This window comes from Acinetobacter sp. ANC 3903 (assembly GCF_002135315.1).
Lineage (GTDB): Bacteria > Pseudomonadota > Gammaproteobacteria > Pseudomonadales > Moraxellaceae > Acinetobacter.
In genome coordinates, this window is record NZ_NEGA01000002.1 from 57,031 (window position 1) to 172,373 (window position 115,343).

Genomic DNA, 115,343 nt, shown 5'->3' on the forward strand with positions numbered 1-115,343 from the left:
ACAGCAATCATGAGCATTGGTGTAAACTTAGCGTTTTATTTTGAAATGTGAATGAAAGACATGACAACTGTTGATCTTTTTGCAATTGGTAATGCATTAATCGACCAAGAATTTAAAGTCTCTGACGATTTCCTGATTCAACAAAATTTGCAAAAAGGCACTATGCAGTTGACTGATGGTGAAACACAAGCAAATTTATATAATAATTTAAAAGAAACGCAACTATACAAAGGTCAAGCATCAGGCGGATCTGCTGCAAATACCACCGTTGCTTTCAGTGCTTTAGGTAGTAAAGCATTTTATGCCTGCCGTGTAGGTGATGATGAGCTTGGTCAAATTTACCTGAAAGGTTTAAATGAAGCAGGCATTCACACTGCCAAACAATCCGTAAGTGAAGGTGTGACTGGTACTTGTATGGTACTAGTAAGCCCTGATTCTGAACGTACTATGCAAACTTATCTCGGCATTACCGCTGAACTGAGTGAAACACAAATTGATTTTGAACCGTTAAAAACTGCAAAATGGCTGTATATTGAAGGTTATTTATCGACCAGCGATACTGCACGTCAAGCGGTTAAACAGGCCCGTGAAATTGCCAAAGCGCATGGGGTAAAAATCGCGCTGACACTTTCTGACCCGGCCATGGTGCAATATGCACGTCAAGGCTTAGATGAGCTAATTGATGATGGCGTTGATTTATTGTTATGCAATCAGCATGAAGCATTAATGTATACAGAAACTGATTCAATTGAAGCTGCATTGGCCAAATTGCAATTAAAAAGCACATACACTGTCATTACATTGTCTGCTGAAGGCGCTTTAATTTCCAATTCTGAACAGACCTTAAAAGTTCCAGGGCGTAAAGTAACAGCAGTTGATGCCAATGGTGCAGGCGATGCCTTCGCTGGTGCTTTCCTGTATGCCTTAAATGCTGGACTAAGCCTGAAAGCGGCTGCCGAATTGGCAATCCTGATTTCAAGTGAAGTGGTTTCACAATTTGGTCCACGCCTGAGCGTAGAACATTACGCAGAATTATTAAACAACTTCCAAAAGGAATGTGCATAATGATTAAAATTGCCATGACGGAAGAGATTCCTGAACGTGAAGCACGTTCATACGAAACGCCGAATGGTGATACCATTTTCATTACTCAGCGTGATGGTTCATTTTATGCTTATCAGAATCTCTGCCCGCATTTACAGGTTGAACTGGAATTCCTGGAAAACCAGTTTCTAGACCGTGATCAGGAATATATTGAATGCTCTACTCATGGTGCGTTATTCCTGGTTGAAAGCGGCGAATGTATTTCTGGTCCATGCCAAGGGCAATCACTTGAAAAAGTTGAAATTACCGTGCATTCTGATGGTGGAATTTACCTGAAAGAAGAATAAACCCAATGGAATTTGCCATGCTTGAGTTTCTGCAAGACTATAACTTAATCCCGTTTCATTTAAGTTTATTGGCTTTAATTTTACTCAGCATGGTAGAAACCATTGGCTATTACTTCAATATTCGCCCGACTCAATTTCTAAAAGCACTTTCACCTAAAAAACTCACCGATTCACCGTTTCTCAATGTCAAATTTTCCAAGACACTGATTGTGGTGTTTCTACTGATGAACTTCAGTTTTTCAGGCTATTTTCTGCAACTTTGTGTATTTTCACAACAGCAAAAATTCCTGCCTGCTTATTACCTGATTATTCCGGCACTGATTATTGCAGTGTTTTTCACTGTCTTTATGATTCATTGCCTAGACCAAGTCATCAAGCCGACGCTCACCAAGCAACAGGTCAGTCTATTAGGACGCTTAGCAACCATTTCCAGTGGCAATGCCCGCCCGGGGTTTTCCGCACAAGCACGTGTAAGAGACTGTTTTGGACAACTACATTATGTACAGGTCGAGCCTGAATTTGGTGAACTGGAATTTCAATCGAAAATTATTTTAATTCGCTTAAAAAAGTCCCACTATATCGCTAAAAAAATATCTAAATCCAATAGTTTATTTAGCATGGACAATCATCAGTAAGATTCAATTACTATCTGCTATTTCATTTAATATGAACAAAAACCAGCTGAAGCATTTACTTAACTGGTTTAAAAATCTTAGCGTTTCAGAAAACCAGAAACCAAGTTCATTACCTGCTGAATATCAGCATTGGCTTCCTGTTTATTGGTTTGTTCACCTTGCGGGGTGAGGTAATCGATAATTTGCGGCAACACTTTGGAAATTGCGCCATAAATATCCTGCGTAGGCACCTGGGTTTCTTGTGCGACCTGCTCTACTTCTTGCTCATCAAACAGTCCTTGAACTTGCTGCTGATCTACACTGGCATTTTCACCCGGTCCTGTAGAGACCCAGTCATCCACCTGACTGCTTAGCCCCATACCTTTTAATTTATCCAATGCCCCTTGTATGCCGCCCTGCTTCTGAATCCAGGCAAGTACCAAGGGAAGCACGGCTATTAATAAGGTTTTGGTATTACTTGATCCGACATTACTGCGTTGCTGGGTTTGTTGCTGGTTCTGTTGACCACTTAAATGTCCTAGCACCGTTCCCAGAATTCCACCCAATCCACCTTGTTGCCGCTGCTGGTTATTGGGATTTTGCTGGCCTTGTTGATTGTTTTGTTGATTGTGCTGAGTATTATTACCACTCATTTGTCCAAATACCGAACCTAAAATATCAGCTAAACCACCTTGCTGAGATTGTTGCTGGTTGCCACCCAAAGCCTGTTTAGCGAGTATTTCAACGATATTGCTCAGATTAGTCATCGCATTATCCTTTTATGAACTTAATAAAAGAATACGATGCTTTTAAAGCAATAAATAATCAGGATTTGTTAAAATTTGCAAGATATACAGTTTTAAGGGATAACGGATTTACCAGCGAAATTTATTCCAGTTTTCAGGGTTTGCCCAGAATTTGGAATTAAACCAGTCCGGTACATGTTTATACGTTAAAATATTGAATTGCCACAAAGCAAAATCGCTATCATGTCGGGTTTTGTCAATCAGTTGGGTAAAGCCCAAAGAACGTAATAATTTCTCATCTTGCAATCGGCTCACCACCACAATCCGTTTTGCCATTAAATCACGCAGTTTCACCAACAGTTGCGACTTCTGCACATCAGAAAGCGCGACCAACTCTTGTGAGTCCATCACCACAAAACCCAGGTCATATCGCCGGGCAAAAGGCAGATTTAAAAACTCAGTTACGTTAAAATAGTGCCATTGAATTGATTGATTATTGTTGTATTGAGCCAGATTTTGACCAATACATAATGCAGTTTGAATAGGATGTTCTTTAGATAAATCGTCTAGCATAGAAGTGATGACATTCTGTTCAGCCATAACTGCATCCTTATTATTGAAGAGAGTATTCTGTATGGAACTACAAGGCATTTGCCATAAAATGCATGCAGGTCTTAAGGACCTTAGTGTAACTGATCAACATACACACAAGGCAAATGTTGAATATAAATTTATTCTAGATCGTTCAGAAGTTGACCTGCCATTCAATTTAGGCCAGGAAATCGAGATCGAATGGACCGGCAATATCTATTGCGTATCTTGTGGTAGTAAAACCAACAAATCCTTTTCACAGGGTCACTGCTTTAAATGTTTCAAAACCAAAGCATCTTGTGACATGTGCATTATGAAACCGGAAACCTGTCATTATCATCTCGGTACTTGCCGTGAAGACAGCTTTGCCCATGAGGTGTGTTTCCAGCCACATATTGTCTATCTGGCCAACTCAAGCGCATTAAAAGTCGGTATTACCCGTCTTGGACAAATGCCTACACGTTGGCTGGATCAAGGTGCAACGCAAGCCTTGCCGATTATGAAGGTCGGCTCCCGCCGTCTTTCAGGCCAACTGGAAATCATGTTTGGCACTCAAGTGGCAGACAAGACCGATTGGCGTAAACTGCTTAAAGGTGAAGCTGAACCACTCAATTTAATTAAGGTGCGTGAACAGCTGATTGAAGAATTTGCGCCGAAAATTCAGACCATACGTGATGAATTTGGCCAGAACCTGGAATTTAACGAAACCATTGAAGTGATGGAAGATGAGCTGCCACGTGAGTTTGTTTATCCGGTTGAACAATATCCGGAAAAAGTCAAATCGCATAATCTGGACAAAACCCCCATCATTCGCGGCAAGTTACAAGGGATTAAAGGACAGTATCTGATTTTAGATACAGGTGTAATCAATATCCGTAAATATTCAGGCTATGAGCTTAAAATCCGTGCCGAATAAGCTTTAATTCAGCCATAAAAAAACCTGCTTTAACGCAGGTTTTTTCTTTACAGCAGATTATTTAATTTTTGCATGTGATTTTAGATATTGGGTGTAATCATCCAGTTCTTGTTGACCGCGAAGCTGCTGGTACAACTTGGACAATTCATTCAATTGCTCATTAGCTAAAGCACTAGAAGCCGTTTTATTGACATTCGATACAGCAACCACCACCAACTCATTTGGCAATGCAGCAGTTGACACTGACCACATGCCTGCTTTCGGTGCTGGAACACTAAATGCTGCACGTTCAATTTCACGTTTCAAACCTTGTGAACGTGCAAAAACACCTGCACTTTCAAACGCAATTTTACTTTTCGCCGCTACTGCTGCCGCAGGTTGTGATTTAAAGCCATCAAGCGCAGCCTGGATTTTCGCTTTCGCTGCATTTAATGCTTTCTGTTCGATGAGTTTCGCTTTTACACCTGGTGTTGCTTCAGCCAAAGTTTGCACCCCAGCCGCATGATAATTACGCACTTTCACCCAAACGGTATTACCATTTGCCATCTGGATGCTGCTAGACGCATTGCGGTCACCATTTTTCACATCATCATTAAACAGCTTAACTTTAACATTGGCATCGCTCAGTACAGGATGTTGAGTAGCCAAGGTCATACCTTTCACAGACTGAACGCTTACCCCTTTAACTTCTTGGGCCACCACATCCAGTGCATCGCTACCTACCACCATTTCATTCAGGCCATTTACCGCATCAGAGAATGAATTGGCAGCTTTACTCTTTTGCAACTCGGCCAGCAAGCGTGGTTTTTCAGTTTCAAATGAAGGCAACTTTACTGCCGGTGCTTCAGTTTCAATTAAATGATAACCATACTGGGTTTTAACTGGCGCTGAAACCTGTGCTGATTTTAAAGAAGCAACCGTTAGATCGAATGCATCACCAAACACGCCTTTTGCATAAGCTTCTACCACACCACCCTTAGCTTTAGATTCGGTATCATCCGAATATTGCGCTGCTGCTTGAGCAAAGGACATGCCTGCTTTAATTTTCGCAGCAACATCGGTCGCTAATTTTTTCGCTTCAGCATCTGAACGGGTGTCTGCAGCAATTAAAATATGTTTTACCAGTGGCTTAGCATTTTGCTTTTGCGAATCGACAAAGGCAGCATAAGCCTGCTGCAATTCTGCATCTGTCACTTGCGTATTCGCAGGAGCAACATTAGCAGGCGTTAACACCACATAGTCTACATCTACACTTGCTACTTGTTTAAAGGCTTTTTGATGCTTGTTGTAGTAGGCTGCAATATCTTGCGCTGTTACATTTACATTTTTCTTGTATTCATCCAGCTTAATGCTCGCTAGATGTAAAGTACGCTGTTCAGTCTGCAAGTTGGCAATTTGCTGAATATCAAGCTTGCTCACCAATGCATAGTCCATAAATGTTGAAGTCAACATTTTAAGGGCATGATCTTTACGCAAGTTTGCAATCAAAGCCTGACTGGTCATACCCACTGAACGTAAATAATTTGAGTACAAGGCTTCAGAAAATTTACCGTTTTCCTGAAAGCTCGGTTGTTGAGCAACCATCTGTTCAATTTGTGCATCACTCAAAGAAATACCCAACTCTTCGGCCTGTTGCAATAACAAGGTACGAGCAACCAGGCTATCCATCGCTTTATTTTCAATGAAAGATTGATTCAATAAAGTTTCGTCGCCATTGGCATAAGCCAAGTATTGGTCTTTAAATGTTTTGGTCAGTGATTCTAATTCTTTTTTAGAAATTTCTTGGCCATTGACCAATTTTGCCGTGTCTTCTGACTTTCCACCACTAAAATATCCTTCAATACCTACAAGTGCTAAAGGGGTCAAAAACAAAATGAGCAAAGCTTTGCCCAACCAACCTTTAATAACTTTACGAAAAGATTCCATAAGTATTCCAATATTTTATTTGTGGGGGATTTTACCTGAAAACCTGCTCTGAATGAATGAGTTCAAACTGTAATCGGCATTATTAATAAAAAACGCGCCTTCTAGGGCGCGTTTATCGGCATCAAAAAAGATTAAGCTACAGAATCTTTTAAACCTTTACCTGCTTTAAAGCTTGGTACTTTGCTTGCTTTAATTTCTAAAGCTGCACCAGTTTGCGGGTTACGACCTGTACGTGCCGCACGCTCTTTAACGTTGAATGTACCAAAACCAACAAGTGTAACAGTATCACCAGATTTAAGTGCTTCAGTAATTGAAGCAATTGTTGCATCTAAGGCTTTACCTGCATCAGTCTTAGACAATCCCCCTTTCTCTGCAATTGCATCGATTAATTCTGATTTATTCATGAAGATTACGTCCTCTTAATATCGTTTATTTAAGGTCTAAGGATTCCATAGCACCTTTATATCAATGCTTTGGGGCAAAACGCAATACTCTGAATATGCTTTTCTGCAAAATATTTGCGAAAAAAATTGTTGAAAAATGCAGAAAAAGCAAAAATGTTTCATTTTTTTACAATTTGCGCTTTTAAAATCTTATTTTCTTCGATCAAAAAATCAACCTTGCTATGTAGTTGTAATATTAGGGTTTCTAGATGTTGAATATCTTTAACCGTCACCAGACCAATTCTGTTTAAAGAATGGTTCACACTATGATCCAATAATTTTTCTACTTTATCTTTAGTGTCACTCACCGACTCTTTGGCTTTTTCTGAAACCTTTTCTACAGTTTGATCGGCAATTTCTGTGGTTTTGGATTCCAGTTCCTCCCCCACCTTGACTAAAGAGTCAAATAATTTATTCCCCTCTTCTTCCGCACGCGAAAAAGCCCCCAAACCAGCAAGCCATATCTGTTGAGTATATTTACGAAAATCCAAAGCCGATTTACGACCTGAACGTGCTTTATTCTTTGTTTTATCAGCATTTTCATTTTTTTGTTGATCAATCTCTTGATCTTTTTTCGATTTATCCATTCACACCATCTCCTGCTTATTTTCCATACAACTTAAATATAATTACTTAAAAAATACAGCTATAATAGCAAATTAAACACTTGATCGATTTGCTAAACTGTTCTACAAAGCAAGATTAATATATTTGTGATAAGCCCTGAACAGATTTTCGAGCATCGGATGCTCCTTTCAGGTAAGGATTAAGTTTTATGAGTGAATCGCAACAAGGTCAAAATCAACCGCATTTGTTGCTCACAATGACTATGATTGTTTTGGAGACAATCTTTACCTTCATCTTAAAACATGATCGGGTCGTTGGCTTGCAGGCTAAAAAATTTATAGACCAAAAAATTGCCATTAAAATTAATAGCTATTTACCTTATTTTGATTTTTATGTGGTTTTCACAGAACATGGCGTATTGTTTGACACCAAAGCTCCCGAGAAAATGGTTGATCTGGATGTTCGCACTACACTTACAGATTTGATTAAAGTTTTTGTCTTTGCCAATCGCCGTAGCATTAAAAAAATGCGCATTGATGGTGACATCACCCTTAAAGATGAGTTTCGCGATTTAACTCTTCTTTTTAGTTTTCCCAAAGTTTTATCGGACTGGAAACAATGGCTTAGCGAACCTATTGACGGGCAAGATGTTATTGCCTCCAAAAAGCGCATTGTGCCTCTATTAGAAAAAATCGATCAGCAACGTTCAAAAATCAATACTCTAGAGGTAGAAGTTAAACAATATAAGAATCGCATTCGCCGTATTCAACAAAAACAGAAAAGAATCAATATGACTTTTAGTATAACTATCGTGCTATTAGTTGTGTTATTAGTGTATAATTGGTGGATTGCATAAATATCTAATTTTCTTATAAAACAAAAAAAATGAAAGCCCAATAAAAAACTTGACTATTTTAGTCAGGATTCATAAAATCAACACATCTAGTCTTAATATGTGTATCGAATCATGCGTCTTACTACTCGCGGTCGTTACGCAGTGACTGCTCTACTTGATTTAGCTTTGCAGCCAACTGAACAAACGATCACGCTTGCTGAAATTGCAGCTCGTCAAAGTATCTCTGTTGCTTATCTTGAGCAGTTATTTGCGAAACTCAAGCGCCACGGCTTAGTTTCTAGTGTTCGTGGTGCCAACGGTGGTTATCACCTGGCTCGTAACGCTGAAGAAATCACAGTATTAGAAATTATTGAAGCTGTAAACGAAACAGTTGATGCGACCCGTTGTGACCATAAAGGTAACTGCCAAAATGGTGCAATGTGCTTGACTCACGATTTATGGCAAGAACTCTCCCACCACATTGCCGATTATCTAGCAAAAATCTCCCTTGCTGATCTAGTAGCACGAGACAACGTACAAACCGTTGCAATCCGCCAAAATACAGCATCTTTTGATTCAGCCTTTTTATCGGTTACAGGTATTTGACATGAAACGTCCGATTTATCTTGATTATGCAGCAACCACTCCTGTAGACCCTCAAGTTGCAGAACGCATGATGGAATGCCTAACGTTTGACGGTACTTTCGGTAATGCTGCATCTCGTTCTCATGCTTACGGTTGGCAGGCTGAAGAAAAAGTAGAATATGCACGTGAACAAGTTGCGAACTTGGTCAAAGCAGATCCACGCGAGATTGTCTGGACTTCAGGTGCAACAGAATCCAATAACCTGGCGCTTAAAGGTGTGGCTCAGTTTTATGCCTCTAAAGGCAAACACATCATTACAAGTAAAATTGAACATAAAGCAATTTTAGATACTTGTCGTGAATTGGAAGCAGAAGGTTTCGAAATTACTTATCTTGAACCCCTTCCTCAAACAGGTTTAATTACCCCTGAGATGGTTCAGGCAGCTATTCGTCCAGATACTATTCTTGTTTCCTTAATGATGGTGAACAACGAAATTGGTACTGTGACTGACGTTGCTGCAATTGGTGAAATTACTCGCGCCAACAAAATTTTCTTTCATGTTGATGCTGCTCAAGCTGCAGGTAAAGTAGAAATTGATCTTTCAACTTTAAAAGTAGATTTAATGAGCTTCTCTGCTCATAAAATTTATGGCCCTAAAGGTATTGGTGCATTATTCGTACGTCGTTCACCACGTGTCCGTCTTAAAGCTCAAATGCATGGTGGCGGTCATGAACGTGGCATGCGCTCTGGTACGCTTGCAACTCACCAAATCGTGGGTATGGGCGAAGCTTTTGAACTTGCAGGCAAAAACCTTGAATCTGAACAAAAACGTATTCGCGTACTCCGTGACAAATTATGGAACGGTTTACAATGCCTGGAACAAGTATTCCTAAACGGTCATCCTACTCAAAACGTTGCAAACTATCTCAACGTGAGCTTCAACTTTGTTGAAGGTGAATCATTGATGATGGCATTAAAAGATGCTGCGGTATCTTCGGGTTCAGCATGTACTTCTGCAACACTTGAGCCGTCTTATGTACTTCGTGCCCTAGGTCTTTCAGACGAACTTGCACACAGCTCGATCCGTTTCAGCTTTGGTAAATATACCACTGAAGAAGATATCGATCACGTTCTTGAAGTGACTAAAGCTGCTGTTGAGAAATTGCGTGAACTTTCTCCGCTTTGGGATATGTACAAAGAAGGTATCGACCTTTCAACTGTTGAATGGGCTGAACACTAATTCATTGTCTGGAGATAGCTCTAAAATTTAAAGCTATCTCGTTGATAAACGTAATTTCACCCCCATATTAATCTTAAGAATCTTAAGGCTGACCCCGAGGTTTGGAGAAGCATCATGGCTTATAGCGAAAAAGTAATTGATCATTACGAAAACCCTCGTAATGTTGGTGTTTTAGACAAAAATGCTGAAAATGTTGGTACAGGTATGGTCGGTGCACCAGCTTGTGGTGATGTCATGCGTCTTCAAATTCAAGTGAATGATGAAGGTGTGATTGAAGAAGCACGTTTCAAAACTTATGGTTGTGGTTCAGCTATTGCTTCTAGCTCACTTGTAACCGAGTGGTTAAAAGGCAAAACGCTTGATGAAGCACAAGCCATCAAGAACATCGACATTGCGACCGAACTGGCTCTACCTCCAGTAAAAGTACACTGTTCTGTACTTGCTGAAGATGCGATTAAAGCTGCTGTTGAAGACTATCGCAGCAAAAAAACAAAAGCTTAAGTGTTTCAAGTTTTTGATAAAAGATTAACGGAGTTTTCATGATCCATTTAACTGAAAATGCTGCAACTCATATCAGCAATTACCTAAAGAATCGCGGTAAGGGTGAAGGCATTCGCGTTGGGGTGAAAACTTCCGGCTGTTCTGGTTTGGCCTATGTGCTCGAATTCGTCGATGAAGTCGATGTACACGATCAAAGCTTTGAACAGTTTGGTGTGAAAGTTTTTGTTGACCCCAAAAGCCTGGTTTATCTCGAAGGTATGGAGATGGACTACGTGAAAAACGGTCTCAATGAAGGCTTCGAATTTAACAACCCGAATAAAAAAGGCGAATGTGGCTGTGGTGAATCTTTCACCGTTTAAACACCCAATCCCCTCTCTTTTGGTGATTAAAACAGTGTAAAATGCACTGTTTTAATTGCATTTAAGCAGTCAATTTTTGCATATCTATCGCGCGGATCCAATCTCCCATGAATCATTTTGAGCTGTTCAACCTCCCTGTAGCACTCGATATTGATTTGGCCGCTTTAAAAAATGAATTTTTAAAGTTGCAGCAACAATATCATCCAGATAAAGCCGAAGACAAAGATCAGGCCCTGATTAAATCGAGCGAGATCAATCAGGCATTCAAGGCTTTATCGAATGTGGATAGCCGCGCTGCTTATCTCTTGAGTCTGAAAAAACAAGACTATCATCTGGATCAATCAATTGGGGATTTCGAATTTTTACAGTCAGCACTGGAAATTCGTGAACAGCTGGATGAAGCTGCATCGGCTGAGGATCTGGTTTCCTTAAAGCACGAAGTTCAACAATGGATTGACGGTTTAGTCCGTGAATTTAAAATCGACTATGAAGATGAAGACTGGGGCGAAGCTCGCGATACCGTGCGTAAATTGCGTTTCTTTGTCAAGGTATTGGCTGACATCGACAAAGCTGAAGATCGTTTCCTGGATGATGACAGCTTTGATTTAGATGATGATTTTTAATTCTTTTTGATTTTATTTTTTAATTTTTAGTTCTAAGGATGTAACACAATGGCTCTCTTGCAAATTGCAGAACCCGGTCAATCAAGTGCACCGCATGAACACCGCATCGCAATTGGTATTGACTTAGGTACAACGCATTCATTGGTTGCCACAGTACTTTCAGGTAAAGCCAAAGTACTCAACGACCAACAAGGTCGCGTGTTACTTCCCTCTATTGTGCACTATAGTCATAACAATACCCAATATGGCGATGAAGCCAAATCTTTTATTACTACAGATCCTAAAAACACCATTGTTTCGGTAAAGCGTTTTATGGGTCGCTCGGCTGCCGACATTAAATTCCAGCACCCCTACACACTCGTGGGTGAAACCAATGAAATGCCCGCTTTTGAAACGGCTCAAGGTCGTAAAACCCCAGTAGAAATTTCAGCTGAAATTTTAAAACAGCTGAAAGACCGTGCAGAAAGCAGCTTAAATAATCCAGTCAATGGCGCTGTCATTACAGTACCGGCTTATTTTGATGAAGCACAACGTCAGGCAACCCGTGATGCGGCTCAACTGGCTGGTTTAAATGTTTTACGCTTGCTTAATGAGCCGACGGCTGCAGCTGTGGCCTATGGTTTAGATCAGGAAACCAATCTGGCGCATGATCAAAACTATGTGATTTATGACTTGGGTGGCGGTACTTTCGACGTTTCGATTCTGCGTTTCTCACAAGGCGTATTTGAGGTTCTAGCAACCGGTGGTCATACTGCACTGGGTGGTGATGACCTAGATCGTTTAATTGTGAAATGGGCTAAAAAACAGCTCAATGTTGAAACTTTAGATGATGCTGAATATGCACATTTTATTGTTTCTGCACGTAAAGCCAAAGAAGCGCTGTCTGATGCTGAATCGGTTGAGCTGAAAGTTTTAGACCAGAGCCTAACGCTGGATCGCGCAAGCTTTGAAGAGATCATCAAAGTTGCTTTAGATAAAACCATCAGTGTCTGCAAACGCGTGATGCGCGATGCCAAACTGGAACTAGATGATATTAAAAATGTCGTTCTAGTCGGTGGTTCAACCCGTTCTTATGCCGTACAAAAAGCCGTGCGTGATGTATTTAATCAAGAACCGCTTTGCACGATTAATCCAGATGAAGTAGTTGCAATTGGTGCATCCATCACCGCCAATCAACTGATTGGCAACTCTAAAGACGGTTCTTTATTATTGGACGTGACTCCACTCTCGCTTGGTCTTGAAACCATGGGTGGTTTAGTGGAACGTTTAATTTCACGTAATACTGCCATTCCGGTCGCACGACGTCAGGAATTTACCACTTATCAAGATGGTCAAACTGCCATGCTGATTCACGTGGTACAAGGTGAACGTGATCTGGTTGAACATTGCCGTAGCTTGGGCCGTTTTGTCTTGCATGGCATTCCACCGATGACTGCTGGCCAAGCACGTATTGAAGTCACCTTCCAGGTGGATGCTGATGGTTTACTGACTGTTGCTGCCAAAGAAACCACTTCGGGTGTGCATGCACAAATTGACATTAAACCATCCTACGGTTTATCAGATGCCGATACAGAACGCTTATTGATTGATGGTTTCAAATACGCTGAAGAAGATAAAAATCTTCGTCATTTGCAAGAAACCAAAGTTGAAGCAAAACGTGAACTCGAAGCACTGGAACAGGCATTAAAAGCGGATGCTCAACTACTATCTGCAGATCAGCTGATACAGTTGCAACAAGCCAAAGCTCAGCTTGAAGTTCAACTCGAAACTACAGATATCAAAGCTATTGAACAGGCTGTAGAACAGCTTAAAATACACAGTGATGCTTTTGCAGCTGCACGCATGAATCAACATATTGATGCAGCATTGAAAGGTACTAAACTTGATGACTGGTCAAACTCGGACAAATAAATAGGAAAAAATTATGCCACGTATTAAAGTTCTGCCACATGCGCAAATTTGCCCTAATGGTGCTGAGTTTGAAGTTGAACAGGATGCCAACCTGTGCGAAAGCCTGTTAAAAAATGGCATCAAGATTGAACATGCATGTGATATGTCTTGTGCATGTACCACTTGTCACGTCGTTGTTCGTAAAGGATTTGACAGTCTTGAAGAAATGACGGATGTCGAAGCAGATTTACTCGATCGTGCCTGGGGCTTGGAACCAGATTCCCGTCTTTCATGCCAAGTAAAAATTGTCGATGAAGACCTGGAAGTTGAAATTCCCAAATATACAATTAACCATGCTTCTGAAAATCATTAATTGATTTAGATATGAAAAAACCACGCTATTGCGTGGTTTTTTATATTTAAGCTGAAGCTAAATAAATATTTCTAGTGATACTGCTGGTCTTTCTGATCTTCCACTACATCTTCCAGACTCAGCTTTACAATGCCTTCTGAATTGGTCATTTTTTGCTGTTTTTCAATACGCTTAATCATTTTTTCCAACACTTGGATCAGCTCTGGATATTCATAATTTTGCACTTCATCCAGATTCAGCAATAAATGAAAGCCTTTATATTCATAATCAAACCAGCGCTGATAATCTGATTTACGCGAAGTATATTTTTCCATGACCTGCCAAGTCTTGACTGGACCTTGAATACCCTTAAGCCTAATAGGTGCTTTAGGCGCACACAAATAATCATTTTTAATTAAATTATAGGTTTCATCTGAAATCAAAATTTCATCTACCGCTGCCGCACTTTGTAATCGTGCTGCCAAATTGGCATCCCGGCCAACAATGGTATAAGCCATACGATGCGCCGCACCATAGTTACCCACGTGACAATATCCGGTACTGATTCCCATACGAATATGCAAGGCCGGATAACCCATTTTAATCCAGCGCTCTCTGAGCAGTTTCATTTGCTGACGCATGTCAATCGCCATGTCCAGACAAGTTTTTGCATCTTGTTCGGCACCTTGCGAGATTGGATCACCAAAGAAAATCAGGATGGCATCACCCATAAACTTATCGACTGTCGCTTCATACTGCTTGGCAATTTCCGTCATATGACTGAGATAGTCATTCAGCAAGAATGCTAAATCATCAGGAATCAGCGTTTCTGAAAGTTCGGTAAAACCTTGAATATCTGAAAAGAAAATAGTCATTTTTTTTCGTTTATATTCAATTTTGGCTTCCGATTCCCCTTTCATAATCGACTGCCACAACTGCACAGGTGCATAGCGGCTAAGCTGGTTGGCAAACTCCATATAACGATTCATTTGATCATAATAATAGGATTTGCGATTACTGATATGTTGAATCTGACTGCTTTGGTAAAAACTGCCAACACCGAAAAAAGTAATTAAACAAATAAAGCCAAGTACAGTTAATTCACCAGTGGTTTGTTCAAAATACTCACCAAAACCAAAAATCAGAATATTACATAGATAAAAATTTGCTATTCCGATTAAACTTGCCAATGAGACCACTAAAAAAGAAATCTTGTTAGTGATTGCCGTATATAAAATGACAAACAGTGAAATAAAAGTCAGAACCAGGTTTAAATGAATAGCAGATAAAATGACTGAAATAACAATAACATCAGTAATAAATAAGACACTGCGTTTTATATTGGAATTATAACGATACTGTAACCAGGTCGATAATTTTGGCGTGACCAGAAAAATAACCAAGAGAAAAAAAGGAATATAAATTTGGTATTGAGTGTCAGATGTCGTGTAATGATAGACAATCATCAGTAAAGACAACATCATATATCCCATCAAACGATGAAAATATTCAAATTGTCTTGGTTCTTTTCTAATCCAGTCGTCTAATGACACTCAATTCCTCCTGATCCGAGCCTTTACACCATAAATTCCATACTATGGCTTTTTCGATGACCAGAAATTAATCCATGCGCCAGTCAAATGGCATGTCACCCTGACCGCGTAATGCAAGCATCAAGGTTTGACGCATATGCGCAAGAACTTCATTGGTATAAGGAACTGCGGGTGTACCCCAAACTGGTTTTGGCCAAGCCACGTCATTTTGGTAGCGAACCACATGATGAAAATGCAATTGCGGAACCATGTTTCCTAGTGCCGCAACATTCATCTTGTCTGCGCGGAATACACGTGCAAGCTGACTGGATAACCAGCTAGATTCACGCAAAAATTGTTCCTGGTCGGCCTGACTTAATTCATATAATTCGCTCACGCCTGGTACGCGTGGAATTAAGATGAGCCACGGAAATTGCATATCATTCATTAAACGACATGTTGACAGTGGAAAGTCGCCTACAAAAAAAGTATCTTGAGCAAGTTGTGGATGCAAACTAAACATATCTTTATAAATTATGCAAAATTAGAATGATGGCTAATACTATCACATACAATGGGACGTGAATATTCTATGCAATGAGTTTCATTACAAATAAACCACTATTTGCACTGAACATGCTAACACGCTTGAATTTAATAAATTTCTTTAAAAAATCAAGTGCTTCATGACTAGAATGATTCAAATCCGGGCAATTTTAAAAATGAGTGCATAATATTTATGCACCCTGCAACAGATCAGCGAATTTCTTTTAATAAATTATCCAGTAAATCGACAATGAACTGGATACGCTTTTGATAATCTTCCAGCATCACCATTACTTTTAAACGCTGTCCGCCATCCATACGGAAAAAGGTCGGATGTTTTTGCATCATCTGAATAATGCTGATGGCCTGTACCGGCGTATCCGGTGAAAATTCAATATGCCCGCCATGCGAACTGATATCAACTTTGGTAATGCCCAGCTGCTCTGCCTTTAACCTAATTTGATGCACAGCAAACAACTGTTTCACTGGCTGAGGCGGCACACCAAAACGGTCAATCAGCTCCATGCGGATATTGTCGAGTTTTTCCTGAGTATCGGTATTACTGATACGTTTATAGAAGAGCAAGCGCTGATGCACATCCCCCAGATATTCATCTGGAATCAGCGCCGGCATATGCAGGTTGATTTCGGCAATTAAGGACAATGGTGCATCGAAATTCGGGGTTTTGCCTTTTTGAATGGCTTTGGTCGCCTTTTCCAGCATTTCCATATACAGGCTATAACCAATGGCTTGCATGGAACCACTTTGCTGCTCGCCTAGAAGCTCACCGGCACCACGAATTTCCAGATCTTCCGTCGCCAGCATGAAACCGGCACCTAAATTAGATGCACGCTGAATCGCATCCAGACGTTTTTCTGCATCCCCTTTTAAGCCTTTAAGTGAAGGCACTAACAGATAAGCATAAGCCTGATGATGAGAGCGTCCCACACGACCACGCAACTGGTGTAACTGTGCAAGGCCTAATTTGTCAGCACGTTCAATCAAGATGGTATTGGCATTGGGTACATCAATCCCGGTTTCAATAATGGTTGAGCAGACCAGAACATTGTATTCCTTGTGATAAAACTGCTGCATCACCTGCTCCAGTTCACGTTCCCTCATTTGACCATGGGCAACCGCTACCCGGGCTTCAGGTACCAGTTCACGAATATTTTCGGCAGTGCGCTCGATGGTATCCACTTCATTATGCAGGAAATATACCTGTCCACCGCGCAGCAATTCACGCAGAATCGCTTCTTTAATCGATTCGCTGGTCTGTTCCTGCACAAAGGTTTTCACGGCCAGACGACGCGCAGGCGGTGTGGCGATAATCGACAGATCACGCATTCCGCTAAAAGCCATATTTAAGGTACGCGGAATTGGTGTCGCGGTGAGGGTCAGCATATCGACATCTGCACGCATAGCTTTTATACGTTCTTTGTCACGCACGCCAAAACGATGCTCTTCATCAACAATCATCAGACCCAGATTTTTAAACTGAATACTTTCCTGCAAAATTTTATGCGTACCAATGACGATATCCACTTTACCTTCAGCCAGGTCTTCAATGGTTTTGCTATGTGATTTGCTTGAACCAAAACGGGAAAGCACTTCAATACGAATCGGCCAGTCGGCAAAACGGTCTCTAAAGGATTCATAGTGCTGCTGTGCCAGCAAGGTCGTCGGAACCAGAACTGCGACCTGCTTGTTGTTTTGTACCGCTAAAAATGCAGCACGCATCGCTACTTCAGTTTTACCAAAGCCTACATCGCCACACACCAAACGATCCATCGGTTTGGCCAGCTGCATATCGTGCAGGGTTGCTTCAATCGCATTGGCCTGATCTAGGGTTTCCTCATAGGCAAAACCACTGGAAAATTGCATATAAGGACTTTGTTCCAGTTCAAAACTAAAGCCCGGCTTGGCATGACGGCGTGCTTGAATATGCAACAGTTCAGCGGCAACATCATGAATCTGTTCCAGCGCTTTACGTTTTGCCTTGTTCCAGGCATCGGTACCCAGTTTATGCAAAGGTGCCAAGTCCGGATCGCCGCCACTATAACGGCTGATTAAATGCAGATTGGTGACCGGCACATACACCTTGGCCGCATCGGCATAATCAAGCTGTAAAAACTCATGCTCCTGATCATCAATACTTAAAGTGACCAGGCCGGCATAACGTCCAACACCATAATCAATATGCACCACCGGTGCACCGATACTCAGTTCAGTTAAACTGCGAATCAGGAATTCTTCAGATACTTCTTGCTGACGCTTACGGCGGCGTTGTACTACACGATGTTCATAAAGCTGGTTTTCCGAAATCACGGTGAGCTGATTCGGAATGACCAGACCACGATCCAGTGGCGCACTGGTAATGGCTATTGCATGTAAAGAGCTTCTAAATTGCGCGTAGTTTTCAACATTGGGAATGTCCCCCAGCGCTGGACGCAAGGCATCTTTGAGCGTTTCACGACGGCCTGCACTTTCAGCCACCAACAGTACCGGATGATTGGCCGCATCAATATATTTTTTAACCGCTGAAAACGGTTTTTCCTGTTTTGGGTCCACCGGTAAACGCGGAGGAGTTTCCGTGTTGAAATTAATCACACCGGTTTTTTCGACAAATTCTTCAGTTGAGGCGATGATTCTGGCGAACTGGTTCAGCTGCTCTAAAACCTGATTCGGCTGCAAGAAAATATCTTCTGGCGGCAAAATAGGATGATCGACATTATGACGGCGATCTTCATAACGGCGAACCACATCCTTCCAAAAACTGGTTAAACCTTCATCTAGATGCTTATCTGTAATGACAATGCCATTCTTGGGTAAGTACGCCATCAGCGTACTTTGCGTATCCATGGCCTGCTTACTAAAGAATAAAGGGAAATAGAACTCTAGACCCGGCGATGCAATGCCTTCTAAAACATCTTGATAGATTGGATTTTTCTTCGGATTTGCCTGAGGAAAACTTTCAGCATAACGATCACGGAACGTTGCACGGCCTTCTTTAAGGGGAAATTCCTTGGCCGGTAAGACCGAAAACTGTTGCAGTGTTTGCGTGGTTCTTTGTGTTTCAGGATCAAAGAATTTCAGGCTTTCAATTTCATCATCAAACAGATCGATACGAATTGGTGCACTTTGTCCGGATGCATAGATATCCATAATGCTGCCGCGCACAGCGAATTCACCATGGTCATATACGGTATCGACCAGATGATAGCCCGCCTGAATTAAACGCAGTTTTTGTTGTTCTAATTCAAATTTTTGCCCGACTTTAATATCAAAATGTTCGCCTAATATCCATGAGGTCGGTGCAACACGCTGTGCCAGAGTCGATGCAGAAAGCAGCAATACGCCCTGCTGTGGCATATTGGATAAAATGGAAAGGCGTTCTGACACGATATCCTGATGTGGAGATAAACGGTCGTAGGGCAAAATTTCCCAATCCGGAAAAATGGTCGGTTTTATGCCATAAAATTCCAGTTCACTTTCCAACTGTCCCAAATGCTGATTATTTCTGGCCACCACAATAAATAATTGCTTACTTTGCGTCGCAATTTCTTTGAACAATAACGCGGCAGATGAGCCTTGTAAATTACCGACCCAGCGTTTTTCGCCTGCTTTTAATTGTGGCAGATTCAGTTGAGAAATTTCTTGTTGGAACATGTATATAGCTTTTGGTCTAAATGACATGAGCTGTATCTTAACATGGGTTTTTTCTTGGTTGAGTTATTTTTATATGCAGCTCATGCTGGCATCCAAATCCTTTTAGATGCCGAGTGCACAAGCATCTATCGCATTATTTTTCGCGCAGAAAATTACGATAGTAATCATTCAGCTTTTTAATGATCTGTTTCAACTGCAACAGGTTTTCTTCAGTATTGCCTAATCGGGCTACAAAACGCTGATTAGCGATTTCCAGATCAATTTTTTCATTGATTAGAATGGCGGTAAAATACAGAACTTTTAAATCGTCAAAGTTATTTAGTTTGCGATTAGAGAAATAAGCCAAGCGTTCTGACAATTGATTGACGACAATCCCATCGACAATATAGCCCTGCTCCGGATCGAACTGGATATTATTGTCTTGAAGATATAGCTGTTCAGGAGACGGTTTAGAACTTTTGAACAGTCCTGAACCTGTAAATAGTCCGGTAAGTTTATTCAGCATGGGCATGGCACATAGAAAAAAATCCTGAATATTTTAACCCTGTGCTGCATCATCTTCACCCCTATTTTTTCATAAAAAAGATCGCTGTTTAAATTGCGACCTTTTTTATTCGGATCATGATTATTTTGCTAGCCAGCAATTAGCCGACCTGTGCCAAAGGTTCATGCTGTAGGCTTACTTCTGAAACCAGGTTGCTAAATGCGAATATTTCATCCAGCTGCACTTGAGTCAGTAATTCCAGCTCCAGAACCACCTGTTGAATGGTCTTATTTTCAGCAATGCACTGTTTTCCAATTTCATCGCATTTGGCATGCCCCAGAATTGGATCGAGTAAAGTCACAATACCCACGCTACGCATCACTGCGTCATAGCATGCCTGCTCATTGGCTTGGATGCCTTTTATACATTTATTATCCAGACTTGAAATAGCTCGGGTCAGTAATTCAATCGATTCATTAATTGCAACAGCAATCACCGGTTCCATGACATTAAGCTGTAATTGACCTGCTTCAGCAGCCATGGTCACGGTTAAATCATTGCCAATCACTTTATAAGCGATCTGATTCACCACTTCAGGAATCACCGGATTGATTTTGGCTGGCATAATGGATGAGCCAGCTTGCAATTCAGGTAACCGAATTTCCGCCAAACCAGTACGCGGCCCCGAGCTTAGTAAACGCAAGTCATTACATATTTTTGAAAGTTTCACTGCCAGACGTTTCAGCGCACTGGATAAAATAATAAATACACCGCAATCGCTGGTGGCTTCAACATAGTCTTCCGCCCCCATTAAATTCAGCCCGGTAATTTTATTTAAAGATTGAATCGCTTCATGCGCATAACCTTGAGGGGTATTTACCCCTGTACCAATGGCTGTAGCCCCCAGATTCACTTCCAGTAAAAGCTCACGGGTACGCTGAATTAAACGGATATCTTCTTTTAACAAAGTTGCAAAAGCACGGAACTCTTGTCCCAAAGTCATCGGAACTGCATCTTGTAATTGAGTACGTCCCATTTTTAAAACAAACTGAAACTCAGCAACCTTGATATGCAGCGTATCAATCAATTTTTGCATCTGAAGTAACAGATCATCCAGACTATAATAGGTCGCCAAGCGTAATGCGGTTGGATACACGTCATTGGTGGATTGGGATTTATTGACATGATCATTGGGATGAATATGTTCATATTGCCCCTTATGAAAACCTAAATGCTCTAAGGCAATATTGGCCAATACCTCATTGGTATTCATATTAATAGATGTTCCCGCTCCTCCTTGATAAACATCTAAAGGAAAAGCCTCACTCCATTTTTCCGGAAATTCGATGAGTTCATTACAGGCAAGCTGAATCGCTTGACTGACTTGTTCCGAAATTTTGCTAAATTTTAAATTGGTTTGTGCCGAAGCTTTTTTAACTTGCGCCAAAGCCCGAATAAAATGCGGCTGACTTCCAACTTTCTGATTAGAGATTTGAAAATTCTCTAAAGCCCTTACAGTATGAATGCCGTAATAACATGCTGCTGGAACTTCTTTTGCTCCCAGCAAATCACGCTCTATTCTTGTATTGTCGGGTTGAACTGTTGTCACTTTATATACTCACATGTATGCACTAGAATTGTGCAATTGAAAAATATTAAGGCTTTACGCTATTTTAAATATTGTAAAAAGATATTTATTTGGCAATGCTCTTTAACCAAATACATGGACTCTGTAGCGAATGTAAGTATTTGTAACTATCTTAGCGCTTCCAATTTTCATCATTAAAAAAAATTAGGCACAAAAATTTTTGAGCGTTATTTCTAATTCACAGTAGACAATTATTCGCACAAGATGAATGACATTAAATTACACACTTATAAGTTATTTATTTTATTAAATTTTTATCAATTGTATCTGAAAACACATTCCGCTACACAACACGTGATTAAATCCCTTAGAAATGTTACAGAAGGTAATTTCAATTTTATGGTTGAATCAGCGCCTGACTGAACCTGCACAAAAAATCATCTTGGAAAGATGTTATTCATAAGGACATAAGGATGCGCCCATGAGTCAACTTAACCCCACCCTCATCACATTTATTTTTTATATCATTGCCATGGTTGGTATAGGACTGTATGCCTATAAAGCCACCTCCGACTTTTCAGATTATATTCTGGGAGGGCGCAGTCTGGGCAGCGTGGTCACCGCCCTTTCCGCAGGAGCTTCCGATATGAGCGGCTGGTTGCTGATGGGTTTGCCTGGAGCGATTTATCTTTCAGGTTTATCTGAAGCCTGGATTGCGATTGGCCTGATTATTGGTGCATGGCTGAACTGGCTGTTAGTCGCCGGTCGATTACGTGTACATACTGAAGTGCAGAACAATGCCTTAACCCTGCCAGACTATTTCACCAGTCGTTTTGGTGACCGTAAACGTGTGCTACGCATTATTTCGGCTTTGGTTATTCTGGTATTTTTCTCGATTTATTGTGCGTCCGGCATGGTCGCAGGTGCACGATTATTCGAAAGTATTTTTGGCATGTCTTATACCACTGCGCTCTGGATTAGCGCCATTGCAACGATTAGTTATGTCTGTATCGGTGGTTTTCTTGCGATTAGCTGGACCGATACTTTCCAGGCTGGACTGATGATTTTCGCGCTGCTGCTTACACCAATCATGGCCTATCTGGCACTGGGTGATCACAGTCAGCAGTTTGCAAGCGTGATTGAAACCGCGCGTCCGCATGCCAGCAATATGCTTTCAGGTTTAAGTACCGTCGCCATCCTATCCTCCCTCGCATGGGGCTTAGGCTATTTTGGACAACCGCATATTCTGGTGCGTTTTATGGCGGCCGATTCTGTAAAGACCATTCCTGCAGCACGTCGTATTGGCATGAGCTGGATGATTCTATGTTTAGGCGGTGCCATGGGTGCGGGTTATATCGGTATCGCCTACTTTCAGCAACATCCTGAATTATCTGCTGTAGTTTCGCAAAATCCTGAAACTATATTTATGGAACTGACCAAAATCCTGTTTAATCCGTGGATTGCGGGGATTATTTTAGCCGCTATTTTAGCTGCAGTGATGAGTACCCTCAGCTGTCAGCTTCTGGTCTGCTCAAGTACATTGACTGAAGATTTATATAAATCCTTCCTGCGCAAAAATGCGTCACAAAAGGAACTGGTCTGGGTAGGACGCCTGATGGTTTTAGCTATTGCCGTTCTCGCCATTACACTTGCAAGTAACCCGAACAGTAAAGTGCTCGGTCTGGTAGCTTATGCCTGGGCAGGATTTGGTGCTGCATTTGGTCCGCTGATCATCTTGTCTTTATTCTGGAAACGCATGACCTTAAACGGCGCGATTGCCGGTATTATTGTGGGAGCTGTGACAGTAATTTTATGGAAAAACACCATGGCCAGTACCGGCTTGTATGAAATTGTGCCCGGTTTTATTCTGTCATTTGTAGGTATTGTGGTGGTGAGCTTATTAGAAAAAGCGCCTTCACAGGAAGTCATTCAGCGTTTCGAACAAGCAGATGAATTGTACAAGAAAGAAATGGCAGAGTTGCAAAATGGAATACCGGCTCAACCTGAAAATTCACTATAAATTGCGGATGAGCTGTATCAAAATTTGAATGTGATATAAGGGGCTTATGCCCCTTTTATTGATTCTATTTTTGCCCTTTATTTTTAAGATAAATTTTAGAGCTTTCTTTAATCACTTCCATTACCGGATAACTACGCGTCTCTTTTATACCCGGCAATTGCCAGAGCACCTGTCCTGAAATTCTGCGGAACTCTTCCATATTGGCACAGCGGATTTTCACCACAAAATCAAATCCACCACTGATCATGTGACATTCCACAATTTCAGGATATTGCATGATCGCATCGGAAAATTCTTCCAACACATTGGGTGTGGTTTTATCCAGTAAGATTTCCACAAACACCACAAAACTGGCATTCAGCATGTCAGGATTGAGTTTCGCTTCATAGCCTAAAATAAAACCGTCTTTGGCTAATTTCTGCACCCGTGCCAAAGCCGCAGTCGGGGACAAATTCACCGCTTCAGCCAATTTGATATTTGAAATTCGTCCATCATTTTGCAGAATATCTAAAATTTTGATATCTGTTCTGTCCAAGGTAAAAATTGGGCTCGTCATCTGAATTATTCTCTAAAATGAATAAAAATTATAGTGAGTTATTCGGCATCCTTTCTGTAATCATAAATTATATAAGGTATTTCACTCAACAAAAATATTGGCAGTCACAGGATGTTGGCATGAATATGATGGACACAGAAACTCGCTTCGACGAAGCTAAACCTCACTTTGAATATATTACTGAATTCAAAGAAAAGAATGATTATGAAGTTGAGGTTAATACTGCCTGGCGCCGTGCTGAACCCGAGTGTGTTGAAAACCTGCTTGAATATAGCCAGATTTCTGAACAACTGAATCAGCGTATTTACGACCTGGCTTTTAACCTGGCCCACACATTGCGTGAACGTAAAAGCTCTAATGGTAAAGCCGGGATCGTTCAGGGTTTATTGCAAGAATTTTCATTATCCTCTCAAGAAGGCATTGCCTTGATGTGTCTGGCCGAAGCCCTGCTTCGAATTCCAGACAGCGCGACACGTGACTTGCTGATTCGCGACAAAATTAATCAGGGCAACTGGAAAGAACATTTGGGACAAAGCAGCCTGATGTTTGTCAACGCCGCGGCTTGGGGTCTCATGCTGACCGGCAAACTGATGGAAACCCCGAAACAAAAAAGTCTATCCAGCGTACTGACCGGGCTGTTAGCACGTAGTGGTCGCGGGATTATCCGTAAAGCAGTAGATGTCGCCATGCGGATGATGGGTGAACAGTTCGTTACTGGTGAAACTATTCAAGAAGCGCTAGAACATGCAGAACCTCTGGAAGACAAAGGTTTCCGTTATTCTTATGACATGCTCGGTGAAGCAGCCCTCACAGAACATGATGCTGAACGTTATTATCAAGATTATAGCAATGCGATTCATGCCATCGGTCAAGCTTCACAAGACAAAGATGTTTATGACGGTTCGGGTATTTCGATCAAGTTGTCTGCCCTGCATCCGCGCTATCAGCGTGCACAAATCAGCCGCGTACATGAAGAGCTGTATCCAAAAGTGCTGCAATTGGCAGAACTAGCAAAACGCTACAATATTGGTTTAAACATTGATGCTGAAGAATCTGAGCGTCTGGAAATTTCTTTAGAATTACTCGAGCGTCTGTGTTTTGAGCCTAGTCTTGCCGACTGGAAAGGTATTGGCTTTGTGATTCAGGCCTATCAAAAACGTTGTTTCAACGTGGTTGATTACATAGTGGATTTAGCAAAACGCAGTCAAAAACGCTTGATGATCCGTCTGGTTAAAGGTGCTTACTGGGATAGCGAAATCAAGAAAGCCCAGATTGATGGCATGATCGATTATCCGGTGTTTACCCGCAAAGTGCATACTGATTTATCTTATATTGCCTGTGCGAAAAAACTGTTGGCCGCGCCAGAGCAGATCTATCCGCAGTTTGCGACGCACAATGCCCAGACCCTTGCCACGATTTACCATCTGGCCGATCCAAACCAATATTACAGCGGTCAGTATGAATTCCAGTGTCTGCATGGCATGGGCGAACCGCTGTATGAGCAAGTGGTGGGCAATAAAATGGATAACAAACTGGGTGTGCCTTGCCGTATTTATGCACCAGTCGGCAATCATGAAACGCTACTGGCGTATCTGGTACGACGCTTACTGGAAAATGGCGCCAATACCTCTTTCGTGAATCGTATTGCAGATAAATCCTTAAAAATTGAAGATCTGATTGAAAATCCACATTCAGAAATTTTGAAAAATGCAGCCCATGAATCACAGCTTGGTCAAAAGCATCCAGCTATTCCCTTAGCACCCGATTTATATGGCAATAACCGTCCAAACTCAGCAGGTCTGGATTTAGCCAATGATCATGACCTGACTGAACTAAACCAGACTGCACACAACCTGAGTCAGCATCAATGGCAGGCAAAAGCCTGGGGGAAAAATATCGGTCTTGAAAATGACTCAACTGATACAAGGCCACAGTCACTTCTTATTGTGAATCCTGCCGATCATCTAGATATAGTTGGTCATGTACAGGAAGCAAGCGCTGATCAGGTCAATCAGGCCTTGGATAATGCCGTGAATGCACAAGCTGAATGGAGCAATACTCCTAAAGACACACGTGCTGCTTGCTTACAGCGTGCAGCGGATATCATGCAAGCACGTTTGCAAGAATTGATGATTTTACTGTGTCGTGAAAGCGGTAAAACCTATGCCCATGCCATTGCAGAAGTTCGTGAAGCGATCGATTTCCTGCGTTATTACGCTGCGCAAATCATCGATCTGAATCAGGATGCAGTAATTCAACCATTAGGCACGGTGCTATGTATCAGTCCATGGAATTTCCCCTTGGCGATTTTTACAGGACAAATTTCTGCGGCGTTGGTGGCAGGAAACACCGTGATTGCCAAACCGGCTGAACAAACCCCGTTGATTGCTGCGCAAGCGATTCAAATTTTATGGCAAGCCGGTATTCCTCAAGATGTACTGCAACTTCTACCGGGACAAGGTGAAACAGTCGGTGCGCAATTAAGCGGTGATGCGCGTATTCAAGGCATCATGTTTACCGGTTCCACCGAAGTAGCCAAAATTTTGCAAAAGACTCTTGCGCAACGACTCAGCACTTCGGGTCAACCGATTCCTTTAATTGCGGAAACGGGCGGTCAAAATGCCATGATTGTGGATTCATCCGCATTGACTGAACAAGTGATTCTAGATGTGGTGAGTTCGGCTTATGACAGTGCCGGGCAACGTTGCTCTGCCTTACGAGTGCTCTGTGTTCAAGAAGATAATGCAGATAGTGTCATCAATATGCTGAAAGGTGCGATGCAACAACTGCGTATCGGCAATCCATTGCTGTTAAAAACCGATATCGGCCCGGTGATTGATCTTGAAGCACAAAGCAATATCCAGAAACATATTGACCAGATGCGCGGCAAAGGCCATCCCGTCCATCAATTGATGCTGAATGTAACACAGGATCAGACTTTAACCGAAGGTACTTTTATTCCACCTACTTTAATTGAATTACCAAATCTGGATGATTTGCAGCGAGAAGTGTTTGGTCCGGTCTTGCATGTGATTCGTTATCAATACGGTCAATTAGAACAGCTGCTTGAACAGATCAACAGCAAAGGTTACGGACTCACCATGGGACTGCATACCCGTATTGATGAAACCATTCAAACCGTGATTGCCCATGCAGAAGTCGGCAACTTATACATCAACCGTAATATTGTCGGTGCAGTGGTCGGCGTTCAGCCTTTTGGTGGTGAAGGCCTATCCGGTACCGGACCTAAAGCCGGTGGTCCAATTTATCTGTATCGTTTAATGCAGCACTGCTCTGCTAAAAAACTGACCACTCCTTTTGCAACTCAGGCACAAGTAACACAGCCAGCGCACCAACCTTTATATGAACTGTTTTATCGATGGGCAGATAAAACCTTCCCGCAATATCAATTAAAACCATGCCCTACATTCTGTTCTGGCCATCATTATGAATTGCAAGGTCCGACCGGTGAAAGCAATCAATATGTGGTGTTGCCAAGAAAACGTGTGCTGTCTCTGGCAGAGCAAGAACAGGATCAGATTCAGCAATGGGCGGCAATTTTTGCGGTTGGCAGCCAGCCAGTTGTACTGGCTGAGAATACCTTTGTGCTGAAGTATCTGGCTCAAATGCCCAAAGAAATTGCACAGCGTTTTGCCGTAATCCAGAACATCGAAAGCGGTGATTTTGATGCCGTGCTGCATCACGGCAGTAAAGCACAACTGCAATACTTGCAAACTCAAATTGCTGGCCGTTCCGGGGCAATTATCGGCATTACGCATTTAAAACCGCTTGATCACGATATTCCTTTAGAGCGCTTAGTAATTGAACGCGCGATCAGTATCAATACCGCAGCCGCAGGAGGTAATGCCAGCCTGATGACCTTAAATTAAAAGCTTAACGTCAACCCAAACTTAAAAAATGTACTTCAGCACTTAACCCTATAACGAAGTATCGCTTCCTCTTTACCAAGTCAACTTCTCCCTGGTCTGGTTGACTTGGTTTCTTTTTAGTTTTGAAACTATTCAAATAATCCTCATTTTTATCTTTTAATTAAAAATCAGCCTTGATCATTCTCAATATCAAAAAAACCACATTGGGATTTGAGTTCAATCACTATATTTCTGCCGCTGAATGGGCAATAAGTTTAGTCATCTGATTCAAACTTTGTTACCATCCCTGTTTTCAATGTGTTTGTGATTTTTACTGCATATGACTTCAGCTTATCAGTTACAACTTGATGCCAAGATTGCACGTATTTCTGCTCAATTTGCCGAGTTTCATCCCCCTTCTTTAGAAGTATTTCAGTCCCCTGAACAACACTTCCGTATGCGCGCAGAATTCCGTATTTGGCATACTGAAGATGATATGTTCTATGCGATGTTTGAACGCAGTGAAGACAACCAGAAACAGGTGATTCGCATTGACGAATTCCCGATTGCAGATAGCAGCATTAATCAATTGATGCCAGTTTTGCTGCAAGAACTAAAAAGCAATCAGGTATTGTCTAAACGCTTATTTGAAGTTCACTTTCTGGCGACTTTAAAAGGCGAAATGCTGGTTTCCATGATTTATCGTTGCCCGCTGGATGCCGAATGGGAAAGCTTGGCCAAACAGCTGGCTGAAAAACTGAATATCAAAGTGATTGGTCGTAGCCGCGGTCAGAAAGTAGTACTCAGTGATGAATTTGTGGTTGAAGAACTGCAAGTATTCGATCGTACTTACAAATACAAGCAAATCGAAAGCAGCTTTACCCAGCCGAATGCTCAAGTCTGCCAGAAGATGCTGGAATGGGCATGCAATGCTGCTGAACAGTCCGATAAAGACTTGCTCGAATTGTACTGTGGTAACGGTAACTTTACCCTGCCGCTGTCAACCAGATTCAATCGCGTACTGGCTACTGAACTGGCTAAATCATCTGTTTATGCGGCGCAGTGGAATATTGAACAAAACCAGATTGATAATATTCAGGTGGCACGTCTTTCAGCTGAAGATTTCACTCAAGCCTATAATGGTGAACGTGAATTCCGCCGCTTGCAAGAAGCAAAAATCGATATCTCCAGCTATGATTTTGATACGGTATTTGTCGATCCGCCACGTGCAGGTATTGATGATGAAACTTTGAAACTGATTCAACGCTTTGAACGTATCATTTATATTTCATGTAACCCGGATACTTTACAGGACAACTTGAAGACATTATCAACCACGCATAAAATTACCCAATTTGCGATGTTTGACCAGTTCCCCTACACCCATCATGTCGAATCGGGCGTACTCTTGGAAAAGATTTAAACAATTTATTTCATTGTAAAGTCTGAATCTGTTTTTACCTCAATGAAGCTCAACTGAGCTTCATTTTTATTTCATTGAAAATAAATCATTTATAAATAATTCCGAATAGTAAATCTCATAATATCGTTAAAGTGTTTAGTTATTATCGGAAAATTAAAGGCTCAATTGATCCTTTTATGGCTTTAGCAGGCTTGTATTATTCAAAAATTTGGATATATTTCGATCTATATTAGGTTGTGTATGAAGGCTCTATGAGTTTTTGGCAAAAGCTGTTTTCTGCTAATCAACAGCAAAACGAACACAAGAATCAAATCACTTGTGTCGAAAATGATTGCTCTTGTAAATCGAATGAACAATTGATCCAGGCTTTAGCCCAAGCGACAGATGAAAAAGTCATCATTGGAATTAAAAAGGTTTTAGCTTCACGAGGTTATAGCCGTAAAGAGTTAAATGAATTACAGCATCTACCACTGCAACAGTAGAGTCTAAACCCTCTAAATAAAGGCATTTAGTTAACTAAATGCCTTTTTTATTGGTTCATAAAAACAGTTTATTTCCAGATATTTCTAGATTTTAATACTTCGAAACATAGTTTTCGCAATTCATCCAGAATTTGCTATTCCGCACATTTTAAAAGTGCTCTACTAAACATATAAACAAGAAAGTAAGAAAGTAAGAAAGTAAGAAAGTAAGAAAGTAAGAAAGTAAGAAAGTAAGAAAGTAAGAAAGTAAGAAAGTAAGAATAAAAAAACAACAAAACTAAAAAATAACAATAAGCCTAAAAAGGAAAATATATGCAACCGTATTATCCTAGACTGGCAATATTATGCAGCCTAATCTCCAGCCATAGTCTGGCGGCAGCCATGGACCAATCAGGACAGTCTGTGCTGCCTTTTCTTGAAACCGGGCATTATTTTGAAGCCACGATTACTGCTGCCGATCCTGAAGTGTCGGGGCATACCTTAGGTTCACGTCCAGATTTGGTTAATCCTGACAGTGCTGATAATACAACCGATAATATTGCCCAGAATTTTCAGTACCAGAGTGCCGCGCTGAAACTGCAATTCGTTCCAAATTTCTCTTTTGGCATTCTTTATGATCAGCCATTTGGCTCGGATTTACACTATCCATTAAAAGACAATGGCAGTTTCTCCGATACGGCACTGAGCCAGCAAGGCACACAGGTCAACATTGACAGCCAGAATCTGAGTCTCATTTTAGGCTACCAACCTGTCAAAAATATAAATCTATATGCAGGCCCTGCCTATCAAACCGTAAAAGGTGATGTGGCACTGCGTGGACTGGTATATGCTCAATTTAATGGTTATAACGCCAAGTTTAAACAAGACGCTGCGCTCGGCTGGAAAGCCGGTTTTGCCTATCAGCTTCCCGAGCTAGCCTTAAAAGCCGCATTGACCTATCACTCTAAAATTAATCACAAAATCAATGTGGAAGAAAACATTTTGGGCACTCCATTACTTCTGATAGATAATGCCAAAACCAAAATTTCTACCCCACAATCGGTCAATCTGGATTTCCAGACCGGTATCATGAGCGGAACTTTACTGTACTCGAACATTCGCTGGGTCAACTGGAAAGATTTTGTGATACGCCCTACCCAGTTCGGCGCATTGTCAGCACTTGCCACCACTGCCCTCAGCAACGGCACTTATACTGAAGGCTTTAATCTGGATGATTATCAAAAGAACCAATGGAGTGCAACCTTAGGCATTGCAAGGCAACTGACCACGAAATGGTCTGGCGCATTTGATCTGGGTTGGGATTCAGGCACAGGTAATCCCGCATCAATTTTGAATCCCACCAAAGGTTACTGGAGTATCGGCTTGGGGCTACAGTTTAATCCTGAAGCAAATTATTTTTTTTCAGGCGGCATCAAATACTATTGGCTCGGTGATGCAACTGCGCAGAATGGTACTTATTATCTCCCGCTTCCTGGTGTGTCTGAAGCATCACAAGTCGGGCAATTTAATAATAACCATGCCATCGGCTATGGTTTAAAAATTGGCTACAAGTTTTAGTTGGTGAAGATTTTTAATGGTGACAACTTTAATTCATTAAGTAGCACAGTTCTTTTGCTCGATATAGGCAACCATCGGTCCCAGATTAAAGCGTGAGTCGAAGCGCTTTAATTGTGGAATATAGGCACTTGAAATTGAATCGTCCAGATACAGGGCATTTTGCACTTTAAGCTGTTGTTGAAAAAATTGTGCAAATTGATAAAAACTGACTGCATTTCGACTGATCACAAAATATAAGCTTTGATCTTTAATCCCGACGGCATTTCTGATTTTAAAGGAATCTGAATCCTTTAAAAATTGGGGATTAATCTGCCCGTCAATCACCAGCATGGGTCCAGATTGCGTCGCGTATTCGGCATTAAAATTGAGCTTTTGATAATCTTGCGTTGTGGCGATCAGGCTTTGTTTTGAATTCCAGGCCAGCACACCATTGGGTTGTAGATGAAAATTGCCATAACCTTGTTTTAGCGTGTTGAGTTTCTGCTGTTGCTGAGCTGCTTCAACATATAAGCCGACCGGAGCATAGTCTGCATGATACATTCCGGCATTCATGGCAAACAGCAGCTTTTCACATGGTTTCAACTGCTTTGCCACGGCCTTGAATTTACCTAGCGATTGATGGGTTTGGTTATCATTTAAAAACAGGCGCAAGTTTTGTGGCTGATCTATTTTGACCACATCAACATCTACCCTTTCATTTTGCCAGCGCTGGATATGAAGGTCAGCATAAGTAATGCTGTTGGTGCTAAGTAAAGCAATCACTACAGATTTTATTAACAATACTTTCTTCATGCTGGTGTGGCTCATGATGTATGCTGAGTCCTGACATTTTATACTGCGATGTAGTGTCTATATAAAAGCTAGTCAACTCCGTGAAATAGTCGATTCTTTTATAAAGAAGCAGTAAACTAGATCAACAAAATACATTTGTAACTTTATTGGTTAAACGTCTACATGCAACAGCAGAAAACACGATTTCCTTTAGGGACACATCTTATCGTTAAACACTTTGGATATTCCCATCACGGCATCTATGCAGGTCGTGGTCGGGTCATCCATTATTCAGGTTTTGCCCATTTATTCAAGAAACGTCCCATTGAGATCACCTCACTGGAAAAGTTCAGCTTTGGTAAAACCATCATCGTCCAGCACTATAGCAATCCCAAATTTAGAGGTCGCAAGGTAGTACGGCGTATGCGTTCGCGTATGAAAGAAAACCAGTATCATCTGATTATTAACAATTGCGAACATTTATGTACCTGGGCAATTACTGGTATCGAAAGTAGTCCACAGGTCATTCACATGATGAACCGCTTAACCACCATTGGTTATGTCAGTTCTCTCATGAGCTTTATGAACAGCATGTTACTGACCCTCACCACTACGTGTTTTGCTTTAGTGCTCTACATCAAGAAAAAATTACGGGATAAAGCAAAAAAACGAATTCCACATTATTTATTGTTAAAACAACAAAATTCCAGAAAGCAATAATGGATTTGCTTTCAATCTCAATCTGCACAATTTAATTTTTATTTTAGACCCTTTGAAAAATGACGAATATTTGCAAATTTTTAGCTCTCATTTAAACAAAAGGCGGAAATTTGTCATTGACCAGATTTAACTGCGCCCCATATTCCAGATAAGCCTTACAGCCATCCAGCACAGTGGTGAACCCTGATGTTTGCTCAATCGCGAAAGCAACTAAGTCTGAACCTTGCAAAGAAATATCATAATTGCGAATGCGCAGATAAGTTTCTTGTTCGGATATTTTCTCAAAAATAAAATCTACCGTGCTCTTGGGTTCTCCCCAGACAATCTGAATCAGTTCATTATTAATCAGCTGTTCGACATACACACTGCTGGTCACTTCATATTTTTCCCAATACCAGTCTACGGTTGTGTTTTCTATCAAGTGGCCGGTAGATGAAGTAAACCAAAACTTGCTGGTGATTTCCGGGTCAATAAAGGCCTTAAATACTTCTGCAACCGGTTTGCGAATTAACATCTGGGTTTCTATGACTACGCTCATTGAAATCTTCCTTTTTATTCTTCTTCTCAGTGATAGCACACATCCGAAATTCATGGCTATCACTGAATTGTTAAAGACTTAAACGGGGCCGTGTAGAGGCAAAAATGATTTTTCTAAACTTAACTTAAATTACCTTTATAGCTTGAAAGTACTGGTGGAATTTCAGCCCCTAATGAACTTAACATTTCCCGTTCAATATTTCGCACAATTGAATTGAGGGGTAAATCATTTTCCTGAAGTCCAAATGGTTCTTCCAACTCTGCGCTGAGCGCATCCAGACCTAAAAACAAATAGGCAATTAATGCCACAATTACAGGTGTCCAAATACCGAAACTCGCTTCAATACTGAACGGCAAAATTAAACAGAATGAATAAACTGCCCGATGTAATAAAACTGAATAAGAAAATGGCAATGGCGTAGTCATAATACGATCACAGCCTGCATGAATATCGCCCATGGCAACGGTATGTCGAGTCAACGTGCTATAGATAATGTCGCTAATTTGACCTTGCTTATAAAACAGCACCAAATCTTTTTGTATGATCTCAAGTAAATACTGCGGCGCATTGATATGTTCAGCACACTGCTGCCATTGCACATCGCTTAAATTGACATTATTTCGGAAATGTTGAATATCTGTTGCTTGATGACGTAACCGGTCGCGTAGTAGATAGCAAAATAACATAACCCGATACATCAAAATCTGACGTTGAGAATCTTCCAGCACATGACTATCACGAATAATATGCCGCGTATTGGCAATCAGTGTGCCCCAAAGCTTGCGCCCTTCCCACCAGCGGTCATAACAAGCCGTATTCCTAAAACTTAAGAAGATCGAAAGAATCACACCGAAGATGGTAAAGCCAATGGCAGGAACTTCTGGCATAGTCAAGAAATGTGCTGCACTTAAATACACCAACAGTGCCGATAAACTGACTACAACTGCTAGAGCTGGCATCACTTTAGGTAAAATTGTGCCATGCCATGCAAATAACAGCATAAAGCTATTATTTTTATCTCGAATAATCACAAATTTCCCCTCATGAAACTTAGTCGCTTCAATGTTTATACAATACCTTTCATGAAAAAGCCCAACCGAAGTTGAGCTTGATCTAAACATTTTTGACTCAACAGTGAATCATCCTAGACAATCAACAATGCTATTTTCCAGGCTTAAAGCTGTCTTTTAAATCCAGAATACGGTTAAACACTGGTTTTGCTGTCGTGTGATCATATTGATCTGCCACGAAGTAGCCTTCACGTTCAAACTGGAAACGGTCTTCCGGTTGAGCTTCAGCTAAAGCCGGTTCAATCACCGCTTGAACCACTTTGAGTGATTCAGGATTTAAGTTGGCAAGGAAGTCATCACCCACTTCCGGATCAGATTCAGTAAATAAACGGTCGTAGATACGAACTTCAGCCGGTATACCTTGAGTTGCAGATACCCAATGCACCACGCCTTTCACTTTACGGCCTTCAGGATTTTTACCTAAAGTTTCCGGGTCAATTGAACATTTCAGTTCAACCACTTCACCGTTAGCATCCTTAATCACTTCATCGCACTTGATCACGTAAGCATGACGTAAACGTACTTCACCTTCAGGAATTAAACGTTTAAAGCCTTTCGGTGGCACTTCTTCAAAATCTTTACGGTCAATGTAGATTTCTTGAGATAAAGGAATAATACGGTCGCCCATGTCGACGTTTGGATGACGCGCATGAGTCAAATCCATATCTTCAGGCAAGTTGGTCAAAGTCACTTTCAGTGGATTTAACACCGCCATACCACGCGCAGCGGTATTTTCCAAAGACTGACGGATACAGTATTCCAGCATTGCAACATCAACAATACTACCATCGACTTTAGAGACACCCACACGTTTACAGAAATCACGCAAACCTTCAGGCGTGAAACCGCGGCGGCGCATCCCAACAACGGTTGGCATACGTGGATCATCCCAACCTTGTACAAAGCCACCTTCTACCAGTTTACGTAGCTTACGTTTAGAGGTAATGGTGTAATCCACATTTAGACGGCTTGATTCGTACTGACGTGGAACGGCTGGAGATTTAACTTTCTCGATAACCCAGTCATAAAACGGACGGTGATCCTGGAATTCCAAGGTACATAAAGAGTGAGTCACACCTTCAATGGCATCAGATAATGGATGCGCATAGTCATACATTGGGTACATTTTCCATTTATCGCCAGTCTGGTGATGAGCAGAATGCAGAATTCGATACAGGATTGGATCACGCATATGCACGTTTGGAGAAGCCATATCAATTTTGGCACGCAGTACAGCCTGACCTTCACCCAGTTCGCCATTACGCATTTGTTCAAAACGCGCCAGGTTTTCTTCTACAGTCGCGTCACGGAATGGAGAGTTTTTACCCGGTTCTACAAATGAACCACGGTTTAACTTAATTTCTTCAGGGGTTTGCAAATCGACATAAGCATCGCCTTGTTCAATCAGTTGTACTGCCCAGGTGTACAGTTGATCGAAATAACTTGATGCATAACGCGGTTCACCATTCCAGTTAAAACCAAGCCATTTTACGTCGTTGGCAATACCGTCTACATATTCTTGTTCTTCTGCGTCCGGGTTGGTATCGTCAAAACGCAGGTTACATACACCATCAAATTCTTGCGCAACACCAAAGTTCAAACAAATCGCTTTCACGTGACCAATATGCAAATAACCATTCGGTTCTGGTGGAAAACGTGTCACCACTTGCTGCGTACGGCCTGCCACCAAATCGTCAGTAATCACTTGGCGTACAAAGTCTAAGCCCGGCTGTTGTTCTTGCTGCGCAGCATCGACAGATTGAGTACTTGTTGTCGGGTTATTTGGCAGGGATGAAACAACATCATTCGGCTTCATAGTTGATAAATCACTTCTATAAGATAAAATAGGATAATTAAAACGCTTTTCTCTATTTTTAACAAAGAAAATAACGTTTTTGCTTGCCTTGTAGTTTACAGTTTGCTTATGCTTCTCTCAACCAAAAACCCATGGCTTTTTTAGTCCATGATCAGGAGATTATAGAATGAGTTTTCCTCAAGTCGAATTAAACACCAATAAAGGACGCATTGTTCTAGAACTTAACTCAGAAAAAGCACCTAAAACTGTTGCAAACTTCTTGGAATACGTTCGTGACGGTTTTTATGATGGCGTAATTTTCCACCGTGTTATTGACGGTTTCATGATCCAAGGCGGTGGCATGGATGAAAACTTCAAAGAAAAAGCAACACGTGACGCGATTGAAAATGAAGCGGATAACGGCTTAACCAACGATTTGGGTACTATTGCAATGGCACGTACTCAAGCGCCTCATTCTGCATCTGCTCAGTTCTTCATTAACGTGGGTAATAATGCATTCCTGAACCACTCTGGCAAAAATGCTCAAGGCTGGGGCTATGCAGTATTTGGTAAAGTGACTGAAGGTCTTGACGTAGTTAACGAAATTAAAGGCGTTCGTACCGGTAACCGTGGCTACCACGCTGACGTTCCATTAGAAAACGTTGTAATCGAATCTGCAAAAATCATTTCTGAATAAGAAGAATCCCTCCTAGCCTCCCTTTAAAAAGGGAGGAACTTTCCTTCATAAAATAAAGGTTTATCCCTTTAATATAAAAGTTGGAAAGTCCCTCTTTATCAAAGAGGGATTTAGGGAGATTAAAAGGAAAAAAATTAGTGACCTATCTGTTTATCTCTGATTTACATTTGTCACCTGAACACCCTCGACTCGTTCGGGGGTTTTTGGATTTATTAGACAGTTATAAAGATAGAAATACCCAGCTCTATATTTTGGGTGACTGGTTTAATGCCTGGATTGGCGACGACTACACCGCGCCTTGGCTAGATGAAATCGTGCATGCCCTGCAAAAATTTAATCGTGCTGGCAATCATGTTTATTTTCAGGCCGGCAACCGTGATTTCGCGCTAGGTAAAAAATTCCTAAAACAGTTCAATGGCACAGTACTCACTGAACCGGCAATTTTAAAAATATCCCAAACTACATACCGTTTAGAACATGGTGACTTGCTCTGCACTGATGATGTGTCATATCAAAAGTTCCGTAAAATCATTCGCAATCCATTGCTTTTAGGTTTTTTAAAACGCCTGCCTTTAAGCTTTCGGCAAAAACTGGCCAATGGTTTCCGTAAAAAAAGTGCAGAAACCAAGCAAGTGAAGTCTTATGACATCATGGATGTGAATCAGTTTGCTGTGAAAGTTGCTTTAGAACATGTTGATGTATTGATTCATGGCCATACCCATCGTGCTGCCATTCATGAACTACGCGATAAAAAAAGAATTGTTCTGGGCGACTGGCGTGCACATGAAGCACGGATTCTGGAAATTAATCCTGAGCAAGATAATCAAAAATTAGAATTAAAGACTTGGAGTTATTAAAATAAAAGCTGAAAACAATAAATTCGAAAACTTGATTAAGTTATTTGTAATATATTATCTTTATTTATGAATGATAAAGTTCAAGAAAAGGCATTAAATCCAAATGAGCAAGCAATAGCTTGGCTTGAGACAATGAAATTTATTATTAACACTGGAAAAATTGACGGTAATAAAAAAGTATTCAGAATTGAACCCACTTTATCAAAACATCTTTTACAGAATCCAAATAGTTTATATTAAATAAAAAGCCCAATAAATATTGGGCTTTTTATCCATTAATACCCACCTTCAGATTTAACCAGTTCAGTTCCATCTTTATATTTCGCTAAAAGCTCGCGTAGAGAATTTATCAATACACTGGTATCTACACCCACCGCAACAAACTCGGTACCCAAATCAAGATACTGTTGTGTAGCTTCATGTTGGGTAGATAAAATACCGGCTGCTTTACCTGAAGCACGTATGCGCTGAATGGCATCTATTACAGCTTTTTTTACTTCCGGATGGTTAGGATTACCCTGATAGCCCATGGTGGCAGACAAATCCACAGCGCCAATAAATACCCCATCAATGCCTTCTACTTTGAGAATCTCATCCAGATTTTCCAGACCTGTTACCGATTCAATCTGAATCAGCAGACAAATATTTTCATGGGCCTTTGCATAATAGTCAGGAATACTGTTCCAGCGTGTTGCACGCGCCAGTGCCGCGCCCACACCACGAATACCCTCTGGTGGATAGCGTACCGCTTTGACCATCAGTTCAGCTTGTTCAACCGTTTCCACCATGGGAATGAGTAAGGTCTGTGCACCAATATCCAAAAGCTGTTTAATCAGTTGCACACTGCCAATCGGTGGACGAACCACGGCTTGGGAAGGATAAGCCGCAATGCTTTGCAGTTGAGAGAGTGTAGTTCGTAAATCACTGGGTGCATGTTCACCGTCAATCAGCAACCAGTCATAACCTGCATTGGCAGCGATTTCAGTGCCATAAGCATCTGCCAGCCCGACCCATAAGCCAATCTGCTGCTCAGTTTTTAGTCTTCTTTTAAAATGGTTTGTATCATCTATCATTTACTTACTCCACCCAATAACTACATGCTGAATTGATTAAACGTCATTTGGCAAAAAGTACCAATATTGATTTCGTATTTTGTCATTGTATATAGCTATTAATGATTCATTTTATTCAATTTTTTACTCTAAATTAGAATAAATATTCGTACTCTATACGCCAAAATATAAGTTATCTAAAAATTCTTCTAAGCTATTTCAGCCATGAATCAGGTAAAATCATAAAAAATTTAATAGTGGAAATGTCACTCATGGATTTGTTAAACGTTTCAAAAACACGTTACACCACCAAAGCATACGATGCTTCAAAAAAAATTCCGCAGCAGCAATTTGAACGTTTATTGGAAATTCTGCGTCTCACACCATCCTCTATCAACATTCAACCCTGGCATTTTTTTATTGCCGATCATCCAGCGGCCAAAGAGCGCATTGCCAAGGCTTTAGTGGGTAAATATGCCTACAATGCACCTAAAGTCTTAGATTCCTCTCACACCATTCTGTTCTGTACCAAAGCAGATATCAGTGAACAGCATTTAGATACCCTACTCACCCACGATGATGTCAGCGGCCGCTTTAAAGATGAAAAAGCCAAACAGGGACAAAAAGACAGCCGTAGCGGTTATGTGGATTATTACCGTAATGAAAAAGGTGATATTCAACGCTGGGCAGAAAATCAGACCTTTATTGCACTGGGCCAACTACTGCTGGCCGCAGGTATTGAAGGTGTAGATGCCACTCCTATTGGTGGATTTGATGAACAAATCATCCGTCAAGAACTGGAATTAGATGAAAAAGGTTTAATTCCATCCGTCATTATGACGTTGGGTTATCGCAGTGAAAGTGATTTCAATGCTCAGTTACCCAAATCACGTCTGGGTCGTGAAGAAATTTTTACCAAGCTTTGATTAAAAAAAATTACAATAAAAGGGGCTAAAATGCCCCTTTTATGTCATTCCGGGACTTATTTTTGCAACAATATTGCGGTATATTTGCCCAAAAATAATAAACGGTAATTCCCGATCATGCCTCCAGCTATTAAAATGCCGATAAAATTTGAATGCAAATCTTGTAAAACGGTTTACATGCACAAATACAGCCCAGATGCTATTTTGACTTCATATCCCACATGCCCTCATTGTCAGCAGCCTGGTCAACTTCAAGGCACAATTGAAATGCAAGATCTATTCAAGCATCCTATCGCTATGGCTCATTACTATTTGCAAGATACCTTACAACGGTTTCAACGCTCATAATTAAGTCAATGTCCTTATTTTATAAGCCTTAACAATCTGCAAATACAGCGTATTTAGATGCACTGTATTTTTAATTTAATTTTTTTGCACTGACTATTTTATGGTCTGCTTTTTGCTACATCCCCACCTATAACGATTAAAATTTTTAAGAGGTTCAGCATGTTTTTATTTATACCTATGCCAATGAAATTTGAATGCCATCACTGCCGGCAATGTTATATTCACCTCTATCAACAAAAAGATCACCACTATCCTGCCTGCCCTGCTTGCCATAACAATGGTTTGCTGATGGGTATAGCGGAGCCAGGAGATTTTCTTCAACATCCCCTTATGTTTCTATCCGGTTATCTTAAACAGACATGGCATAAGCTAAGCAAATGACACTCGCCAAACCCAAAGCCAGCCCGAATGCAGTTGCGGGTTTTACTTTTTCTTTAAACAGCATTACACCACTGAAAGCCCCCAATAGCACCACCAGAATATTCATGCCTGCAAACACAATTGCAGGTGTGTCTTTCAATAAAATATGCGCCTGAACATAAAGGGCAATATTGGCAAAGTTCAACATTCCCAGCCCCATTCCAGCCAGCATATTTTTTTTACTGCCAGCTGTTTTTGTGGTTAGGAGGATATAACTCAAAGACAAGATAAAGGCACAGATAAACATTAAATTCAGTGCCACGGCAAACTGCACACCCAGACCAGTGGTGTATTTCAATAACACATCAATCAAGGCATATCCACACCAGACCAATGCCAAATAAAACATACCTTGTCTGGTAGCAACGGATTGACCTGACTGTGCCTGATGATGTGAAAATAAAATACTGAGTACGGCGGAAATCCCTAATCCGATACCGATTATTTTCAGAGTATTAAACTGTTCCTGAAAAATAAAAAATGCTGCTAACAGCGACAAGACTACAGATAAACGCTGGGCGATTTCAGTTTTTACAATACCGGCATATTGCAAGGATTTCGCTAGACACAAGAAAATGCTCGGCAGTAACACACCCAGCGCTACAATCAGCCACCACGGCGTATCTACAACTGAAATATGCTGTAAATCCGGCTTAAACCACAGATAACACAACAGACTCGCAGAAGCATAATTCCAGACAATCATCTGCAAGGCATCAAAACCTTTGGCTTTGCATAGTTTTAAAAGAATAGAGATGACGACACTACAGCACGCTGCAGCCAGTATAAGTTCCATCTTTTGTCTATTTTCCTTATTTATAATGGATGAAGAATTAGATACAAAAAAGCCCACAATCACTGTGGGCTTTTGATTATAGATAATCTTGAAGATTATTTATAACGATTCACCATTTTCTCTAAAGAAATTGGACGAATCTTGTCTGCATGACCTGCAGTACCAAACGCAGTATAACGATCTACACAAATTTGTTTCATTGCAACAATAGTTTCTGCAAAGAATTTACGCGGATCGAATTCGCTTGGTTTTTCAGCCATCATACGGCGCATTGCACCAGTTGAAGCCAAACGCAAGTCAGTGTCGATATTGATTTTACGTACACCGTGTTTGATCGCTTCAACCAGTTGCTCAACAGGTACACCATAAGTTTCTTTGATGTCGCCGCCGAATTCATTGATTACAGCCAACCATTCTTGTGGCACAGAGCTTGAACCGTGCATTACAAGATGGGTATTTGGTAACGCAGCATGAATTTCTTTAATACGGTCAATCGCCAGGATATCACCTGTAGGTGGACGAGTGAATTTGTACGCACCATGTGAAGTACCTACAGCAATCGCCAATGCATCTACATTGGTATCGGCAACAAAACTACGTGCTTCTTCAACTGAAGTAAGTAGTTGAGAATGGTCAAGAACGCCTTCTGCGCCTACACCATCTTCTTCACCAGCCATACCGGTTTCAAGGCTACCTAAGCAACCAATTTCACCTTCAACTGAAACACCACAAGCGTGCGCCATTTGAACTGTACGACGTGTTACATCTACATTGTATTCATAACTTGTCGGTGTTTTACCGTCTGCACCCAATGAACCATCCATCATGACTGATGAAAAGCCCAACTGGATTGAGCGTTGGCATACATCAGGGTCAGTACCATGATCTTGATGCATAACCACTGGAATATGTGGCCACTCTTCAATTGCTGCCAAAATTAAATGACGTAAGAATGGAGCCCCTGCATATTTACGAGCACCGGCTGATGCCTGAACGATTACAGGTGAATTGGTTTCGTCTGCGGCCAACATAATTGCACGCATTTGTTCTAAGTTGTTTACGTTGAACGCTGGTACGCCGTAGTTGTGTTCTGCAGCGTGATCCAAGAGCTGGCGCATCGAGATTAGAGCCATAATATCCTCCCAGGTGATGCGCCATATTCTACATGCTGAATCATTTCAATTCAGCAACAAAACACACTATTTCAAAAAAAATCCCTGCTTATGCAGGGACTTTTAAATAAAAAACCACAAACTTATTGAGCAGTTGCTGTAGAGGCAGCATCATCAGTAGCGGCAGTCGCTTCATCTGCTGGTGCATTTGCCACTTCAGCAGGTACATCAGTATTTTTTTCATCCAAGACAGGCTTATCCAGTGCATCAATCGCTTTTTGCTGTTCTGGAGTCGTCTGTTCCTCTACTGCTGCAGAAGCGGCAGTTTCCGTTTTAGGGGCTTCATCTTTCTTGGCACAGGCTGTCAAAGCCAAAGGTAAAACCACAAGTGCTGCAAGTGTTAATTTTAAGTTCATCACGTTTTCCTACCACAGGAGATTTAATGACGAGGATTTTATTGCAGATATATTGCATTTTTATGACTAAAAAATGACTACCCAGAATGAAAAAAGGCTGACCAAAGTCAACCTTTTGATTGCAGCTAGACGGCTTAATTAAGCACGTTCTAAAAGCACAGCAACCGCTGGAAGCGTTTTGCCTTCAACAAATTCAAGGAATGCACCACCACCAGTAGAGATATAACCAATCTTGTCTGCAACTTCGTATTTGTCGATTGCCGCTAAAGTATCGCCACCACCAGCAATAGAGAAACCATTAGATTCTGCAATTGCTAAAGAGAGTGCTTTCGTACCTTCACCGAACTGATCCACTTCAAACACGCCTACCGGACCATTCCAAAGAATAGTTTTTGAAGTTTTGATAATTTCAGCAAATGCTTTGGCAGTTTCTGGACCAACATCAAGGATCATGTCGTTGTCAGCAACATCTTCAACTTTTTTCACAACTGCTTTAGCAGCAGCTAATGAACCCAAGAAATCATCAAAGTTGATTTCAGCTGCATCCGCAACCACAACATCAGTTGGAAGCGGTACAGAAACTTTTGCCGCAATCGCTTTTGCAGTATCAATCAAATCATTTTCGCATAATGATTTACCTACATTGAAACCTGCCGCAGCCAGGAAGGTATTAGCAATACCACCACCGACGATGATTTGATCGCAAATATCTGAAAGTGAAGTGAGTACGTCAAGTTTAGTTGACACTTTAGAACCTGCAACAATGGCAACCATTGGTTTTTCAGGTGTTTTAAGTGCACGGCCTAAAGCATCCAGTTCTGCTGCAAGTAAAGGACCAGCTGCTGCCACTTTTGCGAAACGCGCTACGCCTTCAGTTGACGCTTCTGCACGGTGTGCAGTACCGAATGCATCCATCACGAATACATCGCAAAGCGCAGCATATTTTTGTGCAAGTTCAGGATTGTTTTTCTTTTCACCAGCATTGAAACGGCAGTTTTCAAGAAGTACCACTTGACCTGCTGTAACTTCAACACCATCCAGATAGTCAGTGAAAAGTTTTACTTCCTGACCCAAAGCTTCAGTCAAATAAGCTGCAACTGGTGCTAAAGACTGTTCAGGTTTTGGCTCACCTTCAACCGGACGACCAAGGTGTGAATAAACCATGACTGCAGCACCTTTTTCCAAGGCCGCTTTAATGGTAGGTAATGCTGCGCGTAAACGTGCATCACTGGTAATTACACCGTTTTTAACAGGAACGTTTAAATCTTCACGAATTAGTACACGCTTACCTGCCAAATCCAGGTCAGTCATACGCTGAAAGTTCATGTATAGCTCACTTTATAGATATAAAAAACGCCCCGATTTTAAATGATTATGTAGAAAAAGGTTAGCTTCTTTTGCATAAAAGCTGTCGAAAGACAAAGTTTTGATTATCATAGTCAAAAGCCACATAATGATTTAGAGCTTATGTCTATACACCCAGATCCAAATATCAATCGTTTAAATGTTTTAGGCGAACCCCTGGCAAGCTGTTGCTATTCTCCAATTACCGGTTATTTTCGTAACGGCTTTTGTCATACGGCGACTACCGATCTAGGTCAGCATACGATGTGTGCACAAATGACCGCTGAGTTTCTTAATTTTTCGCAAAAAATAGGGAATGACCTGATCACACCTTTACCAGAGGTTGATTTTCCCGGTTTGGAACCAGGTGATTTCTGGTGTATTTGTGTGACCCGTTGGGTTGAAGCGTATCAGGCTGGTATCGCTCCGCCTATTAAAATACAAGCTTGCCATCAAGCTGTGCTCTCTTACGTCCCGCTTGATGTACTTATGGAATATGCAGTGTAATGAGTACTCCCCAAATTATTTTGGCTTCAAGCAGTCAAACCCGTAAAGACCTGATGAATCGTCTGCGTATCGACTATCAGAGCATGGTACCGGATATTGATGAATCGCCTCGTGGTGAAGATCATGCTGACCATTTGGCACAGCGACTGGCTTTTGAAAAAGCTAAAAGGATTGCAGAACAATATCCCGATGCTATTGTGATTGGTTCAGATCAGGTGGCTTGGCGTGAAGGTGCTCCGGATATTTTTATTGGCAAACCGTTAACCGTAGAAAAAGCGGTAAAACAGTTGCAGGCCAATTCGGATAAAATCGTTTATTTCAGTACTGCATTAAGCGTACAGCAGCAGTCAACCGGTTTTGAAAAAACCTTGGTAGAACATTATAAAGTTAAATTCCGTAAACTGGGCCTGGCTGAAATCGAGCGTTATATTGAAGTCGATCAGCCTTTAATGTGTGCGGGCAGTTTCAAGTGTGAAAGTCTGGGAATTAGCTTGTTTGAACAAATGATGGGACAAGATCAAACCACCTTGATGGGTATGCCGATGATTCAGCTGTGTCATATTCTGCGTCAGTTGAATGTGCTGGTGCCTTAAAATCATTCTATTTGGGGAATTCAATATTCCCCACATTTGCAATAGCATTACTCGCTGAATGCCCCTTCTTTACAATATAGACAAGTATCAGACCAATAAATTCAATTTAAAATCTATATGGGTTAAATAAAAGATAATGTGACTTAAATGATAAACACCTAAGATAATAAGATCAGAAAATCAACTTCAGCTTGCACCTCAGACTGACTCACGCGAAAATACACCCAAATTTTCCAAGCAGTCTTAGCAATGTCACAAACTTTAGACGTATTAGGTGGAATTACCTCAGAACAATTCCTTGCTGAATACTGGCAAAAAAAACCATTACTAGTACGTAATGCGCTCCCTGAAATTGTAAATCTTTTAGAACCTGACGACGTGATGGAACTGGCACTAGACGAAAATGTCAGTGCGCGTTTAATCAAGCAAAAGGACAAAGATCCAAATCAATGGTCTGTCAAATCTTCACCTTTAATCAAAGCTGATTTCCAGAAGATGCCTAAGCTTTGGACATTACTGGTACAGGCTGTGGATCATTATTCATTTGATCTGGCAGAACTATGGAAGAAGTTTCCTTTTATTCCCCAATGGCGTCGCGATGACATCATGGTGTCTTATGCACCTAAAGGTGGCTCTGTAGGTAAGCACTTCGACTTTTATGACGTGTTTTTGGTACAAGGTTATGGTCATCGCCGCTGGCAATTGGGACAAATGTGCGACGCAGATGCTGACTTCGTTGCAGGACAACCGTTAAAATTACTCCCTGAAATGGAGGTTCATTTTGATGAGGTACTTGCTCCGGGTGATTTACTGTACGTACCACCAGGATTGTCCCACTACGGCGTAGCTGAAGATGACTGTCTCACCTTCTCTTTCGGTTTCCGCATGCCGAATGTGGCGGAAATGATGGATCGCGTCAGTGACAAATTCGCAGACGATCAGCTGCTTAAAAATCCGTTGAAAGATATTTTACGTAACAAAATCAGCTCGATTGGTCAAATCACCCAGAATGAACTGGAGTATTTAAAAACCGAACTTTTGGCACAATTGCAAAATCCGACTGTGCTTGAAGATGCCTTGATGAGCCTGATATCAGAGCCCAAATATCCGGAAAATATTCCAGAGGCAGAAGCGATTGGTAGCGGTGATTTGGAAGAAGCTTTGGAGCAAGGTTATTCACTTATGCTCGAGCCGGCATCACGTCTGCTTTATACTGAAGATGAAAACGAGTTGCTGTTTTGGGCAAATGGTGAAGGCATTTGTATTTCTGAAGCTTTTGCCCCAATTTTAAAACAGTTGGCTGATGGCGGTTCAGTATTACTGGATGAAAATCTTTATGATCCAGATATTTTCGAAGATATTGTCAATTTGTTAAATGAATCCATTCTGATGTTATTGCCTGCGGCAGATGAAGAATAAATAAAGCCACGAAATGGGGAAATAAGGATTTCCCCATTTTTTATATTTTTAGAATTTTCACATTTATTTTTTAGACAGATTAGACTTCTTTCATAAATCATTTTAGAAACTAAAAATTGTTCTTAAAACCAAAATTGAAAATAGATTTTAGTCGATATTAGATTCATGAGTGTGGCATGGATGCCACATGTTTCCCATCCCTTGCGCTGCATTTTAAAGCAGTGCTTAAAACTGGCTCAGGATGTCGTGTATGGGAAATAAAAGGTTTTTCTTGCGGACTCAAAATATATTTTGAGATCCTCATTTTGACCTTTCAAAAATAGAGAGATTGCCTACGAAAAGGTAAAAAAACAAATCAATCAAATGAGGCCGTGCTGATTTAAAAAATCAAATATTAAACATTTTTTGATTTATGAAAGAGATCTATTAAAAGCAAAATAACTTACAAATTTTAATTTATTGCCTATTTTATAATGAGACGTTGCCAAGTAAATATGTGAACTGATCTGTACCATTTCATTATGATAATGCCTGACCCACAGTGGGTTATTGGCTAAATTATGATTGATGATTAAAACGGGCTGATCATTAAAAAGTGATTTTCCGATTTGGGCTTTAAATGAATAGACCTCTTTCATAAATTATTTTTGACTCAACTCCAAATTATAGATTCCAGCGATTAAACTGAACCTCAAACCCAGTCTTTTACCTCTATTTCGGTAACGTTCAGCAAGGATTTTAAAGGTCTTCAGGCGACCAAATACATGCTCGATCCCGATTCTTCTTTTGTTGATTTCCTGATTATAGATTTTGAGTTCAGCATCCAGTTTACAGCCTCTTTTGGCTTTTAATGGCAATAGGCTATTAGGATACACAGCATAAATTCCCTGGTAGCCTTTATCTGCAAGGATAAAAGCTCCTGAAGGAATCTGCTTTAAATTGCGTTTGAATAGCTCGAAATCATGCACCGTACCGCGATCAGTGCATAAAACTCAGAATTTGCTGAGTTTTATAATAAACACCATAAAAAACCCTCTAGAGTTCAATCTATAATTGATCCAGCATTGATCAATTCAATATTCTGAATATCATGCAGTCTATGGGATGCTTTGCTTTCAGCTTGATTTCATCCCATATACAAAAAAACCGCTGCTTGAGCGGTTTCTTGGTTCATATGGGGTTACTGACCATATTGCTGGTTTAAGTATTTGACAATATCGGCTGACTCGAACATTTTTACTCCGGTATTGGCATCAATCAGATACGGCACCTGAATATCACGCCCCATCACTGCCACGATTTTTTCACGCTTGCCTCCGGGAAGAGCTTCATATTTTCCAGGCTTAAAACGTAACACTGCTGGTCCCATATCCTGCCAGCGCTCTTTGGCCACGTTATGGTAAACATAGGGCAATTCCAGTTCGCTTAATACGCCACGCACAATACGGGTAAAAGGACTGGCTTCAAACCCCCATAACTCCAAAAGCTGTGCAGGGGCTGCACGGTCTTTGATTTTAGGATTAATCCAGACGCCACGTGCACCATTCACGATGGTACCGGCTAAAGCTACAACAGGTACTTTAGGATAATGTGCAAATTTTTTTGGCGTTGTTCCTGTTTTACCATAATGCTTGAATAAATAATCAATAATGACTTGCGACTCGTATATTTCAGTACCGGTATTTTCATCAATAAAAAATGGAAATCGTCTCTTTCCGCCTTTTTCCTTGACTATTTTTCGATACTTTTGTCCGCCTTTAGGACAAGGATAGACTTCATAATCCAAATTCAACAAGGTCAGTACTTCGCGTACACGGCGGCAAAATGGCGAACCTTCAAATTCATAAAGTTTGAGTGATTTTTCAGGCTGCTTTGGAAAGGCTGTACCACTGACGCCTCGTCCTCCGGCCGTCAAGGACGAAGCCAGGGCCTGGATCACTTTAATTTGATGATTCACCATATTTTTATCCTTGTATTATTGTGGTTATAAATCGACTAATTTTTCATTGGCAATCACAATGCCGTTGTTATCAGCATAGATATAATCGCCGGAATTGATGTTTACACCACCAAAATACAAAGTTACATCAACCTCGCCTATGCCTTTGCGATTACTTTTTTGTGGAATTGCAGCCAATGCATGCACACCCAAATCCAGTTCGGCAATTGCATCAACATCACGCACGCAACCATAAATCACTACCCCATTCCAGTGATTTTTAACAGCTGATTCTGCAATCATATCGCCCATCAAGGCACAGCGCATGGATGCTCCACCATCCACCACAAGCACTTTACCGGTACCATCGGTTGCGAGCAGTTCTTTGACACGTGAATTATCTTCAAAACACTTTACGGTAACCGCCTGACCGCCAAAACTTTTGCGTGCACCATAGCTTTTAAAAAATTTACCATCCATAGATGGTGTCACGACCTGAATCTGTTTTTCTGGATGGTCATCAAGTAAGTCACAGGTTACGAATGCTGGATTAGACACTTTATAGTTCCCTCATTTGGAATTTTGTATGCGTAAATTATCATAAATTTCAAACTTTTCAGTTTGAGTTTGCGCTGCCTCGACCATAGTATGAGCCACCTGCTCTGCTGTCACTGGCTTATATTTGAATGTATTGGGAACCAAATGCGAGAATTTCCGGTACAGCTTTTGGCTCAGATCTTCCAAAGTTCGCTGTTCTAACCGCTCACCCAACAATAATGAAGGCCTTAGGATAGAAACGCTTTGCAGGTTTAAGCTCTGGATATGACTTTCCAGTTCGCCTTTTACCCGATTGTAAAAAATTTTGGATTGCGCATTGGCACCCATGGCACTGATCAATAAGTAATGTGTCGGGGTCGATTCAAATAAGTCGGCAAAATGTGCATTAATTTCATAATCGATATTATAAAAATTTTCTTTTGATCCTGCTTTCTTTAAGGTGGTGCCTAAGCAACTAAACGCATGGCTATATCCGTTTACATCTTCATCGTTGAGTAAAAGAAAATCCTCTAAAATAAATTGTTGTACTTTTTTTAAGCTTTTAAGCTGCTGATCTTCATGTCTCACTACTGCTGTGATTTTTTCACAGCTTTCAATTAGGCTGAGCTGTTTCAGGAGTTCACGCCCCACCAAACCTGTTGCTCCAATCACAATTGCACTTTTAATTGATTTAGTCATTTTTTAAGCAATCTCTATAGGTTATTTCTAATGTAACGGTTTCTTTATACTTTTTATGCATCTAAAATGTTGTCAAATCAAGTCAAGACTTGACTTAACGCCATAGTTTAATCACAATATGGCACTTGTTTACGGGCTGGTGATAATTCTTCTGATGAAGGTTTTCAGTTGCAATTTCAGCCCGCCCAGACCAATCTAATTCAAGGAGTGCACGAGTGGCAAACTCTGCTCAAGCTAAAAAACGTGCTCGTCAAAACGTTAAAGCACGTAAACACAACGCTAGCTTACGTTCAATGGTTCGTACTTATATCAAACGTACAGTAGCTGCTATCGCAGCTGGCGACTATGCAGTTGCTACAGAAGCTTATAAAGCAACTGTACCTGTAATCGACCGTATGGCTGATAAAGGCATCATCCATAAAAACAAAGCAGCTCGTCATAAGAGCCGTTTAAATGCACAAGTTAAAGCTTTAGCTAACTAAGTTGTTGCATTGAAAAAAGCCCATTACGGGCTTTTTTTGTGCCTATATGAAAATGAATGGATTTAAGATCAATCAATTCTAAAAATATAAAATAATTAAAAATTCTTGCTACAAACTGAATTTTTTAAAGCCCATAATTCTTTATTTGATCTTTTCCAAGTTATGAAACTCCCGAATCGACAGCTCATTCACTTCACCACGCCAGATCCATTTCAGTTTAGACTCCAGAAACTCATCCCCTTCAAACCAGACAAATAAACCTTCCATCATTTTTGGCCAGTCTTCTTTACTGATAGTATTGCGGCCGGAAATAACCGCAATAATGGCAGCCAAAATGGTATCGTGACTGACCGCCAGACTTAAACCAAAATGATCTTGTGGATGGGTGTTATAAATCAGTTCCAGTACATCAACCACACCAGAAATAGGATGTTTCATTCCGGGTAAAGAATTATTAACAAAACTGTTAATAAAACCCAGAGCACCCTGTTTTCGAAAATATGGACCTGCCTGTTTGATATCAAGCACAAAACTTCCCGGCTCGACCAATAAGCCTTGCTCGACAATTTCAATATGATGGGTATTTTGTGCCAGTATACTTGCATCAGCACCCTGGATCATTAAAGCGGCCGTATCGACACAGCGCTGTATAGGACTGGAAATGCAGTGTTGGATGCTACGATCAGTATTATTAATTAAATAGCTTCCCCACGTCTGGGCCAACTCCCGTCCCTGTTCTGTTAACTGTAAATCATAGCCAGCCAAGCCCTGTCCTGTAACCACCTCACGAATAGAATGACGGGTAAATAAAGTCACAGGGGTTTTGGCATCAGGCAATAAATCAATCGCCTTCAGCATACTTGTAGGGAGCAGTTCTAACGCCATGATGCAGCCAAAAAATTTGAATCTGGTTGAATACACTATAGCATGTTAAAGCATCCGCTCAATCGATGTTCGCCATAAGTCCTAGAGTATGGAATGCTAAATTCTTCATCTCGATATTACGAAAAGCAATAAAGCTGTCATTGAGCAGACTATCGCGCTGATTATATAGAAAAGGCCTGCCCTTAAAATCGACCAACCCACCACCGATGCGCTCAATCAAGCATTGTCCTGCACTGGTATCCCACTCACTGGTTGGATGGAAACGTGGGTAAATATCCACTTTCCCCTCCAACATCATGCAAAACTTATAAGCACTACCCGCCTTAAACTCTACCACCTCAACCTGCTGTTTTAAAATATCCAGATATTCAGCATATTTGGGCTTGTTCTGACTGCTTTGACTTAAACCCACCTGAACAGTTTTAGACTGCTCATCATCTAGATATTGCAACCACTGGCGGGTCTGAATTTCAAATTTTAAAGGCAAGCCTTGTTTGGGACAAAAATATATGGTTTGTTCAGCCGGTATGGCCAATAGCGCAAAGGTAGTATGTGCACCTTCTACCAGACTTAAATTGATTGTAAATTCAGGGCGTTTATGCAGAAATTCTTTGGTGCCATCCAGGGGGTCAAGCAACCAGAAATTTTGCCATTGCTTGCGTTGGCTATTGTCACCTTCTTCCGACAATAAAGGGATCAGCGGAAAAGTCTGCTTTAATGCTTTGGTGATAAATTCATTGACCCGATAATCTGCCTGAGTCACTGGAGAATTGTCCTGCTTATGTTCTACATCGAAGACTTTACCCGCACAATAGGCCTGATATTCTGCTCGCAAAATTTCACATGCCTGTGTCACAATGGGAACCAACTGTAAAATCAAAGCATCTTGCGGTGCTGTCGTTGCTCTAAACATAGATTACCTTCATATGCCGAATTATTCAGAAAAACCCACCATCATTTTTGATATGGATGGCACACTTCTTGATCTTGCTTATGATGATTTCATCTGGAATCATCAACTTCCCATTCGTTATGCTGCCCAGCATAACTGCACACTCGAACAAAGTACCCAAGCGCTATTTCAATTTTATCAGCAACACAATCATACCTTAAACTGGTATTCCACCCGTTTCTGGAGTGCCAAGGTAGGTGTAGACACCCTTGCGCTACAACATGAGTTTAAACATAAAGTCGCTTTACGTGCAGGTTGTGTAGAATTACTGCAATATCTTAAAACTCAAGGCTATTCCTGCTGGATTGCAACCAATGCCGATTGTGAAGGTTTAAAATTCAAACTCGAACAGACCCAAATCGCGCATTATTTCGATGTCATTATCAGCAGTGAACTTATCGGTTATGCCAAAGAAAATATCGAATTCTGGCAAAAACTGCATGCACTGCATCCCTTTTCAATCGATCAGGCCTATTTTATTGATGATACGGAAAAAGTACTGAAAGGGGCAGAAAAATTTGGCATTCGCAATTTAATTACCCTTGCCCAGCCCTCATCTAAAGGAGAGGTCAGGACAGAAAGTCCTTATCCGATTTTACAAGACTTAACTGACTTGATAGCCATGTTAAAACAAGCTGAGGATTTGAAAATATATGCCTAATTCTTCTCAACAGCAGCATGTTGAAAGTATGCGTATCGATAAATGGTTATGGGCAGCACGTTTTTTTAAAACGCGCTCCATCTGCAAAGCTGCAATTGAAGGCGGTAAAGTCCATCATAACGGTGAACGGGTCAAGGTTTCCAAAGAAGTACGTATCGGAATGGAACTGACCATTCAACAAGGTTTTGAGCGGAAAACCATTGTGATAAAGGCCTTGTCAGGAAATCGCGGAGCTGCCCCGATAGCCCAACTCCTGTATGAAGAAACAGAAGTCAGTATTGCAAAACGAGAGTTGCTTGCAACCCAAAGAAAGTTGCATAATCTAGCCCGACCCGAACATCGACCGAGTAAAAAAGATCGACGGCAAATCAGTAAATTTAAACAAGATAATGATCAGCAATTTGACCAAGACTGGTCTTATAGTCATGATTAATTTAAGCGTCATATTCTGTCGTACTCGACCGAATTGATATAGAACATAAAGAATGAATCTGTCACTATACTTGGGTGGAACACGTTTTAAAGTAACTCATCCACTTAAGTTAATATTTTTGTGACATCGTTTTGAGGTTGTGAGATGGATGATAATAAAAGCAAGGCGCTGAATGCCGCCCTAAGCCAAATTGAAAAACAATTTGGTAAAAACACAGTGATGCGTCTTGGCGATAACACTGTACTGGCAGTTGAAGCGGTATCTACAGGTTCTTTAACCCTGGACATCGCGCTCGGTATTGGTGGTCTACCTAAAGGCCGTATCATTGAAATTTACGGTCCTGAATCTTCAGGTAAAACTACAATGACCTTGCAAGCGATTGCAGAATGTCAAAAAGCGGGTGGTACTTGTGCCTTCATTGATGCCGAACACGCGCTTGATCCTCAGTATGCCCGAAAATTGGGTGTAGACTTGGACAACCTGTTGGTCTCTCAGCCGGACAATGGCGAACAGGCACTTGAAATTGCAGACATGCTGGTACGTTCTGGTGCAATTGACATGATCGTTGTCGATTCCGTGGCTGCACTAACGCCTCGCGCAGAAATTGAAGGCGAAATGGGCGACTCGCACATGGGCTTACAAGCACGTTTGATGAGTCAGGCACTACGTAAAATCACCGGTAATGCAAAACGCTCGAACTGTATGGTGATCTTCATTAACCAGATTCGTATGAAGATTGGTGTAATGTTCGGTAGCCCTGAAACTACAACGGGTGGTAACGCACTTAAATTCTACGCTTCTGTACGTCTGGATATCCGTCGTATTGGTCAAGTGAAAGAAGGTGACGAAATTGTCGGTTCTGAAACACGGGTGAAAGTGGTGAAGAACAAAATGGCACCTCCGTTCAAAGAAGCGTTATTCCAGATTTTGTATGGTAAAGGTGTGAACCAACTAGGCGAATTGGTTGATCTTGCAGTAGCTCAAGAACTGGTACAAAAAGCTGGTGCCTGGTATTCATATCAAGGCAATAAAATTGGCCAGGGTAAAAACAACGTTATTCGCCATTTAGAGGAAAACCCTCAAATTGCACAGGAACTTGACCGCCTAATTCGCGAAAAGCTGTTAACCCCAGTGACCAAGCCAATTGAAGAAAAAGATGAAGAAGAGCCAGACTTTCTAGATGCTTAATAAGCATGATATTAAAGTCGAATTTTTCGAGTTAAACTGTAAAACGCCCTACGGGGCGTTTTTATTTGATGTGATAGATACACAATATGAGTAATCCAAAATTTCCCAAAATGCTTGACTATGAAGCACTCAAGCAACAATTTGATGAATCCCCTGCTGAATCTTCTGTCTGCTCACATCCATCCAATCCAGATGCTCTACATTTTGAAACTGATCCGCAGCCTAAAGTACAAGGCTTAACCGGCACACGTTTACGCTCATATGCTTTTGCCGTACTCACACGCAAAGAATATTCCAAGGCCGATCTGGTCGAAAAGCTGGCGTTATATGCGATGAATCGTGATGAAGTGATAAAACTGGTAGATGAACTGGCAACCGAAAACTATCAAAGTGACCAGCGTGTAGCCGAAATGCTGCTGTCTAGCCAAAAACGTAAAGGCAAAGGTCCAAATCAAATTAAAATGAAGCTAAAAAGCAAAAAGATTGATACAGCGTTGATTATAGATGAACTTAAAGAAACCGACTGGAATGAGCAGGCTTATCAACTGAAAGTGAAAAAATTCGGCAAAACTGTAGAACGAGATCCTAAACTGAAGGCTAAGCAAATTCGTTTTTTACAGTATCGAGGATTTGACCTTGATGCGATCTTCAAAGCCATTAGTCGTCGTGAAGATAATTAGAATTTTTAGATGTAAACAGATTTAGAAAGTATCACTATTCATTTTAAAGCTTTATATATTTGTGCTGACTCGATTTCGTCATAATGTGCAAATGACTGAAACCGTTCACCATGCGCTAATAAAAACTATCAATGTCTGAATATTCAATTCCGGTTTGAAATAATCCCTGAATCAATAAGCATTGCTGCGTCAATATCACCTGATAACGCCACAATCGAATGATATAAGCAAAGATACACAGACTTTAAAGGATTAAAAAAATGACGACAAATATTTGACCAGCAAATGACATAAATAGCATGAACGGAATAAGTATGGTCATACTGATCAATAGAACTAGAATATAAAAAATGCTGCGAGTAATTTTAAAATAACGAGATATTGAGGAAATAAGAGGAAGTGTGATGTTTATTATTTTTAAAAACTGGTGGCAACCCTACCAGCAAGCCTTCGGCACATCATATTTCCACTACCGTTGCTACCTTCCGGTCCTGGCGGGGTTCGTGGAGTACAATTGCGAAGTAACCGGCAGGGCTACCATTGCAAGAACAGAGTATAGAGATTTTTATTTAACTTGCAAGCGTTCAAATCACTTTTCTAGCCACAGCAATTTCATTTGATTATTTAAAAAACAATATGCAGTGTAAACGGCATTTTTACCTGCTTTTTACCAGCACAATCAATTACTTTAAAACTACGACAAGATTGTAAATGCATATTGCATTTCATGGGCTGGACGTTTTTAATGTCGTCATGTCTTTTAAATGGTCACACTCTAAAATCTTGGGTTTATCTTGGGTTTAGAAAGTACCGAAAAATACAAAATGGATGTTTTTATGATGCTCAAACAGCATGCTTTATGTGTACTCACCTTATTGGGTTCCGCTTCACTTTATGCCAATGTCCCGATTGAATCACGTGATTTAAGTCAAAATAGCAGTATTGAATCTAGTGCTAACAATGTCGCCATTAATTCAGGTGCAGCTGTTGCCAATGTACCAACCAATCTGAATTGGCAAATCATGCAAAAAAACCAGCAATTAGAAAATGACATTCGTATCTTGCGTGGGAAAATTGAAGAACAGGACAACGAAATTGAACAGCTTAAACACGAACTAACCAATCGCTATACTGACTTGGACCAGCGTCTTGAGTTATTGCAACAAAAGGTTGACCCGGAAAGTGCAACTCCAGAGGAGGATAACCAACAGGATACTTCACCCAGCACCAACACAACCAGCTCAACCCCAGTAGCACCCAACGCACGACCAGCAGCCAAAACTACAAATACGCAATCACCAACTACTAAGGCAACAGCCGCCAATTCGCAAGCAACGACCATTAACGCTCAGTCTTCAGCTGAACTGGATAAAGCAGCCTATACTGTCGCTTTAGATGCTTATAAACAAGGCGGTGCAAAAAAAGCTATTGCGCCCATGCAAAACTTTATTAAGAATAATCCCAATAGTGTCTACATTAGTAATGCCTATTTTTGGCTCGCTGAATTTAATCTGGCGATTGAACCCACCAATTATAGCGAAGCTAAAAAGAACTATAATATTGTGGTCAATAAATACCCCAATTCTGCAAAGGCCTCACGCTCTCTATATCAACTCTACAATATAGCCAAAGATGTCGATCACAACACTACCCTTGCCATGCAGCTTAAAACCAAACTGCAAAAAAATTATCCTAAATCTGAAGAAGTGGGATATTTAAAGAAATAAAAACAAAAAAAAGACACCCAAACGGGTGTCTTTTTTAGCTATATTCGCTTAACGAACAATACCACGTTTAGATTGCTCTAAAGAATCAATCAATAACTGTGCCTCAGGTGCTTCAGGCAACAAATCCGTGCGAATCTGCTGTATGGCCTGCTCGGTCGTTAAACCCTCTTTATAAATCAATTTAAAGGCTTGACGTAAGGCCTGGATCACATTTTTAGACCATCCCTTACGACGCATACCTTCAACATTCATTGCAAAGGCATGTGCTGGATTACCAGAAACCATCACATAAGCAGGTACATCTTTTAAAATCAGCGATGCGCCACCAATCATGCTGTAAGAATCGATTTTACAGAATTGGTGAATACCAGAGTTACCACCCACAACCACATGATCGCCTACATGCACATGTCCAGCAACACCGACATTATTGGCAAAAATATTATGATCACCCACCATACAGTCATGTGCAATATGAGTATTGACCATCAATAAATTATGGCTACCGATTTTGGTGAGTCCTTGATCTTGAACCGTACCACGATGCAAGCTGCAATGCTCGCGAATTGAATTGTGATCGCCAATTTCAAGCCAGGTCTCTTCGCCAGCATATTTTAAATCCTGACAAACTTCACCCACACTCGCAAACTGGAATATTTCGTTGTTTTTCCCAATACGAGTATAACCACCAACCACTACATGTGCATGCAGCTTGGTGCCCTCACCAATGGTGACCTGTGGCCCAATAATACAATAAGGGCCAATTTGTACATCTGCAGCAATGACTGCAGATGAGTCTATAATGGCGGTTGGGTGAATTAAATCGTTATTACTCATGCCTGCTCTATTTTCTGATGCGAAACCGTAATTTCCGCGGTTGTTGCTACAACGCCATCCACTGTGGCTATACAATTATATTTGTAAATTCCACGTTTGTGCATAACCAATTCTGATTTTAATACCAATTGGTCACCAGCAACGACCTGTTTTTTAAAACGGACTTTTTCAACACCCGCAAAAAGAAACAATGATCCTGGACCAGGTTTTTCATTATTCATGATAAAACCAAGTATACCAGAGACTTGAGCTAATGCCTCAACAATCAAAACGCCTGGCATAATCGGGTAGCCCGGGAAGTGCCCCTGTAAAAACTCTTCGTTGATTGAAACATTCTTATAGCCCACGATGCCATTGTCAGTCACATCTACAATGCGATCGACCAATAAGAATGGATAGCGGTGAGGTAAATATTCACGAATTTGTTGAATGTGCATTGGCAATTCAGGTTTCGTAAATGCAGGAGTATTCGACTCAGTCATCATATCTATTTACGCTTAAAAGTTGATTCAAGGGACTCGATTTGAGCCTGTATATGATCAAGCCGTTTAAGTAACTGGGTCAATGGCACATCTGCTAATTGTTTAAAGCGTACAGCAGCCCGTTTCCAGTGCAAACTTTCCAGCATCGGTGTACCAGAAGAATAGCTCCCTGCCTCAGAAATACTTTTTGTGACCATTGACATACCAGTAATTGTGACATTGTCAGCAATATTAATGTGCCCTACTACTCCCACTGCTCCAGCCAGTACACAGTTTTTGCCAATTGTTGTACTACCGGCTATACCACATTTCGCAGCAAGTGCTGTATTTGCACCAATTTTTACGTTATGCGCAATTTGCACAAGATTATCAATAATGACACCATCTTCCAAAATGGTGTCATCGAGTGCACCACGGTCAATACTGCAATTTGATCCAATTCGGACATCATTACCGATTTTAACTGAACCTAACTGTGCAATACGATGCCATTTACCCTGATAAGGAGCAAAACCAAAGCCTTCTCCCCCAATCACGGTATTGGCATGAATACGGACGCGATCACCGATTTTTGTTTCACCGGTTAAAGTGATATGTGAATCAATAAAACACTGTTTACCAATTTCTACATCATCATCAATTTTAACGTGTGATTGAATGACTGTGTCATCACCCACCACGCAATGTTCACCAATAACAACATAATGCCCAATATAGGCACTATCGGCAATTATGGCAGAAGGATGAATTTGTGCTGTACTTTCTATTCCCTGATGCAGATTTTTCTTTTCAAATACATGCGTCAGGATCGCAAAAGCAAGATAAGGATTATTGACTACAATAAAATTATTGTGCGTATCTAACTGATTTTTTAGAGCTGAAGTAACAATCAACGCACCTGCTTTTGAAGCACGTGCCTGATCTAGATATTGATCAGCATTTACAAATGCAATATGTTTCGCTTGAGCCGCATCTAAGCTGGCCAACCCTTCTAATATTAAATCAGATTGACCTACGTGCTCACCCTGTACCAGACGGGCAAGATCTTCTAAGCGAAATTGTCTAGGATTCATTGATTACTTAATAACGTTAACCTTTTGAATCATTTTATCAGTTAAATCATATTTAGGGTCATAAGCAAGTGCAGAATTTTTATTCAAAACAACATCTAAGTTATTTTCTTTACGCAATTGTTCTGCCACTTGCTTGACTCGAGCCCCTAAAGTTTTATTCATCATCTGAATCGTAGACTGAACGGTTGACTGTACACTTTGCTGCAGCGTATTAAACTCTTTTAGCTGAGTCTGAAATTGCACAGACATTTTTTGCTTTTCAGCATCTGATAAATTAGGCGTTTGCTGAGCACGTTGCTGCAGAGCTTCCAGTTGCTTAGCCAACTGTTCAAGCTTGGTAGTTTGCGGCTTTACTTGTTGTTGTAAAGAAAGATTTTGCTGTTTTAAATAAGTGCTATTTTCTACCACTTTTTCTAAATCAACCACACCATAACCCGCAGCATGTACAATCGATGTACTTGCCAAACCGGCAAAAGCCAAACTCATTAATATTTTTTTCATACAAATATCCTTTATTAAACCTGTTCAGGGCCGTACTTAGAAAGTACGACCGATTTCAAACTGGATATTTTTTGTTTTATCGCCAGCTTTATCATTTAACGGATAAGCATAACTGAGAGATAATGGCCCAATCATGGTAATCCAGGTAAAGCCAGCACCTACGCTATAACGCATGTTATTAGCATCAAAACCAAAGTTGTCTTCACAATACTTTTTCGCATCGTTGCCCGGATCTTGCTTACTGCCTGATAAATATAAATTACCCGATGGAACATTACACTGAGTATCAAAAACTTGTGCACCCTCAGCAAACAGTACTGGTCGAACTTGACGAGTCCAATCGCCTTTAAATGGTAACGGCAAGGCCAATTCCGTACCAAATTGCACTAAAGCATTACCACCTACATCTTCCGGATCATAGTCTTTTGCTCTTGACTCATTATAGGTAACTCCAGGGTATTTAGGACCTAAAGTACTATTATCATAACCACGAACCGAACCAAAACCACCGCCATAGAAGTTTTTATAAAATGGCAGGTCATTACCATAACCCAACTTACCATAACCACGTAATACAAAGCCCTTACCTAAAGGCTGGAAGGTTTGTGCATCATAAGTGACTTTTTGATACTCAACATCACTACCCGGTAATGCAACCTCAGCATTTACACGGTGTGACATACCAGATGTTGGAAAAACTGGGCGGTTTAAGGTGTTATAAGACCAGCCCAAGTTTAAGTTATAAGTCAGGAAGTCACCTGTAAACTCACTACCAAATGGTGCTGATTCACTGCCAGTTGGACAGGTGTATAAACCAGTAGCAGGGTCTAATACTGTATCTACCGTACAGTAAGTAGATGTCTTTTTGGTTTTACCACCATTCGCTAACAAATAATCACGCACATAAGTTGAAACATACTGACCAGTAGTAACGTCAGTCTGATCGATATTTAAACCGGCGCTCACACTTTGGTTTTCATCAATTGGATAACCAAAAGTAATACCGCCACCAAAACTATCTGTCACGTAGTTGTTGACGTTATAGTTATTATCCAGCTTGGTTTTACGGTAGTACATGTTATAACCACGACGTACACCATCAATGGTAAAGTACGGATCGGTTACGCTCAAATTATAATAATCTTGTGTTTCCGAACGCGACAAATCAATCGAAACACTATTACCTGTACCTAGGAAGTTAGTTTGGCTTAATCCTGCCTGGAAGGTCACACCACCACTTTGCGAGAAACCTACTGCCAGAGTACTGGTACCCGAATGCTGTTCTTCAACATTGACGTTCAGATCCACCTGATCAGGGACATTTGGAATACGTGCCGGTTTAATATCAACAGTTTTAAAGAAACCGGTACGCTCTAGACGAACTTTAGATAGATCAATTTTTTCATTGCTGGCCAATGCACCTTCCATCTGGCGCATTTCACGACGCAATACTTCATCGGCAGTTTTTGTATTACCGGTAAAATTGATACGACGAACCGTAACTTGCTGACCTGGATTAATATAATAATTCAAATCAACCAGTTTGGTTTCTTTATTAATTTGCGGAACAATATTGACTTCAGCATAGTAGTAACCAGCATTCCCATACTTGCGCAGTAAAAGCTGTTTGACTGCGTTGACTTTCTCTTGAGAATAAATTTCACCATCTTTGTAAATTTGCAGAGCCTTTAATTCTTCAGGTTTGTACAGTGCGTCACCTAAGAATTTGCTTTCACCAAATTTAAATTGCTCGCCTTCTTCTACAGCCACTTCGACAAAGATATTCTTTTTATCTTCACTCAAGTTCAAACTTGAGTTGGTAATATTGAAATTGATATAACCTTTGTTTAAATATAAAGCCCGTAAAGCTTCAAGGCTGGCAGCCATCTTTTCACGTGCATAACGGTCATTACGGGTAACAATTGAACTCCAACCGCTTTCTTTAACCGCAAAAGCCTGCTTGATTTCACTTTCTTTAAAAACGGTATTGCCGATGATGTTGATATCAACAACTTTTGCCGCCTTGCCTTCAACAAAATCAATGGTTAAATCTACACGGTTATTCGGTTTGGCAGTGGTGATTACCTTAACATCGGCATCATAACGACCTTGCTGCATATACTGCTGTTCAAGTTCTGTTTCGATGGTTTGCAAAGCCGATTTTTTCAAAACCTCGCCTTCTGCAATACCCATCTTTTTCAATCCTTCTTCTAGGGCTTCTTTAGGGATAAGTTTATTTCCCTTAAACTCAACCTTTGAAATGATTGGGCGTTCTATCACTGTAAAAACAAGCGTATCTGCTTGTTGAGATGCCTTGATATCATCAAACAAACCGGTGGCATACAAAGCACGAATCGCATTTGCAATAGCTGCATCATTGACACGGTCACCAGCATTGACAGGCAACATCCCATAAACATTTTCTGGCGTTAAACGAACAAGTCCGTCAATTTTGATATCGCGGACAATGAATTCATCTGCTGCATATACTTGTTGTACTGCTGCCATTGCACTAACGAGTGCCAAAGGCATAAATAAATGTGTGTGCTGCATGCCAGTCTTTTCCGATGTTAATTTATTACATATCTACGTTGTTATAAACGCATGAAGTCATTGAATAATGCAAGGAGCATCATGCTGCCGAGCAGTACCATACCAATTTTTAAACCAACCAATTGTATTTGTTCAGAAACAGGTTTACCACGAATTAACTCAATAACATAGTAAACCAAATGTCCACCATCAAGCATTGGAATAGGCAATAAATTTAAAATACCCAAACTCACGCTCATTAACGCCATAAATGAGATAAAGGTTTGCCAACCCATTTCTGCACTTTGCCCTGCCACCTTGGCAATGGTGATTGGTCCAGATAAATTATCCACGCCAATTAAACCACGTACCATTTTGACGATCGAGTTCAAAATCATACCTGAAATTTGACCCGTTTTATCAACAGCCATCACCAATGCCTCAGTGGGGCTGTATTGAATGGTTTGCTTATATTCTTCAGGAATGGTTATTTTTCCGGGGATGTTTTGTACACCAAGTACACCTGAAACATTGCCCATGTTGTCACGTTTAGCTTGCGGCATCACTTGCAAATGTACCAGTTGATTTTGACGTAATACATCTATTTTTAATAATTTTTCTGGCGAAGCCTGAACAATTTGAACCACATCGAACCAGTCATTCATTTTCACGCCATCAATGGCAACTATTTTATCGCCTTCTTTCATCCCTTGACGAATAGCCGCGCCATCTTCACTCAGCTTACTTGCCACAGGGGCAATAGGTGGGCGGTATGGTATAAAACCTAAACTGTCTAATGCCGACTGATTCTGATTTTTCAAAAAGCTTTGAATGGGTAAGTTAAAAGTTTCAAGCTGGCCGTGACGATCGGCCTGAATTTCAATAGAACCTGTTTCACCGACACGGTCCACCAAGGCAAAATTTAATTTTTCCCACGTATTGACCGCTGTTCCATCAACTGTAGTAATTTTGTCACCAACCTGCATTTTAACTGTAGCAGCTGGTGTATTGGGCAATACTTTACCTACCCGGGTATTTAATTGCTCTTGTGCTGGAATGAATAAAATCCAGAACAATAACACTGCAAAAAACAAATTGATCAATGGCCCTGCAGCAACAATTGCAATACGCTTCCAGGGAGGCTGACGATTGAATGCTCGGGGTAAATCTTCTTGTTCAACATGCCCTTCACGTTCATCCAGCATTTTCACATAACCACCTAAGGGCAATGCGGAAAGCTGATATTGAATGCCAGACTTTTTAGATGTCCACGTCAGCAAAGTGGGTCCAAAACCAATCGAATAAACTAAAACCTTAACACCCAGTTTACGTGCAACAATATAATGCCCAAACTCGTGTATCGCGATAAGCGGTCCAAGAAGAAGTATTGCTGCCACAATAATAAACAAGGCACTCATGTTTTAGCTTCCTTTATTGATGACAATTTGCTGGGCGACAGTTCGCGCAATTTGATCGACCTGTAAAATACGCTCAATCGATTCTGCAGCACCACCTTCGACCTGATTTAAGGTCTGTTCTACCAGCTGAGGAATTTCAGTAAAGCCTATGTTATTTTTCAAGAACGCCGCAACTGCAATTTCATTGGCAGCATTTAAAATCGCGGGAGCCAAACCACCCGTTTGCATGGCTTGTCGTGCAAGTTTTAATGCCGGAAAACGTGTGGTATCAGGTTCCTGAAAATCCAATTGCTGATTCATAAACAGGTCGAGTGCAGGCACATGAGTTTGAATACGTGCTGGCCATGCAAGTGCATGCGCAATTGGTGTACACATATCAGGGTTGCCCATTTGTGCCAAAGTCGAACCATCCACATACTGAACCATAGAATGAATGATACTCTGTGGATGTACCACCACTGTTACAAACTGTTCTGAAATTGCAAACAAATGACAGGCTTCAATTAACTCCAGCCCTTTATTCATTAAAGTTGCTGAATCAACTGAAATTTTTTGTCCCATAGACCAGTTCGGATGTTTGCAGGCCTGTGCAGGCGTCACATTTTGTAATTGTTCCAGGCTATGCTTTAAAAATGGCCCGCCAGATGCGGTGAGCAATATACGCGATACACCTTGCTTCGGCTGTCCATTTCTCTCGTTGTGGAAATAGCCCTCAGGCAAGCATTGAAAAATGGCATTGTGTTCAGAATCAACAGGTAGTAATTCAGCCTGATAATCACGTGCAGCCTGCATCATGATGTCACCCGACATTACCAGTGCTTCTTTGTTGGCAAGCAGCACACGCTTACCCGCCTTAACCGCGGCCAAAGTCGGCAATAGACCTGCAGCACCGACAATCGCTGCCATCACCACATCAACATCAGCATGCTCGGCAACAGCAATCAAACCAGCTTCATCGGTCAAAATTTCAATATCAGTTAAGGACTGATCGTTAAAATATTGTTGTAGTTCTTTAACTCGACTGGAAGGAACAACCACCACTTTTGGTCGATACTGTTTGCATATTTCAACAAGTTCTAAAATTCGGCTATGCGCCGTGACTGCAAAAACAGAATACTTTTCAGGATGCTGTTGCAGAATTTTTAAGGTACTTTGACCGATTGAACCCGTTACACCTAATATACAAACAGATTGTGACATCTATAAATCTACACCAATAAGTTTTAAAACATACATGCCTGCTGCAAAAATTGGAGCAGCAGCAAGCAATGAATCAATACGGTCAAGTACACCACCATGTCCTGGCAGAATACGACCTGAATCTTTAATTCCAGCACGACGTTTGATCATGGATTCAAACAAGTCACCCAGAACCGAACTAAATACCGTAATTACAGATAAAATTAAAAATAAAATATGCTGGGCAAGGGTTAAATCGAGATAAAGAATTTCTACTGCCACGACAATTAACATGGCGGTAAAAATACCACCGTACAAGCCTTCTACTGATTTGTTTGGACTGACATCCGGAGCAAGCTTTTTCTTGCCCAGTTTACGCCCAACAAAGTAAGCACCACTGTCTGCACCCCATACCAGTAAAAACAGGTACATCAACCACCATGGAGAGCTATGCCATACAGAGAAAATTGCGGTAACAGCAGCAGAAACTAAAATAAATCCAATCACCTTAAGGCTGGAATTGTACCATCCATCATAGCTTGGATACGATTTAACCCAAAAGATACTGAGTATCCAGCAAATAATGGAAGCCGCCCAAAGCAGCAGAGCGATATCATTAAAATATAAGGCCAAGGTTGCTAAAGCTGCAGTGGCAAGTCCGTAAACCCATGCTAAAGGCTTAACCAGATTTTTATTTTTTCTTGGCATAAGCTTAAACCACTCATACCCAGCCACCCCTGCTGCAACAATCATCAGCATAAACATTGGATACTGAGACTGTGTAGCAAACATACAACTCAGTACGACTGCTACCAATACCAATGCGGTTATAATCCGCTCTAACATTTATTAATTCTCAATTTTCTTTTGTTGGATTTGCTCTGAAGTTTTACCAAAGCGACGTTCACGCCCAGCAAAGACGGCGAATGCATCATCTAATTCTTCAACAGTAAATTCAGGCCACAAGGTGGGGGTAAAATAAAGTTCGGCATAAGCAGCTTGCCAAAGTAAAAAATTCGACAAACGGTAATCACCACCTGTACGGATGAGCAAATCCACAGCAGGTAAATCGGCCATACAGACATGCTGTCCAAACAACTCAACATCAATGTCTTCAACCGCAACTTTTTTTGCCAGCACATCTACTGCAATCTGTTTTGCAGCCTGAGCCATATCCCACATACCACCGTAACTGATAGCAATGGTTAAAGTCATGCTGTCGAAATTAGCAGTCCTTTGTTCAGCTTGCAACATTAACTCGCGCAATTGCACAGATAACCTTGAACGATCACCGATAAAGCGCAAAGCAATATTGAATTTTTCCATCCGTGGCAATTGCTCATGAATGGTTTCTTCCAACAAGCTCATGAGTAAATCAACCTCAAACTGAGGACGATTCCAGTTTTCACTCGAAAATGCAAAAACGGTTAAGGCTTGAATTTGATTTTCTATACAGTGCTCAACAATCGGATCGAGGACATTCTTACCTTCCCGATGGCCTGCACCTTTTTGCATTTGCTTTTTTTTTGCAAAACGATTGTTGCCATCCATAATGATGGCAACATGTTTTGGAAGATGCTTACTGTCTTCTGATACGGTCATTCAATCTTAGACCTTCATCAATTCAGCTTCTTTCGCAGCAAGACGCTTGTCTACTTCAGCAACAAATTTATCGGTGATTTTCTGGATATCATCAGATGCACGACGTTCATCATCTTCAGAAATTTCTTTTTCTTTTAACAAAGCTTTAATGTCACCCAAAACATCACGACGGATGTTACGAATGGCAACTTTGGCATTTTCTGCTTCAGTACGTGCAACTTTTTGCATGTCACGACGGGTTTCTTCAGTCAATGCAGCCATGGGTACACGAATCGCATCAGCAGTAATCGGGTTCAAGCCCAAGTCTGATTCACGGATCGCTTTATCAATTGCAGAAACCATTGAACGTTCAAAAGGCTGAACCAACAATGTACGTGAATCTTCAACACCCACGTTTGCCACTTGGTTCAATGGAACGTCAGAGCCATAGTAAGAAACCATCACACCATTTAAAATAGATGGGTGTGCACGACCAGTACGAACTTTGGCAAAACCATGCTCCAAAGACTCTAAAGTCTTGTTCATACGGTCTTCGCTGTCTTTTTTAAGATCGTTAATCATATGATCTTCCTTACTTAATTCTAAGAGATGTAATAACTAAATAGCGTGTAGTATAAAGAGCTTTCAGGCTCACGTACATTAATTCGTAACGTGAGTCCCTTCTTTTTCACCCATTACCACTGAAAGTAATGAACCTGCTTTATTCATATCGAATACTTGAAGCGGTACGTTATGGTCACGACATAGGCAAATCGCGGTTAAGTCCATCACACCCAATTTTTCATCCAGCACCTGATCGAATGTAAGCGCTTCGTACTTCACAGCATCATCATATTTGCTTGGATCTTTGTTATAAACGCCATCTACTTTGGTTGCTTTCAAGATCAGATTGGCTTCAATTTCAATACCACGCAAGCAAGCTGCTGTATCGGTCGTAAAGAACGGATTACCTGTACCAGCAACAAATACGCATACTTCACCTTGAGTCAAATGACGGATGGCATCACGACTTGAATATGATTCAACCACTGCACCAATCGGTAGCGCAGACATCAAACGGGTTTTAATATTACGGCGCACCAAGGCATCGCGTAATGCCAAACCGTTCATCACAGTAGCAAGCATCCCCATCTGGTCACCGGTTACACGGCCAACCAAACCATCTTTTTGCAACTGGCTACCGCGGTACAAGTTACCACCACCAACCACAATACCTACCTGAACACCCAAACCAACCAGATGAGCAATCGCTAAAGACATTTGATCAAGCACAGTTGCGTCAATACCCATGTCTTTATTTCCAGCCAGTGCTTCACCAGAAAGTTTTAATAAAATACGTTCATAACGGGGCTTTTTTGAGTCCATCATCAGGAAATCTCCGAATCTTCAAATATCTAAAATTTTATTCGTTTACTTAAATTACAAATCAGGCAGATTTAATCTGAATTAACTTGGCATATAAATCATATTCATCTGCATCGGTAATTTCGACTTCAAGCAAATCGCCGGCTTTAATCTGGCTTTTATCAATATCTTCCACAAAGACATTGCCATCAATTTCAGGCGCATCTGCATACGAACGAGCCACTGCAACCGGGAATTCTTCTTCCAGATCATCAACCAGTACAGTCATGGTTTGGCCAATGCGTTTTTGCAGTTTGGCTGCTGAAATTTCTTGCTGAACCTGCATGAAACGCTCATAGCGATCTTGCTTGATTTCTTCCGGCACATGATCCGGCAAGTCATTTGCTGTTGCACCTTCAACTGGTGAATAGGTAAAACAGCCCACGCGATCCAACTGAGCTTCTTTTAACCATTCCAGCAGGATTTGGAAATCTTCTTCAGTTTCACCCGGGAAACCCACCACAAATGTAGAACGAATGACCAGCTCAGGGCATTTTTCACGCCAAAGTTTTAGGCGTTCTAAAGTATTTTCACTGTGCGCTGGTCGCTTCATCAATTTTAAGATGCGCGGACTGGCATGCTGAAAAGGAATATCTAGATATGGCAGGATTTTACCTTGCGCCATCAAGTCAATCACAGCATCTACATGCGGATATGGATAGACATAGTGCAAACGCACCCAGATTCCAAGTTGACCCAAAGCTTCGCACATATCGAAGAATTTGGTTTTAACCGGCTGGCCGTTCCAGAAATCAAGCTTGTATTTGGTATCTACACCGTAAGCCGAAGTATCTTGAGAAATCACCAAGACTTCTTTTACTCCAGCTTTTTTCAATGCTTGAGCTTCGTTTAAAACCGAACCAACCGGACGTGAAACCAGGTCACCACGCATGCTTGGAATAATACAGAAGGTACAACGATGGTTGCAGCCTTCGGATATTTTTAAATAGGCATAGTGTTTTGGCGTTAAACGGATACCCTGTTCAGGAACAAGGTCAATAAACGGATTATGCTTTGGTGGTTCCGGGACGTACTGGTGTACGGCTTCCATCACTTCTTGATATGCCGCAGCACCCGTCACTTTTAAGACATTCGGGTGCATTTGGCGAATTTTGTCTTCATCTTTACCCAAACAGCCGGTCACAATCACACGACCGTTTGCGCTCATGGCTTCGCCAATCGCATCTAAAGATTCTTGTACTGCAGATTCAATAAAACCACAGGTATTAACAACAACTAAATCAGCACCATCATAATCTGATGCTACATCATAACCTTCAGTCTTTAACTGAGTTAAAATTCGTTCGGAATCTACCAATGCCTTAGGACAACCTAAAGAAACAAAACCGACTTTGGGGGATTTCATGAATCTGCACTCCACTGTAATGCGCGTATTGTATGTCTTTTCCACTGATAAAAACAGCTGAAATCCCGACTCTTTGCATTACGCACCAAAATATGCCTATATTTTTAGCAAATATTTAATACGCACTATTTTGGTTCACCAATGATTTTATTTCCATTACTATGGAATTGAAATTCTGTCATTAAAAACAAAAAAGCACACTTTTATAGCGGCAGAATTTATATTTATACCCATACTCAAAGTTGGCGTGCATTTTGCTTTATTTCGACAACGTTTAACTCGTTGAATGTCCCATAACAGGGAGAAATGACAAGAAGTGCAGATGCCATTGCGCTATTTTAACACAGGATACTTTCGCTAATGGATCAACCCGTCGCTATCGACTACCGCCTTTTAGTGGATAATTTAACCACCGCAATTTTATTGGTCGACAGTAACCTTAATATTTTTTATTTAAATTCTTCTTGTGAATCTTTGTTCGACATTAGTTTACTGCGTGCGGCGGGACAACCGGTTTTAAATTTGCTGCATATGCCCGATGATGAGTTTAATACTGAAGAAGCCCTATTAAATACCTTTAAAACCGGACAACATTATACCCGCCGGGAAGCTACCATTAGCGTCAACTTTAAAGATATTCATGTGGATTATACCGTTTCACAAATCAACTCGGAAAAACCCTATCACCCGCTTCTACTGATCGAGTTAAACCAGATTGACCGGATGCTGAAAATATCCAAAGAAGAAAACCTGATTCAGCAACACCAGGTCGCTCGGCAACTGATTCGCGGTGTCGCACATGAAATTAAAAATCCTTTAGGCGGCATCCGTGGTGCCACCCAGTTACTGGCGCGCAGCCTGAACGATCCACAATATGAAGAATTTACCGACATTATTATTAGTGAAGTAGACCGTTTACGTAATTTGGCCGATACCATGCTGGGTTCTCGCCAGTTGCCAAGTTACGAACTGGTCAATGTGCATGAACCTTTGGAACGTGTCCGTTCACTGATTACCAATCAAACCAAAAAGAAAATCAAAATTACCCGTGACTATGACCTGTCCTTGCCTGAAGTCATGGCAGATCGTGACCAGCTGATTCAGGTCATGCTCAATATCAGCGTCAATGCCGTGCAAGCCATGATGGAAAACAAAGAGTTTTTTGTAGACCATCAGCCTGAACTGATTTTAAGAACCCGGATTCAGCGTCTGGTCACTATTAATGGTGTATTAAAACGCTCCGCGGTACGAATTGATATTGAAGATAACGGTCCCGGTGTACCGGAAGAAATTTTAGAATCGGTGTTTTACCCCTTGGTCACAGGACGTGCTAAAGGTACCGGTCTCGGTTTGAGTATTGCGCAAAACATAATGCACCAACATAGTGGAATGATTGAATGCCAATCTGTTCCAGGAAAAACAGTATTTAGCTTATATTTACCTTGGGAGTCTAACCATGTCGCGAAATAAAATATGGGTCATTGATGATGATCGTGCCATGCGCTGGGTATTGGAAAAAACTTTTAAAGAAGAAGGTTTTGACGTTACCAGTTTTGAAGAAGCACAATCTGCACTCGATCAGCTCAGCATAGATACCCCCGATGTAATTTTGACTGACATTCGTATGCCTGGCATTGATGGTCTAACCTTCTTGAGCAAAGTCAAAACCAGTCATCCAGATTTACCGGTCATTATTATGACTGCGCATTCGGATCTGGAATCTGCTGTATCCAGTTATCAAACCGGTGCTTTTGAATATTTACCTAAACCGTTTGATATTGATGAAGCCTTGGCCTTGGTCAACCGTGCCATTCTGCACATTGCCAAATTACAGCAGCAAGAATCTGCCAAAATTGCTCCTCCAATTCAGTCTGCTGAAATCATTGGTGAATCGCCTGCGATGCAGGAAGTATTTCGTGCCATTGGCCGTTTGTCACAATCGCATATTACTGTGCTGATTAATGGTGAATCTGGAACAGGTAAAGAGCTGGTTGCTCATGCGCTACACCGCCATTCACCACGTAGCAGCAAACCTTTTATTGCCTTGAATATGGCAGCCATTCCGAAGGACCTGATTGAAACTGAACTTTTCGGTCATGAGAAAGGCGCATTCACAGGTGCCAATTCACAGCGCCAGGGCCGTTTTGAACAAGCCAATGGCGGTACGCTATTTCTAGATGAAATCGGGGATATGCCATTTGAAACCCAAACCCGTTTACTGCGTGTCTTGGCAGATGGCGAGTTCTATCGTGTCGGTGGACATATTCCGGTTAAGGTTGATGTGCGTATTGTAGCGGCAACGCACCAAGACCTGGAAAAACTGGTGCATGATGGACGCTTCCGTGAAGATTTGTATCACCGTCTGAATGTGATCCGTATTCACATTCCAAAGCTTGCACATCGTAGTGAAGACATTCCTATGCTGGCACAGCACTTCCTGGCTCGCGCGGGTAAAGAACTCGGCGTAAATCCTAAGATCTTGCGTCCTGAAACCCAAGAATATATGCAACAACTGCCTTGGCAAGGCAATGTGCGTCAGCTAGAAAATACCTGTCGCTGGCTTACAGTGATGATTACTGGTCGTGAAGTGTATCCTGAAGATCTTCCTTCAGAATTAAAACAGATTCCAATTCAACGCTCAGGTGAAGATGCTCAGCCGCACAATACCTTTGACCGTATTTCACTGCATCATTGGGATGAGTTATTGGGTCAATGGGCTATCCAGAAACTGAAAAATGGCGAGATGAAGATTCTGGACATTGCCACACCAATGTTTGAACGCACTTTAATTACCGCAGCTTTGCAGCAAACTCGTGGTCGTAAACGCCATGCTGCGGAATTGCTGGGCTGGGGTCGCAACACGCTGACTCGCAAGCTCAAAGAACTGGGGATGGACACGGCAGATGATGACGTTGAAGAAGAAGTGATAGAAAGCTAAACTTTTCTACCCATCTAAAAAATAAAAGCTCCTTCGGGAGCTTTTTTATTAGACACTATTCAGGCAGTAAAACCTATATAACGAAAATATCCCTCTACCCCCAGATCAGACTTAAAAATCATATAGTCCGGATAAGTTGCTTTGGCAATTTCGGCAAACATATTCACCTGATCATCATGGGCATGCAAATCATCTACACAACGCGGCATGGTTTGCTCAAATTCATCCGTCATATATTCAAAACCAATATCCATGGCGATAAACAATACATGCTCGCAGGGTTGTATATATTGTTCTTCAGCCCAATTGATCACCTGCTGCTGACAGTGTGGACATTGGATATTATCTGTGGCTTGAATATCGAGTTCGATCAGTTGATAGCTCATAACATTTAGATTCAGTTTTCTATCCGACTATATTAACAAACTCCAGTAAAGTGAATCCTTAAAAATCCTCAATAAAAAAAGGGAATCTCGAGGATTCCCTTTCATAAAATTTACAAATTTATTTATGTGCCGATTTATAACGCGATAACGCAGTCACAGCCACTGCTGAAATAACCACAGCAGGTAAACTTGCCATTAAAATCCCCGAAGTTCCCAAGCCGATCGCCAAGATTTTTCCTGTCAATAATGGCCCAGTCATGGCACCTAATCGACCCAAAGAAATCGCACTGCCCACGCCTGTCACTTTACCTGTACCCGAATAGAAAATCGGTGAAATGCCATACAGAATCGATTGTCCACCTGTCGAGAAAATCCCGCCCATAAACCCGGCCAAAACAAGTACTGGAATAGAGGTAGAAGTAAATAACAATACAAGGGCAATAAATAAACCACTATAGATAATTGCTGCCATCTGCCACAGTTTTAAACGGTCCAGCAAATAACCCAAAGCCAGAGTACCAATTACAGCACCTACCTGGAATACCAGCATCACCATGAAAGCTTGTGGTTTTTCCAAGCCTTGCTCCATCAGCAAATTAGGTAACCAGCTAATCAAAATATAATTGATCATCAGGGTAAAGAAGAAACCTACCCAAAGCGGCATCGTATATTTATATTGCTGATTCTTAAACAATACCTGCACCATTGATGGAACAGCTTCAGTCGCAGCTTGCTCAACAGCAACCTCCTTAGGCTTATCTTTAAGAATCATTGCCATGAATGGGAGCAGTGCTAATGGTGCCAAGCCTCCAATCAGGAAAAGCGTATGCCAAGAAATATCTTTAAATACGATAGCCAAACCTGCAACAAAAATTGCGCCTACCGGTAATCCGCAATACATCAAGCTATTCAATTTACCGCGATTGGCTTCACTCGCTTCATCACCTACCACGGAAATCATGGTTGGCATTGCTGCACCTAAACCCAATCCGGTAAAGAAGCGCGCTGCATATAAAATTTCAACACTCGGCGCAATTGCAGTGAGTGACATAAATAGGCCGAAAATTGCAATTGAAAGCATTAAAACTTTCTTTTGACCTAAATAATCCGCTACTCGGCCGCCAAAGAATGCGCCAAACAACATCCCAAAAACACCTAAACTAAATACATAGCCCATTTGCACTTGGCCTAGAGCAAATGTTTCAGCAATTCCTTTTGCTGCAATACCGGGGGCTTGAAGATCAAAACCCTCAAAAAATGCGACCCAAAAACACAGAAACACCGTTAAGAATTTCTGCATTTTAGCTGTTTGTATTTGTGCCATGATTGAACTCCGTCCATAGTAAGCAAATTACCCTGCAGCAATTTGCTTCGCTATTTTCAGATCAATCCTTTCAAATAAATACCACTACAATGGTCGGGTTTATTGAACACCAACATAGCAAATAGCGATTGAATTAGACTTAAAAGATTATATAAATAGACTTTTTAAATCTTATTAATATAGATTAAATAATATTTTCAAATACTTATAATTTCGGTAGTTATTTATGATCAAACCATAGTCAAAAGCAATGGTTTAAAATTAAACGATAAAAACCCGCATTTCGCGGGCTTTTGCTAAGAGAAAAAGCAGTGTTAAATTGATTTAGATTTCATATAATAAAAAAATTATATTTTTTAATAATTTATAAAATGAGCTTTACAGTACAAGAAGTTGCCCAGCTTTTAAAGCAGGCGAAAGAAAAACAAAAGCCTTATGTTTTCTTTACTGGTGCAGGATGCTCACGTTCTGCGGGTGTACCCACAGCTATAGAACTTATAGATGAAATTAGAGAAAAATTTCCTATTCAAATAAAGAATATAGACCATGAAAAAGAAAAATATAATTATGGTCTATATATGTCTGCTTTAGATAAACATGAAAGAAGGCAACTGTTAGAACCCTATATTATTAAGAATCAAAAGATTAACTGGGCTCATATTGCTTTAGCTTGTTTAATGCAAGAAGGATATATTCAACGTGTCTTAACTTTTAATTTTGATAGTATCTTATCTCGAGCATGCAGTTTATTAGGCTTACATCCGTCAATTTATGATTTTGCAACAGCAAATCCTCACCTCTATCATTTGATTAACGATCCTTCAATTGTACACCTGCATGGTCAAGGAACAGGTTTCATTCAATTAAATACAAAAGAAGAAACCCAATATCACACAGAACTACTCGGTGATTTTATTGCTGCAACTTTAAATACAAATCCTAGTCTATTTATTGGATATAGCGGCAATGCTGATGAATTTTTTCCCTTACTTAAAGATAAATATTCAGAGCAGCACCGACTTATATGGACTGGAAGAAAAGAAAATATTGATAATATAGAAGCAGATTCGGTAAAAGACTTCTTAAAGCAAAATAACAATCTGACACATTACATTGGTGGTACAGATGCTGACCATTTTTTAATTCAGCTTGCTAAAGAATTAGAGTGTTTTCCACCTAAACTATTTTTAAATCCTTATATCTTTTTGACAGAGCAGCTTAATCAAGTACAACCCTATCCACTCGGTGATAACTTAGACATTCTGCAAAATCTTAGAGAACATTTAACTGAATGGGGCAGTAAATCATTAATAACTAACTTATACACTGTGTTTATACATAAATATCCCACCAAAGAATCAACCAATGGTCTTAACCCTAAAATGATCGATGAAATCGTATGGGCGTATGATCAACAAGCTAGAGATTTATATTCTGAAAATAAAATAGAAGAGTGTTTTGCTCTTTATGAGCGCGCATTAAAAATAAATAACCAAAATTGGATAGGTTTAAATAATTACGCTATCAGACTGATTGCATACTCTCAACAAATACAGGATAACGATTATTTTAATCAAGCCTCAACTCTGTTAGAAATTGCCTTAAAAATAGATCCTGATCGGACATTTACTTTAGCTGTTTACCATTGCATCAAAGGTGATAAATACAAAACCAACCAAAATCTTATGCGAGCTTCTACCAGATATAGCTATCCACGTCTAAAAGAATTCGAAAATATTTTTAACTCTAACAACTATCACGATGCGGAATGGTATCAATACATTATAAAAGAGCTTAAAGAGAATGATGATTTACCATTTTAAATAAAAAACCCGCACTCAGCGGGTTTTTTATCACTTCAAAAATCTTAAGCAGATTTTTTCGCTTGGTTATTTTTACGGATGGTAATCATCACCAGTTGAACAGCAGCTGGTGTTACACCCGGAATACGACCTGCTTGAGCAAGGGTTTCAGGACGAACATCTTTCAATTTAAGCGTAATTTCACGCGATAAACCTGAAACTACATCATAATCAAAATCTGAAGGAATACGGGTCTCTTCCAGACGCTTCATTTGAGCCACATCTTCTTGCTGACGATTGATATAACCTTCGTATTTCACAGCAATTTCAATTTGCTCACCCACAAACGCAGAAACTTCTGAACCTGTAAGTTCCGCAATTTGAGCAAAGCTGATGTTTGGACGTTTCAATAAGTCAATCGCTGAGCATTCCTTAGACAGATCTGCACCGGTCATTTCAACGAATTTTTTACCCATTGGGTTGTTTGGCGCAGCCCAAAGATGCTGTAAACGGCCTTTTTCAGTTTCTACCGCTTCCATTTTTTGGCAGAACGAATCCCAACGTACATCATCTACTAAGCCCAACTCACGACCAATAGTTGTTAAACGCTGATCCGCATTGTCTTCACGCAGCATCAAACGATATTCCGCACGTGAGGTAAACATGCGGTATGGTTCTTTAGTACCCAACGTAATCAAGTCATCAACCAATACACCCATGTACGCTTCATCACGTTTAGGTGTCCATTGTTCCTGATCCCATGCACGGCGTGCAGCATTCAAGCCAGCCAATAAACCTTGTGCACCAGCTTCTTCATAACCGGTTGTACCGTTGATTTGACCTGCGAAGTACAAATTATTAATCGATTTGGTTTCAAGTGAGAATTTTAAAGATTGCGGATTAAAGTAATCGTATTCAATTGCATAACCCGGACGAAGAATATGGGCATTCTCCATACCACGGATTGAACGTACCAGTTCAAACTGCACATCAAATGGAAGTGATGTTGAAATACCATTTGGATAAAGCTCGTGCGTATCTAAACCTTCTGGTTCCAAGAACACTTGATGCGAGTCTTTATCGGCAAATTTATGAATTTTATCTTCAATCGATGGGCAATAACGTGGACCTACACCTTCAATCACACCGGTATACATCGGTGAACGGTCGAGTCCGCCACGAATAATGTCGTGGGTACGTTCATTGGTATGCGTGATATAACAGTTGATCTGTTCAGGGTGCATAGATGCATCACCCATGAATGACATGGTCGGAGAAGGGAAATCACCCGGCTGTGGTGTCATGACAGAGAAATCAACTGAACGTGCATCAATACGTGGCGGCGTACCTGTTTTTAAACGACCTACTGGCAAGTTCAATTCACGTAAGCGCGCAGCCAATGAAATGGATGGAGGATCACCGGCACGGCCACCTGAAGCATTGTTTAGACCAATATGAATCACACCGCCTAAGAAGGTACCCGTGGTTAACACCACGGTTTTCGCATCAAAGCGAATGCCCATTTGCGTAACCACACCTTTAACGGTATCACCTTCAACAATCAGGTCATCTGCAGCTTGCTGGAAAATATCCAGATTGGCCTGATTTTCCAGGGTATGACGAATTGCCGCTTTAAAACGGATTCGGTCAGCCTGTGCACGCGTTGCACGTACTGCCGCACCTTTACGTGAGTTCAAAATACGGAACTGAATACCGCCTTTATCGGCAGCCAATGCCATTGCACCACCCAAGGCATCAATTTCACGTACCAGGTGAGATTTACCAATACCACCAATGGCCGGGTTACAGCTCATCTGCCCTAAAGTCTCAATGTTGTGAGTTAAGAGCAAAGTCTGTCGACCCATACGCGCTGCAGCGAGGGCTGCTTCGGTACCTGCGTGACCGCCACCGATAACAATGACATCGTAAACTTTAGGATAATGCATAATGGTTTGAGAGATAAAAAATGATGACGGAGTATTATATCAAAACTGAGCAAAATAAGTTGACAAAATGAGTCGAATTTCTCACTGAGGACGGAATTGATTTTCACTCTGCTAATGTTGCAATGTAATCTTGCTTTTCAGACCTACTATAGAAATGAAACATTTAATCTTCAATATTTACTTGATTCGCATTGTTTTAATTTGATTATTTTTTAAGCTAAACAGGTGGTACATTACAAACAAAGGTATCAAAGATGAATAAGAATATTTTCCTCTCTTCAATGCTCTGTGGTTTATGTTTCGCCTCATTTGCAGCTTCGGTCAATGCCCAGTCTGACTCGAATTACAATGCGCAAAAGTACCAACAGGTCTGTAAAGGTAAATCTCAGGGAACACCAGTCACTTTTGCCTACCGTGCTGTGATTTGGAATGGTACGTGTGAAACCCAATTCTTCCCTTCTTCAAAAAATGCGTCTATTAGAGGAGATGAACCCGAACTTTACTCCACATGTAGTAATGGAGATAACAAAGCAACAACAGCAACCATTAATGGTAGCGAAATGAAAGGTAAATGTGCTTTAGGCTATATGCCACCCCGTCCTACTCAATCACAAATGCAATCACAACCTGAAATGCGAACTCAACCTCAAATGCAGTCACAACCTGAGATGCAACCTCAGTAATCTCCATAAAAAGTTAATTTAATTCAAATTATTAACGGGTAAAATACTTGAATTTTACCCGTTTCATATATTGCTTATTTAAAAATCTTGTTTAAACTCTAAGGATATCAAAAGATAAAAACAAAAAAGGATATTCCATGGATTCAGGACTCTTTACCCTTTTTTTACCTCTTATACTTGCCTTCATGATGGTGGGCTTAGGACTTGAACTTACAGTTAAAGATTTTCTTCGTATCCGTTATCACCCCAAAGCTATTTTTTTAGCCTTATTTTCACAACAAGTCATTTTGGTGGGCGTTGCATTTTTTATTTGTATTTTATTTAAGCCATCTCCACTTTTAGCTATTGGCTTAATGTTGCTTGCTGCTTCTCCTGGTGGCCCTACAGCAAATTTGATTAGCTATATTTTTAAGGGAGATGTGGCCTTAAACCTTACCCTTACAGCCCTTAATTCTATTATTTGCACCTTTACCCTGCCTTTTATTGTCAATTTATCCATGCATTATTTTTTAGGTGAGTCTCAAAGCTTTGCCATGCCTATTGAAAAAATCACTCAGGTCTTTTTAATTATTTTTGTTCCGGTTTGTTTAGGTATGCTGATTCGTTCATATACGCCAAAAACCGCATTACAACTCAATAAACCTATGCGATTTTTTTCAGTCATCTTTTTAATTTCGATTTTCTTGTATGCGCTCTATAAAGAAAGGCTTCATCTCACTGAATATTTTTCCGAGATTGGCATTGCCATGGCATTGTTTTGCCTCATCAGTTTTTTAGTGGGTTATCTGGTTCCCCATTTAGCAGGAATTTCCGATAGGCAGGCACGGGCATGTACCTTTGAAGTGGGGATTCACAATACAGGTTTTGCGCTGACTATTGCACTTTCGGTGTTATCAAATACTACCATTGCCATCCCCGCAGGAATTTATACTATTTTTATGTATATTTTTGCCTTCACTTTTGGTTATATCTTAAACAAAGATCCACAGTTGCCTAATAAAGCCAATGCACACACTTTAAATAGTTAAATATATTTGCCCTGTTGAAAATACATCAATAGAGCATATTGCACCCCCTATAAAAAATAAATTCAATTCATATATTTATGTAAAGCAGGAGCAGTAACCTGCCTGCATATTTGTTCATATTTCTATTCAATCGGGATTGTTGTATATAGTTGCCTAAAAAAAATCTGCAAAAACTTAATCAAAAAAACAAATAGAAAAACAGGAAATTTCACATGGATTCAGGAGTCATTACCATTTTACTGCCTTTAGCACTGGCTATTATTATGGTGGGCTTGGGACTGGAGTTAACCCCCAAAGACTTTGCCCGAGTCAGCAAACATCCTAAAGCCGTTTTAATTGCGCTATTTTGCCAACTGGTAGTTCTGGTCAGTATTGCATTTGTGATCTGCAAGGTGTTGGCGCTTCCACCATTACTTGCGGTAGGGTTAATGCTGCTTGCAGCTTCACCTGGTGGCAGCACAGCCAACTTGTTTAGCTATCTGTTCAAGGGTGATATTGCACTGAATATTACCTTAACCGCAATCAATTCCATCATTGCAGCTTTCACACTACCTTTTATTGCCAATTTTGCCATCCAGCATTTTATCAATGACGGACAACAAATTAGCTTACAGTTCAGTAAGATATTGCAAGTCTTTGCCATTATCATTGTCCCGGTCTGTATAGGCATGCTGATTCGCCACTATGCTCCACATTTCACAGAAAAATTAAATAAGCCGCTACGCATATTCGCTGTCATATTTTTAATATCAATTATTATTGGTGCGATTGTGAGTGAACGTCAGAATATTGCCGAGTACTTGACTCAAGTGGGAGCAGCTACTGCACTGTTCTGTATGTTTAGCCTGTGTATTGGTTATTTCGTGCCTCGGCTACTTGGCATTAATAGTGCCCAGGCGCGTGCCTGTGCATTTGAAATTGGCATCCACAACAGCACTTTGGCCATGACCATTGCGCTTACCGTTATGGCTAACTCCACCATAGCCATGCCAGCTGCAGTATATTCTATTTTTATGTATATCTTTGCCGGGCTATTTGGCATGCTTTTAAATAAATTTGCAGCTCATCCAGCGGCCGCTATCCCCACCTGCTTCAGCTTCCATAAAAAAGGATGTACATGTACGTCCTTTTCTTTTTCAAGATAGTTTTTATCAATATATAGTTGTTTCAGCCCGAGTTCCGTTACAATGGCATCTTTATAAAGACAAATTTAGGTTATCTCCGTGAAGTGGTTACAAATTCATATTACTGTTGAGCAAGCTCAAGTCGATTTCACTGAAACACTATTAAGTTCATTAGGTGCAGTGAGCGTAACTTTAGATGATGCTGAAAATCAGGACTTGCTTGAACCACTTCCAGGTGAAACTCCACTCTGGAACAAAGTCATTGTGACTGGCATCTACGCTCAGGAAGATGACGAAGAAATTGATGTTGATGCACTGATTACCTTTATTACTGCTCAAATGCCTGAAGCACCAGTACGTTATGAATTTCTTGAAGATCAGGAATGGGAACGTACCTGGATGGATGCCTATGAGCCAATCCAGATTGCCTATAAATACTGGATTGTACCTGAATGGATGGAAGCTCCTGAAGCCGATGCGGTCAATATCAAGCTTGATCCAGGCCTGGCGTTTGGTACTGGCAACCACGCAAGTACCTTCCTTTGCCTGCAATGGTTAGGAAAGACCGATGTGAAAGATAAAATTGTGATCGATTATGGCTGTGGTTCAGGCATTTTGGGCGTGGCTGCTTTATTGCTGGGTGCTAAAAAAGTCTATGCGACTGATATTGACCCTCAAGCTGTTTTAGCGACCCAACAAAATGCTGAATTGAATGGTGTACTGGAGAACCTGTTTGTAGGTTTACCGGATGAGTTCAATGAAGAACTTAAAAATCAAAAAGCCGATGTGTTTGTTGCCAACATTCTTGCAGGCCCGTTAATGACCCTTGCGCCTGAATTCGCAACTTTGGTTAAATCTGAGGGAGAGTTCGCACTTGCCGGCATATTAGAAGAGCAAGTTGCTGATGTTTCTAGTGTTTATTCTGAATTTTTTGATATACTGCAAGTCGAAAAACGTGAAGAACATTGGTGTCGAATTTCGGGTAAACGCCAAAATACCCCTACAAATCTTGAATAGACTATGAGCGAAAAACAAACCTCCTGCCCTAACTGTTTGACCAAGTACAAAGTCTCTGTGGCTCAACTTACAGTTGCTCGGGGCATGGTTTGTTGTGCAAAATGCTCGACCAATTTTAATGCATTGAACCATCTGGTAGTAGAGAAAGAAGATACTTCCTCTACTCCTCCTGCTAGTTCTTCGTTAAACCTCAAGCGAGAAACACATTCATCCAATGAATTGTCTCCCGATCAGCCCATTAACCATCCACACGTAGAACAACATTTATTAAACATTTTCGCCCGTAAAGTTGAAAACTCGAATATTGATTTAAAAACCTATCTCAATAACTTAAATTATTTTAGTACCGAACCTATTGGTAATTACCCTACACTGAATTGGTCAGAAAAAGCCGAACAAGAGAAAAGATATGGTGCGTGGCACTATGTTTTATGGGGAACAATTAACTTATGCTTAGTCAGTTTACTTATTTTGCAGTTTTTTTGGTTTAACCCGAAAATTTTAAATAATAGCCCGGTATTTAGTGCGCTATTTAACACTGTCTGCCAGAGCTTTAGCTGTTCAATTATGGAACAGAATTATCATCTGATTTCCACCAACAAGCTAAAGGTTAAACAAATTTCCAAACAACAAACCCAGTTCACAGGCGAATTGATTAACTACCATACCCAAAGTTTGGCACTTCCTATTATTCGGGTAAATTTGAAAGAGAATGGTCAAACCATATCTACTTATTCCTTTATACCTTCTGAATATTTGATTAGCAGCCTGCAAGGGATACAACGGATTCCCCAGAATAGTCCTTTTAAATTCAAATTTAGTGTTCCGGTGGCACGTAAAAGCTTTGATACTTATAGTTTAGAAATAATTCGTCCGTAAAATTGAAAAAAACTATTAAAAAATACAAAAAAATGTAAAAAAAATGTAGTTTTCTTGCTCACTTTTTCTTAGACAATGCTATGATACGCGCCACGAAAGCTTAGTGCTGCAAACTCCTCGAAAATTTTTACAACAAAATCGTCTAACTGAAATGCGCTTTATTATAAATATAGCGTATAGAGTAGATTTTTTTGTTTTGATTTTGGGTGGTAACAAATATTAATCTATTGTTACGCTTAAATTTCGATCAGAAACGTCGAGTTGTGGCAAGCTAAATGATCAAGTTTTAGAGTTCTAGTTTTAGGATCTAAAACTAGAACTCATTGAATTTCTATAGACCACTTTTATATATCTCTTTACCCAAGTGATATTTGATTTTTCGGATTAATTCGCATGAATAGCAAGTCTCCTATTTTTACTGCACAATCTGATGTCGCTCTTCGTATTCACGTAGATCGCGCAGTTCGCCATTACTTTGCACAATTGCAAGGCGAGCAACCCTCTCAGGTGTATGACATGGTGCTGGCAGAAATGGAGAAGCCTCTTTTGTCTGTAGTTCTAGAGTATACGCGTGGCAATCAGACTCGTGCTGCCGAGATTCTCGGACTAAACCGTGGTACTTTACGTAAAAAGTTAAAAGCTCACGGTTTAATGAGTGAATAAATGATAAAATGCTTGCGGCTTCCGCAGGCATTTTTTTTACCTGTATTTTGCCTATTTGTTTTAATCTGTTCCTTTGAAAACTGTGACGAAGATCATGACTATTAAACGCGCTTTAATCTCTGTTTCTGACAAGACTGGTATTGTTGAGTTTGCACAAGACCTTGCTGCTCTTGGGGTAGAAATTTTATCTACGGGTGGTACTTACAAGTTGTTAAAAGACAACAATGTTGCCGTAGTTGAAGTTTCAGAGCACACTGGTTTCCCAGAGATGATGGACGGCCGTGTAAAAACGCTACATCCGAAAATTCATGGTGGTATTCTGGCTCGTCGTGGTCTAGATGAAGCTGTGATGGCAGAACACAATATCGATGCAATTGATTTGGTTGTTGTAAACCTTTATCCGTTTGCTGCGACTGTTGCAAAACCAAACTGTTCACTTGCTGATGCGATCGAAAATATCGACATCGGTGGTCCAACAATGGTTCGTGCTGCTGCGAAAAACCATGCTTCTGTAGGCATTGTAGTCAATGCTTCTGACTATGCAACTGTGGTAGCGGAGCTTAAAGCTGAAGGTGCTTTATCTCATGCAACACGTTTTGACTTGGCAGTGAAAGCTTTTGAACATACAGCTCAATATGACGGCATGATTGCTTCTTACCTTGGCGCTCGCGTTGGTAAAGAAGAAGGTCAAGCAGACAAGTTTGCGCGTACTTTCAATACACAATTGAACAAAGCACAAGATCTTCGTTATGGTGAAAACCCACATCAATCAGCTGCTTTCTATGTAGAGTCAACTGCAACAGAAGCTTCTGTTTCAACTGCTAAACAGTTACAAGGTAAAGAATTATCTTATAACAACATTGCAGATACAGATGCAGCGCTTGAATGTGTTAAATCATTTGCTAAACCTGCATGTGTGATTGTAAAACATGCAAACCCATGTGGCGTTGCAGTATCTCTAGACGGTATTAAAGCTGCTTATGATTTAGCTTATGCAACTGACCCTGAATCTGCATTCGGTGGCATCATTGCTTTCAACCGTGAATTAGACGTGGCAACTGCACAAGCGATTGTTGATCGTCAATTCGTTGAAGTGATTATTGCACCAAGCATCGCTGAAGGTGTTTTAGAAGTAACAGGTGCGAAGAAAAACGTACGTGTACTGGTATGTGGTGAGCTTCCTGCAATTGATGCACGCCAATCTCAACTTGACTATAAACGCGTAAATGGTGGTTTGTTAGTACAAGATCAAGATTTAGGCATGATCACTAAAGATGACCTTAAAGTTGTGACTAAACGTGCACCTACTGAACCTGAAATCGACGATATGATTTTTGCCTGGAAAGTTGCGAAATACGTTAAATCTAACGCAATTGTATATGCGAAAGGCCGTCAAACCATTGGTGTGGGTGCAGGTCAAATGAGCCGCGTAAACTCAGCTCGTATTGCTGCAATCAAAGCTGAACATGCAGGTCTGGTAGTTGAAGGTGCTGTAATGGCGTCTGACGCATTCTTCCCATTCCGTGACGGTATTGATAACGCTGCGAAAGCGGGTATCAAATGCATCATCCAACCGGGCGGTTCAATGCGTGATGAAGAAACCATTGCAGCGGCTGACGAAGCTGGTATTGCAATGGTCTTCACTGGCATGCGTCACTTCCGCCACTAAGCACACAGCTTAGAATGTAATGACAAACTCATACATGTGGTTTAAAACAGATTTCTAATCTTGCATAAAGTCCTCTCCTATTTTTAGGCTGAGGACTTTATGTCATTTTCGATTCATGGAGTATGAACCGATGAATATTTTAGTTTTGGGTAATGGCGGTCGTGAACATGCATTGGCATGGAAAATCGCTCAGGATGAAAAAGTCGCTAAAGTTTTTGTTGCACCCGGTAATGCTGGAACAGCAACTGAAAATAAATGTGAAAACGTGAATTTAAGCATTTTAGACAATGCTGCGATTATCGATTTCGCAAAAAATAATGCAGTTGATTTAATCATTGTTGGTCCTGAAGCGCCGCTAGTAAACGGTGTTGTTGATGCCTGCCGTGCAGCTGGTGTAAAAGTTTGGGGCCCAACTCAATTTGCAGCACAGCTTGAAGGCTCTAAAGCTTTTGCCAAGCATTTCTTAAAACGCCACAACATTCCAACTGCTTTTTATGATGTATTTACCGAAGTCGATGCTGCCAAAGCATTTGTCGAGAAAAACGGTGCACCAATCGTCATCAAAGCAGATGGTCTTGCTGCGGGTAAAGGCGTAATTGTTGCCATGACCAATCAAGAAGCATTTGATGCGATTGATGACATGCTTGCAGGCAACAAATTTGGCGATGCTGGTTCTCGTGTTGTGATTGAAGAGTTCCTTGCCGGTGAAGAAGCGTCTTTCATTTGTATGATTGATGGCGACAATATCCTGCCAATGGCAACTTCTCAAGATCACAAACGCATTTTTGAAGGCGATCAAGGTCCAAATACCGGCGGCATGGGTGCATACTCTCCTGCTCCAGTTGTGACTGCGGATGTATTCGAAAAAACCATGAATGAAGTGATGCGTCCAACCGTTGAAGGAATGAAAAAAGACGGTCACGTGTATACAGGTTTCTTGTATGCCGGTTTGATGATTGATGAACAAGGTCAGCCTAAAGTGATCGAGTTTAACTGTCGTTTTGGCGACCCTGAAACCCAACCCATCATGATGCGTCTGAAATCATCTTTGGTTGATCTGGTTGAAGCAGGTATTGCAGGTAACCTTCCTGCGGAAGCTGAATGGGATGAGCGCAAGACTGTAGGCATCGTGCTTGCATCTAAAGGCTACCCTGAAACTTCAAGCAATGGTGATGTAATTTCAGGCCTAGATACTGAAATGACTGATGCCAAAGTTTTCCATGCTGGCACAAAAGCCAATGAAAAAGGCGAAATCGTAACCTCTGGTGGCCGCGTACTTTGTGTGACCGCACTGGGTAATACCATTGGTGAAGCACAAGCTAAAGCTTTAGAGCTTTGCCAAAAAGTAACTTTTGATGGTGTTCAATACCGTAAAGATATTGGTTACCGTGCGATTGCGCGTGAAAATGCTTAATTCTTTTAAAGAATAGATTAAGCCTAAAAAGCCCACATTTTTGTGGGCTTTTTTAATACCTTAGATTCTCAGATGAAGTGCAATAGAAATTAATTTAAGTATAATTTCAAGAAGTTGATATTTCACACCAAAATCCTATTCAGCTGCACACCCTCCTTTAAATAGAGTTTAAGTACATGTTTTTAAATAACTAAAAAATCATTTCGTATAAGGCGTATTAGATTAATTTTAGGAATACTTAAGATTTAGGTTTTGTTGCAATCCAACACAGTAAAGACCCCAAACATACTATTAAAGCGCCTTTCCAAAAACCTACTGTTAAATGTGTACTTAAAACCAATGCTGAAACTAATGCTGAAAATACAGGTATGAAGTAGGAGGCTGTAGCCAATAAAGTCACATTCCCATGCATAATTCCCACATTCCATGCCCCATAGCCAATACCCATAGCAAATGCGGCTAATACCAAGTAAATGATAGAATCTAATTCAAAATAAGGAGATACATCGCCTGATAGAATCCATTTTATCCATAAAACAATAGACACCATAATAAAGAATAATGTAATCCCATTTTTACCATTAGCAGCTCTTGCAGTTAGTGTGCAATATGCAGCCCAGAGAAAAACACCTAATAAAGCTAGACCATAACTAAATGGATTATCTTTAATATTAGACATCATATCTTTAAAGCTAAATCCTTCATCCCCACCAAGCACCAAACAAATTCCTATAATTGATAAGCACACGCCAGGAATAATTAAGAAATTAGCTTTCTGCTTATTAAATATAATCGAGAAAAGTATAGTTACTGTAGGCCACAAATAATTAACCATGCCTATCTCTATGGCTTGTTTACTATTTGTTGAATAGCCGATCGACAAAGAAAGACAAATTTCATAAGACACAAAGAGAATACTGCCCCCAATTAGGTATTTAGAGGGGAAATCTTTCAGATTAGTCCAACCGAATGAAATTAGAAGAAAAATTGAGGCTAGTGAATATATTAAGGCGGCCCCACCAATTGGTCCAAAATAATGACTGACTTCTTTGATTAGAGCGACAATTAAGCTCCACAAGAAAATGGCAGTAAGACCAATCAATGTAGCTTTTTTTGAGTTCATTTCTCTTATTCATGAATATAGGTGGGAGATATATTAAATAAAAAGACTATAAAAATATGATTTTTTTATTTGATTTTTTCTATTTAGCATACTAGTGCTTATACGAAATACATTTAATAAAACCTTTGTTTTTAATATATTTAAATATTTTTTCGTCCTAAAAAACAGTAAAAAACTGGCCTGGAAACAAGTTTCTTTTTGATGAGCATTTTTGGCACGTATCGCTAATAACCGCTAATAACTTTGTTTAAAAAAATCATTTTAAGTTTTCGCTGACTTTTCAAAGTAGTTATTTCCTGAATAATTCACAAACTTTTTGAAACAATATTTCGTATAAAAACGTGCTTCCCCCTCCTACCTTTATTATTTTCATTAACCAATTCACTATGTTCTTTTTATTCCGAATTTAAGCAACAAGACTTCCTAAACCTGAAGAAATAATATTAAAAATATGAAATTACTGCTTATCCCTTTTTCAGCTTTGTATTTTCTAAAATTATATAGGAACAAAATTTTTTTAATTAGAAGTTTTACTCATTTCAATAAATTTAATCTATTGTTTTATGAGTTAATTTATAAAAACGTCTCACTTTATTATGCAAAATTAAGCTAAATATCAGATTTATAATCACTATTATGCATAAAAAAAAATTGTTATGATGTGTCCAATTTTTAGGAATAAGTCATCATGAAAATTGTTTGATTACAGCAATTTGCTTTATTCAAACAAAAAACATCTCTCCATGATGCTACCGATCTCCAATTGCGTTGATGAATGAGACATTTTAAAGTGATCTGCATCAATCAGTTGATCTGATTCAAGCTTGATTTAATCTCTCCAATGACATATTCGTAAATTTATCGCCAAATTAAATTTATTAGGACATATACATGAAAAAGCTCCTTGGTCTTGTTTTAGGTCTTTCAGTTGGCTTGTCTGGCTGTGGTAAACAAGAAGCACCTGCAAATGACGCAGCTCAAAATAAAGATTCTGCCGAAGTTCAAACCGTAACCATGGCCTCTACAGGTTCGGATGCTGAAATCTGGCGTTACATTGCGACACTTCCAGAAACAAAAGCTGCTGGCATTAAACTTGAAGTGAAAAACTTCACCGATTATGTGTCTATGAACACAGCCGTAGCCAATAAAGAAATTGATGTAAACGCATTTCAATCTTATGCCTATCTGGTTGCTTTCAACGAATCCAATAAAGATAAGATTGCTCCGCTTTCTACCACTTACCTTGAACCAATGGGTATTTACTCAAGTAAAGTGAAGAAACTGGATGAATTCAAAACCGGTGCAACCATTGCCATTCCTAACGATGGTGCCAATGAATCACGTGCATTATTGTTACTTCAATCCGCCGGTTTGGTAAAATTAAAACCGAGTTTTGACAATGTGAAAGGTACACCTGCTGATATCGTTGAAAACAACAAAAAAATTGTGATTAAACCGATTCAGATGGCAACTGCTGTACGTGTTAAAGACGAAGTAGATGCGATTGTCTTGGGTAATACCCTGGCAATGGAAGGTGGCTTAAATGTACTGAAAGACTCTATTTACTATGAGCCAGTAGACCAAAGCACAAAAATGAATGTCAACATTCTTGCTGTTGCAGCTGATCGTCAAAATGACCCTGTACTGAAAAAAGTGGGCGCGCTTTACCACACAGAAGCAGTGAACAAATACGTTCAGGAAAAGTTTGGTGGTACTAAAGTTGACGTAAATAAACCGATTAGCTATCTCACTGAAGCAAAATAGTAATATAATTGGTACATCTAAACAGGCAAAGTTTCTTTGCCTGTTTTTCTTTTTATAGATAGTTTTTGACCATATGATTGAATTTAAAAATATTTCAAAACACTATCAGCTTAAAGGTCAAACAATTCGCGCCCTGGATCAAATTAATTTACAGATTCCAGCTGGCAGTATTTTTGGCATTATTGGCTATAGTGGTGCGGGTAAAAGTACCTTAATCCGCCTGATTAATTTGCTCGAACGACCAAATGATGGTCAAGTCATCATTAATCAAAAAGATTTTACCGCATTAGATGCACGTTCATTACGTCAGGAACGCGCCAACATTGGTATGATCTTTCAGCATTTTAATTTGTTGCAGAGCAAAACTGTAGCAGCCAATATAGAAATGCCAATGAAATTGTTGGGCTGGAGCAAAGCCGATCGTGAAAAGCGTTTGGCAGAATTGCTCGAATTTATTGATCTTAAGCATAAAAAAGATGCTTATCCGGATGAACTGTCTGGCGGTCAAAAACAGCGAGTCGGTATTGCCCGTGCCCTCGCCAATCATCCTAAAATTTTACTCTGTGATGAAGCGACCTCGGCACTGGATCCGCAAACCACCAAGTCTGTTTTAGATTTGCTTAAAAAAATTAATAAAGAACAAGGTATTACCATTGTCATGGTGACCCATGAAATGGACGTGATTGAATCTGTTTGTGATTATGTTGCGGTGATGGAACAAGGCCAGGTCATCGAAACGGGTTCGACACTGGAAATTTTCAGTCAGCCACAGCATCCTACCACCAAAAGTTTTATTCAAACCGTGCTGCAACAACAGTTACCGGTGAATATTTTAAATAGTCTGGAAAACAAAAATCATAACAGCATTTATAGCCTGCAATTTTTAGGTACATCTGCGCAAGAAACTGTAGTACAGGCAGCGATTAAACAGTTTGATATCAGCTTGAATATCTTGTTTGCCAATATGACTGAAATTAACGGTTCAGTGATTGGACAAATGTTTATACAGCTTTTAGGTGAACCTGCTGTAATTGAACAGACTGTTGCATTTTTCCAGCAAAATGGTGTCAAGGTTGAGCAATCTGGAGTCAGCGCATGAGAGATTTAATTGTTCAATGGCTGACAGAAATCACGGCACCTTACTGGAAAAGTTCGCTGTCGATTGATCAATTTGTGACAGCATTGCAAGAAACCTTTCATATGGTGTTTTTTGCCATGCTGTTTGGTTGTATCTGGGGCTTTATCCAGGCCATCATTTTATTGGTGACCCGTCCGGCAGGCATTCTGCCGAACCGTGTGATTTATCATGGCTTAAACCCGATTGTAAATGCGCTGCGTTCATTACCCTTTATTATCCTGCTGATTGCCTTTATTCCGCTGACTAAATTGCTGGTGGGAACATCAATTGGCACATGGGCGGCAATTGTGCCGCTGACCATTTATATTGGTCCTTATATGGGTCGATTGATTGAAACTTCATTGCTTGAAGTAAATGAAGGCATTATCGAATCAGCACAAGCCATGGGTGCTTCGCCACTGCAAATTATTTTCAAGTTTATTTTGCCTGAAGCACGCAGTTCACTGATTTTAAACCTGACCACTGCCACCATCAGCCTGATTGGTGCCACTGCAATGGCGGGTGCGGTCGGTGCCGGGGGGATTGGTGACCTTGCCATTTCTTATGGTTATCAGCGTTTTGATACCAGTGTGGTGATTTTGACCGTGATTGTGCTGTTATTGCTGGTGCAATTTGTACAGACCTTTGGTGAATGGCTGTCACGTTTAAGATAACCCTATAACCTTAATATCCCACATTTAAGAGCCTTCCACATGGAGGGCTTTTTTATCACAAATATAAATCTGAATAAGCGGATCGTTACACATTACATTCAGCCTTGATAGAGGACTCAAAATTCTAAAATCCATTTCATCTTGTTGCAGCGATAAGGTTTTAATTTCCTGCGTGATCCCGACTATTTTTCCAGCCAAAAAATAAAATTTGAACTTGAATTAGCTAAATATTAGTCCATGACTTTTCCTAGAGCATGCTAAACTATCCAGTGGTTTTTGCAGGGACTCATTTATGCAGTTTGTTCATCTTGGTATTCATACAGAATTTTCAATTACAGAATCGATCGTACGTATACCTGACTTAGTCAAAGCTGCAGCAAATGAAGAGATGCCTGCCCTCGCATTAACAGATTTATCCAACCTGCATGCCGCAGTAAAATTTTATAAAAAATGTCTCGATAAAGGCATTAAACCCATTTTAGGTTCAGAAATCCGCCTGAATGATGCTGAACATCGCGTGACCTTGTTGTCCATGACCAATAAAGGCTGGCGCAGTCTGACCGAACTGGTTTCTGAAGGTTTTATTTCAGGTCAGCAACTGGATATTCCTTGTGTGCAAAAAGACTGGATTTTAGATCAGCATCAAGACCTGATTGTGCTATTGGGCATGCAATCTGATGTCGGCAAAATGCTGATCACATCAAATCCAGATAAGGCTGAACCCCTCCTTCAGGAATGGATTGAAAAATTTGGCAATCGGGTTTATTTGGCTTTGACTCGCACCAACCGCCCTGATGAAGATGCCTTTATTGAAGAAGCTGTCAAACTTGCAAAAAAATACAATATTGGCGTGGTCGCCCATAACGATGTGCACTTTATTACACGTGATGATTTTGAAGCCCATGAAGCACGGGTCTGTATTGCCGATGGTTATGTATTGGGTGATAACCGCCGTCCTAAAACCTATAGCCCTGAACAGTACTTTAAAACCGCTGTGGAAATGACTGAACTATTTTCAGATATTCCAACAGCCATTGAAAATACCTACCACATTGCCAAGCGTTGTAATGTGACTTTACGCTTAGGCTTTAATGACTTGCCGGATTACCCGATTCCGGAAGGCCATACCATTGATACCTATTTTGCCCATTTGTCCGAACAAGGTCTGGAAGAACGACTTAACTTTCTTTATCCGCCTGAAAAGCGCGGTGAAGACTGGCCGGAAATTCGTAAACCTTATGACGAACGTTTAGCCTTTGAAGTGAAGATTATTCTCGACATGGGTTTCCCGGGTTACTTCCTGATCGTGATGGACTTCATTCAGTGGTCTAAAGGTAACGGCGTACCCGTGGGTCCGGGTCGTGGTTCGGGTGCAGGTTCTCTGGTGGCCTATAGCTTAAAGATTACCGATCTTGATCCCCTGCGTTATGACCTGCTGTTCGAACGTTTCCTGAACCCGGAACGTGTGTCGATGCCCGACTTTGACGTCGATTTCTGTATTGCCGGTCGTGACCGCGTGATTGAATATGTGGCTCGTACATATGGTCACGATGCGGTATCGCAAATTGCAACCTTCGGTACCATGGCTGCTAAAGGTGCCATTCGTGACGTAGCACGTGTTCTGGGTAAATCCTATGGTTTGGCTGACCGTATTTCGAAAATGATTCCGACCAAGCCTTTGGGTTTGAGTCTGGAAGAATCCATAGAAGCCGAGCCACAGCTGAAAGATATTGTCACCAATCCATCCAATCCTGACAACGATGATGCCGCTGAAATTTGGGAAATGGCTCTGAAACTTGAAGGCATTACCCGTAATACCGGTAAGCATGCGGGTGGTGTGGTTATTGCACCGACCAAGCTGACCGACTATTCAGCAGTCATGTGTGATGCCGATGGTACAGGCCGTGTAGCACAGTTCGATAAAGACGATGTCGAATCGGCCGGTCTGGTCAAATTCGACTTCTTGGGCCTGCGTAACCTCACCGTGATTGAAGATGCGATTCAGCACATCAATGCACGTGCCGATATCAAAGATCCGGTGAATATTTCTTATATTCCGCTGGATGATAAAGCAGCTTACGAAATTTTCGCGTCTGCAAATACTACTGCGGTATTCCAGTTTGAATCCGTGGGCATGAAAAAAATGCTCAAGGAAGCGCGCCCAAGTAAGTTTGAAGAGATTATTGCATTCGTGTCCTTGTACCGACCGGGTCCAATGGATCTTATTCCTGACTTTATCCATCGTATGCATGGCGGTGAGTTTGAATATTTACATCCACTGTTAGAAGGCGTACTAGAGCCAACTTACGGCATTATGGTGTATCAGGAACAGGTCATGCAGGCTGCGCAGTTCTGTGCGGGTTATAGCTTGGGCGGTGCGGATTTACTGCGCCGTGCCATGGGTAAGAAAAAACCTGAAGAAATGGTCAAACAACGCCAGATCTTTATTAAGGGTGCTGCTGAAAAAGATATTGACGAAGCGACCGCCAACCATATCTTCGACTATATGGAAAAATTCGCCGGCTATGGTTTTAACAAATCACACGCTGCGGCCTATGCCCTGGTTGCCTATCAAACCGCCTGGTTAAAAGCGCATTATCCGGCTGAATTTATGGCAGCGGTCATGACTTCGGAAATGCAGAACACCGACAACGTGGTGTTCCTGATTGATGACTGCCGTCATAACAATTTGGAAGTGCTTCCACCTTCGGTGAACATGTCGATCTATCAATTCCATGCCAGTAGCGAAAATACCATTGTCTATGGTTTGGGTGCGATCAAAGGCGTGGGTGAAGCAGCAATGCAGTCGGTCATTGAATCGCGTGTCAGTGATGGCCCCTATAAAGACTTATTCGACTTCTGCCACCGGGTCGATTTAAAGAAAATCAATAAACGTACCCTCGAAGCACTGATTCGTGCAGGTGCTATGGATTGTTTGGGGATTGAACGTGCAGATTTAATGGCACAGCTCCCTGAAGCGGTACAAGCCGCTGAACAGGCACGCTCGAACCGTGAAACCGGTATTATGGATTTGTTTGGTGAAGTTGAAGAAGTTCAGCGTAAACCATCAAAACCGGTGAAACCGTGGTCTGATGAAGTCCGCCTCAAAGGTGAAAAAGATACTTTAGGCCTGTACTTAACCGGTCACCCGATTGATGTGTATCGTCCGGAACTCAAATCTTTTATTCCGGTCCGAATCAATGAACTGACCCCGACCCGTCGTGGCGTGACCACCGTATTTGCCGGTTTGGTTGTAGATATCGCCAATTTCCCGAACCGGATGATGGTCACTCTTGATGATGGTACAGCACGTATTGAAGTGTCGGCCAATCATGAACGGTTCCAGCGTTTTAAAGACATCATCCAGAATGAAAAAGTGGTGGTCATTGAAGGCGAAATATACGAGCGCGAAGGTTTTGACCGTCCAATGGGGCGCTTGACCAAAGCCTTTAGCCTGAATGAAATCCGTCAAAAACGTGCCAACAGCATTCAGATCAAGCTGAACCCGGAACATCTCACCGCTTCACTGAGTCAGGATTTACGCAAGATTTTAACGCCATTCTGTAATGTCGACATGTGTAACCATATCCCGATGCAATTACAGATTGATTATGCTTATGCTTCAGCAGACATCCATTTAGGCCTGAACTGGAACGTGGCACCACTAGATGAACTGCTGGCGAAATTACGTGACTATTTTGGCAAAGACGTGATTCACATCGAATATCAGGTTAAATCCAAAGCGGCCAAAGCCGTCAGTTACGAGCAGGCCAAGCCTGCCAATGTTCCACCGCCTCCAGCCAATGTGAGCATGGATGATGCGATGGACATGTATCAGGCTGAAGCCAGTCAATATTCTTAATTTTTAAATCTTTAAATTCAAATCGGACACATTATGAGTCAAGTTGACAATGCTGTGGTTTCCGCACATCTCTCCCATGTGCGTATTGTCATGGTCAATACTACCTTACCCGCCAATATTGGTAGCGCATTACGTGCAATGAAAACCATGGGTCTATCCAAGCTGGTACTGGTCGCGCCCAAAACCTACCCGCATCCTGATATTGATGCCTTGGCCGCAGGTGCAGCCGATCTGATTGAACAGATTGAAATTGTACCTACGTTGGAAGAAGCGATTAAAGATTGCCATCTGGTCTTTGGAACCAGTGCGCGTAGCCGTACCATTCCCTGGCCTTTACTGGATGCCCGACCTGCTGCGGAAAAATCATTGCAGGCGGTAGTACAAGACCAACAGGAAATTGCGGTGATTTTTGGTCGTGAAGACCGCGGCTTGACCAATGAAGAATTAGCCTTGGCCAATTATCATGTCACTATTCCAGTCAATAACGATTACGGCGTACTCAATGTTGCGCAAGCCATTCAAGTGATTTGCTATGAAATGCGCATGGCAGCGATGGCGTTGACTGAGCAGAAGGAAGATCCTGAGGCAACAATGCACGTGACTGACAGTATTGACATGCAATGGGACGAACCCCTAGTCACGCATGAACAAATGGAACAATTTTACCCGCATATTGAAAAAATGCTGGCTGAAATTGAATTTATGGACCCGAAAAACCCACGATTATTGCCTTTACGCTTGCGCCGATTATTTGGACGTATACAATTAGATCGTATGGAATATCATTTACTTCGTGGCATATTCAGCCGTGTACAGGCATTAAATAACGGTACATGGAAAAAATCTACAGACAAAACAACCGATTCTTCAGAGGATCAATCTAATGCTTAAGCAGCTCAAAGAAGATATACAAGCTGTATTCGCGCGCGATCCTGCCGCTCGAAACACTTTAGAAGTTCTTACCACTTATCCTGGCATACACGCGCTGATTATGCACCGTGTTGCTCATGAACTTTGGCAAAAAGAGTGTAAAGGCTCGGCTCGCCTGCTGTCTTCTTTTAGCCGCTTTGCCACAGGCATTGAAATTCACCCGGGTGCGAAAATTGGCCGCCGTTTCTTTATCGATCATGGCATGGGCGTAGTCATTGGTGAAACTGCCGAGATTGGTGATGATGTCACCCTGTATCACGGCGTAACGCTTGGCGGCACCACCTGGAATAAAGGCAAGCGCCATCCGACTTTGGAAGATGGCGTGGTCGTGGGTGCAGGAGCAAAAATCCTCGGCCCATTTACTGTGGGGAAAAATGCAAAGGTCGGTTCCAATGCCGTGGTGACCAAGGCAGTTCCCCCCAATACCACAGCAGTAGGCAATCCGGCGCGTTTTATTACCAAAGACCAGCCTAAAGATGCAGAAGAGGCGCGTCGTCGTGATTATGCAGAAAGTATTGGTTTCCAGCCTTATGCAGCCACACAGGATCAGTCCGATCCGATTCTGGATGGCATGCGTATTTTATTGGATCGTATTCAACTTAATGAAAAACGCATGAATACTTTATGCCAGCGTTTATCTTTGCTTGACCCAAGCTTTAAAAAGCAGCAGCAAAATGAACAGCCCTTCAGTGTTGAAGAACTTAAAATCATTGAAGATGTGCGCCGCGAATGTGAAGCACAAAGTAGTCAATCTAAAGCTTAACCAGCTGATCTGAATCTTAACAAGCGCTTACTTGTATGTTCCTGAGCATTTTTCTAGACTGAGGAACATACCGAATGACCAATTTTAAAATTAAATGAATGGATGATCCATATGACTCTTAAGCCTTTGGCATGTACCTTAATTGCTGTTTCTTTACTTTCGGGGTGTAGCTCGACACCAACAAAAGATAAAAATTCGAATTCCCCTATTGTTTTCACTGAACCTGAATTGACCGCTCCGTTCTATGCACTGAATCCATTTAACTATGATGCGCCTCCTCCATTTGAAATTGCATTACAAAAAGCTGCTGCACAGCCTGTAACAAAAATGGAGGTGATCTCGCCAAGTGATCCGTCGAAAAAAGTAACCCTTGATGTCAACAAGTTGATCATTCCTACAGTAAACAGCAATCAACGTAATGTAAAATATGCGGTTATTGCCGGTGATAATGAATTTGATATCACTGAAATTGATGACTTCTTGCAGTTGGTAGAAGGCAAGGCACGTCATTACCCGCCTCGTTTCACTGAACGTCAGGAACGTAAAGGCTTTGAAGCTAAACTCAAACAAGTGACTCAGCAGCTAGATACCTTGGCTTCGAAAGACAATGCCTCTTTTGATGTGCTGATCCGTGCATTTAAAGCCAGCGTAATGGCCCGTAACCTGGACTTGGGTTCAGTCTATACCACCAAATCTTTAACCTATGCACAGCGTATTTTAAGAATCAACACCAATGACGCCGAAGCAAACTTCTGGTTTGGTTTTGGTTTATCTGAAGGTGGTGGTCAACGTGAAGCCATTCCTTATTTAGATAAAGCCATGAAAGCGGGTGTGCAGGAAGCTTATCTCTGTGCGGCAAATAACTACATTGCCATGGAACAAAAGAAAAATGCGATTCAGGTGATGAAAAATTACAAAGTGAAATATCCGCAGGAAGCTGAAGTTGCTGACCGTTTAATTACTGAAATTGAAAAACAAGGTCGCTGGAATGTATGGCAAGTGCTTAATCCAGCTAAAGCCCCTTAATTTTTAAATCTTAAATGAGCATTTCAAATAGGCCGTTCAGTACGGCCTATTTTTATGTGCATGAATTGAAAATTAGAAGAATTATCGTATGATGAAGAAAAATTCAAACAATACTTAGTTGACAATCTTTATGCCAAAACAAATATATAAAGTTTTATTTGCTTCGCTGCTGAGTAGTTACCTGCTTACAGGTTGTCAAATTGTCAGTGTTAAAAGCCAAGCCATCAATGTCTCGATTGCCAATGAACGTGACAGTATTCTGACCCGCAATAAATTGAGTGAAGCCAGCTTGAATGTCCTGTCTATGACCGGTCGTGAAGCTAAAATTTGCTCCGACCAACCCGACCAGTGTATTCAGGAACTGCAACAAATTCCGCAAATCCAGGATGAACAACTGCTCTCTACAGCAAGTGAAATCTATTTAGCCAAAGCCTTAACCTTCGAAAAATCAAATGATTGCAAAGTCGGCATATTAAGCAGCACCCGCTCTGAAGAAAAACAAAAACTGCAAAAAGACACCTATGAGCAATGTTTAGACCAGCAACTGTATATGCTGGATCGAAGCATTCGCTATAGCTATGCCTATATGTTTAAAACCAAACGTGAACCCCAAGGCCGTATTTTTGATAACCGGCAGGTCCAGATTCGTGACTTTTATAATTTAGCCCTGGCCAAACTGGTTTCAGCCTATGGCTTACGCTACAAACCCACGACTGTAGAACCGCAAATTAAAGTCGGTAAAAGCATTTACAGCATTAACTTCGATTACTATCCTCAATTAAAAGATCAAAAAATTGAACAATTGCTTTCCAGTTATAATCTGAACTTTTCAGGTTTACGTTCAATCACCCGCCGTGATGGTTTTGGTTCAGAATTTGTCTTGGTTTTACCGCAAGTCAAAGAGGATATCGGTGAATCTAAACATCCCTATATTATCGACCCGATAAATTTTAGTTACAAAAATGGCATCAATCCGAATATTCATCAAGCGCGCTATCTGGCAGCAACCCTGACTGCACAGCCCAAGTCGGCAACCAATGTCAAAGATATTTTAAATAATGCAGAATTTGAACTCAAAGCCTTTGACCCTTATAAATACGAACAGGTCAATGTAGGCGGCAAAAACTACCCGCTGGCAGCCAACTTCTCTACCCCGTATGGTTTATGGCTGGCGCAAAACAATCTGGGCAAAGCAGCTTATTTGACCCTGATCAATCGTGATGAACATCTCACCATGCCGCATTTATACATGCTTGAACCGTATAACCCGAATAAAAAAGTCATTGTACTGGTGCATGGTCTGGCCAGTAGCCCGGAAGCCTGGATTCGTCTAACCAACGATATTATGGGTGATACGGTACTGCGGGAAAACTTCCAGGTCTGGCAAGTATTTTATTCTACCAATATGCCGATTATTGAAAGCCGCTTTCAGATTTATGCCCTGCTCACTCAAGCCTTTGCCCAGGTCGATGCCAATGCACCAGCCAAAAAAGATGCAGTACTGGTTGGGCATAGTATGGGCGGCATTATCGCCCGTCTTTTGGTCAGTGATGCCGATACCACCAAAAAAGCATTATCGATGATGAATAATCGCCAGTTAAATAAATATCAAAAATTACCGATCATTTCGCAACGTTTGGTGATGAAGGATATTCCTAATTTCTCTCGTGCCATTTTCCTCGCAAGCCCACACAAAGGAACAGATTATGCCGATCGCTGGTTTACCAGAGCAGCACGTAAAATCATCCGCATTCCTGGCGCATTTCTCTCTGCAATTAGCGATAGCATACAAAGTCAGGATCTGGATTTTAAAGACTTGTTGCAGCAAATTGATCATGGTCTCATCCAAAATGGCCCCAGTGATTTAAGTCACCAATCGAAATTCATGGAACTCACCAAAGATATTCAGCCACGTAAAGGCTTGGTGTTCCACTCCATTATGGGCAATGCGACGACAAGTGATGATCCCAATATCATTACTGATGATGTGGTGCCCTATAGAAGCGCGCATTTAGATGGTGCTGCTTCGGAAAAAATCATCAAGGGTGGCCATTCGATTCAGGAAACGCCAGAAGCGGTTTTAGAACTGCGTCGAATATTACGACTACATTTGACCAAACTCGGTTTGCATCAACCTTAATGTCCATTGAAACCTCAGTAAAAGATCGACCGGCAAAGTCAGACAAAGCGAACCTTGCTGGTCGATCGGCTCAGATTGAATCGTTGCCACTCATCTTTGCTTCAGACTAAAACATTTCCGCTTTGCTTTTGCATCACAGCAGAACTGCTGTTTTTCTATTTTTTACCCATTTACTGCAAAGCATTTTTCGCAATTCATGCAAATTTGATAAGATGTCTGGGCAGATGAGACTCAGTTTTTTCCTAGATCGGGTTGGCTAGAAAATGACAACAATAGCAGAGCCAAAACCTAGGATTCAACTGACAAAAATTTATGCATAAATTTGAAATTGGTGAGACAGCCAAGTTTTTAACGATTTAAATGTATTCAAATATTTAAGGATTTTACCTCAATGAGTTACCCGGAAATCATGGCTGATTTTTCCAATTTAACGCCGATGATGCAGCAGTACATGAGCGTCAAAATGCAGCATCCACATTCACTGATGTTTTATCGCATGGGTGACTTTTATGAACTGTTTTTTGACGATGCCCATAAAGCAGCCAAATTATTGGGGATTACCTTAACTCATCGTGGCAAGGCCAATGGTGATCCGATTCCCATGGCAGGTGTTCCCTATCATGCGGCCGAAGGCTATTTAGCCCGTCTGGTCAAGAAAGGCGAAACGGTCGTTATTTGCGAGCAACTGGGTGAGGTTACCGGTAAAGGTCCGGTTGAACGCGGTGTAGTCCGTATCATTACCCCAGGTACCCTGACCGATGATGCACTGTTAAACAGTTATCAATCTTCCAATCTGGTTGCACTGTGCCTACAGCAAGGCCAGATTGGTATCGCACTGCTGGATTTGAGCGCAGGTATTTTCAAAGTCCAGCAACAGGAGTTCCAGCACGAGCAGCTGGCGATTGAGCTTTCACGCTTAATGCCAAGTGAAATTGTGGTCGATGAAGACATTGTTGACCCCAATATTATTGAGCAAATTAAAAAACAGCTCGACTGCCCTGTGACCCGCCGTCCCAATGTCGATTTCAACCTGAACAATGCGCAAAAAACTTTATGTGACCAGTTTGCGGTAGCTACCCTTTCCGGTTTTGGTATTGATCATTTACCGCTTGCCAAGGCAGCGGCAGCAGCGTTGATTCATTACGCTAAAGAAACCCAGAAGACTGCACTGCCACATATCCGTTCCATTCAACTGGAACAAAGCAGTGACTTTATTGCTTTAGATCCGGTCACAAGGCGTAATCTGGAACTGGTGGAACCATTGTTTGAGCATGGCACCTCTTTATTCCAGCTCATTAATGACTGTCAGACCGCAATGGGCGGCCGTCTGCTCAGCCGCACCCTGATGCAGCCTTTACGCGACACCAAAATACTGGATGCCCGTCTGGATGCCATTACCGCCATGCTAAATGGCTATCATGAGTCTCCTGTTCGTCTGGTCCTGAAAGAAATTAGCGATATTGAACGTGTATTAAGTCGGGTGGCTTTAGGCAGTGCGCGTCCGCGTGATCTGGTGCAACTGCGTCAGGCCTGTGCGCAAATTCCGTTCTTACGTCATGCCCTTCAGCCGATGACTCAAGCTAAGCAATCCGATCTAATTCAGCAATTGAATGATGAACTGGGTGATTTTCATGGCTTACATCAACGCCTGATGTCTGCGATTGTTGAAAATCCCCCGGTATTACTCCGTGATGGTAATGTCATTGCAGAAGGTTTCGATACCGAACTGGATGAGCTGCGTAAAATCCGTGATCACGCCGGACAGTTCCTTATTGATCTGGAAACCCAAGAACGTGCCAACACCGGCATTTCAACCCTAAAAATTGGCTATAACCGTGTCAGTGGCTACTATATCGAGCTGACCCGTGCTCAGGCGGAGCAGGCACCGGATCATTATATCCGTCGCCAGACTTTAAAAAATGCTGAACGCTATATCACCCCAGAACTGAAATCTTTTGAAGATAAAGTGCTGTCAAGTGAATCACGTGCCCTTGCACGTGAAAAAATGCTGTTTGAAATACTGCTGGATGAATTACGTCAAGACATTGGCAATTTACAAATGATGAGCAGCTCGATTGCGCAGATTGACATGCTGGCCAATTTCGCCCATCAGGCCCGTTTGCGTAACTGGTCGCGTCCAGAATACAGCCCTGAAATTGGGGTCAAAATTGTTGCAGGCCGACATCCTGTGGTTGAAGCCTTAAGCAAGACAGCCTTTACTCCGAATGACACCACCTTAGATTACAACCACCGTATGGCGATTGTGACCGGGCCGAATATGGGCGGTAAATCGACCTTTATGCGCCAAACGGCGCTGATCAGTCTACTCGCCTACTGTGGTGCTTACGTACCGGCCAAATCGGCAGTATTAGGCCCAATTGATCGCGTCTTTACCCGTATTGGTTCAGCAGATGACTTATCGACCGGTAAATCAACCTTTATGGTGGAAATGACGGAAACTTCACAGATTCTACATCATGCCACCAACCAGTCTTTGGTGTTGATGGATGAAGTCGGACGCGGTACCAGTACTTACGATGGTCTATCTTTGGCTTGGGCCTGTGTGATTGACCTGAGCAAGCGCATTAAATGCCTGTGCTTATTTGCCACTCATTATTTTGAACTCACCGAACTGGGTAAAGAGTCAGGCATTGATAACTACCATGTCACGGCCAAAGAACTGAACGGTAATTTAATTTTGCTGCACAAGGTTCAGCATGGTCCTGCCAGTCAAAGTCATGGCTTACAGGTGGCCAAACTGGCCGGCATTCCAGCCAGCGTGATTAAAGAGGCGCAAAACCGGTTGAAGATTTTGGAAAAGCAGCAACATCAGCAACTCAATAAAGCCGTACAAAATGATTTATTTAGTGTGGTTGATGAACCTGCTATTGAAATCATTGAACGTATAGTGGAAATTGAAAAAGATGTGCCTGCATTGAATCTGTTAAGGTCGCTAGATGTAGACAGCCTTTCTCCTCGGGAAGCCTTGCAACAGATTTATGCATTAAAAGATGCATTAGAAAGCTAATCAAAATCTGCATCAAAAAAGACTTCTAAATAGAAGTCTTTTTCATTTACTACAATTATTTAATGAAATATGCAATTTTTATCAAAATTAACAGCGCTATATATAACAAATATCAATAAAAGCAATTGTTAGTTAGCAGCATTTTTGCCTAAAATACTGCAAGAGTAATTAGAACCATATTTTTTAGGTAGCTGTCGCCATGACCTTTGTTGTCACTGAAAATTGTATTAAATGTAAATACCAAGACTGCGTAGAAGTTTGTCCGGTAGATTGTTTCTACGAAGGTCCAAATTTCCTCGTAATTAATCCTGATGAATGTATTGACTGTGCATTATGCGAACCTGAATGCCCGGCTAATGCTATTTTCTCGGAAGATGAGTTACCTGAAGGTCAAGAAGTCTTTATTGAACTTAATGCTGATCTTTCACAAAAATGGCCAAATATCACTCAAATTGGCGATCAGCCTGCTGACCGTGAAGAATGGAATGGTAAAGCTGACAAGTTACAGTATTTGGAAAAATAATACTGGACTTGGACTTGAAAAAAGATCAGCCTATGCTGATCTTTTTTTATACTGAAAAAATACATTTGATTGCAATATTTTCAAATTTTATCCGTCAAATTAGATTAAAATAGCTCGTGTTTATAAATATTTGATTTCTATAATGAAGCATGTTTTAAAGGGATTACTGGGCCTAACCCTAATCCCACTTGTCATGATTGGATGTAGCACATCTCCTCATAAACAAGGGCAAACACCCGATGGGAAACGGATCTTCATACCCCAAGAACGCATTAGCCTGGAACGCCAAATTCACCCTAAAACAGTGCCTTATGTTTATAATTCATGGGTAGCAATAGGTGATAATTTACATCGTGTACGTGAATATGAAATTTTTCTGGAACGTAATGGGGTGGGTAATATTATCCCGAGTTTTGAATTATTGCGTACCGCTCGTGACTGGCAAAAATGCGGCCGTCCCCAATATATGATTCCAAATCGTGAATTGTGGAACAATCAGATTGCGACATTACGTGTCTTTAAATACCTGGTTGCTGCCAAAGTACTTACTGACTTTGAAGTGACCTCCGTTTACCGGGATTTGCCACTTAACCAATGTGCCGGTGGTGCAAATTCGTCACGCCACTTATTTAATTCGGCGATCGATTTCCGTATTGGGCCTGAAGTGCCCCAAGCAGAAGATTATGCATTTATTGAAAATAGCAAATTTAAATTATGTCAATTCTGGGTGCAGTACGGACAAAGCCTGAATATGGGGCTGGGTCTGTATGCTTCTGGTCAAATCCATATTGATACTCAAGGGTACCGCACCTGGGGTCCAGACCACTCACGCCACAGCTCGATGTGTAATTTTTAAAATCATGTATTGTGGTAAAAAAGAGATCCTACTGATCTCTTTTTTATTGCCCTATTTTCAATAAATCAAAACGATAAATTGCACTCTGAATGGAAAGGTTTAAAATGCATGCATCGCAACACAGGTGACCAAACTATGCAACAAATGTGGACAGAGATTGATGCTTACATCGATGCACATTTAATTCCAGAAGACCCCATTCTGCAACAGACATTAAAAAATACTGAAGATAAAGGTTTTCCAGATCACCTTGCCGTCGCGCCTAATCAGGGCATGCTGCTGCAAATGCTTATTCAAATGAACAAGTGCAAGCGTGTGCTTGAATTGGGTACTTTTGCTGCCTACAGTACCATGTGGCTTGCACGTGCCCTGCCTGAGAATGGTTATATCCTGACCATTGAAGGTCGTGATACCCATGCAGCCTTGGGACAAGAAAATATTGATAATGCCAAACTTCCACAGACTATTGATCTTAAAGTTGGCCGTGCTGCAGATGTATTAAAGGCATTACCTGACAATTTTGAACCTTTTGACTTTGTGTTTATTGATGCCGACAAACAGAGTTATCCTGAGTATTTGGAACTTAGCTTAAACCTGTCACATTCAGGGACCATTATTGTGCTGGATAATGTAATTCGCGCTGGTGATATCATTAACCCCGACAATCACAAACCAAGTATTGAAGGTATTCGTGATATGTTTTCTGCTATGCAAGACCATCCTCGAATTCTGTCCTGTACCGCCTTACAAACAGTTGGAAGCAAAGGACATGATGGCTTTGCTATCGCCATAGTGAAATAATATGACACAAAGGTTAAAAAACAATCTTTTTGTTTTTTTATTTATTTATTAGCCATTTACAAATACTGTCCATATAGTTATCCACAAGTTATGCGGATAACTATGACCAATTATTAAGCGTATTTGTAAAGTATTGATAATACTTATTTCACCACCAATAACGGTACGCTTGAATTTCGGAATATACTGGTTGCCACGCTACCCAAAAAGAATTGGCGAATTTTACTGTGACTAAATGCACCAAGTAATATCAGTTGTATCCCATGTTCGCTTTGGTATTCAAGTATATTTTCCGAAACATCGCCATAACGGTATTCAGTCACCACATCAAGGCCAGCATCACGTAAATACTGTGAAGGCTCATTTAGGATTTCCGGATGATCACCGACATATAGCAGATGGCATTGCAATAATTTTAATAAATCACTTTGCGCTACACGTTTCATCAAATTGACACAGGTCGGTGAATATTCATAGGCAAAAATAAATCGGGTTGGTGGCTTAAACTGTTCTCCAACTGTCATGATTGTACATTTTGCACCACGAATAAAATTTTCGACATTACTGCCGATCGGCTTGTTTCGTTCCGCAGAGCGCTCCCCGACGCGGCCAATAATGGCTATGTCATCTTCTTTAAGCACATGAAAGCTTTGTTCTAAAAAATCGCCTTTTTCTTGCAGATGCGAGGCACTAATCTGATATTTTTGCTGAATCATTTCAGAAATGTGATTTAAAAGATTATTACTGTAATCCAGTGCCAGTTCACTTTGTTTTTGTTCAAGTTCTGCCAGTTCTTTCAGTAACATTGCATTACTTTCAAAACCAATTACCCCACTGATTTCACCCAAATGATAACTGGCTGGGTAATAGTCTAAAACCTGTAATAATACCAATTCACGTTGTGTCTGCTTCGCAACCCATGCCGCAGCTTCAGCAACTGCATTTACACATGGAGAAGAATCAATACAAGCGATTACACGTTTCATTTTCGCCTCGCTTTTCGCCCATACAGGCTGTAAGTCTAATTGTTATTTTTAACTTAGCATATCTCTTTGTCACTGTGCATGCTTTTATGTAATTAAACTTACTCGCTGATTCATATTCATTTTATTGAAATTTTTTAATCCCGATGACGTATAAATATTGCAGGATTACCCACAACAATAGTTTCCTTTTCAACATTTTTGGTAACCATACTATTCATGCCGACAATGGCATGAGCATCAATCTTTACACCATCTTTAACTCCAACATGCGCCCCTAACCAGACATCCTGCCCCACTTCGATGCCTTGCGAACGTACCGGTTGCTGGTAAATGGGCTGTGTCAGTTCCATACCATGGTCAAAGGCATACAGATGGCAGTATGCGGCCATACGAACCTGATCATGCAGCTTAATCCCTGCTCTGCCACCATCCAGAATACAATGATGGTTGATCGCGACTTCATTGCCAATTTCTAAAGGCCCATGTAGCGTGCAATCTGCGGCAATGAAAGTATTATCACCAATGCTGATCTTGCGACCCGGCTCGGCAAAAATATGGGCCAAGGGTGAAATAAAACAATTTTCACCAATCTCGACAGTTTCCATTTCCATTAAATAAGCTTGATATTCTTTTTGCCATTCCTCAGCCCAACCGCGATTTTTCGGTTTTAATGACCAATATAGCCAGGGCATATAATTTAAACGGTGCTTATGCTGTTCACGATATTTTAATAGTGGGTCTTGCTCAGTCATGGTCTGGCTCTTCCACAATTTTAAGTTGTTCACGGCCGCGAGTTACATCCTGAATTTTCAGTGCAAAAGGCTGAATTTGATGGACTTGTAACAGGGCTTCGACCTGTACACCTGTGGCAGTATATTGTTCCTGAAATTCGATATGTTGCTGGTTCAGCTCATATTGAAAGATGGCCCATTCATTAAACTGACAGGAAAAACTGACCTTTTTCTTTTCAATCAGTTCGATTTTTTCCGCCAGTAACAAGCACTGCCCTGCACAACCGCCATAGGCACGCACCAGACCGCCAGTTCCGAGCTTAATGCCCCCATACCAGCGATTGACCAGAACGATGATATTGGTCAATTCATTGCCTTCAATTGTGGCCAGAATTGGTCTTCCCGCAGTGCCTGATGGTTCACCATCATCATTAAAACGGACATTATGACCAATTTTCCATGCCCAACACTGATGTGTCGTGGTGATATCTTTATGCAGCTCCAAAAAGTCTTTTACTGCCTGTTCATTTTCTACAGGAGCAGCAATTGCCTGAAAACGACTTTTCTTAATGTCTTCTTCAAAAGTAACTGGGGATGCAATCGTAAATGGCATAAATCTAGAATAAATAACAACACAGCGGCAGTATAGCCTGTTTTGAACAGCTTGCAGATACAAAAAAAACCTTCTATAAAAGAAGGTTTTTAGATTAAAAAAGTATTTTAAGTTAAATGATGCTGTAATTTATAAGATTAGATCAGTCTGATTAAACTTTAATTAAACTGTAAAATCTTCACCCAAATAGACTTTACGTACAGTTTCATTTTCCAGTACGTCTTGCGGTGTGCCTTCCGCAATCACTGCACCTTCACTGACAATATATGCATGCTCACAAATCGCTAAAGTTTCACGTACATTATGATCGGTGATCAATACACCAATTCCACGGTCTTTCAGGTTACGAATAATATCCTTGATATCACCGACAGAGATTGGGTCGACCCCGGCAAAAGGTTCATCCAGTAACATAAACTTAGGATCGGCAGCCAAAGCACGGGCAATTTCAGCACGGCGTCGTTCACCACCCGACACGCTCATTCCCAATGAATCTTTAATATGGCTGATTTTAAAGTCAGCCAGCAATTCATTTAAACGCTGCTGACGTTGCTGTTTGTTCAAATCCTTACGGGTTTCCAGAATCGCCATGATGTTTTCAGAAATTGTCAGTTTTCTAAAAATAGAAGCTTCTTGTGGTAAATAACCAATACCTTTACGGGCTCGTTCATGCATGGCCAAATCTGAGAGATCGAGATCATCTAAATGAATCTCACCTTTGTCCATACGAACCAAACCCACCACCATATAGAAACTTGTGGTTTTACCTGCACCATTCGGACCAAGCAAGCCTACAATCTGCCCACTCTGCATCTGGAAAGACACATCCTTGACGACCCATCTTTTACTATAGTTTTTTGCAAGGTGCTTAATACACAACGTTTGAGGCTGGTTGAGTGATTGATCCATTAATCACGTGCTCCCGGGAAAGATTTTGAGCTTGATGGCGGAATAACAATTTGCACACGGCCTGAAGATGAGCCGGTATTGTTTGGTGTGCCCGTTGCTTCTACATCACCCTTGTTCATGCTGTATTTCAAGGTATTACCTCGAATACTGGCCCCATCTTGCTGTAACCATGCACCGCCAGTCAGAGTGATGATACCGGTTTCGGCATTATATAAAATCTTTTGTGCCTGACCTTTGGCCAAGCCTTTATTGACATCGGTTTTTTGCTGGAAACGTGCAGGACCGCCACTCGCGGTAATGGTGCTGATTTGTTTTTGACTGTTCAGATTTGCCACAATTGAATTGGCTTGCAACTTCATGCTGCCCTGTTCAATGATGACATTACCGGTATAAGTGGTCACACCTGTTTTTTCATTATAGGTGGCACGGTCAGCGACCAATGAAATAGGCTGATTTCGGTCAGAAGGAATGGCAAATGCCGCTGCCGACGAGAATACAACCAAACCGACTAAAGCTGCTTGCTTAAGCAAGGTTTTAGACAATGTAAGCTTAAGATTTTGGTTCATATTTTCCTCGAATATTAAAAAATTCGTATTGACCGTCATTTAAATTGGCTTTCAGACCTTGGCTCACGAATTCAGCTTGCGGAGATTCCACCACTACCTGTTTATCTGTTTCAATTACCCGGGTTTCAGGATATCCGGTTAATTCTTGAGTCCGAAACTGCATTTGACCTTGTTGCATCAGCTTGGTTGCCACTACATTCCCTGACAAAACCACGCGTTCATTATCATCATAGCTATTTGCAACTTGGGCATAAAAAGTCGCATCTACTGCGCCGTTCTTATACATTGAGGCATTGAGGTTGGTCAGTTTTGCCGTTTCTTTTTGCAGATCCTGTTCCAGACGATCCACCTGGGCACGGACATGCAAATTACCGTTATCATCGGTTTGAGTCAGGTTAATTTTTTCAGCGGAATAGGTCATGCTTCTAGCTGAGTCAACCTCAAGCTTGTTACCCTTACCGCTGTAATAGTAGTAACCACCACTTATAGCTGCAATGGCTATAGCAGTTACATATAAAACTTTTGTATCCATAAGTGGGGTACTTAACTCAAATTCAATGGATTATTTAATAATTAATGTGGGACAGCGGTATATTTTTCAAGAAGCTCTTCATAAGCTCCTTTGGCCGTTAAAATCATGTCACAGATTTCACGCACCGCACCACGACCACCCATGGCCTGTGTGACCAGATCTGCACGGCGTCGAACTTCGACATGTCCATTCGGTACCGTCACTTTCATGCCTGCAATCGCAAATGCCGAAAGATCAGGCCAGTCGTCGCCCATATACAAACAATCTTCTGGAGCAACATTCAATTGGGCACAGGCTTCACGTAATGCAACACCTTTATCTTCACGGCCCTGAAAAACCAGGTCTACGCCTAAGTCAGACATGCGCTTTTCCACAATATTACTTTTACGTCCAGTAATAATAATGACTTTCACACCTGCTTTCTGTACAAGTTTCATGCCCAAACCGTCACGAATATCAAAAGACTTGATTTCATCACCGGTATTGGTCAAGGTGACGAAACCATCACTCAGAATCCCGTCGACATCAAGAACCAAGGCTTCAACATGACGCGCCTGTTCCAATAAAATATAAGATGCCATTTATTAATTTACCCCGGCTTGAATCAAGTCATGCATGCTAATCACACCAATGACCTTATTTACACTATCTACGACAACAAATTGATTGATTTTCTTTTCGTTCATTCGCTCTAAAGCTTCAACCGCACGAGCGTCTTGTGAAATGGTTAAAGGATTTTTAGTCATGACTTCAGCAACAGCCAAGTTCACATCAAAACCCTGCTGCTTATCAATTAGGCGACGTAAATCTCCATCGGTAAAAATACCCAATAGAACGTCATTTTGATCCACAATTGTGGTTAAACCTAGGCGTTTATTTGAAATTTCGTATAGAACCTGATTCATTGGTGTATCTGGAGATACTTTTGGCAATTCTGTGCCTGTATGCATAAGGTGTTTGACATGTAGCAACAAACGTTTGCCCAAAGCACCGGCTGGATGAGACAGGGCAAAATCATCGGCAGTAAAGCCACGTGCATCAAGTAAGGCAACCGCCAAGGCATCGCCTAAAGCCAAAGTTGCAGTGGTACTTGAGGTCGGCGCCAGACCCAGTGGACAGGCTTCCTGGATATTTCCCAAGGTTAAAGCCACATCGGCATTTTGCGGCATCGGTCCTTTGTCATCACCACTAATGGTAATTAAAGGAATTTCCAAGCGTTTGATTAATGGCATGAGCATCATAATTTCGTCGCTCTTGCCCGAATTTGAAATAGCGATTAACACATCACCAGGAACCAGCATGCCCAGGTCGCCATGTCCTGCTTCACCTGGGTGCATAAAGAATGATGGCGTACCTGTAGAGGCAAAGGTTGCTGCCATTTTACGGCCAATATGCCCAGACTTTCCCATACCGGTAATGACTAAACGCCCTCGGCACTGCAAAATAATTTCGCAGGCACGGCTAAAACGTTCATCAATTTGCGTCGCCAATACTTCTAGCGCTTGTTCTTCTATACGCAAAGTTTCTAATGCGACTTTTTGAAAGTCTATTTGATTTGGCATATTTGGTGGGTTCAAAGTAGGTTTACCTTAACTCTATATAGAGTTGACTCAGTCTAGCAAAAAATAATTTTCGCAATTTTATCATATCTATGCAAATGGCACGTTTTAATATGTATAAGATTTCATGAATTGTGCAGAAATTATGGTTTGTGGATAAAAAGAATATATCCCTATTCTTCTCATTTCACATAAATTGGAATGATTGCTGATTCAATTTTTATCCCCTAATCTTTTTAAGTCATTATTTTAATTTAAGCGGAGTATAGCATTGCACCTGCCACAAACTGAGAATGTCCACCTTTTGATGTTTCCACAGAACGATCCTGCTAAAAAAATCCTGCATTTTTTCGTTTTAACTTTATGAAAAAAAATGCTTAGGTTAAGATGAGCCATCTTTTGGTAGAAACAATTTGAAGACCTATGCAACCTTTTGTTCTATATAACTCAGAGCAACGTAAAAAAGTAGAATTCGTACCTCGTAAAGAAGGTCATATTGACATGTATGTCTGCGGTATGACCGTATATGATTACTGTCATATTGGTCATGCTCGAGTTATGGTTGCATTTGACTACATTATCCGTTTCCTGCGCAGTCAGGGCTGGAATGTAAAATACGTACGTAATATCACCGATATTGATGACAAAATCATCAAACGTGCCAATGAAAATGGCGAAAGCATTACTGCATTGACCGATCGTTTTATCAAAGCCATGAACGAAGATGCTGAGAATCTGGGCTGTCTGCATCCAGATGAAGCTCCTCGTGCGACGGATTATATTGACCAGATGCAAAACATGATTGGCAACCTGGTCAATAATGGCACGGCTTATCCATCTGCAAATGGCGATGTTTATTTTGAAGTAGAAAAGTTTGTCAAATATGGTCGTCTCTCAGGCCGTAAACTGGAAGATATGCAGGCTGGCGCCTCTGAACGTGTCGATGTTGAAGTAGAAAAGAAACATCCTTTTGACTTTGTGCTGTGGAAACATGCCAAAGAAAATGAACCTTCATGGGCTTCACCTTGGGGCAATGGCCGTCCGGGCTGGCATATTGAATGTTCAGCCATGTCAACCTGCTGCCTAGGCAATCATTTTGACATTCATGGTGGCGGTTCAGATTTAACTTTCCCGCATCATGAAAATGAAATTGCGCAATCGGAAGCCTCAACTGGTGAACAGTATGTCAATTACTGGATGCATGTCGGCTTTATTAATGTCGACGGCGAAAAAATGTCGAAGTCTTTAGGCAACTTCTTCACCATTCGCGATGTCATGGATAAGTTCCATCCTGAAGTGATCCGTTTCTTTATTGTCTCTTCGCATTACCGCAGCCCTGTCAACTTCTCTGACACCGCTTTAAAAGAAGCAAAAAATACCCTTTCCCGTTTCTATCATTCATTTAAGGCGTATCAGCAAGCCTATGGTGAAAAAACTGTAGATAGTTTAGACGATGCTTTGGTTGAGCGTTTTAATGCAGCCATGCGCGATGATTTTAATACCGCTGAAGCGATTGCCGTATTATTTGAAATCAATAAAGAATTGAACCGTGCAGTGAAAGATGAAAATGCCGAACAGGCTACGGTGTATTATTCTACTTTACGTCACTTGACTAATATTTTAGGTTTGGTACAGCACAATGTAGATGATTTCTTGAAATCTGATATTGGTCAGGAAGCATTAGGCTTGTCAGAACAACAGATTGAAGATTTGATTCAGCAACGTAAAGATGCAAAAAAGGCCAAGGAATTTGCTAAAGCCGATGAAATTCGCCAGTCTTTGCTCGATCAAGGCGTGGTTCTGGAAGATACCCGTCAAGGAACAATTTGGCGTCGTGCTGATTAATTAAACATTTGGAAGCATAAAGAGTTGACAGTTGAATTAAACTCTCTATAATTCACTTCCATATTGCGGGAATAGCTCAGTTGGTAGAGCATAACCTTGCCAAGGTTGGGGTCGGGAGTTCGAGTCTCCTTTCCCGCTCCAGAATACGAAAAAGCCCTTATCATTGATAAGGGCTTTTTTTTATAACCTAATTTTTATCATTTATTTTTTTAGGTAATTTGAGCCTCCAAGGAAGCTCAATATAAAAATAGGTTTGATGTTTAGTATTATAAATCAAAAGATAATTTTCAGATTTAATAAATATTTTAGTGAATTCATATGATTAATATTTTGCTGAATTAAGTATAAAAGATACATTTTTATCCTTTTCCCTTCCCTCATTCCAGCTATGTTAATCTTTGAACAGATAATGAATTTTGAAACAAGAGGATAGCATCATGGGTTACCAGCACATCTTAGTTTCTGTGGATGATTCCCCTATCTCTCTCGCTGCAGCTGACCAGGCAATGATGTTGGCTAAAGCCATGGGAAGTAAAGTGACCATCGTCAGTATTGTAGTTATCGATCCTTTAACCAGTGTCAGTTTTTATAAAAATGTACCTGGAGTCACAGATTATTTTATGGAAGCCAAAGCCCACGCTAAAAATATATTGGCTGAGCTAGCTGTCAGATTTTCTGAAGCAGGCATTACAGCAGAAACTAAACTTTTAGCCAAACAATCACCGAGTGAAGGCATTGCTGAACTTGCCGATGAATTAAATGCTGATTTAATTGTAGTCGGCTCGCATGGGCTTACAGGTTTGAAAAAGACTTTTATTGGCAGTATCGCACAAGACATTCTGACGGCAAGCCATGTTCCTGTACTTGTGGTCAAACACACCCATTCATAGTTTTTAATCCTGAATTAACCCACATCATGTGGGTTAATTGATTTATAGCGATTTAACATTTATAAAAATAAAAGCCAGAGTAATATCACCAAAATGACGATACTATTACGACCATAAACCAATACACATCGTCATGCTTGAAGCATAAACTTTGCTCACATCTTTTTTATAGATATGCAAAGAGTAAAACATGTCACAACAAGATTATGAAAATGGATTAAAAGTTCGTACTGAAGTCATGGGCGAGACTTTTGTAAAACGTGCACAGGACAATACCGTACCCTTTACCCAGCCCTTACAAGACTGGATTAATGAACATGCTTGGGGTTCAACCTGGCAACGTGAAGGCGTACTACCGCGCAAATATCGTTCACTAATTACCATTGCCTTTTTGACCGCACAAAAAAGCCCCACCGAACTTAAGGGTCATGTACGCGGAGCTTTAAATAACGGCGCAACTGTAGAAGAAATTCAGGAAGTCCTGCTTCACAGCTTGCCTTATTGTGGCGCACCTGCCACTCAGGAAGCCTTCCGTGCTGCTCTCGAAGTCATCAATGAATATCAAAAACCTGAATAGGCGTGTTTTAGTTTTTTTGCTTGATTTTTATAGAAATAGCTTAAGTATTTTATGATTCAGCCTGGTTAGACTATTCTGAACTTAGGCTATTTCACTTTTAATGGCCTGAGTCATTTAGACACATCCATCTGAACGTTTTATTGAGGCTGCAATTTCCCTTGACTGAGCTGCAAAGTTTCAGCCTGTAAATATTCCAGTTCTTCTTTATGATGGGTGACATAGATCATCGGCACATCCAGCTCATCTTTCATCCGTTTTAAAAATGGTAAAATCTGCTGTTTTAACTGACTATCTAATCCGGTAAGTGGTTCATCTAGCAGCAATAGATTTGGTGAAGATAATAGCGCCCGGCCTATCGAGACGCGCTGCGCCTCGCCTCCTGAAAGCTGATGTGCTTTACGTTGAAGCAGGGATTTTAATTCCAACAACGCTACAATGTCATCAAACTGGAATTTTCGTTCCGATGCAGCCAGCATTTTTTCTGCATAGCACAAATTCTGTTTTACATTTAGATGCGGAAATAGCAAAGCCTGCTGAAAAATCAAAGCGATTTTGCGTTGATGCATTGGCAGCTGAATGTTTTTCCGGGTGTCGACCAATATATGCTGATTAAACTGGATATAACCCTGAGTAGGCTTTAATAATCCCACAATATTTTTTAACAAAGTGCTTTTGCCACAACCCGAAGCACCAACAATGCCCAAAAGTGACTGCTGCATCTCCAGTTCAATATTCAACAGGCAATTATCTTGTTGATATTGAAATGCACATTTCAACATTTCAAGCTCCCAATTTGCGTTGATATTTTTGCAGAATAAAGTAATTGGCAATTAAGGTGCTAAAAGCCAAAATGAGTGATAAAGCCACCAGTCGCATTGCCATATCTTCACCATTGGGTTGTTGCAGCAAGGAATAAATTGCGATGGGAATGGTGCGGGTTTCATCCGGAATATTGCCCACAAAAGTAATGGTGGCACCAAACTCCCCCAGGCTGCGGCTGAAACACAAAATGCTGCCCATCAGGATGCCGGGAATAGCCAGCGGCAAATTGATACTGAAAAACACCCTCCACGGCGCTGCTCCCAGCGAACCGGCAATCTGTTCCAGCTGCTGGTTCATCAGCTGAAAGGAAAGCCGAATCGGTTGCACCATAAGGGGAAATGCCACAATCATCGATGCCAATACTGCCCCTTTCCAGTTAAAGGCCAGCTGTATGCCCAGTGTGTGCAGATATTTTCCAATAATTCCCTGATTGCCAAATAACACCAGCAGCAAATAGCCCAATACGACTGGAGGCAAAACCATCGGAAGCTGTAATAGTGCTTCAACCAGAAACTTAAGCCGAAATTCATGCCGTGCCAACATCCAGGCCAAAGCAACAGCAAAAGGCAA

The 115,343-nt window shown here is 41.0% G+C and carries 108 protein-coding genes, 1 tRNA gene, 1 other RNA gene and 1 pseudogene (1 of these 111 running past the window's edge); 58 read left to right on the plus strand and 53 right to left on the minus strand.

Going from position 1 to position 115,343, the window contains the following annotated elements:
* The first annotated feature begins 60 nt into the window (after window positions 1–60).
* The 3 genes from B9T29_RS01620 to B9T29_RS01630 are packed head-to-tail and all read left to right on the plus strand — an operon-like array spanning window position 61 to window position 2,026.
* Window positions 61–1,065, plus strand: coding sequence for an adenosine kinase (locus B9T29_RS01620; protein WP_086174401.1), 1,005 nt, complete (start codon window positions 61–63; stop codon window positions 1,063–1,065).
* A gap of 14 nt (window positions 1,066–1,079) precedes the next feature.
* Window positions 1,080–1,391 (plus strand): Rieske (2Fe-2S) protein, encoded by a 312-nt coding sequence (locus B9T29_RS01625; RefSeq protein WP_171262901.1) that lies wholly within the window; start codon window positions 1,080–1,082, stop codon window positions 1,389–1,391.
* Between the two features lie 17 nt (window positions 1,392–1,408).
* Window positions 1,409–2,026, plus strand: a complete 618-nt coding sequence (locus B9T29_RS01630) for an OB-fold-containig protein (RefSeq protein ID WP_086174402.1) — start codon at window positions 1,409–1,411, stop codon at window positions 2,024–2,026.
* A gap of 77 nt (window positions 2,027–2,103) precedes the next feature.
* Here the strand turns inward: B9T29_RS01630 and B9T29_RS01635 are convergent, their stop codons facing one another.
* Together B9T29_RS01635 and B9T29_RS01640 are read right to left on the minus strand one after the other, a co-directional pair.
* On the minus strand, window positions 2,104–2,772 hold the full coding sequence (locus B9T29_RS01635; protein WP_086174254.1) for a YidB family protein: 669 nt from the start codon (window positions 2,770–2,772) through the stop codon (window positions 2,104–2,106).
* Window positions 2,773–2,880: 108 nt separating this feature from the next.
* Window positions 2,881–3,351 (minus strand): DUF6231 family protein, encoded by a 471-nt coding sequence (locus B9T29_RS01640; RefSeq protein WP_086174255.1) that lies wholly within the window; start codon window positions 3,349–3,351, stop codon window positions 2,881–2,883.
* 34 nt (window positions 3,352–3,385) lie between these two features.
* Between B9T29_RS01640 and B9T29_RS01645 the strand changes: the two genes are divergently transcribed.
* A complete protein-coding gene (locus B9T29_RS01645) occupies window positions 3,386–4,258 on the plus strand; it encodes a DUF2797 domain-containing protein (RefSeq protein ID WP_086174256.1) in 873 nt (290 codons plus the stop codon).
* Window positions 4,259–4,315: 57 nt separating this feature from the next.
* Here B9T29_RS01645 and B9T29_RS01650 read toward each other — a convergent pair whose 3' ends face one another.
* The 3 genes from B9T29_RS01650 to B9T29_RS01660 form a co-directional block, all read right to left on the minus strand.
* Window positions 4,316–6,184: a SurA N-terminal domain-containing protein gene (locus tag B9T29_RS01650; RefSeq protein ID WP_086174257.1), complete on the minus strand. Its 1,869-nt coding sequence runs from the start codon at window positions 6,182–6,184 to the stop codon at window positions 4,316–4,318.
* Between the two features lie 131 nt (window positions 6,185–6,315).
* The gene (locus B9T29_RS01655) at window positions 6,316–6,588 is read right to left on the minus strand and encodes an HU family DNA-binding protein (RefSeq protein ID WP_004651791.1); all 273 of its coding nucleotides are present in this window, start codon (window positions 6,586–6,588) and stop codon (window positions 6,316–6,318) included.
* 158 nt (window positions 6,589–6,746) lie between these two features.
* Window positions 6,747–7,214, minus strand: coding sequence for a phasin family protein (locus tag B9T29_RS01660; RefSeq protein WP_086174258.1), 468 nt, complete (start codon window positions 7,212–7,214; stop codon window positions 6,747–6,749).
* 188 nt (window positions 7,215–7,402) lie between these two features.
* Between B9T29_RS01660 and B9T29_RS01665 the strand changes: the two genes are divergently transcribed.
* The 8 genes from B9T29_RS01665 to fdx all read left to right on the plus strand — a co-directional run bounded on the left by B9T29_RS01665 (window position 7,403) and on the right by fdx (window position 13,600).
* Complete coding sequence (locus B9T29_RS01665) at window positions 7,403–8,050, plus strand: hypothetical protein (protein WP_086174259.1); 648 nt, start codon at window positions 7,403–7,405, stop codon at window positions 8,048–8,050.
* A 111-nt stretch (window positions 8,051–8,161) separates the two neighbouring features.
* Window positions 8,162–8,635, plus strand: a complete 474-nt coding sequence (locus tag B9T29_RS01670) for an Rrf2 family transcriptional regulator (protein ID WP_086174260.1) — start codon at window positions 8,162–8,164, stop codon at window positions 8,633–8,635.
* A gap of 1 nt (window position 8,636) precedes the next feature.
* Window positions 8,637–9,854, plus strand: a complete 1,218-nt coding sequence (locus tag B9T29_RS01675) for an IscS subfamily cysteine desulfurase (RefSeq protein ID WP_086174261.1) — start codon at window positions 8,637–8,639, stop codon at window positions 9,852–9,854.
* A gap of 114 nt (window positions 9,855–9,968) precedes the next feature.
* A complete protein-coding gene (gene iscU, locus B9T29_RS01680) occupies window positions 9,969–10,355 on the plus strand; it encodes a Fe-S cluster assembly scaffold IscU (RefSeq protein ID WP_086174262.1) in 387 nt (128 codons plus the stop codon).
* Window positions 10,356–10,393: 38 nt separating this feature from the next.
* Window positions 10,394–10,714 (plus strand): iron-sulfur cluster assembly protein IscA, encoded by a 321-nt coding sequence (gene iscA / locus B9T29_RS01685; RefSeq protein ID WP_086174263.1) that lies wholly within the window; start codon window positions 10,394–10,396, stop codon window positions 10,712–10,714.
* 107 nt (window positions 10,715–10,821) lie between these two features.
* Complete coding sequence (hscB, locus tag B9T29_RS01690; RefSeq protein ID WP_086174264.1) at window positions 10,822–11,337, plus strand: Fe-S protein assembly co-chaperone HscB; 516 nt, start codon at window positions 10,822–10,824, stop codon at window positions 11,335–11,337.
* Window positions 11,338–11,385: 48 nt separating this feature from the next.
* Window positions 11,386–13,248, plus strand: a complete 1,863-nt coding sequence (gene hscA, locus B9T29_RS01695; RefSeq protein ID WP_086174265.1) for a Fe-S protein assembly chaperone HscA — start codon at window positions 11,386–11,388, stop codon at window positions 13,246–13,248.
* A 13-nt stretch (window positions 13,249–13,261) separates the two neighbouring features.
* On the plus strand, window positions 13,262–13,600 hold the full coding sequence (gene fdx / locus B9T29_RS01700; protein ID WP_086174266.1) for an ISC system 2Fe-2S type ferredoxin: 339 nt from the start codon (window positions 13,262–13,264) through the stop codon (window positions 13,598–13,600).
* A gap of 71 nt (window positions 13,601–13,671) precedes the next feature.
* On the opposite strand, the gene B9T29_RS01705 is transcribed toward fdx, so the two are convergent.
* The 5 genes from B9T29_RS01705 to aspA all read right to left on the minus strand — a co-directional run bounded on the left by B9T29_RS01705 (window position 13,672) and on the right by aspA (window position 21,419).
* On the minus strand, window positions 13,672–15,132 hold the full coding sequence (locus B9T29_RS01705) for an adenylate/guanylate cyclase domain-containing protein (RefSeq protein WP_086174267.1): 1,461 nt from the start codon (window positions 15,130–15,132) through the stop codon (window positions 13,672–13,674).
* 67 nt (window positions 15,133–15,199) lie between these two features.
* A complete protein-coding gene (locus B9T29_RS01710; protein WP_086174268.1) occupies window positions 15,200–15,634 on the minus strand; it encodes an HIT domain-containing protein in 435 nt (144 codons plus the stop codon).
* 233 nt (window positions 15,635–15,867) lie between these two features.
* On the minus strand, window positions 15,868–19,326 hold the full coding sequence (gene mfd, locus B9T29_RS01715; protein WP_086174269.1) for a transcription-repair coupling factor: 3,459 nt from the start codon (window positions 19,324–19,326) through the stop codon (window positions 15,868–15,870).
* 133 nt (window positions 19,327–19,459) lie between these two features.
* Entirely contained in the window at window positions 19,460–19,831 is a 372-nt protein-coding gene (locus tag B9T29_RS01720; RefSeq protein WP_086174403.1) for a hypothetical protein, read from the minus strand.
* A gap of 139 nt (window positions 19,832–19,970) precedes the next feature.
* Window positions 19,971–21,419, minus strand: a complete 1,449-nt coding sequence (gene aspA / locus B9T29_RS01725) for an aspartate ammonia-lyase (protein ID WP_086174270.1) — start codon at window positions 21,417–21,419, stop codon at window positions 19,971–19,973.
* Between the two features lie 460 nt (window positions 21,420–21,879).
* On the opposite strand from aspA, the gene putP reads away from it, so the two are divergent.
* Window positions 21,880–23,418 (plus strand): sodium/proline symporter PutP, encoded by a 1,539-nt coding sequence (gene putP, locus B9T29_RS01730; protein WP_086174271.1) that lies wholly within the window; start codon window positions 21,880–21,882, stop codon window positions 23,416–23,418.
* A gap of 64 nt (window positions 23,419–23,482) precedes the next feature.
* On the opposite strand, the gene B9T29_RS01735 is transcribed toward putP, so the two are convergent.
* Window positions 23,483–23,974, minus strand: coding sequence for an Lrp/AsnC ligand binding domain-containing protein (locus B9T29_RS01735; protein ID WP_086174272.1), 492 nt, complete (start codon window positions 23,972–23,974; stop codon window positions 23,483–23,485).
* 119 nt (window positions 23,975–24,093) lie between these two features.
* Here B9T29_RS01735 and putA point away from each other — a divergent pair, with 119 nt between their 5' ends.
* The 4 genes from putA to B9T29_RS01755 all read left to right on the plus strand — a co-directional run bounded on the left by putA (window position 24,094) and on the right by B9T29_RS01755 (window position 31,305).
* Entirely contained in the window at window positions 24,094–27,864 is a 3,771-nt protein-coding gene (putA, locus tag B9T29_RS01740) for a trifunctional transcriptional regulator/proline dehydrogenase/L-glutamate gamma-semialdehyde dehydrogenase (RefSeq protein ID WP_086174273.1), read from the plus strand.
* A gap of 319 nt (window positions 27,865–28,183) precedes the next feature.
* Window positions 28,184–29,266: a tRNA (uridine(54)-C5)-methyltransferase TrmA gene (trmA, locus tag B9T29_RS01745; RefSeq protein ID WP_086174274.1), complete on the plus strand. Its 1,083-nt coding sequence runs from the start codon at window positions 28,184–28,186 to the stop codon at window positions 29,264–29,266.
* Window positions 29,267–29,517: 251 nt separating this feature from the next.
* Entirely contained in the window at window positions 29,518–29,748 is a 231-nt protein-coding gene (locus B9T29_RS01750; protein ID WP_086174275.1) for a hypothetical protein, read from the plus strand.
* Between the two features lie 381 nt (window positions 29,749–30,129).
* On the plus strand, window positions 30,130–31,305 hold the full coding sequence (locus B9T29_RS01755; protein ID WP_228146545.1) for an outer membrane protein transport protein: 1,176 nt from the start codon (window positions 30,130–30,132) through the stop codon (window positions 31,303–31,305).
* 36 nt (window positions 31,306–31,341) lie between these two features.
* Here B9T29_RS01755 and B9T29_RS01760 read toward each other — a convergent pair whose 3' ends face one another.
* On the minus strand, window positions 31,342–32,112 hold the full coding sequence (locus B9T29_RS01760; RefSeq protein ID WP_086174277.1) for a phosphodiester glycosidase family protein: 771 nt from the start codon (window positions 32,110–32,112) through the stop codon (window positions 31,342–31,344).
* Between the two features lie 147 nt (window positions 32,113–32,259).
* Here B9T29_RS01760 and B9T29_RS01765 point away from each other — a divergent pair, with 147 nt between their 5' ends.
* A complete protein-coding gene (locus tag B9T29_RS01765) occupies window positions 32,260–32,796 on the plus strand; it encodes a lecithin retinol acyltransferase family protein (RefSeq protein WP_086174278.1) in 537 nt (178 codons plus the stop codon).
* A gap of 91 nt (window positions 32,797–32,887) precedes the next feature.
* On the opposite strand, the gene B9T29_RS01770 is transcribed toward B9T29_RS01765, so the two are convergent.
* The 3 genes from B9T29_RS01770 to B9T29_RS01780 all read right to left on the minus strand — a co-directional run bounded on the left by B9T29_RS01770 (window position 32,888) and on the right by B9T29_RS01780 (window position 36,220).
* Window positions 32,888–33,334, minus strand: coding sequence for an SRPBCC domain-containing protein (locus tag B9T29_RS01770; RefSeq protein WP_086174279.1), 447 nt, complete (start codon window positions 33,332–33,334; stop codon window positions 32,888–32,890).
* Window positions 33,335–33,453: 119 nt separating this feature from the next.
* A complete protein-coding gene (locus tag B9T29_RS01775; RefSeq protein WP_086174280.1) occupies window positions 33,454–34,365 on the minus strand; it encodes a bestrophin family protein in 912 nt (303 codons plus the stop codon).
* Between the two features lie 130 nt (window positions 34,366–34,495).
* The gene (locus B9T29_RS01780) at window positions 34,496–36,220 is read right to left on the minus strand and encodes a glutamine--tRNA ligase/YqeY domain fusion protein (RefSeq protein ID WP_086174281.1); all 1,725 of its coding nucleotides are present in this window, start codon (window positions 36,218–36,220) and stop codon (window positions 34,496–34,498) included.
* Window positions 36,221–36,386: 166 nt separating this feature from the next.
* On the opposite strand from B9T29_RS01780, the gene B9T29_RS01785 reads away from it, so the two are divergent.
* From B9T29_RS01785 to B9T29_RS01795, 3 genes are all read left to right on the plus strand, one after another.
* Entirely contained in the window at window positions 36,387–36,896 is a 510-nt protein-coding gene (locus tag B9T29_RS01785) for a peptidylprolyl isomerase (protein WP_067665756.1), read from the plus strand.
* Window positions 36,897–37,033: 137 nt separating this feature from the next.
* Window positions 37,034–37,753: a UDP-2,3-diacylglucosamine diphosphatase gene (locus B9T29_RS01790; protein ID WP_086174282.1), complete on the plus strand. Its 720-nt coding sequence runs from the start codon at window positions 37,034–37,036 to the stop codon at window positions 37,751–37,753.
* Window positions 37,754–37,819: 66 nt separating this feature from the next.
* Window positions 37,820–37,993, plus strand: a complete 174-nt coding sequence (locus B9T29_RS01795) for a hypothetical protein (protein WP_228146546.1) — start codon at window positions 37,820–37,822, stop codon at window positions 37,991–37,993.
* A 35-nt stretch (window positions 37,994–38,028) separates the two neighbouring features.
* Here the strand turns inward: B9T29_RS01795 and hpaI are convergent, their stop codons facing one another.
* The gene (gene hpaI / locus B9T29_RS01800) at window positions 38,029–38,823 is read right to left on the minus strand and encodes a 4-hydroxy-2-oxoheptanedioate aldolase (RefSeq protein WP_086174404.1); all 795 of its coding nucleotides are present in this window, start codon (window positions 38,821–38,823) and stop codon (window positions 38,029–38,031) included.
* A 254-nt stretch (window positions 38,824–39,077) separates the two neighbouring features.
* On the opposite strand from hpaI, the gene nfsB reads away from it, so the two are divergent.
* A complete protein-coding gene (nfsB, locus tag B9T29_RS01805) occupies window positions 39,078–39,731 on the plus strand; it encodes an oxygen-insensitive NAD(P)H nitroreductase (protein ID WP_086174283.1) in 654 nt (217 codons plus the stop codon).
* 697 nt (window positions 39,732–40,428) lie between these two features.
* Here nfsB and B9T29_RS01820 read toward each other — a convergent pair.
* From B9T29_RS01820 to B9T29_RS01835, 4 genes are all read right to left on the minus strand, one after another.
* On the minus strand, window positions 40,429–41,295 hold the full coding sequence (locus tag B9T29_RS01820; RefSeq protein WP_086174286.1) for a DMT family transporter: 867 nt from the start codon (window positions 41,293–41,295) through the stop codon (window positions 40,429–40,431).
* 95 nt (window positions 41,296–41,390) lie between these two features.
* A complete protein-coding gene (fba, locus tag B9T29_RS01825) occupies window positions 41,391–42,428 on the minus strand; it encodes a class II fructose-bisphosphate aldolase (protein ID WP_086174287.1) in 1,038 nt (345 codons plus the stop codon).
* 122 nt (window positions 42,429–42,550) lie between these two features.
* Entirely contained in the window at window positions 42,551–42,823 is a 273-nt protein-coding gene (locus B9T29_RS01830; protein WP_086174288.1) for a hypothetical protein, read from the minus strand.
* 138 nt (window positions 42,824–42,961) lie between these two features.
* Complete coding sequence (locus B9T29_RS01835; RefSeq protein ID WP_086174289.1) at window positions 42,962–44,149, minus strand: phosphoglycerate kinase; 1,188 nt, start codon at window positions 44,147–44,149, stop codon at window positions 42,962–42,964.
* Between the two features lie 141 nt (window positions 44,150–44,290).
* Between B9T29_RS01835 and B9T29_RS01840 the strand changes: the two genes are divergently transcribed.
* The 3 genes from B9T29_RS01840 (at window position 44,291) to B9T29_RS01850 (ending at window position 46,686) form a co-directional block, all read left to right on the plus strand.
* Window positions 44,291–44,674 (plus strand): DUF2237 family protein, encoded by a 384-nt coding sequence (locus tag B9T29_RS01840; RefSeq protein ID WP_086174290.1) that lies wholly within the window; start codon window positions 44,291–44,293, stop codon window positions 44,672–44,674.
* Window positions 44,674–45,267 carry a Maf family protein gene (locus tag B9T29_RS01845; RefSeq protein WP_086174291.1) on the plus strand — a complete coding sequence of 198 codons (594 nt, stop codon included), beginning with the start codon at window positions 44,674–44,676 and terminating at the stop codon, window positions 45,265–45,267. Before B9T29_RS01840 ends, B9T29_RS01845 begins: the two co-directional genes overlap by 1 nt.
* Window positions 45,268–45,516: 249 nt before the next feature.
* Window positions 45,517–46,686 carry a cupin domain-containing protein gene (locus tag B9T29_RS01850; protein WP_086174292.1) on the plus strand — a complete coding sequence of 390 codons (1,170 nt, stop codon included), beginning with the start codon at window positions 45,517–45,519 and terminating at the stop codon, window positions 46,684–46,686.
* Between the two features lie 641 nt (window positions 46,687–47,327).
* On the opposite strand, the pseudogene B9T29_RS01860 reads toward B9T29_RS01850, so the two are convergent.
* From B9T29_RS01860 to B9T29_RS01875, 4 genes and pseudogenes are all read right to left on the minus strand, one after another.
* Window positions 47,328–47,660 (minus strand): annotated as a pseudogene (locus tag B9T29_RS01860) (transposase family protein); the annotation flags it as partial.
* Between the two features lie 206 nt (window positions 47,661–47,866).
* On the minus strand, window positions 47,867–48,646 hold the full coding sequence (locus B9T29_RS01865; RefSeq protein ID WP_086174294.1) for a glutathione S-transferase N-terminal domain-containing protein: 780 nt from the start codon (window positions 48,644–48,646) through the stop codon (window positions 47,867–47,869).
* A 24-nt stretch (window positions 48,647–48,670) separates the two neighbouring features.
* Window positions 48,671–49,183 carry a ribonuclease E activity regulator RraA gene (rraA, locus tag B9T29_RS01870; protein ID WP_086174295.1) on the minus strand — a complete coding sequence of 171 codons (513 nt, stop codon included), beginning with the start codon at window positions 49,181–49,183 and terminating at the stop codon, window positions 48,671–48,673.
* 12 nt (window positions 49,184–49,195) lie between these two features.
* Window positions 49,196–49,861, minus strand: coding sequence for a nucleoside-diphosphate sugar epimerase (locus B9T29_RS01875; RefSeq protein ID WP_086174296.1), 666 nt, complete (start codon window positions 49,859–49,861; stop codon window positions 49,196–49,198).
* Window positions 49,862–50,076: 215 nt separating this feature from the next.
* On the opposite strand from B9T29_RS01875, the gene rpsT reads away from it, so the two are divergent.
* Window positions 50,077–50,343: a 30S ribosomal protein S20 gene (rpsT, locus tag B9T29_RS01880; RefSeq protein WP_067724582.1), complete on the plus strand. Its 267-nt coding sequence runs from the start codon at window positions 50,077–50,079 to the stop codon at window positions 50,341–50,343.
* A gap of 141 nt (window positions 50,344–50,484) precedes the next feature.
* Here rpsT and B9T29_RS01885 read toward each other — a convergent pair whose 3' ends face one another.
* Complete coding sequence (locus B9T29_RS01885) at window positions 50,485–51,228, minus strand: histidine phosphatase family protein (RefSeq protein ID WP_086174297.1); 744 nt, start codon at window positions 51,226–51,228, stop codon at window positions 50,485–50,487.
* A 58-nt stretch (window positions 51,229–51,286) separates the two neighbouring features.
* Window positions 51,287–52,141 carry a 3'(2'),5'-bisphosphate nucleotidase CysQ family protein gene (locus B9T29_RS01890; RefSeq protein ID WP_086174298.1) on the minus strand — a complete coding sequence of 285 codons (855 nt, stop codon included), beginning with the start codon at window positions 52,139–52,141 and terminating at the stop codon, window positions 51,287–51,289.
* 13 nt (window positions 52,142–52,154) lie between these two features.
* Here B9T29_RS01890 and B9T29_RS01895 point away from each other — a divergent pair, with 13 nt between their 5' ends.
* From B9T29_RS01895 to B9T29_RS01910, 4 genes are all read left to right on the plus strand, one after another.
* Window positions 52,155–52,841 (plus strand): HAD-IA family hydrolase, encoded by a 687-nt coding sequence (locus B9T29_RS01895; RefSeq protein ID WP_086174299.1) that lies wholly within the window; start codon window positions 52,155–52,157, stop codon window positions 52,839–52,841.
* Window positions 52,834–53,274, plus strand: coding sequence for an RNA-binding S4 domain-containing protein (locus B9T29_RS01900; RefSeq protein ID WP_086174300.1), 441 nt, complete (start codon window positions 52,834–52,836; stop codon window positions 53,272–53,274). The genes B9T29_RS01895 and B9T29_RS01900 overlap by 8 nt, the downstream gene beginning before the upstream one ends.
* 144 nt (window positions 53,275–53,418) lie before the next feature.
* Window positions 53,419–54,462 (plus strand): recombinase RecA, encoded by a 1,044-nt coding sequence (gene recA / locus B9T29_RS01905; RefSeq protein WP_086174301.1) that lies wholly within the window; start codon window positions 53,419–53,421, stop codon window positions 54,460–54,462.
* Between the two features lie 86 nt (window positions 54,463–54,548).
* Window positions 54,549–55,142 carry a regulatory protein RecX gene (locus B9T29_RS01910; protein ID WP_086174302.1) on the plus strand — a complete coding sequence of 198 codons (594 nt, stop codon included), beginning with the start codon at window positions 54,549–54,551 and terminating at the stop codon, window positions 55,140–55,142.
* 434 nt (window positions 55,143–55,576) lie between these two features.
* Here the strand turns inward: B9T29_RS01910 and ffs are convergent.
* Window positions 55,577–55,673: signal recognition particle sRNA small type (gene ffs, locus B9T29_RS01915), an RNA gene on the minus strand.
* Window positions 55,674–55,978: 305 nt separating this feature from the next.
* On the opposite strand from ffs, the gene B9T29_RS01920 reads away from it, so the two are divergent.
* Window positions 55,979–56,869: a YbgF trimerization domain-containing protein gene (locus B9T29_RS01920; RefSeq protein ID WP_086174303.1), complete on the plus strand. Its 891-nt coding sequence runs from the start codon at window positions 55,979–55,981 to the stop codon at window positions 56,867–56,869.
* Window positions 56,870–56,917: 48 nt separating this feature from the next.
* Here B9T29_RS01920 and lpxA read toward each other — a convergent pair whose 3' ends face one another.
* From lpxA to rimO, 12 genes are all read right to left on the minus strand, one after another.
* Complete coding sequence (gene lpxA / locus B9T29_RS01925) at window positions 56,918–57,706, minus strand: acyl-ACP--UDP-N-acetylglucosamine O-acyltransferase (RefSeq protein ID WP_086174304.1); 789 nt, start codon at window positions 57,704–57,706, stop codon at window positions 56,918–56,920.
* On the minus strand, window positions 57,703–58,188 hold the full coding sequence (gene fabZ, locus B9T29_RS01930) for a 3-hydroxyacyl-ACP dehydratase FabZ (protein ID WP_171263214.1): 486 nt from the start codon (window positions 58,186–58,188) through the stop codon (window positions 57,703–57,705). The genes lpxA and fabZ overlap by 4 nt, the downstream gene beginning before the upstream one ends.
* A 5-nt stretch (window positions 58,189–58,193) precedes the next feature.
* Window positions 58,194–59,261 (minus strand): UDP-3-O-(3-hydroxymyristoyl)glucosamine N-acyltransferase, encoded by a 1,068-nt coding sequence (lpxD, locus tag B9T29_RS01935; protein ID WP_086174306.1) that lies wholly within the window; start codon window positions 59,259–59,261, stop codon window positions 58,194–58,196.
* A 3-nt stretch (window positions 59,262–59,264) separates the two neighbouring features.
* Window positions 59,265–59,762, minus strand: coding sequence for an OmpH family outer membrane protein (locus tag B9T29_RS01940; RefSeq protein WP_086174307.1), 498 nt, complete (start codon window positions 59,760–59,762; stop codon window positions 59,265–59,267).
* 36 nt (window positions 59,763–59,798) lie between these two features.
* Complete coding sequence (bamA, locus tag B9T29_RS01945) at window positions 59,799–62,315, minus strand: outer membrane protein assembly factor BamA (protein ID WP_086174308.1); 2,517 nt, start codon at window positions 62,313–62,315, stop codon at window positions 59,799–59,801.
* A gap of 41 nt (window positions 62,316–62,356) precedes the next feature.
* Window positions 62,357–63,712, minus strand: a complete 1,356-nt coding sequence (gene rseP, locus B9T29_RS01950; protein WP_086174309.1) for an RIP metalloprotease RseP — start codon at window positions 63,710–63,712, stop codon at window positions 62,357–62,359.
* 3 nt (window positions 63,713–63,715) lie between these two features.
* Complete coding sequence (gene ispC / locus B9T29_RS01955) at window positions 63,716–64,912, minus strand: 1-deoxy-D-xylulose-5-phosphate reductoisomerase (protein ID WP_086174310.1); 1,197 nt, start codon at window positions 64,910–64,912, stop codon at window positions 63,716–63,718.
* Window positions 64,913–65,737, minus strand: coding sequence for a phosphatidate cytidylyltransferase (locus B9T29_RS01960; protein WP_086174311.1), 825 nt, complete (start codon window positions 65,735–65,737; stop codon window positions 64,913–64,915).
* Between the two features lie 3 nt (window positions 65,738–65,740).
* Window positions 65,741–66,493 carry a polyprenyl diphosphate synthase gene (gene uppS, locus B9T29_RS01965; RefSeq protein ID WP_086174312.1) on the minus strand — a complete coding sequence of 251 codons (753 nt, stop codon included), beginning with the start codon at window positions 66,491–66,493 and terminating at the stop codon, window positions 65,741–65,743.
* A 6-nt stretch (window positions 66,494–66,499) separates the two neighbouring features.
* The gene (gene frr / locus B9T29_RS01970; RefSeq protein WP_086174313.1) at window positions 66,500–67,054 is read right to left on the minus strand and encodes a ribosome recycling factor; all 555 of its coding nucleotides are present in this window, start codon (window positions 67,052–67,054) and stop codon (window positions 66,500–66,502) included.
* Window positions 67,055–67,132: 78 nt separating this feature from the next.
* Complete coding sequence (pyrH, locus tag B9T29_RS01975; RefSeq protein ID WP_086174314.1) at window positions 67,133–67,861, minus strand: UMP kinase; 729 nt, start codon at window positions 67,859–67,861, stop codon at window positions 67,133–67,135.
* A gap of 58 nt (window positions 67,862–67,919) precedes the next feature.
* Window positions 67,920–69,263, minus strand: coding sequence for a 30S ribosomal protein S12 methylthiotransferase RimO (gene rimO, locus B9T29_RS01980; protein ID WP_086174315.1), 1,344 nt, complete (start codon window positions 69,261–69,263; stop codon window positions 67,920–67,922).
* 360 nt (window positions 69,264–69,623) lie between these two features.
* Here rimO and glnL point away from each other — a divergent pair, with 360 nt between their 5' ends.
* Window positions 69,624–70,733, plus strand: coding sequence for a nitrogen regulation protein NR(II) (glnL, locus tag B9T29_RS01985; protein ID WP_086174316.1), 1,110 nt, complete (start codon window positions 69,624–69,626; stop codon window positions 70,731–70,733).
* Window positions 70,720–72,201 (plus strand): nitrogen regulation protein NR(I), encoded by a 1,482-nt coding sequence (glnG, locus tag B9T29_RS01990; RefSeq protein ID WP_086174317.1) that lies wholly within the window; start codon window positions 70,720–70,722, stop codon window positions 72,199–72,201. Before glnL ends, glnG begins: the two co-directional genes overlap by 14 nt.
* A 59-nt stretch (window positions 72,202–72,260) precedes the next feature.
* On the opposite strand, the gene B9T29_RS01995 is transcribed toward glnG, so the two are convergent.
* Together B9T29_RS01995 and mhpT are read right to left on the minus strand one after the other, a co-directional pair.
* Complete coding sequence (locus B9T29_RS01995) at window positions 72,261–72,587, minus strand: hypothetical protein (RefSeq protein WP_086174318.1); 327 nt, start codon at window positions 72,585–72,587, stop codon at window positions 72,261–72,263.
* Between the two features lie 118 nt (window positions 72,588–72,705).
* A complete protein-coding gene (gene mhpT / locus B9T29_RS02000) occupies window positions 72,706–73,911 on the minus strand; it encodes a 3-(3-hydroxy-phenyl)propionate transporter MhpT (RefSeq protein ID WP_086174319.1) in 1,206 nt (401 codons plus the stop codon).
* Window positions 73,912–74,282: 371 nt separating this feature from the next.
* On the opposite strand from mhpT, the gene B9T29_RS02005 reads away from it, so the two are divergent.
* A complete protein-coding gene (locus B9T29_RS02005) occupies window positions 74,283–75,734 on the plus strand; it encodes an SIR2 family protein (RefSeq protein ID WP_086174320.1) in 1,452 nt (483 codons plus the stop codon).
* A gap of 44 nt (window positions 75,735–75,778) precedes the next feature.
* Here B9T29_RS02005 and mnmG read toward each other — a convergent pair whose 3' ends face one another.
* The gene (gene mnmG / locus B9T29_RS02010; protein ID WP_086174321.1) at window positions 75,779–77,659 is read right to left on the minus strand and encodes a tRNA uridine-5-carboxymethylaminomethyl(34) synthesis enzyme MnmG; all 1,881 of its coding nucleotides are present in this window, start codon (window positions 77,657–77,659) and stop codon (window positions 75,779–75,781) included.
* A gap of 254 nt (window positions 77,660–77,913) precedes the next feature.
* On the opposite strand from mnmG, the gene B9T29_RS02015 reads away from it, so the two are divergent.
* From B9T29_RS02015 to purD, 8 genes are all read left to right on the plus strand, one after another.
* On the plus strand, window positions 77,914–78,342 hold the full coding sequence (locus B9T29_RS02015) for a hypothetical protein (RefSeq protein ID WP_086174322.1): 429 nt from the start codon (window positions 77,914–77,916) through the stop codon (window positions 78,340–78,342).
* 137 nt (window positions 78,343–78,479) lie between these two features.
* Window positions 78,480–79,370, plus strand: coding sequence for a bile acid:sodium symporter family protein (locus B9T29_RS02020; RefSeq protein ID WP_086174323.1), 891 nt, complete (start codon window positions 78,480–78,482; stop codon window positions 79,368–79,370).
* A gap of 212 nt (window positions 79,371–79,582) precedes the next feature.
* Complete coding sequence (locus tag B9T29_RS02025; protein ID WP_086174324.1) at window positions 79,583–80,515, plus strand: bile acid:sodium symporter family protein; 933 nt, start codon at window positions 79,583–79,585, stop codon at window positions 80,513–80,515.
* A gap of 78 nt (window positions 80,516–80,593) precedes the next feature.
* Window positions 80,594–81,511, plus strand: a complete 918-nt coding sequence (gene prmA / locus B9T29_RS02030) for a 50S ribosomal protein L11 methyltransferase (RefSeq protein ID WP_086174325.1) — start codon at window positions 80,594–80,596, stop codon at window positions 81,509–81,511.
* A 3-nt stretch (window positions 81,512–81,514) separates the two neighbouring features.
* Window positions 81,515–82,390 (plus strand): DUF3426 domain-containing protein, encoded by an 876-nt coding sequence (locus B9T29_RS02035; RefSeq protein WP_086174326.1) that lies wholly within the window; start codon window positions 81,515–81,517, stop codon window positions 82,388–82,390.
* A 393-nt stretch (window positions 82,391–82,783) separates the two neighbouring features.
* Window positions 82,784–83,053 carry a DNA-binding transcriptional regulator Fis gene (gene fis, locus B9T29_RS02040; RefSeq protein ID WP_001086304.1) on the plus strand — a complete coding sequence of 90 codons (270 nt, stop codon included), beginning with the start codon at window positions 82,784–82,786 and terminating at the stop codon, window positions 83,051–83,053.
* Window positions 83,054–83,147: 94 nt separating this feature from the next.
* Window positions 83,148–84,722, plus strand: coding sequence for a bifunctional phosphoribosylaminoimidazolecarboxamide formyltransferase/IMP cyclohydrolase (purH, locus tag B9T29_RS02045; protein WP_086174327.1), 1,575 nt, complete (start codon window positions 83,148–83,150; stop codon window positions 84,720–84,722).
* Window positions 84,723–84,852: 130 nt separating this feature from the next.
* Complete coding sequence (gene purD / locus B9T29_RS02050; RefSeq protein ID WP_086174328.1) at window positions 84,853–86,136, plus strand: phosphoribosylamine--glycine ligase; 1,284 nt, start codon at window positions 84,853–84,855, stop codon at window positions 86,134–86,136.
* Window positions 86,137–86,374: 238 nt separating this feature from the next.
* On the opposite strand, the gene yddG is transcribed toward purD, so the two are convergent.
* Window positions 86,375–87,259 (minus strand): aromatic amino acid DMT transporter YddG, encoded by an 885-nt coding sequence (gene yddG / locus B9T29_RS02055; RefSeq protein WP_086174329.1) that lies wholly within the window; start codon window positions 87,257–87,259, stop codon window positions 86,375–86,377.
* 891 nt (window positions 87,260–88,150) lie between these two features.
* Here yddG and B9T29_RS02060 point away from each other — a divergent pair.
* From B9T29_RS02060 to B9T29_RS02115, 12 genes are all read left to right on the plus strand, one after another.
* Window positions 88,151–89,023, plus strand: a complete 873-nt coding sequence (locus tag B9T29_RS02060; protein ID WP_086174330.1) for a MetQ/NlpA family ABC transporter substrate-binding protein — start codon at window positions 88,151–88,153, stop codon at window positions 89,021–89,023.
* Window positions 89,024–89,096: 73 nt separating this feature from the next.
* A complete protein-coding gene (locus tag B9T29_RS02065) occupies window positions 89,097–90,122 on the plus strand; it encodes a methionine ABC transporter ATP-binding protein (protein WP_086174331.1) in 1,026 nt (341 codons plus the stop codon).
* On the plus strand, window positions 90,119–90,814 hold the full coding sequence (locus tag B9T29_RS02070) for a methionine ABC transporter permease (protein ID WP_086174332.1): 696 nt from the start codon (window positions 90,119–90,121) through the stop codon (window positions 90,812–90,814). Before B9T29_RS02065 ends, B9T29_RS02070 begins: the two co-directional genes overlap by 4 nt.
* A gap of 292 nt (window positions 90,815–91,106) precedes the next feature.
* Window positions 91,107–94,676 (plus strand): DNA polymerase III subunit alpha, encoded by a 3,570-nt coding sequence (gene dnaE / locus B9T29_RS02075; RefSeq protein ID WP_086174333.1) that lies wholly within the window; start codon window positions 91,107–91,109, stop codon window positions 94,674–94,676.
* 33 nt (window positions 94,677–94,709) lie between these two features.
* Complete coding sequence (locus B9T29_RS02080; RefSeq protein WP_086174334.1) at window positions 94,710–95,567, plus strand: RNA methyltransferase; 858 nt, start codon at window positions 94,710–94,712, stop codon at window positions 95,565–95,567.
* On the plus strand, window positions 95,560–96,369 hold the full coding sequence (cysE, locus tag B9T29_RS02085; protein ID WP_086174335.1) for a serine O-acetyltransferase: 810 nt from the start codon (window positions 95,560–95,562) through the stop codon (window positions 96,367–96,369). The genes B9T29_RS02080 and cysE overlap by 8 nt, the downstream gene beginning before the upstream one ends.
* Window positions 96,370–96,480: 111 nt before the next feature.
* On the plus strand, window positions 96,481–97,395 hold the full coding sequence (locus B9T29_RS02090) for an ABUW_2363 family tetratricopeptide repeat lipoprotein (protein WP_086174336.1): 915 nt from the start codon (window positions 96,481–96,483) through the stop codon (window positions 97,393–97,395).
* Between the two features lie 130 nt (window positions 97,396–97,525).
* Window positions 97,526–99,535, plus strand: a complete 2,010-nt coding sequence (locus tag B9T29_RS02095) for a lipase family alpha/beta hydrolase (protein ID WP_086174337.1) — start codon at window positions 97,526–97,528, stop codon at window positions 99,533–99,535.
* 391 nt (window positions 99,536–99,926) lie between these two features.
* On the plus strand, window positions 99,927–102,563 hold the full coding sequence (gene mutS / locus B9T29_RS02100) for a DNA mismatch repair protein MutS (protein ID WP_086174338.1): 2,637 nt from the start codon (window positions 99,927–99,929) through the stop codon (window positions 102,561–102,563).
* 199 nt (window positions 102,564–102,762) lie between these two features.
* The gene (fdxA, locus tag B9T29_RS02105) at window positions 102,763–103,086 is read left to right on the plus strand and encodes a ferredoxin FdxA (protein ID WP_004279936.1); all 324 of its coding nucleotides are present in this window, start codon (window positions 102,763–102,765) and stop codon (window positions 103,084–103,086) included.
* Between the two features lie 142 nt (window positions 103,087–103,228).
* The gene (locus B9T29_RS02110) at window positions 103,229–103,942 is read left to right on the plus strand and encodes a D-Ala-D-Ala carboxypeptidase family metallohydrolase (protein WP_086174339.1); all 714 of its coding nucleotides are present in this window, start codon (window positions 103,229–103,231) and stop codon (window positions 103,940–103,942) included.
* A 135-nt stretch (window positions 103,943–104,077) separates the two neighbouring features.
* A complete protein-coding gene (locus tag B9T29_RS02115; RefSeq protein WP_086174405.1) occupies window positions 104,078–104,743 on the plus strand; it encodes an O-methyltransferase in 666 nt (221 codons plus the stop codon).
* A gap of 143 nt (window positions 104,744–104,886) precedes the next feature.
* Here B9T29_RS02115 and B9T29_RS02120 read toward each other — a convergent pair whose 3' ends face one another.
* The 8 genes from B9T29_RS02120 to B9T29_RS02155 all read right to left on the minus strand — a co-directional run bounded on the left by B9T29_RS02120 (window position 104,887) and on the right by B9T29_RS02155 (window position 110,642).
* Window positions 104,887–105,729: a universal stress protein gene (locus B9T29_RS02120; RefSeq protein WP_086174340.1), complete on the minus strand. Its 843-nt coding sequence runs from the start codon at window positions 105,727–105,729 to the stop codon at window positions 104,887–104,889.
* A 134-nt stretch (window positions 105,730–105,863) separates the two neighbouring features.
* The gene (locus B9T29_RS02125) at window positions 105,864–106,481 is read right to left on the minus strand and encodes an acyltransferase (protein WP_086174341.1); all 618 of its coding nucleotides are present in this window, start codon (window positions 106,479–106,481) and stop codon (window positions 105,864–105,866) included.
* Window positions 106,474–107,073: an IMPACT family protein gene (locus B9T29_RS02130; RefSeq protein WP_086174342.1), complete on the minus strand. Its 600-nt coding sequence runs from the start codon at window positions 107,071–107,073 to the stop codon at window positions 106,474–106,476. Before B9T29_RS02130 ends, B9T29_RS02125 begins: the two co-directional genes overlap by 8 nt.
* A gap of 162 nt (window positions 107,074–107,235) precedes the next feature.
* Window positions 107,236–107,982: an LPS export ABC transporter ATP-binding protein gene (gene lptB / locus B9T29_RS02135; RefSeq protein ID WP_086174343.1), complete on the minus strand. Its 747-nt coding sequence runs from the start codon at window positions 107,980–107,982 to the stop codon at window positions 107,236–107,238.
* Entirely contained in the window at window positions 107,982–108,548 is a 567-nt protein-coding gene (gene lptA, locus B9T29_RS02140; protein WP_086174344.1) for a lipopolysaccharide transport periplasmic protein LptA, read from the minus strand. The genes lptB and lptA overlap by 1 nt, the downstream gene beginning before the upstream one ends.
* Complete coding sequence (lptC, locus tag B9T29_RS02145) at window positions 108,532–109,080, minus strand: LPS export ABC transporter periplasmic protein LptC (RefSeq protein WP_086174345.1); 549 nt, start codon at window positions 109,078–109,080, stop codon at window positions 108,532–108,534. Before lptC ends, lptA begins: the two co-directional genes overlap by 17 nt.
* 41 nt (window positions 109,081–109,121) lie before the next feature.
* Window positions 109,122–109,661, minus strand: coding sequence for a KdsC family phosphatase (locus B9T29_RS02150; RefSeq protein WP_086174346.1), 540 nt, complete (start codon window positions 109,659–109,661; stop codon window positions 109,122–109,124).
* A 3-nt stretch (window positions 109,662–109,664) separates the two neighbouring features.
* On the minus strand, window positions 109,665–110,642 hold the full coding sequence (locus B9T29_RS02155; protein WP_086174347.1) for a KpsF/GutQ family sugar-phosphate isomerase: 978 nt from the start codon (window positions 110,640–110,642) through the stop codon (window positions 109,665–109,667).
* 420 nt (window positions 110,643–111,062) lie between these two features.
* On the opposite strand from B9T29_RS02155, the gene cysS reads away from it, so the two are divergent.
* The 4 genes from cysS to B9T29_RS02175 all read left to right on the plus strand — a co-directional run bounded on the left by cysS (window position 111,063) and on the right by B9T29_RS02175 (window position 113,951).
* Window positions 111,063–112,484 (plus strand): cysteine--tRNA ligase, encoded by a 1,422-nt coding sequence (cysS, locus tag B9T29_RS02160; protein WP_086174348.1) that lies wholly within the window; start codon window positions 111,063–111,065, stop codon window positions 112,482–112,484.
* Between the two features lie 65 nt (window positions 112,485–112,549).
* Window positions 112,550–112,625 (plus strand) — tRNA-Gly (locus tag B9T29_RS02165).
* Between the two features lie 296 nt (window positions 112,626–112,921).
* Window positions 112,922–113,374 carry a universal stress protein gene (locus B9T29_RS02170; protein WP_086174349.1) on the plus strand — a complete coding sequence of 151 codons (453 nt, stop codon included), beginning with the start codon at window positions 112,922–112,924 and terminating at the stop codon, window positions 113,372–113,374.
* Window positions 113,375–113,564: 190 nt separating this feature from the next.
* A complete protein-coding gene (locus tag B9T29_RS02175) occupies window positions 113,565–113,951 on the plus strand; it encodes a carboxymuconolactone decarboxylase family protein (RefSeq protein WP_086174350.1) in 387 nt (128 codons plus the stop codon).
* Window positions 113,952–114,088: 137 nt separating this feature from the next.
* Here the strand turns inward: B9T29_RS02175 and B9T29_RS02180 are convergent, their stop codons facing one another.
* Both B9T29_RS02180 and modB read right to left on the minus strand, forming a co-directional pair.
* Complete coding sequence (locus B9T29_RS02180; protein ID WP_086174351.1) at window positions 114,089–114,730, minus strand: ATP-binding cassette domain-containing protein; 642 nt, start codon at window positions 114,728–114,730, stop codon at window positions 114,089–114,091.
* 1 nt (window position 114,731) lies between these two features.
* Window positions 114,732–115,343, minus strand: the 3' portion of a protein-coding gene (gene modB / locus B9T29_RS02185; RefSeq protein WP_086174352.1) for a molybdate ABC transporter permease subunit. The gene runs 72 nt beyond the window's last position; the window shows 612 of its 684 coding nt (coding positions 73–684); its start codon lies off the right edge, out of view; it ends in the stop codon at window positions 114,732–114,734.

What these genes read in the sequence shown, in the direction of transcription:
- B9T29_RS01620 (WP_086174401.1), top strand. Translation starts at nt 61, where the DNA reads ATGACAACTGTTGATCTTTTTGCAATTGGTAATGCATTAATCGACCAA.
- B9T29_RS01625 (WP_171262901.1), top strand. Translation starts at nt 1,080, where the DNA reads ATGACGGAAGAGATTCCTGAACGTGAAGCACGTTCATACGAAACGCCG.
- B9T29_RS01630 (WP_086174402.1), top strand. Translation starts at nt 1,409, where the DNA reads ATGCTTGAGTTTCTGCAAGACTATAACTTAATCCCGTTTCATTTAAGT.
- B9T29_RS01635 (WP_086174254.1), bottom strand. Translation starts at nt 2,772, where the DNA reads ATGACTAATCTGAGCAATATCGTTGAAATACTCGCTAAACAGGCTTTG.
- B9T29_RS01640 (WP_086174255.1), bottom strand. Translation starts at nt 3,351, where the DNA reads ATGGCTGAACAGAATGTCATCACTTCTATGCTAGACGATTTATCTAAA.
- B9T29_RS01645 (WP_086174256.1), top strand. Translation starts at nt 3,386, where the DNA reads ATGGAACTACAAGGCATTTGCCATAAAATGCATGCAGGTCTTAAGGAC.
- B9T29_RS01650 (WP_086174257.1), bottom strand. Translation starts at nt 6,184, where the DNA reads ATGGAATCTTTTCGTAAAGTTATTAAAGGTTGGTTGGGCAAAGCTTTG.
- B9T29_RS01655 (WP_004651791.1), bottom strand. Translation starts at nt 6,588, where the DNA reads ATGAATAAATCAGAATTAATCGATGCAATTGCAGAGAAAGGGGGATTG.
- B9T29_RS01660 (WP_086174258.1), bottom strand. Translation starts at nt 7,214, where the DNA reads ATGGATAAATCGAAAAAAGATCAAGAGATTGATCAACAAAAAAATGAA.
- B9T29_RS01665 (WP_086174259.1), top strand. Translation starts at nt 7,403, where the DNA reads ATGAGTGAATCGCAACAAGGTCAAAATCAACCGCATTTGTTGCTCACA.
- B9T29_RS01670 (WP_086174260.1), top strand. Translation starts at nt 8,162, where the DNA reads ATGCGTCTTACTACTCGCGGTCGTTACGCAGTGACTGCTCTACTTGAT.
- B9T29_RS01675 (WP_086174261.1), top strand. Translation starts at nt 8,637, where the DNA reads ATGAAACGTCCGATTTATCTTGATTATGCAGCAACCACTCCTGTAGAC.
- iscU (WP_086174262.1), top strand. Translation starts at nt 9,969, where the DNA reads ATGGCTTATAGCGAAAAAGTAATTGATCATTACGAAAACCCTCGTAAT.
- iscA (WP_086174263.1), top strand. Translation starts at nt 10,394, where the DNA reads ATGATCCATTTAACTGAAAATGCTGCAACTCATATCAGCAATTACCTA.
- hscB (WP_086174264.1), top strand. Translation starts at nt 10,822, where the DNA reads ATGAATCATTTTGAGCTGTTCAACCTCCCTGTAGCACTCGATATTGAT.
- hscA (WP_086174265.1), top strand. Translation starts at nt 11,386, where the DNA reads ATGGCTCTCTTGCAAATTGCAGAACCCGGTCAATCAAGTGCACCGCAT.
- fdx (WP_086174266.1), top strand. Translation starts at nt 13,262, where the DNA reads ATGCCACGTATTAAAGTTCTGCCACATGCGCAAATTTGCCCTAATGGT.
- B9T29_RS01710 (WP_086174268.1), bottom strand. Translation starts at nt 15,634, where the DNA reads ATGTTTAGTTTGCATCCACAACTTGCTCAAGATACTTTTTTTGTAGGC.
- mfd (WP_086174269.1), bottom strand. Translation starts at nt 19,326, where the DNA reads ATGTTCCAACAAGAAATTTCTCAACTGAATCTGCCACAATTAAAAGCA.
- B9T29_RS01720 (WP_086174403.1), bottom strand. Translation starts at nt 19,831, where the DNA reads ATGCTGAATAAACTTACCGGACTATTTACAGGTTCAGGACTGTTCAAA.
- putP (WP_086174271.1), top strand. Translation starts at nt 21,880, where the DNA reads ATGAGTCAACTTAACCCCACCCTCATCACATTTATTTTTTATATCATT.
- B9T29_RS01735 (WP_086174272.1), bottom strand. Translation starts at nt 23,974, where the DNA reads ATGACGAGCCCAATTTTTACCTTGGACAGAACAGATATCAAAATTTTA.
- putA (WP_086174273.1), top strand. Translation starts at nt 24,094, where the DNA reads ATGAATATGATGGACACAGAAACTCGCTTCGACGAAGCTAAACCTCAC.
- trmA (WP_086174274.1), top strand. Translation starts at nt 28,184, where the DNA reads ATGACTTCAGCTTATCAGTTACAACTTGATGCCAAGATTGCACGTATT.
- B9T29_RS01750 (WP_086174275.1), top strand. Translation starts at nt 29,518, where the DNA reads ATGAGTTTTTGGCAAAAGCTGTTTTCTGCTAATCAACAGCAAAACGAA.
- B9T29_RS01755 (WP_228146545.1), top strand. Translation starts at nt 30,130, where the DNA reads ATGGACCAATCAGGACAGTCTGTGCTGCCTTTTCTTGAAACCGGGCAT.
- B9T29_RS01760 (WP_086174277.1), bottom strand. Translation starts at nt 32,112, where the DNA reads ATGAGCCACACCAGCATGAAGAAAGTATTGTTAATAAAATCTGTAGTG.
- B9T29_RS01765 (WP_086174278.1), top strand. Translation starts at nt 32,260, where the DNA reads ATGCAACAGCAGAAAACACGATTTCCTTTAGGGACACATCTTATCGTT.
- B9T29_RS01770 (WP_086174279.1), bottom strand. Translation starts at nt 33,334, where the DNA reads ATGAGCGTAGTCATAGAAACCCAGATGTTAATTCGCAAACCGGTTGCA.
- B9T29_RS01780 (WP_086174281.1), bottom strand. Translation starts at nt 36,220, where the DNA reads ATGAAGCCGAATGATGTTGTTTCATCCCTGCCAAATAACCCGACAACA.
- B9T29_RS01785 (WP_067665756.1), top strand. Translation starts at nt 36,387, where the DNA reads ATGAGTTTTCCTCAAGTCGAATTAAACACCAATAAAGGACGCATTGTT.
- B9T29_RS01795 (WP_228146546.1), top strand. Translation starts at nt 37,820, where the DNA reads ATGAATGATAAAGTTCAAGAAAAGGCATTAAATCCAAATGAGCAAGCA.
- nfsB (WP_086174283.1), top strand. Translation starts at nt 39,078, where the DNA reads ATGGATTTGTTAAACGTTTCAAAAACACGTTACACCACCAAAGCATAC.
- B9T29_RS01820 (WP_086174286.1), bottom strand. Translation starts at nt 41,295, where the DNA reads ATGGAACTTATACTGGCTGCAGCGTGCTGTAGTGTCGTCATCTCTATT.
- fba (WP_086174287.1), bottom strand. Translation starts at nt 42,428, where the DNA reads ATGGCTCTAATCTCGATGCGCCAGCTCTTGGATCACGCTGCAGAACAC.
- B9T29_RS01830 (WP_086174288.1), bottom strand. Translation starts at nt 42,823, where the DNA reads ATGAACTTAAAATTAACACTTGCAGCACTTGTGGTTTTACCTTTGGCT.
- B9T29_RS01835 (WP_086174289.1), bottom strand. Translation starts at nt 44,149, where the DNA reads ATGAACTTTCAGCGTATGACTGACCTGGATTTGGCAGGTAAGCGTGTA.
- B9T29_RS01840 (WP_086174290.1), top strand. Translation starts at nt 44,291, where the DNA reads ATGTCTATACACCCAGATCCAAATATCAATCGTTTAAATGTTTTAGGC.
- B9T29_RS01845 (WP_086174291.1), top strand. Translation starts at nt 44,674, where the DNA reads ATGAGTACTCCCCAAATTATTTTGGCTTCAAGCAGTCAAACCCGTAAA.
- B9T29_RS01850 (WP_086174292.1), top strand. Translation starts at nt 45,517, where the DNA reads ATGTCACAAACTTTAGACGTATTAGGTGGAATTACCTCAGAACAATTC.
- B9T29_RS01865 (WP_086174294.1), bottom strand. Translation starts at nt 48,646, where the DNA reads ATGGTGAATCATCAAATTAAAGTGATCCAGGCCCTGGCTTCGTCCTTG.
- B9T29_RS01875 (WP_086174296.1), bottom strand. Translation starts at nt 49,861, where the DNA reads ATGACTAAATCAATTAAAAGTGCAATTGTGATTGGAGCAACAGGTTTG.
- B9T29_RS01885 (WP_086174297.1), bottom strand. Translation starts at nt 51,228, where the DNA reads ATGGCGTTAGAACTGCTCCCTACAAGTATGCTGAAGGCGATTGATTTA.
- B9T29_RS01890 (WP_086174298.1), bottom strand. Translation starts at nt 52,141, where the DNA reads ATGTTTAGAGCAACGACAGCACCGCAAGATGCTTTGATTTTACAGTTG.
- B9T29_RS01895 (WP_086174299.1), top strand. Translation starts at nt 52,155, where the DNA reads ATGCCGAATTATTCAGAAAAACCCACCATCATTTTTGATATGGATGGC.
- B9T29_RS01900 (WP_086174300.1), top strand. Translation starts at nt 52,834, where the DNA reads ATGCCTAATTCTTCTCAACAGCAGCATGTTGAAAGTATGCGTATCGAT.
- recA (WP_086174301.1), top strand. Translation starts at nt 53,419, where the DNA reads ATGGATGATAATAAAAGCAAGGCGCTGAATGCCGCCCTAAGCCAAATT.
- B9T29_RS01910 (WP_086174302.1), top strand. Translation starts at nt 54,549, where the DNA reads ATGAGTAATCCAAAATTTCCCAAAATGCTTGACTATGAAGCACTCAAG.
- B9T29_RS01920 (WP_086174303.1), top strand. Translation starts at nt 55,979, where the DNA reads ATGATGCTCAAACAGCATGCTTTATGTGTACTCACCTTATTGGGTTCC.
- lpxA (WP_086174304.1), bottom strand. Translation starts at nt 57,706, where the DNA reads ATGAGTAATAACGATTTAATTCACCCAACCGCCATTATAGACTCATCT.
- fabZ (WP_171263214.1), bottom strand. Translation starts at nt 58,188, where the DNA reads ATGACTGAGTCGAATACTCCTGCATTTACGAAACCTGAATTGCCAATG.
- lpxD (WP_086174306.1), bottom strand. Translation starts at nt 59,261, where the DNA reads ATGAATCCTAGACAATTTCGCTTAGAAGATCTTGCCCGTCTGGTACAG.
- B9T29_RS01940 (WP_086174307.1), bottom strand. Translation starts at nt 59,762, where the DNA reads ATGAAAAAAATATTAATGAGTTTGGCTTTTGCCGGTTTGGCAAGTACA.
- bamA (WP_086174308.1), bottom strand. Translation starts at nt 62,315, where the DNA reads ATGCAGCACACACATTTATTTATGCCTTTGGCACTCGTTAGTGCAATG.
- rseP (WP_086174309.1), bottom strand. Translation starts at nt 63,712, where the DNA reads ATGAGTGCCTTGTTTATTATTGTGGCAGCAATACTTCTTCTTGGACCG.
- ispC (WP_086174310.1), bottom strand. Translation starts at nt 64,912, where the DNA reads ATGTCACAATCTGTTTGTATATTAGGTGTAACGGGTTCAATCGGTCAA.
- B9T29_RS01960 (WP_086174311.1), bottom strand. Translation starts at nt 65,737, where the DNA reads ATGTTAGAGCGGATTATAACCGCATTGGTATTGGTAGCAGTCGTACTG.
- uppS (WP_086174312.1), bottom strand. Translation starts at nt 66,493, where the DNA reads ATGACCGTATCAGAAGACAGTAAGCATCTTCCAAAACATGTTGCCATC.
- frr (WP_086174313.1), bottom strand. Translation starts at nt 67,054, where the DNA reads ATGATTAACGATCTTAAAAAAGACAGCGAAGACCGTATGAACAAGACT.
- pyrH (WP_086174314.1), bottom strand. Translation starts at nt 67,861, where the DNA reads ATGATGGACTCAAAAAAGCCCCGTTATGAACGTATTTTATTAAAACTT.
- rimO (WP_086174315.1), bottom strand. Translation starts at nt 69,263, where the DNA reads ATGAAATCCCCCAAAGTCGGTTTTGTTTCTTTAGGTTGTCCTAAGGCA.
- glnL (WP_086174316.1), top strand. Translation starts at nt 69,624, where the DNA reads ATGGATCAACCCGTCGCTATCGACTACCGCCTTTTAGTGGATAATTTA.
- glnG (WP_086174317.1), top strand. Translation starts at nt 70,720, where the DNA reads ATGTCGCGAAATAAAATATGGGTCATTGATGATGATCGTGCCATGCGC.
- B9T29_RS01995 (WP_086174318.1), bottom strand. Translation starts at nt 72,587, where the DNA reads ATGAGCTATCAACTGATCGAACTCGATATTCAAGCCACAGATAATATC.
- mhpT (WP_086174319.1), bottom strand. Translation starts at nt 73,911, where the DNA reads ATGGCACAAATACAAACAGCTAAAATGCAGAAATTCTTAACGGTGTTT.
- B9T29_RS02005 (WP_086174320.1), top strand. Translation starts at nt 74,283, where the DNA reads ATGAGCTTTACAGTACAAGAAGTTGCCCAGCTTTTAAAGCAGGCGAAA.
- mnmG (WP_086174321.1), bottom strand. Translation starts at nt 77,659, where the DNA reads ATGCATTATCCTAAAGTTTACGATGTCATTGTTATCGGTGGCGGTCAC.
- B9T29_RS02015 (WP_086174322.1), top strand. Translation starts at nt 77,914, where the DNA reads ATGAATAAGAATATTTTCCTCTCTTCAATGCTCTGTGGTTTATGTTTC.
- B9T29_RS02020 (WP_086174323.1), top strand. Translation starts at nt 78,480, where the DNA reads ATGGATTCAGGACTCTTTACCCTTTTTTTACCTCTTATACTTGCCTTC.
- B9T29_RS02025 (WP_086174324.1), top strand. Translation starts at nt 79,583, where the DNA reads ATGGATTCAGGAGTCATTACCATTTTACTGCCTTTAGCACTGGCTATT.
- B9T29_RS02035 (WP_086174326.1), top strand. Translation starts at nt 81,515, where the DNA reads ATGAGCGAAAAACAAACCTCCTGCCCTAACTGTTTGACCAAGTACAAA.
- fis (WP_001086304.1), top strand. Translation starts at nt 82,784, where the DNA reads ATGAATAGCAAGTCTCCTATTTTTACTGCACAATCTGATGTCGCTCTT.
- purH (WP_086174327.1), top strand. Translation starts at nt 83,148, where the DNA reads ATGACTATTAAACGCGCTTTAATCTCTGTTTCTGACAAGACTGGTATT.
- purD (WP_086174328.1), top strand. Translation starts at nt 84,853, where the DNA reads ATGAATATTTTAGTTTTGGGTAATGGCGGTCGTGAACATGCATTGGCA.
- yddG (WP_086174329.1), bottom strand. Translation starts at nt 87,259, where the DNA reads ATGAACTCAAAAAAAGCTACATTGATTGGTCTTACTGCCATTTTCTTG.
- B9T29_RS02060 (WP_086174330.1), top strand. Translation starts at nt 88,151, where the DNA reads ATGAAAAAGCTCCTTGGTCTTGTTTTAGGTCTTTCAGTTGGCTTGTCT.
- B9T29_RS02065 (WP_086174331.1), top strand. Translation starts at nt 89,097, where the DNA reads ATGATTGAATTTAAAAATATTTCAAAACACTATCAGCTTAAAGGTCAA.
- B9T29_RS02070 (WP_086174332.1), top strand. Translation starts at nt 90,119, where the DNA reads ATGAGAGATTTAATTGTTCAATGGCTGACAGAAATCACGGCACCTTAC.
- dnaE (WP_086174333.1), top strand. Translation starts at nt 91,107, where the DNA reads ATGCAGTTTGTTCATCTTGGTATTCATACAGAATTTTCAATTACAGAA.
- B9T29_RS02080 (WP_086174334.1), top strand. Translation starts at nt 94,710, where the DNA reads ATGAGTCAAGTTGACAATGCTGTGGTTTCCGCACATCTCTCCCATGTG.
- cysE (WP_086174335.1), top strand. Translation starts at nt 95,560, where the DNA reads ATGCTTAAGCAGCTCAAAGAAGATATACAAGCTGTATTCGCGCGCGAT.
- B9T29_RS02090 (WP_086174336.1), top strand. Translation starts at nt 96,481, where the DNA reads ATGACTCTTAAGCCTTTGGCATGTACCTTAATTGCTGTTTCTTTACTT.
- B9T29_RS02095 (WP_086174337.1), top strand. Translation starts at nt 97,526, where the DNA reads ATGCCAAAACAAATATATAAAGTTTTATTTGCTTCGCTGCTGAGTAGT.
- mutS (WP_086174338.1), top strand. Translation starts at nt 99,927, where the DNA reads ATGAGTTACCCGGAAATCATGGCTGATTTTTCCAATTTAACGCCGATG.
- fdxA (WP_004279936.1), top strand. Translation starts at nt 102,763, where the DNA reads ATGACCTTTGTTGTCACTGAAAATTGTATTAAATGTAAATACCAAGAC.
- B9T29_RS02110 (WP_086174339.1), top strand. Translation starts at nt 103,229, where the DNA reads ATGAAGCATGTTTTAAAGGGATTACTGGGCCTAACCCTAATCCCACTT.
- B9T29_RS02115 (WP_086174405.1), top strand. Translation starts at nt 104,078, where the DNA reads ATGCAACAAATGTGGACAGAGATTGATGCTTACATCGATGCACATTTA.
- B9T29_RS02120 (WP_086174340.1), bottom strand. Translation starts at nt 105,729, where the DNA reads ATGAAACGTGTAATCGCTTGTATTGATTCTTCTCCATGTGTAAATGCA.
- B9T29_RS02125 (WP_086174341.1), bottom strand. Translation starts at nt 106,481, where the DNA reads ATGACTGAGCAAGACCCACTATTAAAATATCGTGAACAGCATAAGCAC.
- B9T29_RS02130 (WP_086174342.1), bottom strand. Translation starts at nt 107,073, where the DNA reads ATGCCATTTACGATTGCATCCCCAGTTACTTTTGAAGAAGACATTAAG.
- lptB (WP_086174343.1), bottom strand. Translation starts at nt 107,982, where the DNA reads ATGGATCAATCACTCAACCAGCCTCAAACGTTGTGTATTAAGCACCTT.
- lptA (WP_086174344.1), bottom strand. Translation starts at nt 108,548, where the DNA reads ATGAACCAAAATCTTAAGCTTACATTGTCTAAAACCTTGCTTAAGCAA.
- lptC (WP_086174345.1), bottom strand. Translation starts at nt 109,080, where the DNA reads ATGGATACAAAAGTTTTATATGTAACTGCTATAGCCATTGCAGCTATA.
- B9T29_RS02150 (WP_086174346.1), bottom strand. Translation starts at nt 109,661, where the DNA reads ATGGCATCTTATATTTTATTGGAACAGGCGCGTCATGTTGAAGCCTTG.
- B9T29_RS02155 (WP_086174347.1), bottom strand. Translation starts at nt 110,642, where the DNA reads ATGCCAAATCAAATAGACTTTCAAAAAGTCGCATTAGAAACTTTGCGT.
- cysS (WP_086174348.1), top strand. Translation starts at nt 111,063, where the DNA reads ATGCAACCTTTTGTTCTATATAACTCAGAGCAACGTAAAAAAGTAGAA.
- B9T29_RS02170 (WP_086174349.1), top strand. Translation starts at nt 112,922, where the DNA reads ATGGGTTACCAGCACATCTTAGTTTCTGTGGATGATTCCCCTATCTCT.
- B9T29_RS02175 (WP_086174350.1), top strand. Translation starts at nt 113,565, where the DNA reads ATGTCACAACAAGATTATGAAAATGGATTAAAAGTTCGTACTGAAGTC.
- B9T29_RS02180 (WP_086174351.1), bottom strand. Translation starts at nt 114,730, where the DNA reads ATGTTGAAATGTGCATTTCAATATCAACAAGATAATTGCCTGTTGAAT.